Annotated in this window: 91 protein-coding genes, 5 pseudogenes and 1 riboswitch; of the genes and pseudogenes, 49 read left to right on the top strand and 47 right to left on the bottom strand. The window is 73.5% G+C overall.

Annotated features, from left to right (window positions below):
- Window positions 1-302 precede the first annotated feature (302 nt).
- From ACZ50K_RS15250 to ACZ50K_RS15280, 7 genes are all read left to right on the top strand, one after another.
- The gene (locus ACZ50K_RS15250; protein ID WP_468902686.1) at window positions 303-488 is read left to right on the top strand and encodes a thiazolylpeptide-type bacteriocin; all 186 of its coding nucleotides are present in this window, start codon (window positions 303-305) and stop codon (window positions 486-488) included.
- A gap of 157 nt (window positions 489-645) precedes the next feature.
- Window positions 646-846 (top strand): thiazolylpeptide-type bacteriocin, encoded by a 201-nt coding sequence (locus ACZ50K_RS15255; protein WP_468902688.1) that lies wholly within the window; start codon window positions 646-648, stop codon window positions 844-846.
- A gap of 106 nt (window positions 847-952) precedes the next feature.
- Window positions 953-3724, top strand: coding sequence for a lantibiotic dehydratase (locus ACZ50K_RS15260; RefSeq protein ID WP_468902691.1), 2772 nt, complete (start codon window positions 953-955; stop codon window positions 3722-3724).
- An 89-nt stretch (window positions 3725-3813) separates the two neighbouring features.
- Window positions 3814-5025, top strand: a complete 1212-nt coding sequence (locus ACZ50K_RS15265) for a hypothetical protein (RefSeq protein WP_468902693.1) — start codon at window positions 3814-3816, stop codon at window positions 5023-5025.
- Window positions 5022-6770 carry a hypothetical protein gene (locus tag ACZ50K_RS15270; protein WP_468902694.1) on the top strand — a complete coding sequence of 583 codons (1749 nt, stop codon included), beginning with the start codon at window positions 5022-5024 and terminating at the stop codon, window positions 6768-6770. Before ACZ50K_RS15265 ends, ACZ50K_RS15270 begins: the two co-directional genes overlap by 4 nt.
- Window positions 6767-8800, top strand: a complete 2034-nt coding sequence (locus ACZ50K_RS15275; protein ID WP_468902697.1) for a TOMM precursor leader peptide-binding protein — start codon at window positions 6767-6769, stop codon at window positions 8798-8800. The genes ACZ50K_RS15270 and ACZ50K_RS15275 overlap by 4 nt, the downstream gene beginning before the upstream one ends.
- 16 nt (window positions 8801-8816) lie before the next feature.
- A complete protein-coding gene (locus ACZ50K_RS15280; protein ID WP_468902701.1) occupies window positions 8817-10550 on the top strand; it encodes a thiopeptide-type bacteriocin biosynthesis protein in 1734 nt (577 codons plus the stop codon).
- A 175-nt stretch (window positions 10551-10725) separates the two neighbouring features.
- Here ACZ50K_RS15280 and ACZ50K_RS15285 read toward each other — a convergent pair whose 3' ends face one another.
- Window positions 10726-12288: a CocE/NonD family hydrolase gene (locus tag ACZ50K_RS15285; protein ID WP_468902704.1), complete on the bottom strand. Its 1563-nt coding sequence runs from the start codon at window positions 12286-12288 to the stop codon at window positions 10726-10728.
- Window positions 12289-12562: 274 nt separating this feature from the next.
- On the opposite strand from ACZ50K_RS15285, the gene ACZ50K_RS15290 reads away from it, so the two are divergent.
- The 3 genes from ACZ50K_RS15290 (at window position 12563) to ACZ50K_RS15300 (ending at window position 14291) form a co-directional block, all read left to right on the top strand.
- A complete protein-coding gene (locus ACZ50K_RS15290) occupies window positions 12563-13210 on the top strand; it encodes an FMN-binding negative transcriptional regulator (RefSeq protein ID WP_468902707.1) in 648 nt (215 codons plus the stop codon).
- A 168-nt stretch (window positions 13211-13378) separates the two neighbouring features.
- Window positions 13379-13750, top strand: coding sequence for a VOC family protein (locus tag ACZ50K_RS15295; protein ID WP_468902710.1), 372 nt, complete (start codon window positions 13379-13381; stop codon window positions 13748-13750).
- A 352-nt stretch (window positions 13751-14102) separates the two neighbouring features.
- On the top strand, window positions 14103-14291 hold the full coding sequence (locus ACZ50K_RS15300) for a hypothetical protein (protein ID WP_468902712.1): 189 nt from the start codon (window positions 14103-14105) through the stop codon (window positions 14289-14291).
- Between the two features lie 159 nt (window positions 14292-14450).
- On the opposite strand, the gene ACZ50K_RS15305 is transcribed toward ACZ50K_RS15300, so the two are convergent.
- Window positions 14451-15602: a serine hydrolase domain-containing protein gene (locus tag ACZ50K_RS15305; RefSeq protein WP_468902714.1), complete on the bottom strand. Its 1152-nt coding sequence runs from the start codon at window positions 15600-15602 to the stop codon at window positions 14451-14453.
- Between the two features lie 114 nt (window positions 15603-15716).
- Here ACZ50K_RS15305 and ACZ50K_RS15310 point away from each other — a divergent pair, with 114 nt between their 5' ends.
- Window positions 15717-16724 (top strand): AraC family transcriptional regulator, encoded by a 1008-nt coding sequence (locus ACZ50K_RS15310; protein WP_468902717.1) that lies wholly within the window; start codon window positions 15717-15719, stop codon window positions 16722-16724.
- 51 nt (window positions 16725-16775) lie between these two features.
- On the opposite strand, the gene ACZ50K_RS15315 is transcribed toward ACZ50K_RS15310, so the two are convergent.
- Window positions 16776-17270, bottom strand: coding sequence for a carotenoid oxygenase family protein (locus ACZ50K_RS15315; RefSeq protein ID WP_468902720.1), 495 nt, complete (start codon window positions 17268-17270; stop codon window positions 16776-16778).
- Window positions 17271-18061: 791 nt separating this feature from the next.
- On the opposite strand from ACZ50K_RS15315, the gene ACZ50K_RS15320 reads away from it, so the two are divergent.
- The 4 genes from ACZ50K_RS15320 (at window position 18062) to ACZ50K_RS15335 (ending at window position 21745) form a co-directional block, all read left to right on the top strand.
- Entirely contained in the window at window positions 18062-18217 is a 156-nt protein-coding gene (locus tag ACZ50K_RS15320) for a helix-turn-helix domain-containing protein (RefSeq protein ID WP_468902723.1), read from the top strand.
- Between the two features lie 105 nt (window positions 18218-18322).
- Window positions 18323-19075, top strand: a complete 753-nt coding sequence (locus ACZ50K_RS15325) for an ABC transporter ATP-binding protein (protein ID WP_468902724.1) — start codon at window positions 18323-18325, stop codon at window positions 19073-19075.
- Window positions 19076-19080: 5 nt separating this feature from the next.
- Window positions 19081-20451 carry an FtsX-like permease family protein gene (locus ACZ50K_RS15330; RefSeq protein WP_468902727.1) on the top strand — a complete coding sequence of 457 codons (1371 nt, stop codon included), beginning with the start codon at window positions 19081-19083 and terminating at the stop codon, window positions 20449-20451.
- Between the two features lie 16 nt (window positions 20452-20467).
- A complete protein-coding gene (locus tag ACZ50K_RS15335; protein ID WP_468903217.1) occupies window positions 20468-21745 on the top strand; it encodes a sensor histidine kinase in 1278 nt (425 codons plus the stop codon).
- 11 nt (window positions 21746-21756) lie between these two features.
- Here ACZ50K_RS15335 and ACZ50K_RS15340 read toward each other — a convergent pair whose 3' ends face one another.
- Entirely contained in the window at window positions 21757-22422 is a 666-nt protein-coding gene (locus ACZ50K_RS15340) for a response regulator transcription factor (protein ID WP_468902730.1), read from the bottom strand.
- A gap of 135 nt (window positions 22423-22557) precedes the next feature.
- Here ACZ50K_RS15340 and ACZ50K_RS15345 point away from each other — a divergent pair, with 135 nt between their 5' ends.
- Entirely contained in the window at window positions 22558-22767 is a 210-nt protein-coding gene (locus tag ACZ50K_RS15345) for a hypothetical protein (RefSeq protein WP_468902733.1), read from the top strand.
- Window positions 22768-23117: 350 nt separating this feature from the next.
- Here the strand turns inward: ACZ50K_RS15345 and ACZ50K_RS15350 are convergent, their stop codons facing one another.
- Window positions 23118-23732 carry a YdeI/OmpD-associated family protein gene (locus tag ACZ50K_RS15350; protein WP_468902735.1) on the bottom strand — a complete coding sequence of 205 codons (615 nt, stop codon included), beginning with the start codon at window positions 23730-23732 and terminating at the stop codon, window positions 23118-23120.
- Window positions 23733-24219: 487 nt separating this feature from the next.
- On the opposite strand from ACZ50K_RS15350, the gene ACZ50K_RS15355 reads away from it, so the two are divergent.
- Both ACZ50K_RS15355 and ACZ50K_RS15360 read left to right on the top strand, forming a co-directional pair.
- Complete coding sequence (locus tag ACZ50K_RS15355) at window positions 24220-24654, top strand: SgcJ/EcaC family oxidoreductase (RefSeq protein ID WP_468902737.1); 435 nt, start codon at window positions 24220-24222, stop codon at window positions 24652-24654.
- Window positions 24655-25309: 655 nt separating this feature from the next.
- A pseudogene (locus ACZ50K_RS15360) lies at window positions 25310-25619 on the top strand (hypothetical protein); the annotation flags it as partial.
- A gap of 72 nt (window positions 25620-25691) precedes the next feature.
- Here the strand turns inward: ACZ50K_RS15360 and folP are convergent.
- From folP to metE, 3 genes and pseudogenes are all read right to left on the bottom strand, one after another.
- Window positions 25692-26194: pseudogene (folP, locus tag ACZ50K_RS15365) on the bottom strand (dihydropteroate synthase); the annotation flags it as partial.
- Window positions 26195-26423: 229 nt separating this feature from the next.
- Window positions 26424-26609, bottom strand: a pseudogene (locus ACZ50K_RS15370) (malate synthase A); the annotation flags it as partial.
- 121 nt (window positions 26610-26730) lie between these two features.
- Window positions 26731-29055 (bottom strand): 5-methyltetrahydropteroyltriglutamate--homocysteine S-methyltransferase, encoded by a 2325-nt coding sequence (gene metE, locus ACZ50K_RS15375; RefSeq protein WP_468902740.1) that lies wholly within the window; start codon window positions 29053-29055, stop codon window positions 26731-26733.
- A 169-nt stretch (window positions 29056-29224) separates the two neighbouring features.
- Window positions 29225-29450: riboswitch (cobalamin riboswitch) on the bottom strand.
- A gap of 642 nt (window positions 29451-30092) precedes the next feature.
- Between metE and ACZ50K_RS15380 the strand changes: the two genes are divergently transcribed.
- The 6 genes and pseudogenes from ACZ50K_RS15380 to ACZ50K_RS15405 all read left to right on the top strand — a co-directional run bounded on the left by ACZ50K_RS15380 (window position 30093) and on the right by ACZ50K_RS15405 (window position 37101).
- Window positions 30093-30635 (top strand): hypothetical protein, encoded by a 543-nt coding sequence (locus ACZ50K_RS15380; protein WP_468902743.1) that lies wholly within the window; start codon window positions 30093-30095, stop codon window positions 30633-30635.
- A 308-nt stretch (window positions 30636-30943) separates the two neighbouring features.
- Window positions 30944-31783 carry a MerR family transcriptional regulator gene (locus tag ACZ50K_RS15385; RefSeq protein WP_468902746.1) on the top strand — a complete coding sequence of 280 codons (840 nt, stop codon included), beginning with the start codon at window positions 30944-30946 and terminating at the stop codon, window positions 31781-31783.
- A 92-nt stretch (window positions 31784-31875) separates the two neighbouring features.
- Window positions 31876-32210, top strand: a pseudogene (locus ACZ50K_RS15390) (GNAT family N-acetyltransferase); the annotation flags it as partial.
- A gap of 1373 nt (window positions 32211-33583) precedes the next feature.
- On the top strand, window positions 33584-35059 hold the full coding sequence (locus ACZ50K_RS15395) for a SulP family inorganic anion transporter (RefSeq protein WP_468903219.1): 1476 nt from the start codon (window positions 33584-33586) through the stop codon (window positions 35057-35059).
- 312 nt (window positions 35060-35371) lie between these two features.
- On the top strand, window positions 35372-36574 hold the full coding sequence (locus ACZ50K_RS15400; protein WP_468902749.1) for a molybdopterin-dependent oxidoreductase: 1203 nt from the start codon (window positions 35372-35374) through the stop codon (window positions 36572-36574).
- Entirely contained in the window at window positions 36571-37101 is a 531-nt protein-coding gene (locus tag ACZ50K_RS15405; RefSeq protein WP_468902751.1) for a hypothetical protein, read from the top strand. The genes ACZ50K_RS15400 and ACZ50K_RS15405 overlap by 4 nt, the downstream gene beginning before the upstream one ends.
- Window positions 37102-37271: 170 nt before the next feature.
- On the opposite strand, the gene ACZ50K_RS15410 is transcribed toward ACZ50K_RS15405, so the two are convergent.
- The 4 genes from ACZ50K_RS15410 to ACZ50K_RS15425 form a co-directional block, all read right to left on the bottom strand.
- Window positions 37272-38711: a glycosyltransferase 87 family protein gene (locus ACZ50K_RS15410; RefSeq protein ID WP_468902753.1), complete on the bottom strand. Its 1440-nt coding sequence runs from the start codon at window positions 38709-38711 to the stop codon at window positions 37272-37274.
- Window positions 38712-38893: 182 nt separating this feature from the next.
- Complete coding sequence (locus ACZ50K_RS15415) at window positions 38894-39553, bottom strand: class I SAM-dependent methyltransferase (protein WP_468902755.1); 660 nt, start codon at window positions 39551-39553, stop codon at window positions 38894-38896.
- A complete protein-coding gene (locus ACZ50K_RS15420) occupies window positions 39550-40170 on the bottom strand; it encodes a TIGR04282 family arsenosugar biosynthesis glycosyltransferase (protein WP_468902758.1) in 621 nt (206 codons plus the stop codon). Before ACZ50K_RS15420 ends, ACZ50K_RS15415 begins: the two co-directional genes overlap by 4 nt.
- Window positions 40167-40883, bottom strand: a complete 717-nt coding sequence (locus ACZ50K_RS15425; protein WP_468902760.1) for a glycosyltransferase family 2 protein — start codon at window positions 40881-40883, stop codon at window positions 40167-40169. The genes ACZ50K_RS15420 and ACZ50K_RS15425 overlap by 4 nt, the downstream gene beginning before the upstream one ends.
- Before the next feature lie 124 nt (window positions 40884-41007).
- Between ACZ50K_RS15425 and ACZ50K_RS15430 the strand changes: the two genes are divergently transcribed.
- Both ACZ50K_RS15430 and ACZ50K_RS15435 read left to right on the top strand, forming a co-directional pair.
- The gene (locus ACZ50K_RS15430) at window positions 41008-41742 is read left to right on the top strand and encodes a response regulator transcription factor (protein ID WP_468902763.1); all 735 of its coding nucleotides are present in this window, start codon (window positions 41008-41010) and stop codon (window positions 41740-41742) included.
- A 106-nt stretch (window positions 41743-41848) separates the two neighbouring features.
- Entirely contained in the window at window positions 41849-42961 is a 1113-nt protein-coding gene (locus ACZ50K_RS15435; RefSeq protein WP_468902766.1) for a sensor histidine kinase, read from the top strand.
- A 124-nt stretch (window positions 42962-43085) separates the two neighbouring features.
- On the opposite strand, the gene ACZ50K_RS15440 is transcribed toward ACZ50K_RS15435, so the two are convergent.
- Window positions 43086-44177, bottom strand: coding sequence for an NAD-dependent epimerase/dehydratase family protein (locus ACZ50K_RS15440; RefSeq protein ID WP_468902769.1), 1092 nt, complete (start codon window positions 44175-44177; stop codon window positions 43086-43088).
- A 222-nt stretch (window positions 44178-44399) separates the two neighbouring features.
- On the opposite strand from ACZ50K_RS15440, the gene ACZ50K_RS15445 reads away from it, so the two are divergent.
- The gene (locus tag ACZ50K_RS15445) at window positions 44400-45023 is read left to right on the top strand and encodes a flavodoxin family protein (RefSeq protein ID WP_468902771.1); all 624 of its coding nucleotides are present in this window, start codon (window positions 44400-44402) and stop codon (window positions 45021-45023) included.
- Window positions 45024-45221: 198 nt separating this feature from the next.
- Here the strand turns inward: ACZ50K_RS15445 and ACZ50K_RS15450 are convergent, their stop codons facing one another.
- The 8 genes from ACZ50K_RS15450 to ACZ50K_RS15485 all read right to left on the bottom strand — a co-directional run bounded on the left by ACZ50K_RS15450 (window position 45222) and on the right by ACZ50K_RS15485 (window position 54281).
- Window positions 45222-45491 (bottom strand): protealysin inhibitor emfourin, encoded by a 270-nt coding sequence (locus tag ACZ50K_RS15450; protein ID WP_468902773.1) that lies wholly within the window; start codon window positions 45489-45491, stop codon window positions 45222-45224.
- Between the two features lie 136 nt (window positions 45492-45627).
- Window positions 45628-46881, bottom strand: a complete 1254-nt coding sequence (locus ACZ50K_RS15455; protein ID WP_468903221.1) for a cation:proton antiporter — start codon at window positions 46879-46881, stop codon at window positions 45628-45630.
- 117 nt (window positions 46882-46998) lie between these two features.
- Entirely contained in the window at window positions 46999-47898 is a 900-nt protein-coding gene (locus tag ACZ50K_RS15460) for a terpene synthase family protein (protein ID WP_468902776.1), read from the bottom strand.
- 368 nt (window positions 47899-48266) lie between these two features.
- Window positions 48267-48962 carry a DUF5825 family protein gene (locus ACZ50K_RS15465; protein WP_468902779.1) on the bottom strand — a complete coding sequence of 232 codons (696 nt, stop codon included), beginning with the start codon at window positions 48960-48962 and terminating at the stop codon, window positions 48267-48269.
- A 101-nt stretch (window positions 48963-49063) separates the two neighbouring features.
- On the bottom strand, window positions 49064-50965 hold the full coding sequence (locus ACZ50K_RS15470) for a RiPP maturation radical SAM C-methyltransferase (protein WP_468902782.1): 1902 nt from the start codon (window positions 50963-50965) through the stop codon (window positions 49064-49066).
- 123 nt (window positions 50966-51088) lie between these two features.
- Window positions 51089-51214, bottom strand: a complete 126-nt coding sequence (locus ACZ50K_RS15475; protein WP_468903249.1) for a hypothetical protein — start codon at window positions 51212-51214, stop codon at window positions 51089-51091.
- The gene (locus ACZ50K_RS15480; protein ID WP_468902784.1) at window positions 51211-53019 is read right to left on the bottom strand and encodes a S9 family peptidase; all 1809 of its coding nucleotides are present in this window, start codon (window positions 53017-53019) and stop codon (window positions 51211-51213) included. Before ACZ50K_RS15480 ends, ACZ50K_RS15475 begins: the two co-directional genes overlap by 4 nt.
- Entirely contained in the window at window positions 53016-54281 is a 1266-nt protein-coding gene (locus ACZ50K_RS15485; protein WP_468902785.1) for an MFS transporter, read from the bottom strand. The genes ACZ50K_RS15480 and ACZ50K_RS15485 overlap by 4 nt, the downstream gene beginning before the upstream one ends.
- A gap of 401 nt (window positions 54282-54682) precedes the next feature.
- Between ACZ50K_RS15485 and ACZ50K_RS15490 the strand changes: the two genes are divergently transcribed.
- From ACZ50K_RS15490 to ACZ50K_RS15510, 5 genes are read left to right on the top strand one after another with little or no spacing between them, the layout of a single operon-like run.
- Window positions 54683-56137 carry an acyl-CoA carboxylase subunit beta gene (locus ACZ50K_RS15490; RefSeq protein WP_468902787.1) on the top strand — a complete coding sequence of 485 codons (1455 nt, stop codon included), beginning with the start codon at window positions 54683-54685 and terminating at the stop codon, window positions 56135-56137.
- 16 nt (window positions 56138-56153) lie between these two features.
- On the top strand, window positions 56154-57437 hold the full coding sequence (locus ACZ50K_RS15495; protein ID WP_468902789.1) for a beta-ketoacyl-[acyl-carrier-protein] synthase family protein: 1284 nt from the start codon (window positions 56154-56156) through the stop codon (window positions 57435-57437).
- Entirely contained in the window at window positions 57434-59119 is a 1686-nt protein-coding gene (locus ACZ50K_RS15500) for a CoA-transferase (RefSeq protein WP_468902790.1), read from the top strand. Before ACZ50K_RS15495 ends, ACZ50K_RS15500 begins: the two co-directional genes overlap by 4 nt.
- A 37-nt stretch (window positions 59120-59156) precedes the next feature.
- Entirely contained in the window at window positions 59157-60086 is a 930-nt protein-coding gene (locus ACZ50K_RS15505; RefSeq protein ID WP_468902792.1) for a ketoacyl-ACP synthase III, read from the top strand.
- A 32-nt stretch (window positions 60087-60118) separates the two neighbouring features.
- Window positions 60119-62383, top strand: a complete 2265-nt coding sequence (locus ACZ50K_RS15510) for a beta-ketoacyl synthase N-terminal-like domain-containing protein (RefSeq protein ID WP_468902794.1) — start codon at window positions 60119-60121, stop codon at window positions 62381-62383.
- 14 nt (window positions 62384-62397) lie between these two features.
- On the opposite strand, the gene ACZ50K_RS15515 is transcribed toward ACZ50K_RS15510, so the two are convergent.
- From ACZ50K_RS15515 to ACZ50K_RS15540, 6 genes are read right to left on the bottom strand one after another with little or no spacing between them, the layout of a single operon-like run.
- Window positions 62398-63168 (bottom strand): SDR family oxidoreductase, encoded by a 771-nt coding sequence (locus ACZ50K_RS15515; RefSeq protein WP_468902796.1) that lies wholly within the window; start codon window positions 63166-63168, stop codon window positions 62398-62400.
- Window positions 63165-63563, bottom strand: coding sequence for a carboxymuconolactone decarboxylase family protein (locus tag ACZ50K_RS15520; protein WP_468902798.1), 399 nt, complete (start codon window positions 63561-63563; stop codon window positions 63165-63167). Before ACZ50K_RS15520 ends, ACZ50K_RS15515 begins: the two co-directional genes overlap by 4 nt.
- Window positions 63541-63969 carry a MaoC family dehydratase gene (locus ACZ50K_RS15525; RefSeq protein ID WP_468902800.1) on the bottom strand — a complete coding sequence of 143 codons (429 nt, stop codon included), beginning with the start codon at window positions 63967-63969 and terminating at the stop codon, window positions 63541-63543. The genes ACZ50K_RS15520 and ACZ50K_RS15525 overlap by 23 nt, the downstream gene beginning before the upstream one ends.
- Window positions 63966-64283 (bottom strand): acyl carrier protein, encoded by a 318-nt coding sequence (locus tag ACZ50K_RS15530; protein ID WP_468902803.1) that lies wholly within the window; start codon window positions 64281-64283, stop codon window positions 63966-63968. Before ACZ50K_RS15530 ends, ACZ50K_RS15525 begins: the two co-directional genes overlap by 4 nt.
- Before the next feature lie 15 nt (window positions 64284-64298).
- Complete coding sequence (locus ACZ50K_RS15535) at window positions 64299-64727, bottom strand: ester cyclase (RefSeq protein WP_468902805.1); 429 nt, start codon at window positions 64725-64727, stop codon at window positions 64299-64301.
- Entirely contained in the window at window positions 64724-65527 is an 804-nt protein-coding gene (locus tag ACZ50K_RS15540; RefSeq protein WP_468902807.1) for an SDR family oxidoreductase, read from the bottom strand. Before ACZ50K_RS15540 ends, ACZ50K_RS15535 begins: the two co-directional genes overlap by 4 nt.
- A 197-nt stretch (window positions 65528-65724) precedes the next feature.
- Between ACZ50K_RS15540 and ACZ50K_RS15545 the strand changes: the two genes are divergently transcribed.
- From ACZ50K_RS15545 to ACZ50K_RS15565, 5 genes are all read left to right on the top strand, one after another.
- Window positions 65725-66780: a phosphotransferase family protein gene (locus ACZ50K_RS15545; RefSeq protein ID WP_468902808.1), complete on the top strand. Its 1056-nt coding sequence runs from the start codon at window positions 65725-65727 to the stop codon at window positions 66778-66780.
- A 22-nt stretch (window positions 66781-66802) separates the two neighbouring features.
- Entirely contained in the window at window positions 66803-68026 is a 1224-nt protein-coding gene (locus tag ACZ50K_RS15550) for an acyl-CoA dehydrogenase family protein (RefSeq protein WP_468903224.1), read from the top strand.
- A 90-nt stretch (window positions 68027-68116) separates the two neighbouring features.
- Window positions 68117-68932 (top strand): enoyl-CoA hydratase/isomerase family protein, encoded by an 816-nt coding sequence (locus tag ACZ50K_RS15555; RefSeq protein ID WP_468902810.1) that lies wholly within the window; start codon window positions 68117-68119, stop codon window positions 68930-68932.
- Between the two features lie 85 nt (window positions 68933-69017).
- Window positions 69018-70196 (top strand): LuxR C-terminal-related transcriptional regulator, encoded by a 1179-nt coding sequence (locus tag ACZ50K_RS15560; RefSeq protein ID WP_468902812.1) that lies wholly within the window; start codon window positions 69018-69020, stop codon window positions 70194-70196.
- Window positions 70197-70373: 177 nt separating this feature from the next.
- Window positions 70374-70955 (top strand): FCD domain-containing protein, encoded by a 582-nt coding sequence (locus tag ACZ50K_RS15565; protein WP_468902814.1) that lies wholly within the window; start codon window positions 70374-70376, stop codon window positions 70953-70955.
- A 16-nt stretch (window positions 70956-70971) separates the two neighbouring features.
- Here the strand turns inward: ACZ50K_RS15565 and ACZ50K_RS15570 are convergent, their stop codons facing one another.
- From ACZ50K_RS15570 to ACZ50K_RS15600, 7 genes are all read right to left on the bottom strand, one after another.
- A complete protein-coding gene (locus tag ACZ50K_RS15570; protein ID WP_468902816.1) occupies window positions 70972-72591 on the bottom strand; it encodes an FAD-dependent oxidoreductase in 1620 nt (539 codons plus the stop codon).
- Window positions 72588-73223 carry a DUF5987 family protein gene (locus ACZ50K_RS15575; protein WP_468902819.1) on the bottom strand — a complete coding sequence of 212 codons (636 nt, stop codon included), beginning with the start codon at window positions 73221-73223 and terminating at the stop codon, window positions 72588-72590. The genes ACZ50K_RS15570 and ACZ50K_RS15575 overlap by 4 nt, the downstream gene beginning before the upstream one ends.
- A gap of 10 nt (window positions 73224-73233) precedes the next feature.
- Complete coding sequence (locus tag ACZ50K_RS15580) at window positions 73234-73824, bottom strand: hypothetical protein (protein ID WP_468902822.1); 591 nt, start codon at window positions 73822-73824, stop codon at window positions 73234-73236.
- 64 nt (window positions 73825-73888) lie between these two features.
- The gene (locus tag ACZ50K_RS15585; protein ID WP_468902824.1) at window positions 73889-75631 is read right to left on the bottom strand and encodes a TIGR03767 family metallophosphoesterase; all 1743 of its coding nucleotides are present in this window, start codon (window positions 75629-75631) and stop codon (window positions 73889-73891) included.
- Window positions 75632-75741: 110 nt separating this feature from the next.
- Window positions 75742-76446 (bottom strand): FadR/GntR family transcriptional regulator, encoded by a 705-nt coding sequence (locus tag ACZ50K_RS15590; protein ID WP_468902826.1) that lies wholly within the window; start codon window positions 76444-76446, stop codon window positions 75742-75744.
- Between the two features lie 72 nt (window positions 76447-76518).
- Window positions 76519-77136 (bottom strand): hypothetical protein, encoded by a 618-nt coding sequence (locus tag ACZ50K_RS15595; RefSeq protein WP_468902828.1) that lies wholly within the window; start codon window positions 77134-77136, stop codon window positions 76519-76521.
- Entirely contained in the window at window positions 77133-78947 is a 1815-nt protein-coding gene (locus tag ACZ50K_RS15600; protein WP_468902830.1) for a protein kinase domain-containing protein, read from the bottom strand. Before ACZ50K_RS15600 ends, ACZ50K_RS15595 begins: the two co-directional genes overlap by 4 nt.
- Before the next feature lie 264 nt (window positions 78948-79211).
- Here ACZ50K_RS15600 and ACZ50K_RS15605 point away from each other — a divergent pair, with 264 nt between their 5' ends.
- The 7 genes and pseudogenes from ACZ50K_RS15605 to ACZ50K_RS15635 all read left to right on the top strand — a co-directional run bounded on the left by ACZ50K_RS15605 (window position 79212) and on the right by ACZ50K_RS15635 (window position 84388).
- Window positions 79212-79670, top strand: a complete 459-nt coding sequence (locus tag ACZ50K_RS15605) for an ester cyclase (protein ID WP_468902832.1) — start codon at window positions 79212-79214, stop codon at window positions 79668-79670.
- Window positions 79667-80209 carry an AMP-binding protein gene (locus tag ACZ50K_RS15610; RefSeq protein ID WP_468902835.1) on the top strand — a complete coding sequence of 181 codons (543 nt, stop codon included), beginning with the start codon at window positions 79667-79669 and terminating at the stop codon, window positions 80207-80209. Before ACZ50K_RS15605 ends, ACZ50K_RS15610 begins: the two co-directional genes overlap by 4 nt.
- A 10-nt stretch (window positions 80210-80219) precedes the next feature.
- The gene (locus tag ACZ50K_RS15615; RefSeq protein ID WP_468902837.1) at window positions 80220-81077 is read left to right on the top strand and encodes a class I SAM-dependent methyltransferase; all 858 of its coding nucleotides are present in this window, start codon (window positions 80220-80222) and stop codon (window positions 81075-81077) included.
- 11 nt (window positions 81078-81088) lie between these two features.
- Window positions 81089-81826: an HAD family hydrolase gene (locus tag ACZ50K_RS15620; protein WP_468902840.1), complete on the top strand. Its 738-nt coding sequence runs from the start codon at window positions 81089-81091 to the stop codon at window positions 81824-81826.
- A pseudogene (locus ACZ50K_RS15625) lies at window positions 81784-82690 on the top strand (IMP dehydrogenase). Before ACZ50K_RS15620 ends, ACZ50K_RS15625 begins: the two are co-directional and overlap by 43 nt.
- Before the next feature lies 1 nt (window position 82691).
- The gene (locus ACZ50K_RS15630; RefSeq protein ID WP_468902842.1) at window positions 82692-83702 is read left to right on the top strand and encodes a nucleoside hydrolase; all 1011 of its coding nucleotides are present in this window, start codon (window positions 82692-82694) and stop codon (window positions 83700-83702) included.
- A complete protein-coding gene (locus ACZ50K_RS15635) occupies window positions 83699-84388 on the top strand; it encodes an SDR family NAD(P)-dependent oxidoreductase (RefSeq protein ID WP_468902845.1) in 690 nt (229 codons plus the stop codon). The genes ACZ50K_RS15630 and ACZ50K_RS15635 overlap by 4 nt, the downstream gene beginning before the upstream one ends.
- Window positions 84389-84496: 108 nt before the next feature.
- Here the strand turns inward: ACZ50K_RS15635 and ACZ50K_RS15640 are convergent, their stop codons facing one another.
- Window positions 84497-85354 (bottom strand): hypothetical protein, encoded by an 858-nt coding sequence (locus tag ACZ50K_RS15640; protein ID WP_468902847.1) that lies wholly within the window; start codon window positions 85352-85354, stop codon window positions 84497-84499.
- 388 nt (window positions 85355-85742) lie between these two features.
- Between ACZ50K_RS15640 and ACZ50K_RS15645 the strand changes: the two genes are divergently transcribed.
- The 3 genes from ACZ50K_RS15645 (at window position 85743) to ACZ50K_RS15655 (ending at window position 93678) form a co-directional block, all read left to right on the top strand.
- Window positions 85743-89417, top strand: a complete 3675-nt coding sequence (locus tag ACZ50K_RS15645; RefSeq protein ID WP_468902850.1) for a beta-ketoacyl synthase N-terminal-like domain-containing protein — start codon at window positions 85743-85745, stop codon at window positions 89415-89417.
- Window positions 89418-89603: 186 nt separating this feature from the next.
- Window positions 89604-90830 (top strand): cytochrome P450, encoded by a 1227-nt coding sequence (locus tag ACZ50K_RS15650; protein WP_468902852.1) that lies wholly within the window; start codon window positions 89604-89606, stop codon window positions 90828-90830.
- A gap of 277 nt (window positions 90831-91107) precedes the next feature.
- Window positions 91108-93678 (top strand): LuxR C-terminal-related transcriptional regulator, encoded by a 2571-nt coding sequence (locus ACZ50K_RS15655; protein ID WP_468902855.1) that lies wholly within the window; start codon window positions 91108-91110, stop codon window positions 93676-93678.
- Here ACZ50K_RS15655 and ACZ50K_RS15660 read toward each other — a convergent pair.
- The 12 genes from ACZ50K_RS15660 to ACZ50K_RS15715 all read right to left on the bottom strand — a co-directional run bounded on the left by ACZ50K_RS15660 (window position 93656) and on the right by ACZ50K_RS15715 (window position 109116).
- Entirely contained in the window at window positions 93656-94777 is a 1122-nt protein-coding gene (locus tag ACZ50K_RS15660) for a terpene synthase family protein (protein WP_468902857.1), read from the bottom strand. The genes ACZ50K_RS15655 and ACZ50K_RS15660 overlap by 23 nt on opposite strands.
- A gap of 4 nt (window positions 94778-94781) precedes the next feature.
- Entirely contained in the window at window positions 94782-96098 is a 1317-nt protein-coding gene (locus tag ACZ50K_RS15665) for an FAD-dependent oxidoreductase (RefSeq protein WP_468902860.1), read from the bottom strand.
- A gap of 16 nt (window positions 96099-96114) precedes the next feature.
- Complete coding sequence (locus ACZ50K_RS15670) at window positions 96115-97176, bottom strand: polyprenyl synthetase family protein (RefSeq protein ID WP_468902863.1); 1062 nt, start codon at window positions 97174-97176, stop codon at window positions 96115-96117.
- 72 nt (window positions 97177-97248) lie between these two features.
- Window positions 97249-98127, bottom strand: coding sequence for an SAM-dependent methyltransferase (locus ACZ50K_RS15675; RefSeq protein WP_468902865.1), 879 nt, complete (start codon window positions 98125-98127; stop codon window positions 97249-97251).
- A gap of 94 nt (window positions 98128-98221) precedes the next feature.
- Complete coding sequence (locus ACZ50K_RS15680) at window positions 98222-99301, bottom strand: polyprenyl synthetase family protein (protein ID WP_468902867.1); 1080 nt, start codon at window positions 99299-99301, stop codon at window positions 98222-98224.
- A 182-nt stretch (window positions 99302-99483) separates the two neighbouring features.
- The gene (locus ACZ50K_RS15685) at window positions 99484-101370 is read right to left on the bottom strand and encodes a 1-deoxy-D-xylulose-5-phosphate synthase (RefSeq protein WP_468902869.1); all 1887 of its coding nucleotides are present in this window, start codon (window positions 101368-101370) and stop codon (window positions 99484-99486) included.
- Between the two features lie 200 nt (window positions 101371-101570).
- Window positions 101571-101768, bottom strand: coding sequence for a ferredoxin (locus tag ACZ50K_RS15690; RefSeq protein ID WP_468902871.1), 198 nt, complete (start codon window positions 101766-101768; stop codon window positions 101571-101573).
- Window positions 101769-101844: 76 nt separating this feature from the next.
- Window positions 101845-102822, bottom strand: coding sequence for a sphingomyelin phosphodiesterase (sph, locus tag ACZ50K_RS15695; RefSeq protein WP_468902874.1), 978 nt, complete (start codon window positions 102820-102822; stop codon window positions 101845-101847).
- Between the two features lie 30 nt (window positions 102823-102852).
- Window positions 102853-103446 (bottom strand): hypothetical protein, encoded by a 594-nt coding sequence (locus ACZ50K_RS15700; protein ID WP_468902877.1) that lies wholly within the window; start codon window positions 103444-103446, stop codon window positions 102853-102855.
- Window positions 103447-103549: 103 nt separating this feature from the next.
- On the bottom strand, window positions 103550-104815 hold the full coding sequence (locus ACZ50K_RS15705; protein WP_468902880.1) for a cytochrome P450: 1266 nt from the start codon (window positions 104813-104815) through the stop codon (window positions 103550-103552).
- A gap of 59 nt (window positions 104816-104874) precedes the next feature.
- On the bottom strand, window positions 104875-105969 hold the full coding sequence (locus ACZ50K_RS15710; RefSeq protein ID WP_468903226.1) for a monodechloroaminopyrrolnitrin synthase PrnB family protein: 1095 nt from the start codon (window positions 105967-105969) through the stop codon (window positions 104875-104877).
- A 315-nt stretch (window positions 105970-106284) separates the two neighbouring features.
- Window positions 106285-109116: a helix-turn-helix transcriptional regulator gene (locus ACZ50K_RS15715; protein WP_468902881.1), complete on the bottom strand. Its 2832-nt coding sequence runs from the start codon at window positions 109114-109116 to the stop codon at window positions 106285-106287.
- A 436-nt stretch (window positions 109117-109552) separates the two neighbouring features.
- On the opposite strand from ACZ50K_RS15715, the gene ACZ50K_RS15720 reads away from it, so the two are divergent.
- Window positions 109553-109699, top strand: coding sequence for a hypothetical protein (locus ACZ50K_RS15720; protein ID WP_468902883.1), 147 nt, complete (start codon window positions 109553-109555; stop codon window positions 109697-109699).
- A 99-nt stretch (window positions 109700-109798) separates the two neighbouring features.
- Window positions 109799-112672 carry a helix-turn-helix transcriptional regulator gene (locus tag ACZ50K_RS15725; protein WP_468902886.1) on the top strand — a complete coding sequence of 958 codons (2874 nt, stop codon included), beginning with the start codon at window positions 109799-109801 and terminating at the stop codon, window positions 112670-112672.
- Window positions 112673-112827 lie beyond the last annotated feature (155 nt).

The raw sequence follows: 112827 nt of genomic DNA on the forward strand, positions 1-112827 counted from the left end.
AATTCATTGCCTTGGATTTCCTTCCTCTGTATGGCCTTCGACCTGCTGAAATGAGAGACGTCGATCAGGCGGGGTCGAAAGCGTGTGCCAGGGGTCCTTGCGGTGTCGTGGAGGGGGTGGATAAAGTGCGGATCCGGACGATCGAGAGATATCAATTCCATGCCCCGGATGTCGATCATTTGCTGTTCGTCGATGTGCGGTATTCGAATTTTCGGGTCATGCCGAATTCGCTCGACCGACCGATGTGCATTCGGCTTTCGCTTTCATCCCCTTCCATCCCCTTCCATTTCCGGGAGACCCCCATGTCCGATGAAGCCCGCTCCCTCGCCTTCGACCTCGACGACCTCGCGCTCGACCTGGGCGACCTGACGGTCACCTCCATGCGGGACACCGCCGCGCTGCCCGAGGGTGGCGCGTCCTGGGGTTCCTGCTCCTGCCAGGGCTCCTCGTCCTGCGCGCAGCCGCAGCAGGACGCCCCCGCCTTCTAGGCCTCCGCAGGTCCGGGCGGGGCCCACACGCCCCGCCCGTCCCGCCCCCCGCCCGCCCCATGCGTCCCACCCGCCCGCCCGTCCGACGCGTCCCATCCGGTCCACGCGTCCCACCGGGCGCGGGCGTCCTTCGCACCCGTCATCCGAGGAGACACCCATGACCCGACCCGAACCCGCCACCACGGCCGCCACCTCGGCCTTCGACCTCGACGACCTGGCGCTCGACCTGGGCGACCTGACGGTCACCTCCATGCGGGACACCGCCGCGCTGCCCGAGGGTGGCGCGTCCTGGGGTTCCTGCTCCTGCCAGGGCTCCTCGTCCTGCGCACAGCCCACACCGAACGACCCGACGCTGTAGCACCGCCACCCCGCAAGCCGTACGACCCCACGGGTCCCTCCCGCCGCGCCGCCCGTGCGGGGGAGGGACCCGGACCACCAGCCACCCAGGACCGGGACGGACCGCCATGCCGCAGACCAGGCCGATGCCGCGACCGGCGGCGACCCCGCAGCCGCCCGGGACCGGTGACGACGGCTACCGCGTGCGCTCCGCGCCCTACGCGCTGGTCCGCGCCACCGTCCTCGCCCATCCGGCCCAGCAGCCGGACCCCGCACGGTTCCGTGCCCTGCTCGCGCGCCTCCACGGGATCGACACCGCGCTGGCCCGGGCCACCGGCCCGCTCTGCGACGAGCTGCACGACAGCAGGGACGGCCACCCGGCCGCCTTCCACCGCGAGGTCGTCCTCCCGCTGCGCCGCGCCCTGCACAACGGGCGCGAACCCAGAGCGGCGCTCCTCGCCCGGCTCGGGGACCTGCCGGCCCGCGCGCCCCGGCTCGCCGCGTGGGTCGACCTGCGCGCCCGCCGCGCGGCCCTCCTCCCGCTGATCGACGCCGCCGTCGAACCGGCCCTCGCCGCCGAACGGGCCGCCCTGTCGGCCCTGTGCCGCGAACCGGCCCTCGCCAAAGCGGTCGCCCTGACCAGCGCCGACCTGCTGCGCGGCGTACAGCGCGCGGGTTCGACCCCGTCCGACCGCAGGACCCGCAAAGAGGAGGCCACCGTCCTGCGCTACGCCCTGCGGGCCAGTACCAAGACGAGCCCGCTGTCCTGGTTCACCGCCGTCGGATGGGGCGTCCTGCCCCCGGAGCCGACCCGCGCCCGCGCCGTCTGGGGTACCCCGCCGCTCTTCCCGACGCCCCCGCGCGCGGTGGTCAAGGCCAACCGCACCCTCACGGCCGCCCTCACCCTCGCCCTCCTGGACGCCCCGCACCGGCGTGCCTCCCTCCCGCACCGCATCACCAGCACCGCCCGCGTCGAGGGCGAGCGGGCCGCGTACGTCCGGGAACGGACCGCCTTCGCCGGGGGGCGCTACCTCGTCCCCGAGGAGGACGAGGTCGAACTGCCCCTCGGCGGCCCCCTCTCCCTGATCACCCGGCATGCCCAAGACCCGCTGCCGCTCGATGAGTTGGCCGACCTGCTGGGTGGGGCCCGGGGGCCGGCGGCGAGCGCCGGCGCCGGGCCCCGGGCCGCCGTCGCCGGCTTCCTCGACCGGCTCGTCGACCACGGCCTCCTGGTGCCCGGGGATCCCGTCCCTCCCCAGGCCGCCGACCCCCTGCCCGCCCTCGCCCACTGGCTCCGCCCCCACCCCCCGCTGCCGTCCGCGACACCCGCGCCGCAGCCGGATCCGGCAGCGCCCACCGTGGACGGCCCTCCCGGCGCCGAGGACGCGGCCCGGGCCGAGCGCATCCTGAGGCTCGGGCGGGACACCGCCGCCTTCGCGGACGCGGACGCCGCCGAACGCCCCGCGCTGCTCGCCGGCCTCTCCCACCGCTGGGCCGAGGAACTGGCCGCCGCCGGGCGCCCCGTACCCACCGGGTCCGCACCGCTGTCCGTGCTCTCCGAGGACGTGATCGCCCCCGACCCGCTCCCGCTCGAAGGCTTCCTCGGACCCGCCGACCAGGAGGCGCTCGCCGAGGCCACCGCGCTGGCCGAACTCCACGACCTGGGCCACCTGGTGCGCCGCCTCGTCCGCGACCGCTTCGTCCGGCGCTACGGCCCCGGCGGGACCTGCCCGCGCCCGTGGGAGTTCGGCGCCGAGTTCGCCGAAGCCTGGGAGACCGCCGCGGCCCTCGACCTCCACGACCCGGCCGCCCGCGCCGGCCTGCCCGACGGGCTCCCGCAGTGGGCGGACCTGCGGACCCTGGTCGCGGAAGCGGCCCGCGGAGCCGCAGCCGGGTCGGGGACCGACGCCGACCACGACGAGATCGTCCTCCCGGCCGGCCTCGTACGGACCCTCGGCGACCGGCTGCCGGACTGGGCCACCCAACGGCCCCTCAGCTACGCCTACTTCCTCCAACGGGACCCCGAACGGGGCCTGCTCTGCGTGAACCACGTGTACGGCGGCTGGGGCCGCTTCACCAGCCGCTTCCTGGACTCCCTCGACCCGCGCGCCGCCGCCGCCGTGACCCGGCAGGTCCGCTCCGGCCTCGCCCCCGGGGCGCGGGCCGCCCAGATCCGCCCCGTCGGCGGGTTCAACGCCAACCTCCACCCGCTGCTCGTACCGGACGAGATCGGCCCCGACCACAGCCGGACCTCCCTGTCCGAAGGCGACCTCGACCTCGTCCACGACGAGGCCACCGACCAGATCCGCTTCCGGGTCCGCGCCGACGGCGAACTCCTCGACGTGCTCTACCCGGGCTTCCTCGCCCCCGTCCTCCTGCCCCGCCGCATCGGCGCCCACCTCGGCGACCACCCCCACGGCGCCGTCGACCTCCGGCCGCTCACACCCCGACGCCACATGGACGTACCGGGCGGCCGCGCCTTCCTCACCCCGAGGCTGCGCCACCGCCACCTCGTCCTGCGCCGCCGCCGCTGGACGCTGCCGCCCGACGTGGTCGGGGAACTGCGCGCCGACCTCCTCGCGGGCGGCCCCGTACCGGCGCGGGCGGCCGCCCGGTGGCGTGCCCTGCTGGACCTCCCCGAGCAGGTGTTCCTGCACCCCGTAGGGTCCGTGCCGGCCGGCCGACCGGCCGGGGACTTCCTCCAGGCAATCGGCCGGCCGAAACCGCACTTCGTGGACCTCGGGAACGCCCTCCACCTGCGCTGCCTCGCCAAATGGCTCTCCCGGCACGCCGACGGCGCCGTCCTGGAGGAGGCACTGCCCGCACCCGGCGGTCTCGACTCCCCGACCCACGCGGTCGAGCTGGTCCTGGAGGTCTACCGATCCGGCCGCGCCCGATGAGCGCCCGCCCCGCACCGCCCGCCCCGCACCACACCCCGCCCACCCCCGCGCCCTCGCGGCACGAAGAGATCGACGGAGAGGCAGCAGCCGTGACAGCACCGCACGCGCAGGACGCCGGCGCCGCCCCGGACGCGGGCGCCCTGGACGTGATCGCCTACTACCGGGACCCCGTCAAGGCACCCCTGCTGCGCGCCGTCATGCTTCCGCTCGCCGCCGACGCCGCGGCCGAGGGGCTGGCCGCCCACCTGGAACGGCACTGGTTGCACGGCCCGCACGTACGGCTGCGCCTCCAGGGGCCGTCCGGGCGGGTGCGCGGCTTCGCCGCGTCCGCCGCGTCCCGGATCCGGGACCGACTGCGCGAGCACCCCTCGCGCGAGGACCTCACCGACGCCCAACTCCTTTCGGCGGCGGTCGAGTCGGGACGCACCGAGCTCATCGCCCCGCCCTACGGGCCCCTCGTCCCGGACAACACCGTCCGCGTGGCCCCCGTGGACCGGGGGCCCCTGCGTGAACTCCTCGGGGACAGCGGCACCGTCCTGCGCGAGGACCTCCTGCGCGCCGGGCTGCCCGCCCTGCGGGCCGGCGCCGACTTTCTCGGGGAACACGGCGACACCGCCCCGGCCCGACTGCACCTCGCGGTGACCGCCCTCGCCGCGCACGCGGCGGCCCACCCGGACGGCCTCGCGGGCGCCCACTACTCGTACGTGTCCCATCTGGAGGACTTCCTCGTCCACGAGGATCCCGACGGCAGGCTGCGAGCCGCCTTCGACCGCCAGTGGGACCGCGCCGGCGACGCGACGGCCGGCCTCGTCGCCCGCATCACCGAAGGCGCCGCCCAGGGCGGGGAGCGGGCCTGGACTGCCTACTGCGCCGAGGCCTGGCGGCTCACCCGGGAACGGTATGAGGCGGGCGCCGAGCTCCACGGCGCGCCCGCCGCCTACCGCGACCGTGCCGCCGCCACCGGAGACCCGGCGGCCGCCACCCGCTGGAACCCCGAACTGCGTACCCGCTACAGCGAGTTCCACCGACTGCTCAAAGACTCCGACCCACACGGAACCATGTGGAGCCGCCCCGACTACCTCATCCACCGGGCCACCACCAACGCCCTCTACCGGCTCCTCACGCTGTGCGACATCCGGCCACTGGAGCGGTACCTGGCCGCCCACCTGGTCATCCGCACCGTTCCCGGGCTGACCGGCTGCGACTGGCGCACGGAGGTCCGCGCGGCCGCCGACGCGGTACGTATCGGCACGGCGCGTACCGAGGCGCTGCGCGCCGTCGTGGGGGAGGGGGCGGCATGAGCGGTCCGAGGCTGCGCCCGGGGGTCACCGCGACCCCGCTGCGCGAAGGGCTGCACCTGCGCGGCCGGCACGGCACCCTCACCCTGGAGGGCAGCGCCGCCCTGCCCGCGCTGTGGCGGTCGCTGGAGGGGCCGCTGCGGGCGGGCCGGGTCGACGAACTGCTGGACGGTGCCGCGCCGACCTCGGCCCTGCGCGGTGCCGTCGACACGCTGATCGCCCAACTCGAAGCGCACGACCTGCTCCTGGCCGACGCGCCGGACGGGGCCGAGGTGGCGGACGAGGTCGAGCCGGCGGTGGCGGCGGCCGGAGCGGTGGTGGAGTGGGCTGAGGCGAGCGCCGGCCCCCGGGCCACCGGGGCGGGGGCCCGCGCCGTCGCCGTCACCCTCGCCGCGGGACGGGCCGAGGTGCTGGCGGCGGATCCGGACCACCCCCTCGCCCGTGCCGCGGGCCGGGCGCTGGAGCAGGGCGGCCTGAGCGTCACCCGTACCGCCGACCCGACCCTGCCGGCGCACCGGGTCCTGCTCCACGCCCGCGCCGGGGCCTCGCAACGGGCCCTCGCCTTGGGATTCCGGGGCCCGACCGGCTACGCGACCGCCCCGGGCACTCCCCGCCAAGTCCGGGCCGACGCCCAGGCCCTGGAATCCCGCCTGGACCACCCCGAAGGAGAAGCAGTCCCGTTGGAAGGGGAGTTCGGAGCCTCGGGCGTGTCCATGGTCCTGCTGGGCGGGGCTGCCGCGCACCGGTTGATGTGCGTGCTCGGTGGGCTGCCGGACCCGGCGTTGGAGGAGGTCGAGGGGGCCCTGCCGGCCGGGCTGCCCGTGGTGCTCCTCGCCGATGCCCGCCCGCCCCGCGCCCGGTACCACGCCTGGATCGGATCCGTGCGCCATGACCCCGACCGGAGGGCCGCCCTGGCGCCCGCCGACACCCTCGGCTCCGCCCTGCGCAGGGTGGCCGCCCTCGGGGACGAACGCTGCGGGGCCCTCCCGCTCCCGCTCCCCGGTGACCTGCGGCAGCTCCCCGTCCCGCTCGCCGGATGCGTCCTCGTGGACCCGGAGGGGCCGGACGTGTCGCTGACCGGTGGCGCGCCCCGACTGGACCTGGCCCGCCTGGAACTGTTCTGCCGGGCCGCCGAAATCCGGCTGGGGGACGCCCTGTTCACGGTGGGAGCCGATCCCGGGCACGCCCGGGGGCGCGCCCTGCGGCGGGCCGTCGCCCGCCGCACCGGCCGCGCCGCCGGGGAGTCGCCGGTACCCGCCGAGCGGTGGTCGAGGCATCCGCAGGCCCGCCACTGGTGGACGACGCTGACCGTACGGCTCGACGTGTCCGCCCGCCTGGACGTCATCCGGGTCGCCCCGGGGGAGGAGGTGTACCGGGCCGTCGTGCGCTCGGCGGGACCCGGTGGCCGGCTGCTCGGCGAGGCCGTCGAGGCGACCCCGGCCGATGCCGCCGCCTTCGCCTGCCTCGCCGCCGTCGCGGCCGTCTCCGCCCCCTCGGACCACCCCGCCCGCCCCTCGGGCGGGGCCGTCGCACCGCTGGCCGCGGCCGGTGCCCGGACGGCCCCCTGGGAGGGCCTCGGCGGGACGGGGCGCTGGTCGGCCGACCTCGCGGACCGCGAGCAGCGCCTCCAAGGCGCCCTGCTCCGACTCACCGGGGAGTCGCTCCACCCCGCAGCGCCGAGCGATCTCACCGACCAGCTCACCGCGTTCGGGTTCACCGTCCTGCACACCCCGGAGGCAACGAGATGACCACCGCCCCCGCGCGGCCGACCCCGCCCGTTCCCCCGGACGGCCTCGCCCCCGAACTGGCCGCCACGCTGGTCACCCCGGGGTCGACGCCCGTCCCGGTGGTCGACGCGGCCGGTGCGACCACCCTCACCTCCGGTCCGGCCGTGGTCCTGCTGACCCGGTGGACTCCGGGCCTCGCCGAGGAGCTGAGCCGGCACGCCCAGAACCACCCCGTGGCCCTGGTCCCCGTACGCCTCGACGGGCCCCTCGCGATCATCGGCCCCGTCCTGCGCCCCGGGGCGGCCGCCTGCCTGGGGTGCGCCGAACACCAACGCCTGGCCACGGCGGGCGGCCGGGTGCCCTGGCGCGACAAGGGGCTGGCCCTGGGCGGCGTACCCTCCCCGGCGCTGCTCGCCTCCCTCGGCGCCCTCGCCCTCGACCTCCTCGCCCCCGACGAGGACGCCCCCGACGAGGCCGTACCGGACGAGGACGCACCCGTCGGCGCGACCGCCACGGCCACCGTCCACCTCGTACACCAGGGCCGCGGCACCTGGTCCACCCACCGCGTCCGCTCCGTCGGCGGCTGCGCGGTGTGCTCGCCGCTGCCGGCGGACTCGGCGTCCGCACCCTCCCCCCTGCCCTCGCAGTCGCGCCCGCTGCCCGACCCGTACCGACTGCGCCAGCCCAACCCACGGACCACGGCAGCCCAGTTGAGAGAGGTCCTGCACGACGAGCGCTTCGGTCCGGTGCGCCGGCTCATGCGCTCCGACGAGTCCGCGTTCTGCCTCACCACCGCGCACGTCACGGACGGCCGCCCCCTCGACGACGGGGGATACGGCCGTGCCCACGACTTCCCCGACAGCGAACGGATCGCCCTCTTCGAAGCCGTCGAACGGTACGCGGGCATGCGTCCCACCGGGCGCCGCACCGACCTGAGCGCCTCCTACGCCGAACTCGGACCCGACCGGGCCCTGGACCCCGTCCGGCTCGGCCTCCCCGACCTCGCCCACCGCACCGAAGCCCACGCCCCCGCTGCCGAACGCCCCGTCCGCCCGGCACCCACGACCGTTCCGTACACCCCCGATCTGCGCATGGACTGGGTCCGGGCCTGGTCGCTCACCCGGCGACGGGAGATCGCCGTCCCCGAACACGCCGCCTACTGGGACGTGCCGGGACCCGGCCGGCCGCGCGTGGTCTACGAGTCCTCCAACGGGTGCGGACTCGGCAACAGCCCCGAAGAGGCGGCCCTCTACGGCCTCTTCGAGATCGCGGAACGCGACGCCTTCCTGATGGCCTGGTACGCGGCCACCCCCCTGCGGCGGCTGGAGATTCCGCCCGACGACCCCGACACCGCCCTCCTCGCCGACCGAGCGAGCCTCGCCGGCTACCGTCTCGAACTCCACGACGCCACCAACGACTTCGGCATCCCGGCCGTCATCGCCGGCTGCCGGTACGAGGGCGAGCACGCCGACGCGCCCCGCATGTTCCTGGCGGCCGGAGCCCACCACGATCCGCGCGCGGCGATCCGCTCCGCCGTCGCCGAGGTCGTCACCAACGTCCTGGACGCACCGCACCGTTCGCTCGCCGAGGGCCGTCCGCGCGACCCGCTCCGCCTGCGCCCCATGCTGGAGCGGCCCGACCTGGTCGAGACCCTCGACGACCACGTCGGACTCAACACCCTCCCCGAAGCCGCCCCGCGCCTGGCCTTCCTCCTCGCCGACACCCCGCCCGTCCCGCTCGTGCGGGCGTTCCCCGGCGCGCCCACCCCCGTGGACGACCTCTCCGAGCTCCTCGCCCACACGGTGGAACGCCTGGCCGGAGCAGGCCTGGAGGTGATCACCGTGGATCAGAGCGAGCCTGGCCTGCGGGCCCGACTGGGCCTGCACTGCGTCAAGGTCATCGTGCCGGGCTCCCTCCCGATGACCTTCGGGCACGTCAACCGCCGCACGGTCGGGCTGCCCCGACTGTGGGAGGTGCCCCACCGGCTCGGGCGCACGGACCGCCCCCTGCGCCACGCGGACCTGCCGCTCCACCCGCACCCCTTCCCCTGACGCCCGAGGACCCCCCATGAGCACCCGACCGCCCGCCACCACCGCCACCCTCCCCGTGACCGCACCGCAGGCAGACACCTGGCAGGGCTTCCACGTCTTCCTGCACTCCGGCGCCGAGGACGCCGACGCGTTCCTGACCGGCTTCGCGGCCCCCCTCCTCGACGGCCTGGTCGCCGCCGGCGAGGCCTCCGCCTGGTTCTTCATCCGCTACGCCGAAGAAGGCCCCCACCTGCGCCTGCGCGTGCGCGGCCTCGCCGCGGAAGCCGCCGCCCGCCTGCCCGCGCGGCTCGCCCGGGCGGCGGCCGAGGTCCCCGCCGTCCCCGGGCCGTGGCCCTCGCGACACGCCGAGGTCCGCACGGTGCCCTACGTGCCCGAGACCGACCGCTACGGAGGCCCCCGCGCCCTCCCCCTCGCCGAAGAGGTCTTCGCCCACTCCACCCAGGCCGCCCTCGGAGCCCTGCGCGAGCCGGCCCTCCACGCCGGCGGGCCCACGGGAGTCGCCGCCGCCCGGCTGCTGCTCGGCGTCGACCTCGTCCATGCCACCACGTACGCACTCGGACTGGACCGGCTCACGGCCGCCCGCCGGCTGCGCTCCCACGCGTCCGGCTGGCGCTGGGTCACCGAGATGGAACTCCTGCCCGGTGCCTCGGTCCACAGCCGGGTCAACTCCGTCTACGCCGCACGCCGCACAGGCCTCGCCGACCGCGCCCGGACCGCACGACAACGGCTCACGGACGGCAACGCGCAGCCCTGGCTAGCTCGTTGGGTGGACCGGGTACGCGCGAGCGAAGACCGGCTGCGGGCACCCGACGGGGCCGGCCTCTCCGCGGCGGAATCGGCCCGGGTGTGGGGCTCCCAGCTCCACATGCTGCTCAACCGGCTCGGCGTCACCCCCGACGAGGAGCGGGCCGTGTGCCGACTGGCCGCCCGGACCCTGCTGGAGACGGACGAGGCGCCCCACTTCTTCCCGGAGGGCCACACCGCGGCCGACATCCAGTACCTGGAGCGGAGCAAGTTCCAGATCGGCCGCGGCGAGGACACCGCCCTGCGCCTCCTGCCGGCCGATGCGATGTCCCCCGCCGTGACCGCGACGGCGCCCGGCCCAGACCGCTCACCTTCCGAACTCCCCCTCCCCGCAAGCCCATTGCCTGCCGTATCGCTGGGCGAGGTCCTCGCCGGACGCTCCTCCCTGCGTGGCCCGCTGACCGGCCCCCTGGACGCCGCGACCCTCGGCTCCCTCCTGTGGAGCTCCCTCTCCCCGACCGGCAACCACCGGCCCTACCCGAGCGCCGGCGCCCTGCACACCGCACGGGTGCGCCTGCTGGTCCTCGACGTCGACGGAGTCCCCGCCGGCACATACGCCTGCGAGCCCGAACGCCGGACCCTCCGCCCCGTCGGACCGCCCCCGCCCCTCGCGGCCGTCCAGGCGCTCTCCACCTACCTGTCCCGGCCCGCCGAAGACCCCGTCGCCATCGGCATCGACGCGGCCCCGGTCGTACTCGCCCTCTACGCCGACCTCGGGCTGCTGCGCCGCCGCTACGGCCTGCGCGCCCTGCGCCTGGCCCTCCTGGAGACCGGCCACATGGCCCAGACCCTCCTCCTGACCGCCTCGGCGCTCGGCCTCGGCGGAACCCCGCTGGGCGGCTTCCACGACGACCTGGCCCACGAACTGCTCGGCCTGGACGACCTCTCCCAACCGCTCCAGTACCTCATCCCGCTGGGCCGCCGCCCGTCGGCTCACACCCGCTGAACGATGGCCTCGTCGAATGACGACGGACCATGGGAGCCGCGGACCCCGACCAGCCGGGCCGGGGCGAGCTGGCAGGACCGGACGGCCCGGCCACGCGCCCTCCCCGCCCGTGGCCGGTCCCCCTCGTCGTCGCGATCGCGTCGGCCGCTCAACGCGGAACATCCCCACCTGCCCCCTACCGTGCGGGCACGACCGGCAGCAGGAGGTGCGCGGGACGGTCGGGTCCCCAGTGAAGGGTGCAGCGCCCCCGGGTCCGGGTCCGGTAGGAGGCCGGGAACTGTCCGGTCAGCGGATTGCGCGGCGACAGCCAGCGGCCGGCGACCACCAGGCGGAGCTGCTCTCCCGGGCGGAACAGGGTCGAGGAGGCGCCGAGCGCGATGTCGACCGCGACGACCTGCCCCGCCCGGACCGGTTCGCGGACGAGACAGGCGGGCACCGGCTCGAACGGACGTGACCGCTCGGGGTCCAGCGCCCGCAGCGCGAGGTTCTGCCATCCGGTGGCGACACGGTCGCGGCCGAATCCGTACGAGCCTTCGAACGGGACGAACCTCCCCCCGCTCCACTTCTCGACGCCCACGACCAGATCCATGTCCTCGGCGCCCTGCGGCTCGACGTACAGCCGCAGCGCCATGGGACCGGTGAGCTCGGTGGCCTCCGGAACCGTCCAACCGGACCGGGCTCCGCCCCGGCGGAGGTCGAAGGACAGCTCCCCGCGCGTGTCCGGCGGATCGGCGGGGAGGACCGAGGCCGTCAGGTACCGCGGGGTCCACCGGGTGCGCTCCAGCGGCCAGGCCGCCTCCTCCCGCACCTCCACCACATGATCGGCGCGGTCCCGGACCTCCAGCCGGACCCGGGGGAGCGGGGGCACGTCCCGGCCCTTCAGATGGCGCTCGAAGAAGAGCAGCTGGGACCTGCGGGCCTCCTGGTCGTAGAAGACGGCCCACTTGCCGCCGCGATGGGTGTACAGGTGGCGCTCCGGAGAGGAGATCCGCTCGAACCCGGCGAACGACCCGCGGCTGTGGAGGTTGTTGTCGGAGAAGCTGGCACAGACCAGCGCGGGCACCTCGATCGCGGACAGGTCCGGGTCGAGGGACCGGTACCAGTCGTCGATCACCGGCCTGCGGGCACTCTCCCGACGCAGCGAATAGGCCTGCCGGACCTTCTTCAGGCCGAGGTCCCAGAGCCTGAGGAACCCGTCCTCCTCCACGCCGCCGGGCCGTACCAGCCCCCGGTAGGCGCTGGTGAAGCCCTCCCACGGCGCGATCGCCCTCAGCGACGGCGGCCGGGTGGAAGCCGCCCGCCACTGTGTCAGCGCCAGATACGACACCCCGAGCATCCCGACGGCACCACTGCTCCAGGACTGCGCCCCGGCCCATTCGACCAGGTCGTGGACGTCCTCGCCCTCCTGGGCCGACAGCAGCGCCCCGACGCCCTCGGACATGCCCGCGCCTCGCACGTCGCAGTTCACCACCGCGTAGCCGTTGCCGACCCACCACACCGGGTCGGGCCCCTCCCAGGTGGTGAGGGAGGAGAAGACCAGGGGCCCGGTCTGGCGCATGGCCCGGTAGCGGAACGACAGCTTGGGACGGCCCGAGGCCGTGAACCGGGGCAGGTCGTCCTTACCGTACGGATGCGCGAAGAGGATCACCGGCACGGGGGTGTCGGAGAGCGGCCGGTACATGTTGACCCGCACCGTGCCGTCCCGGGTGACGACCGGAAGGTCGTTCTCCACGCGCATCCCGCCCGGCTCCGCGCGGTATCCCAAGGAGTGCGGGCCCCGGCAACTCGTGGCCCGAGGACGCGGAGCCCCAGGTCACGGGACCGAACGCTGCCGCGGCCCTCGCCGCGTCCCGCTACCTCCCGAAAGCTAGGATCAGGGGCCCTCCCCGGTGCCGGCAGGGCGCAGGCCACGCAAGGCTGACGGTCCACGACGACGTGCCGCAGCGCACGCCCCTCCGGGGCGGGCGAACCCTTCCGTGGCGCAGCTCCGCACGGAAGGACCCGAAACCGCCATGTTCATCCAGCCCTGGGACGCCGCCCTGGACGAGACCGAATGGCAGACGTGGATAGCGTCCGGCCACGACTTCGGCCTCCTCGCCGTCAACGGACCGCCCGGGCAGCCGCCCTTCACGGTCCCCACCCACTTCACCTGCTCCGCCGGCACCCTGCTGATCCACCTCGCCCGCCCCAACCCGGTCTGGAAGGCGATCGACGCCGACCCGCAGGTCACCCTCACGGTGATCGGTGACTACGCCTTCGTCCCCGGGCCCTGGCGCGCCAAGCCCGAGGGCCCGCCCACCGACGGCGTTCCGACCAGCTACTACGCGGCCGTCCAGTTCACCGGCCGGGCCGTGGTCGTCGACGAGCCCGAGGACAAGGCCGAGCTGCTGCGCCGGCAGATGGCCCACTTCCAGCCCGACGGCGACCACGCCCCCATCGCCCCCGACCTGCCCCCCTACGGGCGCATGCTGTCCGGCATCCGCGGACTCCGCGTCGAGGTCACCGACGTACGGGCCAAGTTCAAGTACGACGATCACAAGCCCGTCGAACAGCGCGCCGACATCGCCCGCCGGCTCACCGAGCGCGGCACCGCGCGGGACGCGCCCACCGCCGACCAGCAGCGCCGCCGCCTGGACCGCATGGGGCCCTGGCGGACCTGACCCCGCCGCCCCCCGCCGACCGTTCGCGCGGCTCCGGGGCGGAAGTACGCGTGCGTTCGGGGGAATCGGTGCCGTCCGGCCGGGCGGAGCAGCCGAACGGGTGCGGGCGGGCCGACACTCGTGACGACCGGCCGTCGGCCGGCCGCACCGGTACCGGGAGGACAGCGCATGTTCAGCGACACCAGGGCGTTCAGCGGCTTCGCCGTGGACGACATCCAGCGGGCGAAGGAGTTCTACGGCGAGATCCTCGGCCTGCGGGTGACCGAGGAGAACGGCCTGCTCACCCTGCACATCGCGGGTGGCACCGAGATCATCGTGTACCCGAAGGACGATCACGTCCCGGCCGCGTTCACCGTGCTCAACTTCCCCGTCGAGGACATCGACGCGGCCGTGGACGGTCTGGCGGGCCGCGGGATCCGCTTCGAGAGGTATCCCGGCTTCGAGCACGACGCGAAGGGGGTGGTGCGCGAAGGCGGCCCGCTGATCGCCTGGTTCACCGACCCCGCGGGCAACGTCCTCTCCGTCCTCCAGCCCTCGTAACGGTCCCGGCCGCTCCGCGCCCGTGAAACCCTGTCTCCTCCGCCACCGCACCGGCGTCGACCTCGCCCACCTGCTGGAAAGCCTCACCTGCGGCGGGACGCCAGCACGCCCGGAGCCGGACGCCTCCCGGAACGGCAAGGCCGAGATCGCGGGCCAGGCGGGGCCTCGGGTGCAGAGGAGGGCCCTGCGGTCGGGCGAGCGGACCGGATCCGCTCCGTGGTGGGTCACCCGCCGAGGGATCCGTTCGGAGGACACGACGGGGGACCGGGTGCTCCTACGGTCGGGAGGCCGAGTCAGCCCGGGAGTCCACCGCACGGGGACGGCCCCCGGCCCGATATCCGAGGAGACGCACATGACCCGCACCACTGCCAGCCCCGCCGCCACCCGCACCGTCCGGGCGGAGGCCCTCACGCTGGAGTTCCGGCCCGCCGCGGGCCGTTCGGCCGGCGGCGACAAGCGCGCCTGCGTATGCGGCTGGAACTGCTTCACCAGGAACACCGGCACCGCCACCGGCACCGACGCCCCGCCCCGCGCCGCCTGACCCGCCCGTGCGCCGAGACCCCCGAGCCCACCGACGCGCCTGCACCCGCCGGCCGGCCCCGCGCCGGGGCCGGTCCGCCGGTCCGCTCAGGGGCGGACTCCCACCGCTCCGGTCCCGGCGCGTCGGCCGGGGGCCGGGGCCGGGCGCCCCCGGCCCCCGTCACCGCAAGCCCTCGTAGGCCGCCATGACGATTTCCATGCCCCGTCCGTCCTCCTCCCGGTCCCGGTCGGCCATCCGGTTCATCACGAAGGCCACCGTCATCCGCGCGCCGGGATCGCCCACCACCAGCGAGCCGCCCCAGCCGCCCCAGCCGAAGGCGTCGCCGAACCGTCCGAACCCGGCCGTCCACGCCATCGGCGCCCGCAGGACGCGGTCCTCGCCCCGGAACACCTCCCGCCAAGCCGGAGTACAGCCCTCGGGGGACAGCAGCCGCACACCCCCCACCGCCCCCCGGTTCACCAGCACCGACTGGACGAGGGCCACCGAGCGGGCGTTGCCGATGCCGTTGACCGCGGGGAGCAGCGCACGGCGCCAGGCCGCGGAGTTCACGTCCGCGACCCGGACCACCGGCCCGGTGTGCTCCGCACGCGCACCGTCGGGACCGGCCGGCGGACTCGCCGCGTACGCGTCGGTCAGCGACGGCGGCGGAAGCAGCGCGGCCACCCGATGGTCGTGCTCCGGCGCCAGTCCGATGTGGAAGTCCGCGCCCAGCGGCCCCGCGACCTCCTCGGCGAAGAACGCGCCGAGGCCGCGCCCGGTGATCCGGCGGACGATCTCACCGACGAGGAACCCGAAGGTCAGCGCGTGGTATCCGGCGGCCGTCCCCGGCTCCCAATCCGGTGCCCGGGCCGCCAGCCCGGCGGTCACGGCCTCCCAGTCGTAGAGGTCCTCGACCGATTTCGGGCCGACCAGGTCCGGCAGGCCCGCGGTGTGCGACAGCACGTGCCGTACCAGCACGCCCTCCTTGCCGGCGGCGGCGAACTCCGGCCAGTAGGCGGCGACCGGTGCGGCCAGGTCCAGCAGCCCGCGGTCCGCCAGGACCAGCGCGCACAGGGCCGTCATGTTCTTCGTCGTGGAGTTGACCGCGGCGAGGGTGTCGCGCCCCCAGCGGACCGATCGGTCCGCGTCGGCGTACCCGCCCCAGAGGTCCACCACCGGCTCGCCGGCGAGGAAGACCGCCGCCGACGCACCCCCGCCGGCACCGGGGGAGCCGTCGTCTCCGGTCCGTCCGTTCGATCCGTCGAGCAAGGCCGCGAGCGCCTCGCGCACCGCGGCGAAACGCGGTGCGCAGTATCCCTGGATATCCGTCATGGGCCCAGCCTCGGACGCCGTCGCCGCCCGCTGCCCGACAATTCCCAGTGCGGTTCTGTCGGGCGGGGCACGGTTCCCGCCGTGCTGCCATGGGGCGGAAAGGAGGACGGATTCGTGCTGGAGCGGCTCAACCAGGCCCTGGACCACCTGGAGTCCTGCCTGGACGGGGAGTACGGCGCGGAGGGCGCCGGGGAGCACACCGCGCCGGGGGAGATCGACATGGCCGAGGTGGCACGGATCGCCGCCGTCTCCGAACACCATTTCCGGCGCCTGTTCTCGGCCCTCTCGGGCATGCCCCTGCCGCTCTACGTGCGGCGCCGCCGGATGACCCTGGCCGGGGCCGAGGTCCTCGCGGGGGAGCGGACCCTTCTCGACATCGCGGTCCACCACGGCTACGGCTCCGGCGAGGCCTTCGCCCGCGCCTTCCGCTCGGTGCACGGAGTGGGCCCGGGGGAGGCCCGGCGCAGGGGCGCGGTCCTCACCGCGCAACCCCGTGTGTCCTTCCGCCTCGTCGTCGAGGGGGCCACGGTCATGAGGTACCGGATCGTGGACCGGGACGCCTTCCGGATCCTCGGCAGGAAGGCCACGGTCCCGCTGGTCCACGAGGGGCCCAACGGTCCGGCCTCCGCCCACCTGGCCGGCCTGGACCGGCGGACGGTCGACCGGCTGAAGGAGTGGGCCCGGCACTCACGGCAGGAGCCGGAAGGGGTCGTTTCGGCGGCCGTCCACCTGACCGACAGCCGCGAGGAGGGGGCCGAGGTGGACTTCTGGATCGGCGTACTGACCGGCCCCGGAGCGCCGGCCGATGCGCCGGCCGGCCCGGGCGTCCAGCACCCACGGGAGGTCCGCCACGGACTCGACGGACTCGACGGACTCGACGGACTCGATGTGCTCGACGTGCCGGCCGGCACATGGGCCGTCTTCGACGACCACGGGCCCTACCCGAGTTCCCTCCAGACCCTCTGGCGGGACGTGTTCACCCAGTGGTTCCCCTCGAACCCCTACACGAGCCGGCCCGGTCCGGAACTCCTGCGGACCAGCCCGGTGGAGATCGGCGCCGACACCGGCTCCCAGCTCTGGATCCCGGTCGAACGGGCCGGCCCCCGCCGCCGCTTCCCGTAGCCCGGAGGCGCCGTCAGTCTCGCGAGGGCCGGGGCGCGCCCCGCAGGGACGTCAGCCGGTGTGACCGTCCGGCGCGCTGTCGGGGATCCAGGAGCCGTGGATTCCGGCGGTGACGCGGCGGGGGAGGTGGACGGCGGCGATCCGGTCGAGGTCGGAAGCGCCGAGGACGAGGAGCTGGGAGGCGTCCTGTTTGAGGTCGGAGACCACCGTCAGGAGGTAGCCGTCGTCCTCGCTGGTGGCACCCGCCGCCGGCACGAAGACCGCCCCGCTCGGCAGCCGGGCGTCACCGATCCGGTGGACGCGCCGGGCTCCGGTCCTGCGGTCGTACTTGACGACGCCGTAGCCGCCGCAGCCGTGCTCGTCGGGGAAGTCGTGGGGGCCGACGGTGTCGAGTTCGGGAGTGAGCTCGAAGGGGAGGTTGGCCTCGCAGAGGGCGAGGAGGCGCCCGGCGTGTTCGATGACATGGGTGCCGGCGGTGCTGGCGGTGAGGTCGGGGCCGCGGTCGGTCATGTAGGGGGCGCCGTCGAGGGCGGGGGTGTGCAGCATGCCGCTGCCCTTGAACCAGTGGGTGCGTTCCAGGTCGAGGTCGGGCCGGCCGTGGGCGAAGCGGGAAAGGCGGCGGGCTTGTGCCGGGGAGGCAGTGGGGGTGGGGCGGTTCGTCCATCCTGTCGTCCGTTCGGGTGAGGTCGGTGCTGTGGACCGCTTGGTGCAATGGGGGTCCGCGTTTCGTCCGTCCACTCTGGGAGGCCGCCATGTCCGCCACCGCTGTATCCGGTTCCGTCCACCCGGGGAGTTCGCGGGAGCTGCGTCTCCTGCCGGCCGCTGTGACCTCCCGCGGCACGGTGAGTGCCCCCGTCTGCAACCTGTGCTTCGGAAAGTTCAGCCCCTCCTCTCCCACCCGCAGGTCCTGATCCCGGGCGGTCGAGGGCGTACCGGGGCCAGTCCTCGGCCGCGGTGCCCGCCGGCACGTGGCCACGATGACCGCGACCAGGGCGCCACCGGCACCCGGCAGTTCCGCACGCCGGACATCGACCGCGACCGCACCGGCTGACCGTCACCCCGATGGCGGCCGCGGCCGGAACCGGCCCGCTGCTCCCGGCCTTCCTCCACACCCCCGGCAGGCTGTGAGGCCGCCGTCATCCCGGGAGACGCCGCCGCCCTCCCGGGCGATGCCGCGGCGGGCCGTCCCACCGCGGGCCTGCTGCGCGGAGCTCCGGTGGTACGCGCCCTGCAGGCACTCTTCGAGGCGTACTGGAAGGACGCCGAACCGTTCGCGGCCGCACCGGACCGAACCGCCCCCGGAGGGCCCCACCCCCCGGGAACGCGAACTCCTGCGGATGCTGGCGGACGGCCGCAAGGACGAGACCGCGGCGCGGGCCCTCGGCCTCTCCGTGCGGACGGAGCGCAGGATGGTGGCCGAACTGACCTCCCGAGTCGGTGCGTCGAGCCGTTTCGAACTGGGAGTGAAGGCGGCCCGGCTCGGCTGGGTCTGAGAGACCGCGAGTGCTGCGGTGCCGGTTCGGGGTTCGGTTTTCCGAACCCCGGGAACGGGGGTGGGCACGATCGATCCCCCGGCTCCGTCCGCCCAGGATGAGGGCATGGCTGAAACGATGACGGAGTTCGGGGCGGGACCCGCCGCCCGTGCGCAGGACCTGCACCGTGACCACGGGCGCGGAGCCGGCGTGGTGCGGGCGTTGCGCGGGGTGTCGGTGGACCTGCGGGCGGGGACGTTCACGGCGGTGATGGGGCCCTCGGGTTCCGGCAAGACCACTCTGCTGCACTGTCTCGCGGGGATGGACCGGCCCACCCGGGGGTCGGTGTGGTGGGGCGGCACGGAGGTGTCCCGGCTTCCCGAGCGGCGGCTGGCCGGACTGCGGCGGAGCCGGGTGGGGTTCGTGTTCCAGGCCTTCAATCTGATGCCCGCGATGACGGTCGCGCAGAACGTCGAGCTGCCCGGCCGGCTCGCCGGCGAACGGCCCGATCGGGGACGGGTCCTGGAGGCACTCGACCGGGTCGGGCTCGCGGGGCGGGCGGGGCACCGGCCCGGGCAGTTGTCGGGCGGGCAGCAGCAGCGGGTGGCCATCGCGCGGGCGCTGGTCTCCCGGCCGCGGGTGCTGTTCGCCGACGAGCCGACCGGCGCGCTGGACCGGGCCACCGGGCACGAGATCCTGGCCCTGCTGCGCGAGGGCGTGGACCGGGACGGCGGGACCTGTGTGATGGTGACGCACGATCCGGTCGCCGCCGGCTATGCGGACCGGGTGCTGATGCTCGCCGACGGCGTGCTCGTGGAGGAGCTGGAACGGCCGGACCCGGCGCGCATCGGCGAGCACCTGAGCCGGCTGGGCGGGTGAGACCGGTGATCTCGATCGCCTTCGGGCAGATGCGCCGGCGGCCGGCCGCCTTCGCCGGCCTGGCGGCCGCGCTGTTCCTGGCCGTCGCCACCCTCACCCTGTTCGGCGGCCTGTTCGCGGCCGAGGCGACCGCCTCCGGAACGGTCCGGGAGGAGACGGCGGGGCCGGGGGTGATGGTGATCGCCGGGGCCTTCGGTGAGATCTCGGTCCTGGTGGCCTTCTTCGTGGCGGTGAACGCCCTGGGCTTCGCGGTTCGGCGGCAGTCCCGTGAACTGGCCCTGCTGCGGACCGTGGCGGCGACCCCGCGCCAGGCGCGCCGGCTGGTCCGCGGCCAGGTGGTGGTGACCACCCTGCTGGTGGCCCTGCCGGGCTGGGCCACCGGCTCGGTGGGGGCCGGGCTCGCCCTGAGCGCCTTGCAGCGGCAGGGAATGGCGGCGCCGGGACTGCGGGTGCCGGGGACGCCGGTGCCGGTGCTGGTCGCGGTGGCGGCCGTACTCGCCGTGGGTCTGACGGCCTCGGCCCTCGCGGCACGCCGCGTCTCCCGGATGCCGCCCGCGGCGGCGCTGACCGCCACCTCGACCGAGCACGCACGCACCGGCGTCGCACGTCTGCTGGCCGGGGCGGTCGCGCTGACCGGGGGTGTCCTGCTGCTGCGGCTGGCCGCGACGCGGCCGCCGGAACAGATGGACAAGGCGGGGCAGGCCGCGCTGCTGGCCGCCCTGGTGCTGCTCGTCGCGGTGGGCCTCGCCGGGCCGCTCGCGGCGCGCGTCCTGGCAGCCGTACTGGGCCGGCCGGTACGACTGCTCGCGCCCGGTGCCGGCTGGCTCGCCGACGCCAACCTGCGCGGCTACGCCCGTCGGCTGTCCTCCGCGGTGGTACCCGTGGCGCTGCTCGTGGGACTCTCTGGGACCATGATCGTCATGACGAGCACCGCCGCGCACGCCGCGGGAGACACGGGCACCGGGATCGCCTCGGCCACCGACGTCTGGCTGCGCCAGGCGGAACTGGCGCTGCTGACCTGCTTCGCGGCCGTCTCCACCGTCAACACGCTGGTCGCCGTGACCGCCGAGCGGCGCCGGGAGTTCGCACTGCTGCGGCTCGTGGGCGCCACGCGGGCGCAGCTGCTGCGCATGCTTGGCGTGGAGGCGGGGCTGACCGCGGCGGTGGGGGTGCTGCTCGGCGCGGTGGTGGCGGGCGCGGCGTCGGCGGCGTTCAGTACGGCGGTGACCGGCTCGGCGCTGCCACAGGTCCCGGGCGGCGACTGCGGGTGGATCCTCGCCGGCGCGGTCCTGCTGACCGCTCCGAGCATTCTGGTCACGGGTGTGTGGGCGGTCCGCGGCCCGGCGGCGGAACTGGTGGGCGGCGGCCGTGGCTGAGCGGGCCGGTGTCCCGGTGCCGTCACCGGGCACGGAGGCGGCGCCGGAGGTCCGGGACCGGCGGCCTGGCACAGAACGGCGCGGGTACTTCTCCCTCCGGGCCGGCGAGTGGGCCTACGCCGCCGTCGGGCTGCCGCCGGCACTGCTCGGCGGGGTGTACGCGATCGCCGTCGTGTACGCGGGCGTACTGCTCTCCCTGACCGTGCTCGGTCTCCCGTTCCTGGTGGTGGCGCTGCTGGGCGTGCGCCGCTGGGGCGCCCTGCACCGGTGGCTCCTCGGCCGCCTCCTCGGCGAGTACGTCGAGGCGCCGGCCGCCATGGACCGCGGGGCGGGAGTGCTCGCCCGCGGTCGTGCGGTGCTGGCCGATCCGGTCGCCTGGCGGACCCTGCTGTACCTGGTGGCACGGTTGCCGCTCGGTCTGCTCGGCTTCGTCTGCGCCGTGCTGCTGCCCCTCGGGTGTGGCTGGCTGATCGGGTTCCCGCTCTGGGGACGTCTGCTGGAAACGGGACCCCGGCCCGCCAGCTGGCTGGACACCGGCTGCGTGCTGCTGGGCGCGATCCTCCTGTGCGCGGTACCGGCCGCCCTCCGTGGGGTGACCGGGGCGGACCGGCGGCTCGCCCGACAGCTGCTCGGCCCCGCCCGTACGCAACGGCGTGTCCGGGAACTGGAGGCCGCCCGGGCCGTCCTGCTCATGGAGAACACCGACCGGCTCCGCCGCCTGGAACGCGACCTCCACGACGGCACGCAGGCCCGGCTCGTCGCCCTGGCCATCACCCTGTCGCTGGCCGAGGACGCGCTCGCGCCCTCCGCCCCCGATCCCGAGCGGCTCCGGACCTTGGTGGGCCGGGCCCGCGGCCAGACCGACGACACGATCGCCGAGCTGCGCAGACTGACCCGGGGCCTCCACCCGGTGGTGCTGGACGAAGGCCTCGAACAGGCCCTGCCGGGACTGACCGCCGTCTCGCCGGTCCCCGTCGCCCTCCGGCTGGAACTGCGGGAGCGTCCCCATCCCGTGGTCGAACGGGCCCTCTACTTCTGCGCCGCCGAGCTGCTCGCCAACATGGCCAGACACAGCGGTGCCCGCTCGGCCGAGCTCACCGCGGTGGGCGCGGGCGGGCGCGTACGCCTGACCGTGCGCGACGACGGGCACGGCGGCGCGTCACCCGGTGCCGGCGGGGGAACCGGCCTGGCGGGTCTGGCCGAACGGCTGGCGGCGGTCGACGGCTCCCTGCGGATCGACAGCCCGCCCGGGGGGCCCACCACCGTCACCGCGGACCTTCCGGCACGTCCCTGACGGCGCCCGGATCAGCCCCCGGTCTCGGACAGATACGCCAGCACCGCCTTCACCCGCCGGTTGTCGGTATCCGTGGCCCGCAGCCCGAACTTCATGAAGACGGCCGCGACATGCTTCTCCACCGCCCGCTCGGACACGACGAGCAGAGCGGCGACGGACCGGTTGGAGTGACCTTGGGCCATCAGCTCCAGCACCTCGCGCTCACGCGGCGTCAGCGCATCCACCCGGCCGCGCTGCCCGCCCCGCATCAACAGGGTGACCACCTCCGGGTCGAGCGCGGTACCCCCGTCGGCGACCCGGTGGAGCGCCTCCACGAACTCCGAGGTCCGGGCGACACGTTCCTTGAGCAGATAGCCGACGCCCGCCGCACCGCCCGCCATCAGCCGGGACGCCCAGGAGGCCTCGACGTGCTGGGAGAAGACCAGGATGCCGGTGCCGGGCGCCCGCACCCGCAGCTCGACGGCGGCGCGGATGCCCTCGTCCGTATGGGTGGGCGGCATGCGGACGTCCACCACGGCCACGTCCGGCCGGTGCGAGGCCACGGCCTCCAGCAGGGCGGGACCGGTACCGGCCGTGGCCACCACCTCGCATCCGCGAGCCCCGAGCAACTCGACCATGCCCTCGCGCAGGATGACGGAGTCCTCGGCCAGCACCACGCGCAGCTGTCTGTCGATCATGCCACCAGTATCCCGAGAGGCCGGCCCGGGACCGGCACGCCCCCCGGGACCTACGAGCGATGCCGCCGCAGGCCTTGACCGATGCGATCTGACGCCGTGCCATGGGAGGACGCACCGCGACGGGGGGATGCCACGATGGCGGACCAGGAACACGACAGCTCAGATGGCCGGCCCGAGAGCCACGACGAGGTTCCGCCGGGCGGCATACCGAAACCCCCGCGTGGGCGAGACAATCCGTTCGTCCACGTGGCGTGGATCATCCTGGCGATCCTCGTCCTGGGGATGATCTTGAGCTCGCAGGGCGACTGCACCGGCAACTGCGTAGACGATTTCGTCCGCCGATGAGCCCCTCCGCCGCGGCACGGGTGCCCCTCGTCGGCGACTCCGGCCCCGCCAACGTCCTCTCACGACTGAGGGACCGATTCCTCCCCGACGAGGAGGTCGACGAATTCCCCTGACGCCTGGGACACGGACGCCGTGGACGATGACATCGCACCCAGCAGCTCACTGCGGCCCAGGCACGAAGATGTATGCCGCACCCATGACGGTGCGGGGCCGGCTCCCGTGACGAGAGCAGAGTGCACCTGGCCCCACGCCGTACCGGATCACCCCGTCCCAGGTCACCCCGTCAGGGCGGCGCGCCCCACCTCAGCCGCGGCGTCGGTGCCGCGCTGCTCCCCGGCGTCGGGTCACGCTCACGGTGTCGGCGAGTTCGCCGGCTTGGCCCGCTGCGGGTGGAACGTCTCGTGCCGACCCAGCATCGCCACGCACTCGGCGATCTTCCGGGCCCGTGTCTCGGCCCGCTTGGCGGCATTGACCCGGTAGATGAGGGCGAAGCGGTTGGTCTTGGTGAGCACCTCGAACATCGCCTGCGCCGCTGGGTCGGCGGCGATCGCGGCTTGCAGGTCGGCCGGCACCTCCGCTTCCGAGGTTGGCGCATAGGCGGCCGTCCACCTGCCGTCGGCCTTCGCGGCTTCCACCGCTGCGCGGCCGGCAGGCAGCATCAGGCCGGCCGCCTCCAGCCGGGCCACGTTGGCGACGTTGCGTTGGGACCAGACACTGCGCGATCGGCGCGGGGTGAGCCGCCTCCAGGAACTCTCCTCGTCGCGCTTGCGGGCCTGGCCGTCGATCCAACCGAAGCACAGCGCCTCGTCGACCGCCTGCTGCCACGTCAGCGTGGTGACGGATCCGCCCTTCCTGGTCAGGGCGAGCCAGACGCCATCGGAGGTGGTGTGGTGGTCCATCAACCACGCGCGCAGCGCCGCGCTGTCGGGCACGATCAACTCATCCAGCTCGGTTCCGGTCACCACCACAGACTAGTGCCGCAGCCCGCTGCTGCGTCCGGTGCTCTGACCGCGTGGGTTCACCGGAGGCGGGGAGTCACCGCCGGGGGCTCGGACATGGAGACCACGGCGCTGCGCCTGCCGTTCTCGGTGACGCCGCTGAGGGTGAGACGGCCACCACTGCGGTGACCGGAGCCGTGGAGGCGATCAGGAACCGGCCCGGAGCCCACGGTGCGCCCAGAAGGCGGCGCCGGAGTGTGTCCCCCGCGGCACACCGGGCGACCATCGGCATCTCGTCCGACAAGCCCACGGCAGGAGCGAATCTGATCGGAACTCGTCGACTGGATCGTGTGTATCGTGACCGCCGCCGCGCACCCCTGTGCCCCTCTTGGGTTCCTTCCACACGAAGGGGCTTGACCTCAAGCGCAGTTGAGGAGTTTGGGTAGGGGACAGCGGCGAGGACGCCGCCCCGGCTGCGGCCGGACGGGAAGCGCGGATGGAACGGGGCACAGCCATGTCGAACGGGATCCTGGTGGTCGGGCGCATCGCGGAGGATGTCAGGGCAGCGGTCACCGGAGTGGTGAAGGACCTGGAACGGGCCTTCAACGACCGCGACGCCGACGGCCTGGCCGAGCAGTTCGGGGTGGAGGCCTCCTGGACCAACGCCGTGGGCATGCGACTGGACGGCCGGGAGTCGATCGCCGAGTTCAGCCGGACCGCTTTCCAGGGCTTCCTGGGCGAGTCGTACGCGCGCTACGACATTGTGAAGCTCCTGGGCATCTCCGACGGTGTGATCGGTGTGAACGTCCACCAGACCCCGACCGACCGCGAGGGGGCACCGGTCGGCGGCCCGCACGGGGCGACGACCTACGTGCTCGCGCGGCAGCCGGAGGGCTGGAAGATCGTCGTCGGCCAGAATGCCCCGGTCCCCGCACCGACGGCCGGCTGAGCGGACGGCGCGGGCGCGATGCCCGGGCGCGAGACCATTGCCCCTGAAGGGCACCGGGTCCGTCAACGCGCACGAGCCCAGGCCGGCACCGGAAGGACGCCGCCTGGCCGCCACCGGCGGCGGTCTCCGCCGGGAAGCCGCCGCCGGACCCTCCCGGGGCACGATGGCCACCGACACGCAGGTCCCCATGAAGCGCTGCGCCGCCCAGGGCCACCGATGGGTGCCGACCGCCGGCTGAGGGGCACGTGAGGCGGCTGTGATCGGGATCAGCTCTGCCCCTTCGAGTTCGACCCCGCACAGCCCTTGCGCCCCGACATCCTCCGGCTGCCCCGGCCGCGCCCGCTCCGCCCCCTTCCCCTCCGGAATCGAATACCTCTCCACCCTGCATACGAAAATCTGTCATGGCTGGAGTAGACATTTGGTGATGTGGTGGTTATGGTTTCTCTCGTAACCGAGAAGGACCGAAGGGCCCGGCACGGCGACGGGACTGGCGGCCGGACCGGGTGGCCCGCGGTGATGAGGGGCCGCCGAGAGTGGACGCAGGTGGCAGTACCCGGCAGTGAAGTAGTGGAGTGGCACCTCGGTGAAGGCGTCGGCTGCGGGCGCGCGCACCGGGAGGTTCGGCAGTGGGGTTCCAAGCCAGAGCGGATGCACCATGGGCGACGGGGCTGGCTGCCGGAGGAGAGGTGCGGACACGGAAGGCCGGCGCAGGTTCAGGGCCGGCAGATGGTGTAGCAGTTCCTTCGGGGCCCGGGAGCTTTACGCTCCCGGGCCCCTCCGCGCCCTGGGCGAGGCCCGCCTGATCACCCCGCTCCGATCCGCCGACGGACACCGCCGCCCGCGCGCGGGAACTCGTCGACCAGGGAACCCCCATCGAGGCCGCCGGCCGGATCATCATCCTGGAGGACCAGCTCGAAGAGGTCCAGCGCATCAACGCCGAATACCGGCGCGCGGCCGAGGACAGCCCCCTCCCACGGGCTGAACCGGTGCGCACCCATCGGCTCCGTCGCGCTTCCGACCAGGATGACGAATGCGATGTCGACGACGAGGTGCTCGGGTGGGATGCCGGCGGCCACCACGGCCTCGATCCGGGCGCCCGGCTCCGCCAGGACCTCACCGACCACGTCGCCGTAGATCGCGCGGCCGTTCATGTCGTGGCTGAACCCGCGCCAGTGCATCACGACGAAGGGGACGCGGCAGGCCGCGACGGCCTTGGGCATGGCGGGGTCGGCCTGTCCGCCGCTGACGTCGTTGACCAGGACCGCCCCGGCGTCGACCGCGCGGGCCGCGACGGAGGCCCGCACGGTGTCCACGGATACCAGCACGCCTTCGGCCGCCAGGTCCCGTACGACGGGGATGACGCGGCGAAGCTCCTCCTCCTCGTCCACCCGGGTGGCTCCGGGCCGGGTCGACTCGCCGCCCACATCGACGAGGTCGGCTCCCTCGGCGACCAGGTCCAGTCCGTGCTTGACGGCGGTGTTCGCCTCGAACCACCGGCCGCCGTCGGAGAACGAGTCGGGGTCGCGTTCACGACCCCCATGACCGCGCACCGGTTCCAGTCCGGCAGCCCCGCGGGCACACGGCGCGGCAGGCGCCCGTCGAAGGCATCAGGAGTCCTCCGTCCGGCGGACGAGATGCCGCCGGTAGGCCTCGGGGGTGAAGAACGGGGGCGGTTCACGGGCCGCGAGCGTTCCTTCGAGGATCTCGCGGGCCTGGTCGCCCATCGCGTTGGGTCGGTCCCTGGCCAGGGCGGCGGATTCGGCGTCGATCAGGTAGTCCCAGCGGCCCGCGTTGTGCCCGGCGCCGTGTTCGCGGAGCTCGTAGAGGAACTCCTCCGTCTCGAAGGCGGCGGTGACCGTCTCGATGATGGCGGTGGCCCGGATCGTGCCGTGTGGGATGTCCAGCAGGTCCTGGGCGAGCCGGAACGCCTCGTTCCACAGGCGGGCCCCGTAGCGGGCCGGGCCGCCCTGTCCGGCAGGGGACTGTCCGGGCGGGACGCGGTGGCGCCCCGCCCGGACCGTCAGCCGTCAGCCGTCAGCCGTCAGCCGTCAGCCGTCAGCCGTCAGCCGTCAGCCGTCAGCCGGTGTCAGCCGACAGGTCCGCGCGGACCGTGCGGGCGGCGGCGACGAGGTTCTCCAGGGAGGCGCGGGTCTCGGTCCAGCCTCGGGTCTTCAGACCGCAGTCGGGGTTGACCCACAGCCGCTCGGCCGGGATGGCCTTGAGGCCGGTGCGGAGCAGGTCCGCGGCTTCCTCGGTGCCGGGGACGCGCGGGGAGTGGATGTCCCAGACGCCGGGGCCGGCTTCGCGGGGGTAGCCGTGGGCGGCGAGTTCGCGGGCGACCTGCATGTGGGAGCGGGTGGCCTCCAGGCTGATGACATCGGCGTCGAGGTCGTCGATGGCCTGGACGATGTCGCCGAACTCCGCGTAGCACATGTGGGTGTGGATCTGCGTGTCGGGACGGACGCCGCTGGTGGTGAGCCGGAAGGACTCGGTGGCCCAGGCCAGGTAGCCGGCGTGGTCGGCGGCGCGCAGCGGGAGGGTCTCGCGCAGGGCGGGTTCGTCGACCTGGATCACCGAGGTACCGGCGGCCTCCAGGTCGCCGACCTCGTCGCGCAGGGCGAGGGCGACCTGGCGGGCGGTGTCGCCGAGCGGCTGGTCGTCGCGGACGAAGGACCAGGCGAGCATGGTGACCGGGCCGGTCAGCATGCCCTTGACCGGCTTCGCGGTCAGGGACTGGGCGTAGGAGGTCCAGCGGACCGTCATCGGTTCGGGGCGGGAGATGTCCCCGGCCAGGACCGGCGGGCGGACGTAGCGGGTGCCGTAGGACTGGACCCAGCCCTGCTGCGTGGCGACGTAGCCGGTGAGCTGCTCGGCGAAGTACTGGACCATGTCGTTGCGTTCGGGCTCGCCGTGCACCAGGACGTCCAGGCCGGTCTTCTCCTGGAAGGAGACGACCTCCTCGATCTCCGCCTTGATCCGTGCCTCGTACCCGGCGGCGTCGATCCGGCCGGCGCGCAGGTCGGCGCGGGCCACGCGCAGCTCGTCGGTCTGGGGGAAGGACCCTATCGTGGTGGTGGGCAGCAGGGGCAGGCCGAGGTGGGCGCGCTGGGCCGCGGTGCGTTCGGCGTACGGCTGGGCGCGGCGTCCGTCGGCGTCGGTGATGGCCGCGGTGCGGGCGCGGACGGCCGGGTCGTGGGTGATGGCGGAGTTCGCGCGGGAGGCGAGGTCGGCGCGGTTGGCGGAGAGTTCCGCGGTGATCGCGTCGGTGCCCTGGGACAGGCCGCGGGCGAGGGTGGCGATCTCGGTGGTCTTCTGGCGGGCGAAGGCCAGCCACCGCCGGATCTGGGGGTCGATGTCGCGCTCCGCGGTGGCGTCCAGCGGGACGTGCAGGAGGGAGCAGGAGGCGGCGACGTCGACCCGGTCGGCCAGGCCCAGGAGGGTGCCCAGGGTGGTCAGGGACTTCTGGTGGTCGTTGATCCAGATGTTGCGGCCGTTGACCACGCCCGCCACCAGGCGCTTGCCGGGCAGGCCGCCGACGGCGGCGAGGTCCTCCAGGTTGCATGCGCCGGTCTCGGTGAAGTCGAGGGCCAGACCCTCGACCGGGGAGGCGGCGAGGATCTGGAGGGCGTCGCCGAGCCGGCCGAAGTAGGAGGCCACCAGCAGCTTGGACCGGTCGGTCAGCGCGCCGAGGTCGCGGTAGGCGCGGGCGGCGGTGTTCAGCTCGGCCGGGGTGCGGTCCTGCACCAGCGCCGGCTCGTCCAGCTGCACCCACTCGGCACCGGCGGCCCGCAGGTCGGCCAGGACCTCCGCGTAGACGGGCAGCAGCCGGTCCAGCAGGGTGATCGGCTGGAAGTCGGCGGCCACCCCCGGCGCGGGCTTGGCGAGCAGCAGGTAGGTGACCGGACCGACCAGCACGGGGCGGGCGTCATGGCCCAGGGCCAGTGCCTCCTTCAGCTCGGCGACCTGCTTGCTGGAGTCGGCCGTGAAGACGGTGTCGGGGCCGAGTTCGGGGACCAGGTAGTGGTAGTTGGTGTCGAACCACTTGGTCATCTCCAGCGGCGCCACGTCCTGGGTGCCGCGCGCCATGGCGAAGAACCCGTCCAGGGCGTCGGCGGCGACCGCCGCACGGTGGCGGGAGGGGACAGCGCCGACCATGACGCTGGTGTCCAGCACGTGGTCGTAGTACGAGAAGTCGCCGGTCGGCACCTCGTGGATACCGGCGTCGGCCAGCTGCTGCCAGTTGGTTCGGCGCAGTTCGGCGGCGGTGGCGTGGAGGGCGTCGGCGGTGACACGGCCCTTCCAGTAGCCCTCGATCGCCTTCTTCAGTTCGCGGTTCTGCCCCTGGCGGGGGTAGCCGTACACGGTGGCTCGTGATGCCGCGGCTGCGGGCTTCGCTGTCACGGAACTCTCCTTCGCGAGATGTGTCCAGAAAACGCCCCGGCAACGGGACGCGGACGCGAAGGGAACGACAGAACGCACGGACCACGACGCGGAACCAAGGCCGCTCGTGCCGCTCGCTGTGTACGCCGACCCGCCCACGAGGTCACCGGGATGTCCGCACACGGAATCGTCCGCGTGCGGGCAACGGGCAGGTCTTCGGACTCGCGGGCACGCCTGCCGGTCTCCCGGCGGGCACCTACTGGCCGTCGCTTCCCAGGACCGTTGTCCGGTCCCAGTGCTTATGACGGCGGTCGTTCCCGCTCACCGCTGCGGGGCAGTCCCGGATTCCCACCGGGTTCCCTCTTACGACGCATCCCGCCTGGCGGACGGGGCGAACCAGCTGCCCGGTCAGAGTAGGGGGCGATCTCGTCCAGCGGCGAGTGACGTCCACCATTCAGACGCGGGAATGAGACGTTCCGTGATCGATCCGATGGCACACGGCCCCGCAGTCAGTGCTCGGCGATCACCGGTGGTCACATCGGTGCCGCCGCAGGACTCCCTGGCCACCGGACGTCGCCCCGCGCCTGACGGTGCGACCGGGAGGCGGTCCGCGGGGCGTGCGCGTCTTGAGCCGGTGCCCATGCCTGGGTAATGACCATGGGGACGGGGTTTTCAGTCCCCGCAACGACACCGCCTCCTGTGAGGCCGGTGATGAGGTGTACGCTCCCGTGTCGGATCCGGGCCAGGGTGCGAACACCTGAGTGCCCACGATGTGCTGAGGCCTTCCCTGGTCGTCCGTGGTGTTGCAGGTCACCTGGACGGTGATCTGCTCGGTGGTCGCTCTGACTGCCGAGACGGAATCCACCGGGTGTTCACCCCTGCGGGCAGGACCGGACCCGGTTGCCCGCCCACGGTGAGGTGGGGTGCGGCCCGGGGCACCCCGGCCAGGAAGGCGCCTTGAGGCGAGCGGTCCGGCCGTCCCGCCGATGGCGCCGGATAAGCCCGTGGACCTGCTGGAATGCCTTCGCCCGGCCCTCGCCCAGGCGTACCGTTGCTCCATGAGCAGCGAAGTGCAGGACCGGGGACCGAAGTTGCCGCCCAGCTTCCCGCCGAAGAGCCCACCGCCCCCGAAGAAGCCGGTCGAGCTGCCCCGACCCACCTCGCAGACCAGGACGGCGGTGGGTCTGCCCTCGCCGCGGATGACCATCCGCAACCGGCGCACCGCCGGCCTCACCTTCCGCTCCGACCAGTGGGCCCCCGCCAAGGCCGCCACCCAGACCGTGGACATCGTCCGGTCCTGGGCCTACTCGGGACTCGACGAGAACGACCTGGCCTGCGCCGTCCGCACCCTCGCCGCGGCGGCCGTCGCCGACGGCGGCAAACGCATCAGCATCCACCTCGCCGACCAGGACCAGAAAGTCCTCGTCGTCGTCCTGGCCCACGTACCCGGCGCCGCTGAGGACACCACCCCCCTCGCACAGGTCGCTGCCCTGCCCACGGTCGAATCCTGCACCACCGACGCCGCCCCCGACGGCCGACGACTGTCCGCACTCCTCGACGCCGCACCCCGGCCACGGCGCACTCCCCGCACGAGCGCCTGACCGGTCGCCGTGCCGGCAGGGGGACCGCGCAGGAACGCCGGGCGGGTCGGTGGAGCGGCCGCGTTCGGCGTCCTTGCGTCGCGCTGCCTGGAGGGGTGCTCCATCGACCGAACGTGCGCTGGGGTGCGTTGCACGCTGACCTGACCCGTTCCGCCCCAGGTGGTCGGCCTCTGCGTCAGCGAGTCCGGCCGCTGGACGGCACCGTGAGGTCCACCCCGCCGAGCCTGGCCTGACCTCGACCGCCCCGGTCGGATCCGGGACCGTAGGGTTGACCCTCACACCGTGTCAGGGCCTGGAGTGACGACATCATGTTCACCATCGGAGACTTCGCGAAACTCGGCGGGGTGTCGGTCCGCATGTTGCGTCACTACGACGCCATCGGACTGCTGCGCCCGGCCCGGGTCGATCCGTTCAGCGGCTACCGGTCCTACCGGGCCGGGCAGCTCGCCCGTCTGAACCGTGTCATCGCGCTCAAGGACCTCGGTTTCGGCCTGCACCAGGTGCGGGAGATCCTCGACGAGCACGTCGGGCCGGAGGAACTGCGCGGGATGCTGCGGCTGCGGCGGGCCGAGCTGGAGACGGCCTTGGCGGAGGCCGCCGGCCGGCTGGCCGGAGTGGAGAGGAGGCTCCGGATCATCGAGAGCGAGGGGCACATGCCCGAGCACGACATCGTCCTGAAGACCCTGCCCGCGATGCGGATGGCGCGGCTGACCGCGGTCGTGGAGAGTTTCGAACCGGCCGCCGTCGGCCCGGTGGTCGGCCCGTTGTTCGAGGAGCTGTGCGGGCGGCTGGCCGCGGCCGGGGTGTTCCCGACCGGTCCGGGGACGGCGTACTACGAGGACTGCGGCTCCGAGGGGGCGGTGACCGTGCACGCCGCCCTCCCGGTCAGTTCCTCGGCGACCGCCGTGCCGGGGGTGGAGGTCGTGGTGCTGCCCGCCGTCGAGCGGGCCGCCACCCTGGTGCACCGGGGCAGCATGGACGAGGTCCTGGGCAGCGTGCAGGCGCTGGCCCGCTGGATCGAGGACCACGGCTACCGGTCCACCGCCTACCCGCGGGAGGTGACCCTGCACCACGCGGCGGACCCGGCCGAGTGGGTCACCGAACTGCAGGAACCCGTCACGGCGGTGGCCCCGGCGCCGGCCGGCTGACCGGAGCCCGGCGGGCCGGCTTCTGTGTCTTCCGTGGGACTGGTGCCGTGGAGTGCCGTGGAGGGGAGTCCGGCTATGACTCCGTGTGTGGCCGTTACACGACCGAGAACGCCGCGTACATCGCGGAGTGGGACGGGAGGCCTGTCGGTGCTCTGGTGTCGGACTGCGGGCCCAGCCCGCTGATGGCGATTGCGTCGGCCGGGGAACCGGAGCGGTACGTCCGGATGCTGGTCTCCGACCGGCGGCACGCCGGTCAGGGGATCGGGGCGGCTTTGCCGGCCCATGCCGCCGAGGAGACCCGGCGGGCCGGAGTGGGGCTGCCGCGGGTTGACTGCTGGGCCGGCGGTGGAGGTGAACTGGTCGCGTTCTACGAGCGCAACGGTTTCACCCCACCATCCGGTTCCTGTCCGGGGCCTGGCCGGAACAGCGGTCACTCGCACGGGCGGCAGCGGCTCTGCTCGTCCTGCTCGCCGCCGGTGCGGTCGCCGGCGACGGCCCGCCCCCGGGCCTCCGCCCCCGGGCCTCCGGCCGCAGGCCGGCCCGTTGGAGATGCGGCAGCTGATGGCGGTCCTGCCCAGGGGCGGGGACATCCCCGGCTACCGGGCCGCCTTCGAGAGGGCCTCCGTGCACGACGTCTACCGCGAGGTCGAACTGTGCATGCCCATCGCCCGAGCACTGTGGAACGAACGGCGGGACCCGGTCGCAGCCACCACCGTCCAACTCGTACCCCGCTCACGCGAGCCCCGCATCGTGGCCTCCTCCTACAGCTACCCGCCCCGGGAAGCGGCACGGGTGATGGCCGAACTCCGCACGGCGAAACCACGCTGCGCCCACTACACCGTCCCCACCTGGTCCTCCGAAGAATCCCGCCACCAGGGCCTGCGCCCCGTGCCGACGGCGGCGCTCCCGGGCGACGAGTCGGTGACCTACCAGGTGATGCGCGCCCCGAGAAGTGAAGTGGGGCCCACGGAGCCGCACTCCCTCCCCCTTCCGGGCGCGGGGACTGCCGTCATAGAGGGGGCAGGGGCGTGGGCGCACCGCTGCTGCCCCTGGTGGCCGCGCTCAAGCAGGTGGAACGGACCCGGCCCGCTCGTAGTGCCTTCCTCGGAGACACTGTGCCCCGCTTGCCGGCAAGGCCGGTAGGTCGCCCGCGGGCACTCGGACGCGCAGAAATGGGCCCTTCGATGCCACGGCGCGAACGGATTGGGCGGCGGCGAGCGCCGGAGCCGCTCCGGCGCATGAAGAGGGCGTGTTCGACAGGAATGACGAAAAGATCGCTCGAATTTGCGATCGGGGACGTATTCCGGCATTTCTTTGGCAGGAAAACAGTCTGTCAAGAATCGGTAATGCAAGGGTTAAGTGGTGACGGGTGTTCCGTCGGGAACGCTTCACCGTTGGACCCCGGACCATCTCGGAACGCCCAAGCTGCTCACCGCCGACCCGACCACACCGCGCCCAGGCTCCGCGCCGCAGGGGGCGCAGGAGGCAGGCCATCATGCAGTCACCCATCCGTCCCGCACACCCGTCCGGCTCGAGCCTTTTCGCCGCCTCCCTGAAAGCCGGCGGAATTCGGCCTAACGAAGAGGATCCGTCACCCCGTTCTCGTTTCTTCCCGCCCCATGCCGTGGACGAACATGGCCAAGGGGAGGACCCCCGCGGACCGCTCCGGGCCCTGGACAGGGTCACTCCTCACGTCTGCGGGCCACTGTGACCGGCCCCGGCCCCGGCCCCCTTTCCGACCGCGAGCACAGCAGCAGTGGCCGGGGAACGACGGCCTCGCCGCCGGCCGGAGGTTCCCACCTGCGGTGGACCCTGACGGAACTGCGGCGGCCAGGTGTCCTCCGCGGGGACGTACTGGCCTCGCTGGTGGTCTTCCTCGTGGCCCTGCCGCTGTGCGTGGGAGTCGCCGTCGCCTCCGGTGTTCCCGCCGAACTCGGCCTGGTCACCGGCATCGTCGGCGGGCTGGTGGTCGGCTGCCTGCCCGGCAGCTCCCTCCAGGTCAGCGGCCCGGCGGCCGGACTGACCGTCCTGGTCTTCGAAGCCGTGCGGGAGTTCGGCCTCGGCATGCTCGGAGCGATCGTGCTCCTCACCGGGGCACTCCAGGTCGCTCTCGGACTCCTGCGCTGCGGGCGCTGGTTCCGCGCCATCTCCGTCTCCGTGGTCCAGGGCATGCTCGCGGGCATCGGCCTGGTCCTGGTCCTCGGCCAGCTCTACACCATGGCCGGGTCACAACAGCCCCGCTCCGGGCTCGACAAGCTCTTCGGCGTACCCGCGTTGGTCGCCGAGGTGTGCGCCGATCCCGGGATGCTCGCCGGCACGGCCATCGGGTGCGCGACCATCGCCCTGCTCGTGCTCTGGCCCAGGATGCCCGCCCGCCTGCGCGCGGTGCCCGCGCCCCTGGCGGCGGTCGCCCTGACCACGGCGGTCACCTCCCTACTCGGCCCGGACGTGGGCCATGTGACGGTGACCGGACTCCTCGACGTGGTCCAGCCGCCCGGCGCCGACGAACTGGCCGCGCTCGGCGGTCCCGCCGTCCTCGGCACCGTCATCGCCTTCACCCTCATCGCCTCCGCCGAGTCCCTCTTCAGCGCCGCCGCCGTCGACCGGATGCACGACGGACCACGGACGCACTACGACAAGGAACTCGTGGCGCAGGGCATCGGCAACAGCCTGTGCGGTCTGCTCGGCGCGCTCCCCATGACCGCGGTGATCGTCCGGAGCTCGGCCAACGTGCGGGCCGGTGCCACCACCGCGCTCTCACGCGTCCTGCACGGCGGCTGGCTGCTGCTGTTCACCGCCCTGCTCCCCGCGGCCATCGGCGTCATCCCGCTCGCCGCGCTCGCGGGCGTACTGATCCACGCCGGCTGCAAGCTCCTGCCGTTCCGGGAAATCGGACCCCTGCTGCGGCGGGACCGGGGCGAGGCACTGGTGCTCGGCGCCACGGCGGTCGCCATCGTGACGACCAACCTGTTCGAAGGCGTGATCCTCGGCCTGGTCCTCGCGGTCGCCAAGTCCGCCTGGGACACCTCGCACATCCACCTCGACGTCACCGAACGCGTCGGCGGACGCCTGGTGGTGACCCTGTCCGGCCACGCCACCTTCCTGCGCCTGCCCCGCGTGCTGGAAACCTTGGAGGCGCTGCCGAAGGACCGCCCGATCGAACTGGACCTGACCGGTGTCTCCCACCTGGACCTGGCCTGCCAGACCGCGCTGGAAGGCTGGGCGCTACGACACAACGCGGCGGGCGGCGAGGCCGTGAGGGTTCGGGATCCGTAAGGATTGCGCCGCGTGTCGTGGGTTCGGCGAGGGGCGTGGGCGCGGGATGTTCTCCGGGACGTTCATGCCCGATGAACCGGATACGTGGGGGAGATGCGCCGGATGGCAACCAGTGGTGAGGGCGACCGGCCCGAGGAAGGGCGCGAGCAGCCGACGGCAGTCCCGGCAGTCCCGGCAGTCCCGGCCGGACCGCCCGGACCGGCGGGGCAGCCGCGCACGACGGCCGCCGGGCGGCTCAAAGGTGCGGCCGACCGAGTCCGGGCGGCCGGCCCGCCGCCCGGACCCTCCCGTCCCGCGTTCTGGAGGAGTCCCGTGCGGGGCCCCTGGCTCACGGGCGTGTTCGGTCTGGTGCTCCTGGTCGGGGTGACCGTGCTGTTCGTGACCGGACTGCTGTCCTACGCGGCGTACAACCCCGACCTGGCGCCGCGCAACGACCAGACCCCCGACAAGGGCCTGCTCGGCTTCTACCTGTTCACCTGGCCCACCTCACCGTACTGGCTGTACCGGCTGACCCAGGGCGTCCACACCGTCCTGGGCGTGGTCCTGGTCCCCGTCCTCCTCGCCAAGCTGTGGTCGGTGATCCCGAAACTCTTCGCGTGGCCGCCACTGCGCTCCGCCGCGCACGCTCTGGAGCGGATCTCGCTCCTGCTGCTGGTCGGCGGGGCCGGGTTCACGTTCGCCACCGGGATCCTGAACATCCAGCTGGACTACGTCTTCCCCGGCTCCTTCTACGTCCTCCACTTCTACGGTGCCTGGGTGTTCATGGCCGCCTTCGTCGTCCACGTCGCCTTCCGACTGCCGCGTGCCGTCCGCGCGGTCCGCGCCGGACGGCACTTCCAACCCGCGGCCGGCTCGGCGGAGGCGGCCGGACTGGTGTCTCCCCGACCGTCGGCCCCGACGATCTCACGGCGCGGTGCGGTCGCGATGGTGGGCGCCGGCTCGCTGGCCCTGTTCGCGGTCACAGCCGGGCAGAGCATCGGCGGATGGTGGCGCAGGACCGCGCTGCTGGCCCCCCACGGCCGCGATCCGGGCACCGGTCCGAACGGCTTCCAGATCAACAAGACCGCCGCCGCCAGCGGGATCCGGCCCAGCGACATCGGCCCCGCCTGGCGGCTGACGGTCCGCGGCGGGGGCCGCCAGGAGGTGCTGACGCGGGACATGCTGCTGGCGATGGAGCAGCGCCGGGCGGCCCTCCCCATCGCCTGCGTGGAAGGCTGGTCCACGCCCGACCAGCACTGGTCCGGCGTCCGCCTGACCGACCTGGCCGCGCTGGTCGGACTCGGCACGGACACACCGCAGGTGCTGGTGGAATCCGTCCAGCGCGGCGGCTCCTTCTCCTCCGTGGTCCTGGCCCCCAACCAGGCCCGGGACGAACGCTCCCTCCTCGCGCTGCGAGTGAACGGGGCCGAACTGTCCCCGGACCACGGCTACCCGGCCCGCGTGATCATCCCCGCCGCCCCGGGCGTCCACAACACCAAATGGGTCACCCGCCTCACCTTCGGAGAACCCGCATGAACCGCCCCGCCACGGCAGGAACCGCGTTCAGCCGACGCTACGGAGCCTCCCCCCTCCACCTCCTGCTCACCCTGGCCTGCTTCGCCCTCGCCCTCTACGCCGGGATCCGGCTGTTGGAGGGCGACACCATGGGCGTGCTGACCTGGTTCGTCGGCGCGGCCCTCCTCCACGACCTGGTCCTCCTCCCGGCCTACTCGTTCACCGACCGCGCCGCACAGTTCCTCGTCCGGGGCCGGGCCGCCGGGGGCGAGGTGCCGCCGCGCCCGGGCGTGAACCACCTCCGGGTCCCCGCCTTCGTCTCGGGAGTCCTGTTCCTCGTCTACTGGCCGCTGATCCTGCGCCAGGGCGGCCACTACACCGCCGCCACCGCACTGTCCGCCGACGGCTTCCTCGCCCGCTGGCTCCTCATCACCGCCGCCCTGTTCGCCGCCTCGGCGGTGATCCTGATCGGACGGACCCGGCTGCGGGCCCGGCCGGAACGCAAGGCACGCCGGGCTCAGGCGCGGGCCCGCAGGACGGCGAAGTGACGCCCTCCCGAAAGGCTCGACCACTCATCGACCGGCGCCCCCCCGTGACGGCGCCCTGGCGGACCAGGGCCCCGGATCCGACGGTGGCCCACGGGAGGACCGGGCTGAACGGTGAACGGGCGGGGCCCCGCACCGCGCGGGCGGCGGCGCGGCCCCGGAGCGGCCGGGGTTCACACGGCGGTCCTACGGTCGGGGGCCTGCCCCGCGCGGGCCGCAGGGCCGCTTCCCCCACGCCGGTGACGGAACAGGGCAGCGGCCAGGACGAGACCCGCCGCGGCTCCGTACGCGACGACGGCGAGTCCGGCGCCGTAGTGGAACGTCGGTCCGAGGACGTAGACGGCGGCGCCGGCCGGCGGGACGCCCAGCCATTCCCAGCGCCCGTCCAGGGCGACCAGCGCCACCAGCAGCAGGGCGTACCAGGAATAGCCGGGGGTCAGCAGGACGAAAGCCCAACCGGTGACCAGCAGGGCGCCGCTCCAGGGGCGACGCGGGTCCCCGCACCGCATCACGTACAGGGACACCGCCACGAGAACGGCGAGGAGGACGGGGAGCGCCCAGGAGTCGGGGAGCAGCAGGCGCAGCAGCGCGTAGCGCGAGCCCGCCGAAGGGTCGTCGTAGCCCTCCTCCTCCACATAGCCGCCGAGGTAGCCGAAGACCGACCCGTGGGAGAGCAGGACGTACGGCAGATAGGCCAGGGCCGTGAAGGCCGCGGCCGGCAGGAGCACGGTGGCCGCGTCGCGCGCGCGGCGGATGCCGGAGAGCGCGCCGGGGAGCACGACGGCGGGCATGAGCTTGGTGGCGACGGCCGCGCCGATCAGCAGGCCGCCCGTCGCCCGCCGGACCCGGGCCCGGGACGCGACGAGGCCGAGCCCCGCGGTGGCCAGCAGGACGCCCAGGACGTCGACATGGGCGTTGTTGACCGCCTCCAGCGGCACGGCAGGGCACCAGGCCCAGTACGCGGCGCCGCGGACGTCCCCGCCGCGCCGCCGGAGGATCAGCAGGAGCGTTCCGGTCACCCCCAGGGAGAGCAGGCCGGCACCGACCTGGACCGGCTTGTGCCGGGATCCGGCGGGCGAGAGCAGGTCGACGGTGAGGAAGTACGCTTCCGCGACCGGCGGGTAGATGGTGGGCACGCCCGGCCGGTTGATGCGGGTGCAGTGCCGCGGACCGGTGCCGGAGTGGGGGATGCGCGCCAGGTCCGGGCCGGTGCACGCGCCCCCCGTGGGGAAGAGCCAGGGGTCCCGCAGCCGGGCGAGCGCGGGGTCCTGGGGCGTGTGGTCGTACGGGGACACCCCCGCGGACTGGACCCGGCCGTCCCACACGTAGCGGTAGGAGTCGGTGCTGGTCCGCGGCGGCCCCAGAAGTCCCGTCGCCGTGACGGCGACCGCCCCCGCCAGCAACAGCGGGACGACGCTCCGGTCCGGGACGCGGCGCAGCGCCAGAAGGGCCGCCGCGAACAGCGCCCAGCAGGCCGCGTACCACCGGAACAGGCCCACCGGGGCGTTGAAGAACCCCCCGAACCGGACGGTCAGGACGAGGGCCGCGACGAGGGCCGTGAGGGCGGCGCCGGCGATCGCGGTACGGGTGGTGACGGTGCTGGGCGGGTTCACCTGCGCAAGCGTTCCAGGAGAAGGCCCGCCCGAGCCGCCGACGCCTCGGACGTCCCCGTTCCGTAAGGTGTTCCCCCACCCGCGCGGGCCGCCCGACGCGCCGGGCCGGCCGAACGGAACCGGCCGCCCGACGCTCCCGGCCCGTCGTCGCCGGGGACCCGTACGGGTCCCCGGCGCCCGGCTCACCGGCGCAGCTGCACGAAGTGCCGGCCGTCGACCTGCCAGCTGCCGCACGGCCGCCAGCCGGCGGCCCGGGCCGCCGCGCACAGGGCCCGGGTGCCGAGCCGGGCCCACCAGAAGAACGCCCCCCGGCCGCCGTCGCCGTCCTCCACGTACACCTCGACCCGCTCGTCCACATCGGCCGCCGCCGCCTCGACCAGCAGGGAGCCGCCGACCGCGGTGAGTTCGGCGGCCCGGCGCAGCAGGGCCGGGGGGTCGCCGCCGATGCCGATGTTGCCGTCGACGAGCAGGACCGTGCCCCAGTGGCCCTCGCGGGGTAGCGGGTCGAACACCGACCGGCACAGTGCGCTGCCGCCGGCGCGCACCGCACGCGACACGGCCTCCGGGGTGATGTCGACCCCCAGGGCGGTGTGCCCCAGCCGGGCGAGCGCGGCGACCAGGCGGCCGGGGCCGCAGCCCAGGTCGAGGACCGGTCCGGCGCAGTGGGCCAGCAGGGTGTCATCGGCCGCGTCGGGTTCGGCGCACCAGCGCTCCACCTCCAGCGGCAGCAGCCAGCCGTCCCGGCGCCTGAGGTAGAGGGGACCCCGCCCCGAGCGCAGGGCCTCCGCGTACGGGTCCGCCCGCCAGGCGGCCGCGGCCGGCTCGGTCAGCTGGGCGGTCACCTGGCCACCCCGCACAGTTCCTCGTGCAGGACGGCGAAGCGGGTCCCCGGCGAGGCCGCGGCCACCCGTTCCGCGTCGGCGGGCGTGTCCACGTCGCACAGCACGGGCAGATCCCGGACGGCCAGTCCGGCACCGTCCAGCCGACGCCGCTGCACCCTCCCCGTCTCGGCCACGGACATGGGCACCCCGAGGAGCAGGGCCGGGTCGGGGTCGGCCAGGCCGAGGGCCCAGAACCCGCCGTCCTCGGCGGGCCCGAACCAGGCGTCCACCTCGCTGAAGTCGAGTCCTCGGGCGAGGAGCCCGGGGGTGACCTGGGGGGTGTCCATCCCGATCAGCAGGGCGGGGCCGCCGGCCAGGGCGAAGGCGGCGGCCAGCCGGGCGTCCAGGCCGCCCGCACCCTGGGGGACGACCTCGATCCCGGGCGGGAGCCACGGCCCGGGCGAGCCGTCCAGGACGAGGATCCGGCGGTCGGCCGGGGTGTCCCGGACGGCGTCCAGGGTGTCCCGGAGCGCCGCCCCCGCGAGTTCGGCGGCCTGTTGCGGGCTGAAGGCGGTGGTGAGCCGGGTCTTGACCCGCCCCGCCACGGGCGCCTTGGCGATGACCAGGAGGGTGCTCATGCGGTGAGCCCCTCGGCGGGCTCGGTCCGGGGGCCGGACGGCTCGGCCAGCACCCGGCGCATGTCCCGTACGGCGTGCCAGGTGCCCCGCCAGGTGCCGGTCACCTTCGACCTCCCCGAGCGGGGCAGATAGGGGACGTCCGTTTCCGCCACCCGCCATCCCGCGTCGGCGGCCCGGACGACCATCTGGAGCGGGTAGCCGCTGCGTCGGTCGCTCAGCTCCAGGCCCAGCAGTGCCTGGCGCCGGGCGACCCGCATCGGCCCGAGGTCGTGCAGCCGCAGTCCGGTACGGCGGCGCAGCATCCCGGCGAGCGCCAGGTTCCCGGCCCGGGCGTGGACCGGCCAGGCGCCGCGCCCCCGGGGGCGGCGCCGGCCGAGCAGCAGGTCGGCCTCACCGTGCGCGACCCGTTCGGCCATGGGAACGAGCAGCCCGGGGTCCATGGAGGCGTCGCAGTCGCAGAAGGCCACCAGGTCGGCGCGGGCGGCGAGCAGCCCGGCGTGGCAGGCCGCCCCGAAGCCGCGCCGGGGCTCGTGGACGACCGCGGCTCCGAGGGAGCGGGCGATGTCCGCCGAACCGTCGGTGGAACCGTTGTCGACGACGATGGCGCGCCATCCGGCCGGCACCCGGGCCAGCACCCAGGGCAGGGCCTCGGCCTCGTCGAGGCAGGGAAGTACGAGGTCCGCGAGAGGCGGACGACAAGCGGAATCAGTCACCCTCCACACCGTAGGAAGCGGAAGGCGAAGAATCCGGCCGGGAGACCTTACGAAACGCGGACACCGTGACCGGGTGAACCTGTCCGGCGCCCCTCGGGCCGGTCTTTCGGTCCACTCTGGAGACATGGCACCGATCAACACGGAGAACACCCACGGGCGCACGGCCACCGCGAGCGCGGCGCCGCCAGGTGAGGTCACCGGCCGGATCCTCGTCGTGGACGACGACCCCACCGTCTCGGAGATCGTCGCCGGCTACCTGGAACGGGCCGGACTCACCGTGCACCGCGCCGCGGACGGCCCGGCCGCCCTGGCCGCCGCCACCCGGCACCGCCCTGACCTGGTCGTCCTGGACCTGATGCTGCCCGGTATGGACGGGCTGGAGGTGTGCCGACGCCTGCGGGCCCGGCACGACGGATCGCCCCCCGTCGCGGTGCTCATGCTCACCGCCCGCGGGGACGAGGAAGAGCGGATCCTGGGCCTTGAGGTCGGCGCGGACGACTACGTCACGAAGCCGTTCAGCCCGCGCGAACTGGTCCTGCGGGTGCGGTCCGTCCTGCGCCGGGCCACGGCGGCCGTTCCGGCCGGGGAGCCCGCGTTGTCGGCCGGCGGCCTGACGGTGGACCCGGTGGCCCGCCGCGCCACCAAGGACGGCACGGAACTGTCCCTCACCCTGCGGGAGTTCGACCTCCTCGCCTACTTCCTGCGCCATCCCGGGCAGGTCTGCGACCGGGAGCGGCTGATGCACGAGGTCTGGGGATGGGCGTTCGGCGACCTGTCCACGGTCACCGTCCACGTACGCAGGCTCCGCAGCAAGATCGAGAAGGACCCGGCCGATCCGCAGCTCATCCGGACCGTATAGGGCGCGGGCTACCGCTTCGAGGACGCAGGACCGTCCACCCGGACGGAAGGCGCGGCCCCATCCTCCCGGACGGAAGGCGCGGCCGCGGTCCCGACGGAGGACGCCCGTGCGTGACCTCCTGCTCATCGCCCTCTACGCCCTCCTCGGCGCGGGCGCCGCCGGGCTGCTCGGCGCCGTCGCGCTGCGGATACTGCGGCGGCGGAGCATGGCGGTGTCCCTCGCGGTCGTCGCCGCCGTCGCCGTGTCGGCGATGCTCGCCGGGACGCTCACGGTGGCCTGGGCCATGTTCCTGTCCTCCCACGACCTCGCCGTGGTGACCACGGTCGTCGCGATGGCCGCCGCGGTGTCCCTCCTCACCACGCTGCTGCTGGGCCGGCAGGTCGTCCTGCGGTGCCGCGAACTCGTCGGCGCGGCACGCGCCTTCGCGGAGGAAGGAGTCTTCACCCCACCCGCCGCACCCGCACCCGCGGAACTCGCCGCGCTCAGCCACGAACTGGCATCGACCAGTGATCACCTCGCCGCCCTCCGGGAACGCGAGCGGGCCCTGGAGACCTCCCGACGCGAACTGGTGGCCTGGATCTCGCACGACCTGCGGACCCCGCTGGCCGGACTCCGCGCCATGGCGGAGGCCCTCGAAGACGGCGTGGTCGCCGACCCGGCCCGCTACCACCGGCAGATGCGCGCCGAAGTGGACCGTCTCAACTCGATGGTGACCGACCTCTTCCAGCTGTCCCGCATCCACGCCGGAGCGCTCGCCCTCAGCCCCACCCGGCTGTCCCTCTACGACCTGGTCGGCGACGCCCTCGCCGCCGCCGACGCCCTCGCCCGCGAACGCGGAGTCCGCCTGGCCGGCTCCGGCGTGGCCCCGCTGCCGGTGGACGTCGACGGCAAGGAGATGACCCGGGTCCTGTCCAACCTGCTGATCAACGCCATCCGCCACACCCCGGCCGACGGCACGGTCGCCGTCGCCACCGAACGCCGGGACGACACCGTGGTACTGACCGTCACCGACGCCTGCGGCGGAATTCCGGAAGAGGACCTGCCCCGGGTCTTCGACACCGGCTGGCGGGGCAGCCGGGCCCGTACCCCTCCCTCGGGCGCGGGCCTGGGGCTGGCGATCGTCCGGGGAATCGTCGAGGCCCACGCCGGACACGCCCACGTCCGCAACGTGCCGGGCGGCTGCCGCTTCGAACTCACCCTCCCCGCCCCCGCGGTGTGAGCCGCCCGGCGCACCAGCACCGCATCCGGGGCATCCGCCGCGCACCCCTCCCCGGCGGGAGCCCGTCACCCACCGACGCCCCCGAGCGGGGCCCCGGCACCGGAGACCGCGGACCGGCGCCGCCTCAGCCGACCGGGCCGACCGGGCCCGCCGAGGCGCGCTGGCCCGCCGAGGCGCGCTGGCCGGCCCGGGCGAACTCCGCCATCCCCTCGGCGAACCCCACCCGCGGACGCCACCCCAGCTCCCGGCGCAGCCGCGCCGAGTCGGCGGTGATGTGCCGGACGTCCCCGAGCCGGAACTCCCCCGTGACCACCGGCTCCGGGCCGCCGCACGCCGCCGCCAGCGCGGACGCCATCTCACCGACCGTACGGGGGTCACCGCTGCCGGTGTTGAACGCGGTGAGGGTCCCGGCCGCCATGCCGCCCACGGCCTCCAACGCCACCGCGTTCGCCGCGGAAACATCCCTGACGTGGACGAAGTCCCGCCGCTGCGCCCCGTCCTCGAAGACCCGGGGCGCCTCACCGCGGGCGAGTGCGGAACGGAAGAACGAGGCCACTCCGGCGTACGGGGTGTCCCGGGGCATCCCCGGGCCGTACACGTTGTGGTACCGCAGGGACACCGCACGCCCCTCCACACAGCGCGCCCACGACGAGGCCAGGTGCTCCTGTGCCAGCTTCGTCGTCGCGTACACGTTCCGCGGGTCCACGGGGGCGTCCTCGCCCACCAGGCCCGGGGCGAGCGCGTCCCCGCAGTCGGGGCATCGGGGCTCGAACCGGCCGGCCGCCAGGTCCTCCGTCCGACGCGGCCCGGGACGCACCGTGCCGTGGGCGGGGCAGACGTACCGTCCCTCGCCGTAGACCACCATCGATCCCGCCAGCACGAGGTGCCGGACCCGTGCGGTCGCCATCTCCGCCAACAGCACGGCCGTCCCGAGGTCGTTGCAGCCCACGTACTCGGGCGCGTCCGCGAAGTCCTTGCCCAGCCCGACCATGGCCGCCTGGTGGCACACCGCGTCGACCCCGCGCAGCGCCGCCCGAACCGCACGGCCGTCCCTCACATCGGCGTGCAGGAACTCCGCGCCGGGCAGCGCCGGCGCCTGCGGATGGGCGGCGGGCAGCAGGGCGTCGAGAACCACGGGCTCGTGCCCGCGAGCCGTCAGTTCGCTGACGATGTGGGAGCCGATGAACCCGGCCCCTCCGGTGACGAGTACGCGCATACCGGCGACGTTACGCAGCCCACGCACCCCGCCCGCGCCCCCACGCGCACACGTAAGACTTTCGTCACCGACGGCCCCGGTGCCGTAGTAGGTGCCGAGGGTGGTTCGGTAGTCGGCGTCCCCGAGGTGCTTGTCCCGGTGGAACTGCTCACCCGGCGCGTGCCCGTGTCTGCCGGGTCCATGCATCCCGATGAAACGGGACCGGTGGGGTAGGCGCCTGACATGGAAGCCAAAGAAACCACTCCGCTGCGGGCCCTCGCCCTGGTGTGCACGCTGTCCCCCTCCCCGAAGCCGTCCAGCACCCAGCTGCTGGCCGAGCAGACCATGGAAGCGCTCGCCGGCCACGGCGTGAGCGGCAAGGTCATCCGCATCGCCGACCACGATGTCCGCACCGGCGTGGCCGTGGACCTGGGGGAGGGCGACTTCTGGCCGGAGATCCGCGAGACGATCCTGGGCACCGACATCCTCATCCTGGCCACCCCGATCTGGCTGGGTCACCCCTCCAGCATCGCCCAGCGGGTCATGGAGCGCCTGAACGCGGAGATCGGGGAGAGCGACGAGGAGGGCCGGATGCTCACCTACGGCAAGGTCGCCGCGGTGTGCGTGGTCGGCAACGAGGACGGCGCCCACCATGTGAGCGCCGAACTGTTCCAGGGCCTGAACGACTGCGGATTCACCCTGCCGGCGAACGCGGTGACCTACTGGGTGGGGGAGGCCATGCACGGAACCGACTACCAGGATCTGCCGAAGACGCCGCAGAAGACGGCCGCCACGACCGCCACCCTGGCGGCGAACACCGCCCATCTGGCCCGCCGTCTCAAGTACGCCGTCTACCCGCCGTCCTGACCCCCTGGACCGGGCCGCCCGATCCAGGGGCGAGGAGCTCTTCGACGCGCTGCTGGACGAATGGGGCTTCCCTGCCCGGGTGTGGTCGTCGTCCGACGTGTGATGACCGGCCTGCCACGGGCACCCCTGCCGGGTGCCGGTGACGACGGCGATGTCCACGGACCGGGAGGCGGCACCGGCCGTGCCGGTCCGGCAGGCTCAGACGGCCGTGTCCAGAACGGTGTCGATCAGCTGCCGCTCCTCCTCGGTGAGGTTCGGATCGTGCAGTTCCCGTTGCCTGCCGTCGACGCTGACCAGGTAGCCGAAGCCGTCCGGCACCGGGTGGCCCTGCACTGCGGGGCGCTCGGCGCCCAACACGAGCTCGGCCAGTTGCTCCAGCGAGGGCCCGTCGGTGCGGCATCGCGTCTCCAGCGAAGCGGTCCGCTCCCAGCCCGTGAATCCGCCGGTGCGGGTGACGGTGATCTGCATGGCAAGACCTCCTCGAAGTAGCCCACCGTCGCCTGCCCGCGGAAGCGTGCGGTGCCCCTCCAGGCACCCCGTCCATCGAACGATGTCCGAATGACGCCCACCCGTGGCCGGTCTCGACCGCTCGGCCCGGCCGGTCTCAGCCGGCCGGCGCCGAGCGGTCGAGACGGGCCGTGACCGGGGTGGCCGCGACTCCGTGCAGCAGTACGGAGAGCAGTACGGTGAAGGTCACCACCGCCCACAGCTCGCGCGCGGGCACGGCGAAATCGGCTTGGCCCAGCGCGTACGCCAGGTAGAAGAAGGAGCCGATCCCGCGGATGCCGAACACCGCGATGGCGGCCCGCTCCTTCCCGGCGGCCCGGCCGCGCAGCTGGACGGCCCAGCCGACCGCCGGCCGGATCAGGACGAACAGCACCAGCCCGAGCACGGCTCCGCGCCACGTCAGCGCGGCGAGACCGCCGTCGGCGAGGAACCCGCCGACGAGGAAGAGGAGGACCGCGGTGAGAAGCCTTTCGACCTGATCCGTGAAGGCGTGCATCACCCGGTGGTACCGATGCCCGCGCTCGGCGTTCCGGATCGTGCAGGCCGCCACGAACACGGCCAGGAAGCCGTAACCGTGGAGGAGCTCGGCCAGACCGTAGGCGGTGAAGGTCGCGGCGAGGGCCACGAAGCCCTCACGGTGCTCGGAGAGCCGCAGTGCCTTCGAGGAGGCCCGGAAGAACATCCGGCCCAGCAGGTATCCGACGCCGGACCCCACCGCCAGCCCCACCGCGCTGCGCACCAGGACGTCGCTCCACGCCCAGTGCCAGAGCCCGTCCGAGGACCAGCCCGTCGCCGAAGCCGTGGTGAGCGCGATGGCCGCCAGCACGAACGGGAAGGCGAGACCGTCGTTGAGCCCCGCTTCGCTGGTCAGCGCGAAGCGCACCTCGTCCTCGTCGTCCTCCTCATCGGTCGGCTCGCCGACGCGCACTTCCGCGGCCAGTACCGGGTCCGTGGGGGCCAGCGCCGCCGCCACCATCAGCGCGACGGCCGGCGGCCAGTCCACCAGCCACACCGCCGCGGCCGCCGTGAGCAGGATCGTCAGGGGCATGGCCAAACCCAGCAACCGCCATGTCGTCGACCAGGAACGAAGGCCCGGAGGCCGGTTGATGGCCAGTCCCGCGCCCATCAGCGCCACCACGACGCAGATCTCCGTGAGGTGCTCCACCAGTCCCCGGTACCGGACGGGATCGGCTGACGGGAGGGCGTCCAGCGGCAGCAGGAAGACGAGGAACCCCGCCGCGAGGAACACCATCGGCAGGGACAGCGGCCGTCTCGCCAGGGCGGTCGGCAGCACCGCCGCGCACAGAGCCCCCAGCCCCGCGCAGGCGTACACCACGTCGATCCCCGTCAAACCCAGCAAGCCGATCACCACTCCCGTACGAAGCCACGGGGACCGCCTACCCGGAGTCGCGAAGGGCAGCCATCGCGGCGGGCGCGCGATCACCGGCGCGGCCCCGCGGCCCCGCGGTCACGGCGGGGCGGGGGCGCGGTAGCGCCGGGTCTCCCGGCTCCAGACGTTGTTGCCGCCGATCCAGTTCCTGAGGTTGGCCAGGTACCCGGCGACACGGGCACCCTGCTCGGGGAGCGCGTAGGGGCGGGGGAGGGCCAGGGCCCGGGATTCGAGGTCGAGGAACTCCTCGATGAGCCGGTCATGGCCCTGTTCGAGGTGCCGGACGGCTTCGGGGGCGGTCATGCCCCGCCGCATCAGCAGGACGGCCTGGTTGCTGCTCTCGCCCTGGGCGAGGTCCTTGTCCAGGGAGTAGGCGTCGTTCTGGAGGACCACCAGGTCGGCGCACACCGTGCGCAGCCGGTGGAACGTCTCGCTCAACGCCAGCGGGAGAGCGAGCTCCCGGCCCTCCGCGGTCTCCCCGAACGCCAGCGACGGCCGGATCCCGATCGCGTTCCGCCGGACCTCGACGACATGCTCCAGGCTGGGCTGCCCGGTGTCGCGGCGCATCTGCGCTTCCAGGACGTAGGAGTACAGATAGGCGGCCACGTCGTCGGCGAACCGGCTCTGCCAGGACGGCCCCATCCCCCTCCGGCTGCGTACGCACAGCTCCGCGAAGGCCCGCACCAGGGGCGGCGCCGACGGCTTCAGCGCGCCCGGATCCCCGTACACGAACCGCACCATCGGGTCGACGACCGCCCGGACCAGGACCGGGTCCCGGCCCACGGGCCCGTCGAACCAGTCGTCGAAGGGAAAGAACCAGAACATCCAGTCCGACACCAGCCGCGCGCCCGAGCCCCGGGCGTCGGGATGGGCGTAGCCGGCGAGCCGGTCGAACCGCGGCTCGTCCAGCCGCCGGATCTCCTCCTCGCCCACGACGATCCCGGCATCCCGCGCCCACCGCAGACTGCCTTCGCGCATCTCCTGCACCCCCGGGTTCAGCCCGGTCGGCCACGGGATCTGGAAACACGGGATCGCGAAATCCGGGGCCGCCCCGCCCGCCCCGCCCGCCCCGGCCGGAGCCGCCGGGGTCCCCGCACCACGCGGACCCGGCGGACCGGCAAGACCGGTCGCGGCCCCCACAGCTCGCTCGTCCACGCTGCACCCCGTTCCTCACCGAGCCGGCCACTGGAAGCGATGCCGCACCGCCCGCCGTGCACGCGTTCGTCAGCGTGCCGGCGCGAAGGGAAGCACCTTCCATGGTCGACACCGGGACGGCTGCCGCATTGGGGTGGACCCCCAGTCTTTCTGGGCCCACGCGTCTCCGAGGCGGCTCCGGTCCCGGCCGCTCAGATCACCAGGGGTGCCTCCGACCAGCGGCGGACATGGTAGGGAGCCCACCACAGGTGGTCGCCGAATCGGAGCACCAAGGTCTCGGACATGAGGTCGTCCAGCACCGCCGGAGGGACGGAGCCGACCGGGGCGCCGTCGGTGAGGGTTCCGATCGCCTCGTGGTATTCCGGTTCGTCGATGGTGAAGCGCCGCAGTTCCCCGTAGCGGCGGTCCCGGACCTGGATGAATCCGGGACCGTACCGGTGGACGCACTTGCAGATGTAGTACGTGTTCCGCCACTCCAGCGCGGTGGCGGCCGGGTCCTCGGTGCCGAGGACGGCGGTCGGGGGATGGAGGTGGCCGAAGTGCCGCCAGGCCCCGGGGTCCGGGCCGGTACGGATCTGCCAGTCGACGGAGATCGCCAGGCTGGACAGATCACCGACGAAGCTCAGCGCGCGGACCGTCCATGCCGAGTCCGCCGGATCGGTGAGGTCGACCGGGCGCGGCAGGCAGACGTGCCGGGCCCCGGCGTCGAAGAGGCGCCGGGCGGCCTCGCCGCCGGTCATGTCGATGTCGAAGCGGCCCAGGGCCATGCTCGGGAGACCGGTCGTCCACGGGTCGTAGTCCCGGGAGGCCGTCACGGTGAAGGGGAGCGGCGCGTCCGCGCCGGTGCCGGGAACCCCGGCGGTCGTGCCGATCGGTGCGGGCGTCATCGTCATCTCTCTGCCGGATCTCCCTGTCGGATCTCTGTGTGTGTGGGCCCTGCGCGGAATCCGTGTGCCGCATCCGTGCGCCGACACCCCCTGGGGCCGGGTCAGGCCGTGGTCGCGGCGAGTTCGGCGTCACGGGCGGAGGTGTGACGCATGAAGTCGATCCGCAGGAACTCCTCGTTGAGCGCCGGCGGTGCGATCTGCACGAACTGCCCGCCGTCCTCGAACACGATGCCCAACTCCCGCCACCGTGCCAGGACATGATCCAGCACCTCCTCGCCCGCCCCGTGGTCGCGGGCGAGCTTGCGGGCGGCCGCCTTCACCGTGTGCGGCTGGTCGAGCAGCCGGAAGAGCGCCACCTCCCGCGGATCGGTGAGTTCCAGGTGCGTCCAGTCGAAGGCGCGGCGCCTGCTGACGAGGACGATCCGGTCCTCCAGGTCCCAGTGGGTGAGCCGACTGCCCGGATAGTTCCGCTTCCACTGCGAGATGCCCTCGTCCAGCCGTCGGACGACCTCCTCGCCGATACCGCGCGGCGGGACGTCGAAGACGTAGGCCAGGTCGTGCATCTCCGCTTCGGGGAGGTCGTAGGTGAGCCGGTACGGCTGGGCGGGCCGCAGCTCGGAAAAGCCCAGCTCGGGCTTGTCGAAGTACGGGCTGAACCGTTCGATCGCGATCCGGGAGGAGGGGCCGACGGGTGGGTTGAGGTGTTCCAGGGCGGCCAGCTGGGCCACCACGTCGTCGTAGTCCTCGGCGTCCTCACCGGGGAAGCCGTGCAGGTAGTTCCATGCCACGGACAGGCCGACGGTGGCCGCGTCGCGGAGCATCCGGACGTTCTGCCCGCCGGTCACCCCCTTGTCCATCAGGCCGAGCACCCGGCTGTTGAGGTTCTCGATGCCGGGCTGCACGAAGATGAGGCCCGCGTCGGCGAGGGTCTGGAGCTGGCCCCGCCGCATGTTGGACTTGATCTCGATGTGCATGCGCAGGTCGTACCCGCTGTCGATGATGCGCGGCAGGACGGTGTTGACGTACCCCATGTCGAGGATGTTGTCGACGACGTACATGTCCAGGACGCGGTGCCTGCGGGCCAGATCCATGATCTCGTCGTAGAACACGTCCGGGCTCTTGCTGCGGAACTGCATGAAGGAACCGTTGAGCCCACAGAAGGTGCAGTGGTGCTTCTCGCCCCACCAGCAGCCGCGCGCCCCCTCGACGACCAGCTTGGGCTCGACCCAGGTGCGGGCGTGCGAGGAGGCCAGACGCTCGAAGTACCCGGAGTAGTCCGGCGGCAGGATCGCGGCGGGCGGCAGCGGCCTGGTGCTCATCGCGTTGACGACGGAGGCGCCGTCCGGGCCGCGCCAGCACAGTCCGGGCACCTCGGACAGGGGCGTACCGGTGTCCAGCGCCGTGAGCAGGGCGGGGAAGGACACCTCGCCCTCGCCGCGCAGGACGTGGTCGACGAAGGTGAAGTTGCGGTGGACGGCTTCGCCCTGCCTGCCGTCGCAGTTGGCGCCCCCCATGGCCGTGACGATGTGCGGAGCGAGGCGCTTGACCTCCTTGGCGGCCGCGAGCGCGGCCGTGTTCTGCTGGAAGGTCGAGGTGAACCCGACGACGTCCGGAGCGAGTTCGACGATCCGCTCGGAGATGTGCCGGACGAACCCGGCAGCGGTGCGGTGCAGCGCCCGTGTCATCTCCATCCGGTCCTTGCGCACCTGCCCGCTCATCGCCTGGGTGAACTCGGCCACCCGCCAGTCGGGATCGTCGTAGAGGGCCGAGGAGAACACCCAGTCGCCGCATCCCAGGAAGTAGGAGCCGAGGGCGTAGTAGGAGTAGTCCTCCAGCGTGAACTCGCTGTTCCCGGTGATCCAGTCCACGTACTCGATATTGGCGTGCAGGACTTCGGCGGACGCGCCGGGCACGCACTCGTCGACACTGCGTTTGAGGATTCCGAGCGCCAGCGAAGGGAGGTCGATCGGGGCCCAGGGCATGTTCACCAGGAGTACGCGCACGGCTGGCCTCTTCTCATCGGATCAATGCGTCGACGGACGGAGTCGGGGGCGGGCGGGGAGTCGGGACCGCCTGGGCGGATGCCGGCCCCGCACCCGGGGGTGCGGGGCCGGCCCGTGCCGCTGCTACTCGTCGTCCTCCATCTCCTCCGCGGAACGGAAGTAGATGACGACGCCGACGCCCGGCTTGCGGCTCTCCTCGTCGCCTTCGAGCGGGTCGCCGTGGATGATGTCCTTCTGCATGCTGATCACCCCCTCTCCCCCTGCGGGGACGGCTCGGCCCGCGCGGGTGCCGTGGGCAGCCCGCCGCCGAGAAACCTCAGGGACCGCCTGATCACGGCCAGGTGGTCGGCTCCGTCGTAGCCGTCGTGACCGGAGTCCAGCCACATCAGTTCGTGGGGCACCCCGTTCACCCGCAGCACGTCCAGGTACGACTCGACCTGCTCCGGCGGGCACTTGGCGTCCCGCCGCGCGGCGACGACCAGGAGCGGTGAGCGGATGGCCGCCGCGTACGAGGACGGCGACGCGTGGGCGTAGGCCGCCGGAACCTCGTCGGGGGTGCCGCCGAACAGCTCGGTGTCCAGGGCCTGGAGGGCGGGCGTGGAGTGCCGGAAGGCGGTCACGCAGTCGGCGAGGGGCTTCACCGCCACGCCCGCGTCCCACAGGTCCGGGTGGGTGCCCAGGGCGAGCAGGGTCAGGTACCCGCCCCAGGAGGTGCCGCACAGGCCCACCGCGCCGGCCCGGCCGATTCCCTTGGCCAGGAGCTCCGCCCGGGCCCGCACCAGGTCGGCGACCTGGGTGTGGCCGACCCCCTCGGAGAACGCGGAGCGCCAGCGCGGCCCGTACCCGGTGGAGCCGCGGTAGTTGACCCGGGCCACCGCGTAGCCCGAGCCGACGAGGGCCTGGACCATGGGATCGTAGGCGTCGCGGTCGTGGTCGGCGGGGCCGCCGTGCACCAGGAAGACCAGCGGGTACGGTCCGGGCCGGTCGGCGGGTGTGGTGACGAAGGTGTGGACGGGGCCGTCGGGGCCGGGCGTCCACAGGTCCTGCCGGTGGCCGAAGGGGGGCAGCCGCCATCGGCTCTGCCCGGGGAGCGGCCCGCCCGACAGGGCCAGGGCGCGCGGCACGGTCACCGCGTCGGTCCAGAGGATGTGGACGTCGCCGTCCGCGGCGGGCGCCGCGTCCAGGATGCTGCCCTCCGGGGTGGGAACCGCGGTCAGCTCGCCGCGGTCGAGGTCGGCAGTGAAGAGCCGGCTGCGGCCGTGCCTGTCCTGCCGGAGGAGAACACGCGCGCCGGCCGTGCCGGGGTACCAGCGGGCGGTGGTCTCGGTGTCGAACGAGCACCAGGGCAGCAGTTCGAGTCCGTGTCCCGGGGCCCAGGTGCCGAGGTGGTACCGGCCCTGCCGCTCGCGCATCACCAGCAGCAGGCCGCCGCGGCCGGCTGCCGCCGACGGCGCGAAGCCGAGGGCCCATGTGGGTTCCCGGCTGCCGGACAGTACCGCGACGGTGGTGCCGTCCGGGGTCAGGACCGTCACGGCGCGGTCGGAGCGCGCGGGGCCGGACACCGCCAGCAGCGTCCCGTCCGGTGCGAGGCCGCACAGCGTGCCGGACTCCGTGGTGCGCAGCACCGGTGCGGCGGTGCCGCCCCGCCGCCCGATGTGGATGCCCAGTCCCCGGGCCGTCCTGATGCCGACGGCCGCCAGGCCGCTCGGGGTGAGTGCGAGCCCCGCCGGCCGTCCGTGGGGGACTCCGGCGAGTGCCGGCCGGTCGGGGCCGCCGTCGAAGTCCTGGGTGCGCCAGCCGCCGGCCCCGCCGCGGTCCTCGTCGAACCACCACACGGCCTCGTCGGCGTCCAGGGCGCAGAGCAGCGTGCCGTGGGGGCGGTCCGTCAGCTGCCGGCCGGTGCCGGTGGAGCGGTCCCAGGTGAAGATCTCGCAGCGGCCGTCGGCGTCCCCGGTGTACACCATCCGGTCCGGGTCGCGGGGGCTGGTGACCGGGAGCACCGGCCGGTAGACGCCGTACGTGCGGGTGGCCGGTTGCGGCGGGGCCTTCGTCATGCGGACGGCACCTCCCGCACCACGTGTGCGGCCCGGGCCGTCGCGTACAGTGCCAGCGCGGCGAAGGCCCCCGCGCAGCCCAGCGCCATCGCGCGGCCCCCGTAGGCCGCCACCAGGACCCCGGCCGCGAGGGGCGCGAGGACCGCGACGGCCTGGCCGGCGGTGCCCAGCACCGTGCCCATCCGGGCCAGCAGCCGGTCGGGGGTGAGCAGGACGGCCCGGGTCTGCAGAACGACCACCACGGACGGCACGATCAGGGACACGCAGCTCAGCAGGAGCCCGTACACCCAGGTCCGGGAGGCGAAGGCGAGGCCGGCGGCGGCGGGCACCATGGCCCACGAGGCGCCGGTCACGATCCGTCCGGCCGGGGTGCGCCGCACCACCCACGGCGCGGCGAGCGAGCCCAGCAGGCCGCCGGCTCCGGCCAGGGTGAGGATGAGGCCGATGGCGGAGGGGTCGGCTCCCCGGGCGTGCGAGGCGAACACGGCGTGGAAGTAGAGGGCGCCGAGAAGGGCGTTGATCCCGGCGGTCCACACCGTCACGAAGCGGAGGAAGGGCTCGGACCAGACGAAGCGGAGGCCCTCGGCGAGGTCGCGGGCGAAGGTGCTGGGCGGACCGTCCCGTTCGGGGGTGAGGTCGGTCCGGACGGCCTTGCTCAGCGCCGCCACCAGCAGGAAGGAGAGCGCGTCGGCGAGCAGTGGCACCCAGCGGGCCAGTTGGTAGAGCAGGCCGGCCAGGGAGGGGCCGACGATCTGCACGGCCTGGTCCCGGGCCTGCAGGTGCCCGATCGCCCGGGGGTACTGCTCGGGCGGCACGAGTCGGCGGATGGTGCCGGAGGCCGCCGCTCCGTAGGTGGCACTCGCCGCCTGCTCGACGACGGCGGCGAGGAGCAGGTGGACGAGGACCACGTGCCCGAGGGCGACGGCGACGAACACCGATCCCATGGCGGCGGACGCCACCAGGGCTGCCGCGCACATCATCGGTTTGCGGGGCAACCGGTCGGCGTGGACGCCGGCCACCGGGGCCGCCACGAGCCCGCTGACCAGGGCCACGGTGACGACGAGTCCGGCGACTCCGGCGGATTGCCCGGCGCCCAGCAGGACGAGCGGCAGCACCAGCGAGGAGGCGCAGGTCCCGAGGCCGTCCACGGCGCCCGCCGCCCAGAACAGCGAGAAGTCGCGTAATCGGAACGGGGACGGCGGCCGGGCAGGGGATAACTCGGGATCCGAGAGTTCCGACTCCCTCTCGGCCCTACCCGTCACGAATCCCGCCCGGGAGGTGTTGCCGACGCTGACGCACCCACAATGCCCCCTGGATAAGCGGACCCACGGACGACGAGGGGGGGAGCGTATCGAACGGGCACACCCCCCACAACACCCCGTTCGACCATGGTTTCCGATCATGGAGAACCCGGGGTCCGCACCGGGCCGGCACCGCTTCCGGGGACGGCCCGCCCGGCCGCCCCGGCGCCGCCCCGGGGCCGACGCGGTCGCGTTCGGCCGGGGTGCGGGCCCGGCGCATCGCGGCCGGTGGGCCGGAGCCCGGGCGCCCGGAGGACAATTCGCCGCTGACCGGTGCTTCGGGACGGCGTCGTCCTACGGATATCCGTAGGATGATCCGCGCGGCTCGACGCGACGATTGCGTGATGCGATCCCCAAAAGGAATGTCCACAGAGCGTTCTGTTCCGGCGAAGCCGTCGGCCGGGTCCGTTCCCGCCGCCAGGATCCGGGCGCTCGTCGACCCCGGAACCTTTTCCGAGGCTTTCGGCAAAGCCGCCCATCGAGCCAGCTCCTTCGGAATGCGGGAGCGTGAACTCCCCGGGGACGGGGTGGTGACGGGCACCGCGAGGATCGCCGGGCGCGACGTGTGCGTCTTCGCCCAGGACCCGCAGATCATGGGCGGGTCACTCGGCGAGGTCCACGCGGCCAAGATCGCCAGCCTCATGGATCTGGCCGGCCGGATTCGCTGCCCGATCGTCGCGCTGCTGGAGTCGGGCGGTGCCCGCCTGCAGGAAGGCATCGCGGCGGTCGACGGATACGGGCAGATATTCCGGCGCAATGTCCGGCTGTCCGGAAGGGTGCCCCAGATCAGCGTGGTCTTCGGGGCATGTGCCGGCGGTGCCGTCTATTCACCCGGGCTGACCGACATCGTCGTCATGGAGGCCGCGTCGGCGATGTTCCTGACCGGCCCCAGGGTGGTGAAGGCCGTCACCGCCGAGGACGTCACGGCCACCGAACTGGGAGGGGCGGAGGTCCACGCGCGCTCTTCGGGCGTGGTGCACCTCGTGGCCGGCGACGAGGCCGACGCTTTCGCTCAGGTCCGGCGGGTCCTTTCCTATCTTCCCTCCTCCTGCTGGCATCCACCGCCGGTCGCGTCCCCGCTGCCCGGCGCGGAGATCGACCCGCTTCCCGTCGAGGACCGTCACCCCTACGACGTGCGAACAGTGGTCCGCGGCATCGCCGACGCGGACAGCTTCCTCGAACTGCAACCGCGGTACGCACGCAATATCGTGGTCGGCTTCGCACGGCTGGAGGGACGGCCGATCGGTGTGGTGGCGAATCAGCCGGAGGTGATGGCCGGCGTGCTCGACATCGACGCCGCGGAAAAGGCGGCAAGGTTCGTCCGCATGTGCGACGCGTTCGGGATTCCCCTCGTGACACTGGTGGACACCCCCGGCTTTCTCCCCGGCACGCGACAGGAGCGCGGGGGCATCATCCGGAAGGGCGCCAAATTGCTCTACGCGTACTCGGAGGCGACGGTGCCCCGGGCGACGGTCGTTCTCCGCAAGGCGTTCGGCGGCGGATACGTGGTGATGAACTCCCGTGCGCTCGGAGCCGACGCCGTCTTCGCGCTGCCCGGCGCCCAGATCGCCGCGGTCGGCGCCGAGGGGGCGATCGACGTGGTCTGTCGGCGTGAGATCGCCCGGGCCCCGGAGATCCGGGAGCCGCTGCTCCAGCTCTACCGCGACGAAGTGATGACGCTCAGGACCGCGCAGGAACGGATGCTCGTGGACGGCGAAGTGGAACTCGCCGATATCCGAGGAGCCCTCGCCCGGGTCATCAGCCTGCACAGCGAGGCGGCTTCACCGGCATTCCGGCACGACAACATGCCGCAGTAGGAAGGAAGGGACGGCCGTGTCCTACGGAAGAAATCACAGCAGACGCGTCGACGAACCCGTGGTGATCACCGGAATCGGACCGGTCGTCGCGGGTGCGACCGGAATCACCGAGTTCTGGGAGGAACTCGTGTCCGGGCGTTCCCACATCAGTCGGGTCGACGAATTCCGGAACCAGGACCTGCCCACCTGGATCGGCGGCCGGATCACGGATTTCGACCCCCGCCCGCACCTCCCGCCCGGACTCGAAGGGCACGCTCACCGATACACCAGAGAAGCGCTGATCACGATCGCCTCGGTGAGCCACTGCCTGGCGGACGCCGGGCTGAAACCCGGAATGCCGAACCCCTCCGGCATCGCGACCGTCGCGGCGTGCTCACGAGGCCCTCTGGCCTGGTGGTACGACAACCCGGGGGACGGCCCCCACCCGGCGGACCGGGAACCGGGACGCAGCGCCATCCTGCACAGCCTGCCGGGCTCGCCCGGTTCCCTGGCCGCCATCGCCCACGGATTCCAGGGCGAGGTCATCACGATCGGCAACGCCTGCGTGAGCGGCCAGCAGGCCGTCGGCCTGGCCCGGGAGAAGCTCCAGCACGCCGACACCGAAGCCGTCTTCGTCATCGGACACGAGTTCCCCCTCGTCCCCCCTCTGATCAGGCTCTTCGCCGCGATGGGCGAGGGAGCGCTGTGCCGGCGCCGGGACCCCGTCGGCGCGATGCGTCCCTATCACCGCGCCCGGGACGGCTTCGTCCTCGGCGAGGGAGCCGTCACGCTCTGCCTGGAGCGGGCGTCGACGGCACGCAGCCGAGGCGCCCGCCCCTACGCCGAGGTCCTCGCCCACCGGACACGCAGTGAGGCCGGCCACCCCATGACCATGGACCTCTCCGGACGGCACACCGCGGACCTGGTCCGGGAAGTCCTGGCATCCGCCGGCCGCACCCCGGAGCAGGCGGGCTACATCTGCGGCCACGGTTCCGCCACCCACAACAACGACCTCGCCGAGGGCCGCGCGCTGGAGAACCTGTATCCGGGCCCGTCCTCACGGAAGCCCCCGCTGGGCTCGGTCAAACCGGTCTTCGGGCACCTTCTCGGTGCCAGCGGGGTGCTCAACACCGCCGCCGTCGCCCTGATGCTCCACCACCAGCGGATCGCCCCGACGATCAACTGCGCCGAACCCGATCCGCAGTGCGGACCGGACCATGTGACCGAAGGCGCCCGGCCGGCCCGCCTCGAACTGGCGCTGTCGCTCTCGCACTCCCTGGGGAGCCAGTCCTCGGTGATAGCCCTGGCCCGGTGCGAATGACCGGGCCCGCACCCCGGCGGCCCTTCGTGGCCCCGGACCCCGACAGCCTGGTCGCCGGCGTCCTGCGCCCCGGCATGCACGTGCACTGTGCCGTGACCCCTGCCCGCCCCAATGCCCTGATCAACGCCATGGCCCGACGGTTCGCCGGCCAGGCCGCGCTCACCGTCAGCGTGGCCTCCATCCACTCCACCGCACACGCACTGGCCCTTTCCGGCGCCGTACGCCACGTGGACACCTGCTTCCTCGGCGAGATCCACCCCGCGCCGCGCCCCAGCGTGCTCTACGCCGACGTCGACGCGGGCGTACCGTTCACCGTCGGCTCCTGGTCGCTGCTGAGTTACGTCCAGCGCCTCCTCGCCGCCGCGCAAGGCCTGCCGTACGCGGTGACGAGCTCCCTGTCGGGCAGCGACCTGCCGGCGGCCCTGCCGGGGCAGGTGCACACGGTCCCCGATCCCGGCCGCCCGGGCGAGCAGGTCACCCTGCTCAGCGCGGCGCGGCCCGACATCACCCTGGTGCACGGCGTGTGCGCCGACCGGCGCGGCAACGTCGTCATGGTTCCCCCCCTGGGGGAAGGGCCGTGGGCGGCCTACGCGGCACGGGAAGGCGTCATAGCCTCGGTGGAGCGCATCGTCCCGGACGCGGTCGTCGACGCGCTGTCCGACCGGGTGGTCGTCCCCGGCCAACGTGTCCTCGGACTGTGCGAAGCCCCGCGCGGCGCCCATCCACAGGCCCTGCGCACGGCGGGCATCGCGGGGATCGCCGCGTACGGCGACGACGACGCGTTCCTGACCGAGACGGTCCGCCAGTGCTCGACGCCCGACGGAGCACGCGCCTGGTACGAGCGGTGGATCGCCGCCGACGGCGGTCACGCGGCGTACCTGCGACGCCTGGACGCCTTCCACCCACCACGACGGGTCCCGTCCGGCCCGCCGCCCGGCCGTCCGGCCGATCAGGAACGGCTGGCCGTCCTGGCCGCACGCGCGATCACGGACCTGGTCCGGCGAGGCGGCTATGACACCCTGTTCGCCGGGATCGGTGTCTCCCATCTCGCCGTGTGGATGGCCGCCGCAATGCTGGAGGCACAGCACACACCGGTCCGCGTCTGCGCGGAGACCGGCCTGTACGGCATGCACCCCTCGCCCGGGGACCCCTTCCTCTTCTCCAGGGCGCACACGGAGAGCTGCGAAGCCCTCACCGGGGTCGTGGAATCGCTGGGCGGTATGGCAGCCGCGAACGGCCACCGCTGCCTCGGCGTTCTCTCCGCCGCCGAAATCGACCCGTACGGAGACGTCAACACCACCCGCACGGTCCGCGGCCGCCGGCTGACCGGGTCGGGAGGAGCCAACGACATCGGCTCCACCGTGGACTGCGTGGTCGTCGCGGCCGCCGCACCGCACCGGTACGTCCCCAGGGTCGCGCACGTCACCACTCCGGGCCGCCGGGTCCGGACGGTGGTGTGTCAGTTCGGCCGATTCACCCGGACCGCGGACCATGCGCCCTTCCGACTGGAGTCCTGGCTGCCGCCCGAAGGGAACGACGGACCGCAGGACCCGGCCGCCGCTGTCCGCATCCACACCGGATGGGACCCCGGGCCGCGCCCCGACCCGTACGAGGAACCCCCCATCCGTCCGGACGAGATCGCCCTGCTGCGCGGCTTCGATCCGGACGGGCACTTCCGTTGACCCGCGCGCGTACGCGGCGGCAGAGAGAGGATCCGGCATGCCACAGGGCGCATGGAGCACAGCGGGCATCGGCCTGCGCGGCCTCGGACACTACTATCCCGAACGGCACGAGGTCAGCACCGACGACCCCGCCGCCTTCGCCGAACTGGGGGTGCGGGCCCGTCACCTGGCGGGTCCGAAGGAGACCATGCGGGCGATGGCGGTCCACGCCGCCCGCAACGCCCTCGAATCCGCGGGCCGGGCGGCAGCCGACGTGGACGTGCTGATCCTGTCCAACTGCACCGACCGGAAGTGGTTCCCGGAGTCCGCCCCGCGTGTCGCCGTCGAACTGGGTGCCCACCGGGCTCTCGCCTTCGACGTGTGCGGAGCGTGCACCGGCTTCGTGCACGGGGTACAGCTGGCCGCCGCCCTGATGATGTCCCTCACGCACGTGCGGCTGGCGGTCGTCGTGTCCTCGGAGCAGTTCTCGCACCGTGCCAGGCCCGGCACCCGCAGCGCGCTCGTGGTGGGAGACGCGGCAGGCGCCGCCGTGCTCGCCCGGGACGGAGGGACCGGGCTGCTCGACACGGTCCTGCACACCGACGGCACCGAAGCGGATGTCTGCGCCATCGGGCAGGACGACGGCTGGATGCGCACGGACCGGCGCGTCGTCGAACTGGCCGTCCGCGTCCAGCTCGACGCGGTCCGGGAACTGCTCGCGCGCAACGGACTGGACCTCACCGAAGTGGACTGGGTCGTCCCGCACCCCGGCAACCAGGCGGTCCACTCCGCCCTGCGCGAGCGCCTGACGCACGCCGGCGCCCAGGTCGTCACCAACTTCGAGGAGTGCGGCAACACCGCCAGTGCCTCCATCCCCACCACCCTGTCCGAAAACGCGGCGGCGGGGCGCTTCCGGCCGGGCCAGTTGATCCTCGCGCCCACGGCCGGCGCCGGCTGGTACAGCGGTGGCCTCCTGTTCCGCCTCTGACCGCTCTCCCCCACGAAGGAGCGTGCACCACGATGAGCGAGCCCTTCCACGGCGCCCGCCCCCACCCCGCCATAGTGGGTTTCGGCATCGTCACAGCCGGCGCGAACCGACCCGAAGAGTTGTGGGAAGTGCTGCGCGACGGCACGCCCACCCTGACGGACAGATCCCTCCGCTTCGACTACGACCACTTCCACGACCCCGACCCCACGGCCGAGGACAGCGTCTACGCACGGGGCTTCGCCGGCATCACCGCCTTCACCCCGCATCCCGCGCTCCGGCGTGAAATCGACGCCGGCACGGCGCCCGTGGACGTCACGGCCCGGTGGCTGCGGCACTGCCTGATGTACGCCCTCGACACCGTCACCGTCCGCGAGCGCGACCGCTGCCTGTTCGTGCTCGGCTATCCGCTGCCCGGATCGCTTGAGCTCGACGAGGAGCTCGTCGCTCGCACGGCCGGGCTCCCGCACCGCCACGACGGAACGCACCACCTGCCCCACGAGATCGCCAGGTCCGCCGTCAGCGGGCTGCTCCCGGCCGATGCCGACGTGCTCGTCATCGACAGCGCCTGCTCCTCCGCCCTGTACGCCGTCGACATCGGAGCCCGCGCGCTGCGCACCGGCGAGGCCGACCTCGCGGTGTGCGCGGGCGCGTACGCGGTCACCCCCCGCGACTGCGTGGCCTTCGCCAAGGCCCGCGGCATGTCCCCCTCCCTGGTGCTGCGCGCCTTCGACGAGGCCGCCGACGGTGCCGTGCTCGGCGACGGTGCCGGCGCGGTGGTCCTGAAGGACCGGCGGCGAGCCGTCCGGGACGGCGACCGCGTACGGGCGGTCATCGCGGGAATCGGCACGTCCACGGACGGCAGGGGGAAGGCGATCTACGCTCCCGACTCCGCGGGGCAGATCGCCGCGCTGCACGGAGCACTGCGGGACGCGGCCATGGCACCGACCGACGTGGACTGGGTCATCGGCCACGGCACCGGCACTCCGGTCGGGGATCGGGCCGAACTCACCTCGCTCGGCACCGCGTACGCCGCTCACACCGGTCTGCCCGTCACATCGAACAAGAGCGTTCTCGGTCATTCCTGCAACGCGTCCGGTGTGGTGTCACTGGGCCAAGCGCTGCTGTCCCTGGAGCACGGGACGATCCTCAGGCAGCACCACTTCCACCGCTGCCCCGAACCCTTCGCGGACCGGCCGACCCCGCTGACGGTCCCGCGGGCCGACATCGCCTGGCCGGCGCGCGCCGACCGGGTCCGAACGGTCGGCCTGTCCAGCTTCGGCTTCGGAGGCACCAACATCCACCTGCTGCTCAGCGACGCAGCCCCGGAACCGACTCGCGGCCGGCGGCGAAGCGCCGTCCGGGCGGCGCCCGAGGACGTCGTCGCCATCGGCTGGGAGGCCGTGCTCCCGGACGCTCCGGCTTCCGAGGAGGTCGCCGCGTGCCTGCGGGCCGGCCGCTGGACGGTCCCCGCCGCGTTCGGCGACCCCTATCCCGCGCCCTCGCCGGCCGTGACCGCCCTCGCTCCGGTGACGGCCGGGCGGATCGACCGGACGCAGCTGATGGCCCTGGAGTGCGTGGAGCGGTTCACCAGCCGCTCCGGTGTCCCGTGGGCCGGGGCGGCAGCCACCACGGGGGTCTTCGCCGGCCACATGGGACCGACCCGCGCAGGTGTGGAGTACACCCTGCGGTGCCATCTTCGGCAGACGAGCGCCCGTCTGGGCCCGGGCGACGCGTCCCGGCGCCACGGTGACCAGGTGCGTGGGCACGTACCACCCGTCTCCCTGGACACCGTCGCGGGAGTGATGCCCGGCTGTGTGGCGGCCCGGATCGGCAAGCGGTGGGACACCCGTGGGATGACCATGGCGGTCGAGAAGGGATGGCAGTCATCGCTGGGTGCCCTGGCCGTCGCGTTCGCGGCGCTCTCGGCCGGAGACCTGGACTTCGCCCTGCTGCTGGGCGCACACGGCAACAGGCTGCCGGCACTCTCCTCGCTGCTGCAACCGTACGGAGTGCGCGAGGAACTGGCCGAGGGTGCCTTCCTCATCGTGCTGGCCCGCCGGGGGGCCCTGCCGGACCCGGGAGCATGGGCGCCGACGCGCTTGCGGCGGATCGCACCGGACCGCGTCCGCCAGGACGGGCCCCGGTTCGCATGCGGGCCCCTCGGCGGACGAACCTATGCGGGGGGCGACGGCGCCGTGGCCCTGCTGCGGGCCCTGACCCATCCGGCGGACCGGACGTTCGTGCTGCCGGGCGGGACCGGTACGGGCCCCGCCTGGCAGCTCGACAGGCGCTGGTGACGCGGGGCCGAGGGTCAGCCCGCGGTGAACGCGCCGTCCATCGCGTACGCCTGGCCGGAGACGAAGCCGGCGGAATCCGACAGGAGGAACGCCACCAGATCGGCGACCTCCTGCAGCGTCCCCAGCCGGGAGATGGGGTGGGCCCCGACCGCGCCGTCGAGCATCGGCCCGGGCAATGTGCGGAGCAGCGCGGTGTCGACGGCACTGGGGCACACCGCGTTGACCCGGATGTTGTCGGCGGCGTGCTCCAGGGCCGCGGCCTTCGTCAGACCGACGATCGCATGCTTGGTCGCGGTGTACAGGGGCACTCCCGGAAAGGCGATCAGGCCGGTGACCGAGGAGCAGTTGACGATCGCGCCCCCGCCCTGGCCCCGCATCACCCGGAGCTCGTGCTTGAGCGAGTGCCAGCACCCCCTGAAGTTGGTTTCCACCAGGGAGGTCCAGTCCTCGGCGGTGGTGTCCACCAGCGGAACGTGGCCGCGACCCATGGTTCCGGCATTGTTGAAGGCCAGGTCCAGGCGCCCGTACCGGCGCACCGCCGCGTCCACGGCCGCCCGCACGTCGTCTTCACGGGTGATGTCGGTGGAGACGAACGAGGCCCGGTCCTTGTCGCCGGTCTCCTCGGCGATGGTGCGGACCAGTTCGTCTCCGAGGTCGGCGCGGCGGGCGGCGGCGACCACCCTGGCGCCCGAACGGGCCAAGGTCAGGGCCGTCTGGCGGCCGATGCCCGAGGTCGCTCCGGTGACGAGCACCACCTTGCCGTCGAAATCGAACCGCGCGGTCACCGCGGCTCTCCCGGGGCATCGTGGCCCGCCGACCTGTTCAGGACCTTCACGGCCCGTCGGCTGGCCTTGATCGCGCGGGGGATGCCCGCGTAGGCACCGCACTGCATGATCGCTTCCAGGATCTCCTCCGGGGAGAGTCCCGCCCGGAGCGCCAGCTCGACATGGCTCGCCACGAGGTCGTCACAGCCGCCGAGAGTGGTCAGCACCGTGATGGCTATCAGCTCCCGGTCCCGCGTTCCCAGCTGCTTGCGGGCGTGCAGCCGTCCGTAGATCGATTCCACCGTGTAGCGGGCGAGATCCGCGTGGGGGATGGTGTCTTCGAGCAGCTTGTCCGCATCGGGCAGGGCGCTGCGCAGACGCGCCCGCCCCTCCTCATACGCCGTGGTGTCGGTCATCAGAGTCTCCCGAGGTCCTTGCACGAGGGGTGACGAGGCCGGCGGCCGTACCTTTCAGGACGACGGCATCGCGCTGGTTGACGATCAGCAGTTCCGCTTCGAGGCTGGTGCCGAGCGGCCCCGCGGGGACCACGCGGCTGACGGTCACCGACGCATGGAGCCGGTCACCTGCGTAGACCGGTGCCAGGAACTCCAAGGTGGTGCGGCTGCCCAGGTACCCGAGAGAGGCCAGGGCCTCACCGGCGACCGAGGCGACGAACAGCCCGTGGGCCATCGGGGGCGCACCGACGGGAGCCACGTGGTGCCGCGCCCGGTCACCGGACAGCCGTGCGAAGGCGAGGATGTCCGCGGCGGTGACCAGCCGCCGTGCGGTGCGCACCTGGCCGACGGCAAGCAACCCGGTCACGGCTCGCGGCCCTGGGCCGCAGGGTTCCCGCTGGCCGACCGCGCGTTCTCCCCGATCGAGAGCTCCAGGAGCGCGGACATCTCGCGCATGGTGCGGAACGAGCTGAGGGCTTCGAAGTCCTCGGGGGAGGAGAGCCCGTACCGGGCGGTGACCTCGGCGGCCAGCTCGGCGCGCCGAAGCGAGTCCACCCCGGCCTCGGCTTCCAGATCCCAGTCCGGGTCCAGACTTCCGGGGGTGAAACCGAGGGAGCGTTCGAAGGCCGATCGTACGACAGGGTCGATCCCGTCGTCCTGTCGTGAGAGGTCCGGCGTCATCGCAGGTCACCGCCCTCAGTCGTTCGACGTGGGGGGTTCGGCGCCGATCTGCTGGAACATGCCCAGGGTGTCCCAGGCGCTCCAGCTCTCCGCGAGCCGGCCGTCCTCGTGCCGGTCGATGGTGATCCCGGGTACCGAGAAGCGACGACCGCTCGCCGGCACTCCCGGAAGGTCTCCGGTCTGGGTTCCCTCGAAGATCCAGCGGGTCACCACCCGGTCCCCGTCGGCCAGTTGCTCCTCGATCAGGACGTTCAGATCCGGGAAGGACGAGTTGTACAGGGCCAGAGCCGCCTTCGCGGCCTCGGGGCCGCGCAGGGCGGGGAAGGGCCAGGCCGGGTCGTGGTCGATCCAGTCGGCTCCGACCACGGTGTCCAGGACTTCCGGAGACTTCTGGCTCCAGGCGTTGAGCAGGGCCCGGGAACGCGACTTGTTCTGTTCGCTCATGGTTGATCCCTCTCGTGTTCCTCTTGATGCGCGGTGTCGTTCAGATACCAGCTGCCGTCCGCCGTCGTGCCGCCGTCCACCACCAGCACCTGTCCGGTGGTCCAGGCGGACTGCTCGCCGGCGAGGTGCAGGACGGCTGCGGCGATGTCCTCCGGTCGCCCGATGCGGCCGAGCGGCCACGGCCATGCGCGGCCGGGCTCCCGTTCCCAGAAGACGCGGGAGAAATCGGTCGCCACCAGGCCGGGAGCCACCGCATTGACCCTGACCCGGGGAGAGAGCTCGACGGCCAGATGGCGGGTGAGGTGGATCAGGCCGGCCTTGCTCACGTTGTACGCTCCGGTCGGCCCGCCGCCGTACAGGGCGCCGATGGACGCGATGTTGACGATGCTCCCGCCGCGCTCCCGCATCGACCTGCGCCATGCCGCCTGCGTCCAGGCGAGCGGGGCCAGCACATTGACCGCCCAGGTTCTGCCGAACGCCGGAAGGTCACCGTCCACGAGCAGCCCCGGACGGGCACTGGTACCCACGTTGTTGACCAGGATGTCGAGACTGCCGAACCGTTCGACCGCGGCCTTCGCACAGGAATCGGCAGCGTCCGGATCTTCCACGCGGGCAGCGAAAGCGGAGGCCATTCCGCCCAGCTCACGCACCGTTTCCGACAAACGATCCGGATTCCGTGCCACCAGCATCACCTGGGCGCCGTGCTCGGAAAGCAGCCGTGCCACGGCCTTTCCGATGCCCCGTGTGGCGCCGGTCACCAGAGCGACTTTTCCCTGAATATCGGCGAATTCATCCTTCATGACTCTCCGCCATCCCTGATCAGCCGCATCCTCCTTGGCGGCCCCATGCTAGGAGGCGGAAGAGGGGCGGGGGCCTACGGCTTCCCGTAGGCAGCACGACAAAGGCATACTCCACACTCGGTCGTGAATCCGCACCTCAGGGGCGGTCTACAGGCCAACCCGGGGCGGCGCCACGAACCCCGACAGGAGCGTGCGGCATGCCTGGAGTGGACGGTGCGGGCTGGGAGCGGCTCCGGCGGAGTCTGCGGCGGCACACGAACGAACCGGTGGGCCCGTTGAGTGCCCGCGCGCTCCCCGGCGGACTCTCACGGCTCAGCTACCACGTGACGGACAACCGGAACGCCTGGGTGGTGCGCACCGGGGCCAGCACCGGCAATGACCCCGGCATAGACCGGGAGTACCAGGCGCTCTCCGCGCTGCGGAGCACCGGCGTACCGGTGCCGGCCCCTCTGTTCCTCTGCCGCGACCTCGCCGTCCTGGGCCGCTCCTTCAGCGTCCTGGAGTGGGTCCCGGGGCTCGTGTACACCGGCGCACCGCCGGAACTCTCGCCGGAGGGCGCGGAAGGACTGAGCCGTCGTGTGGTCGAGACGCTGGCCCACCTCCATGCGCTGGACCCGGGGAAACTGTCCGTCCCGCGATCCGCGACACCGGAGCGCTACCTGGAGAGACAACTCGACCGGTACCAGAGAGCATGGGAAGGCCTGCCCGGCAGAGGCCGGCTGGCACGCGCCCCGGAACTGCTGCAAGGACTTCGGCATTCCCTCCCGGAAAACACGGAGCTCTCCGTCATCCACGGAGACTTCCATGTGGCCAACCTGGTATTCGACCCCGCACGACCCTCCCGGATAGCCGCAGTCCTGGACTGGGAGATGTGCACGATCGGATCTCCCCTCGCGGATCTGGGCACACTGGTCGCCTGCTGGTCGGGTCCGCGGGATCCGGGCAATCCGCTGGCCCGCGGCCTGAACGGACTGCGGGGACTCCTGACAACCGACGGAATCGTCGAGCACTACGCCGCGGTCAGCGGGCGTTCGGTGGAACACATCGACTGGTACGTGGTGTTCGCCCAGCTCCGCACGGCGATCATGCTGGAGAGGATCCGGTCCAGCGTGCCCGCGCGGCGCCCGTCGGCCGACCCCGCGATAGCCGGGGCGGGCAGCGCTCTCCTCACGGCGGCGCTGGGACGCGCGGCCCGGTCGACCCTGCCCGCACTGCGCACGGTCGGCGCAACACGAATGTCCGGTCCCGAATGAAGCACACGATGTGGAGGCAGCAGTGGACTTCGCCACCGACCCCCGGACCGAGGAACTGCGGGGCAGACTGATCGCGTTCATGGATGACCATGTGCGTGTCGCGGAAGTCGCGATGGCCGGGCAGCCCCGGCCGCCGAGAACGGTGTGGGAGCGCCCCTTCGTGATCGAGCCGCTCAAGAAGGCCGCGCGAGCGGCGGGCCTGTGGAACCTGTTCCTCACCGATCCCCGCTACGGAGCGGGCCTGACGAACCTCCAGTACGCTCCGCTCGCGGAGATCACCGGTCTCAGTCCCTTCCTCGCGCCGGAAGCCCTGAACTGTGCCGCTCCGGACACGGGGAACATCGAACTCCTGGTGGATTCCGGTACCCCGGCCCAGCGGGACCGCTGGCTCACACCCCTGCTCGAAGGGTCCCTCAAGTCGGCCTTCGCCATGACCGAGCCCGGTGTCGCCTCAAGCGACGCCGACAACATCGCCACGCGGATAGACCGGCAGGGTGACGACTACGTCGTCAACGGCAGCAAGTGGTGGACCTCCGGTGTGCTCGACCCCGACTGCGGACTGATCGTCCTCATGGGGGTCACGGACCCGCAGGGCCCGCCGCGCCGACGCCACAGCCTCCTGCTGGTCCCCACCGACGCCGAGGGGGTGACCGTACGACGGCCGCTGTCGGTCTTCGGCTACCTGGACGAGGCCCAGGGGGGCCATGCCGAGGTCGTGTTCGACGGGGTCCGGGTTCCCCGTTCCGGCCTGCTCGGCGCACCAGGGGCAGGCTTCGCTCTGGCACAGAAGCGCCTCGCAGGGGGCCGCATCCACCACTGCATGCGTCTCATAGGGATGGCCGAGCGGGCATTGGAGATGCTGTGCCGGCGCGGCCTGGAACGGGTCGCGTTCGGCGCGCGCCTCGCGGACCACGGCAGCGTGCGCGAACTGATCGCCCGCTCCCGGACCGAGATCGACCAGGCCAGGCTGCTGGTGCTGAAGACGGCCTGGCAGGTGGATACGTTCGGCGCGGCGGGCGCCCGTGCCGAGATCTCGGCGATCAAAGCGGTCGTGCCGGCCATGGCGGTCGCGGTGATCGACCGTGCCGTCCAAGTCCACGGTGCCGCGGGTCTGTCGGGCGACTTCCCCCTGGCGCAGATGTACGCCTCCGCCCGCGTACTGAGGATCGCCGACGGGCCGGACGAGGTTCACCGCCGGGTCGTCGCCTCCCGGGAGCTGCGTCGCTACGACCACTCCTCGCCGTGACGCTTCGGGCTTCCGTAGCGGCCCGCCTTCCGTGCGTGGGCAAGATCTGCGATAGCGGGCGCCGGTCGGGCGGAAGGGGAACAGCGCACCATGGACGACCTTCAGGGTGAGCCTCGGAGTTCCAGCACTCCAACGGATGCCGTTTCACGAGAACATGTCCGGCTGGAGAAGGCGCGAAGCATTGCGACCATCTGGCTCGACCGGCCTCCGCTCAATGTTCTCGACAGTCGGATGCGTGACGGTATCGGGGCCCTCGCCGCCGTGCTGGACGACGACGAGGAGATCCGTGCCGTGGTGGTCTGCGGCTCCGGCAAGCACTTCTCGGCCGGGGGCGATATCGATGAGATGGCCGACCTTTCCCAGGCGGAGTCGTCGCTGCTGGCACGCAGGGCGAACCACGCGTTCGCCGAAGTGGCGAGCCTGGGGAAGCCCGTGTTCGCGGCCATCCGCGGCTGTGCCCTCGGAGGCGGCCTTGAGCTCGCGCTGTGCGCGGATTTCCGCTTCTGCGGTGCCAGCGCCGTTCTTGGGCTGCCGGAGATCCAGCTGGGTCTCATTCCGGGTGGCGGAGGCACCAGGCGCCTGTCCCGGGTCGTCGGGGTGCAGCGGGCGAAGGACCTGATCCTCAGTGGACGCCGGGTGGGGGCGGTCGAGGCGTTGTCCATGGGAATGGTCGACCGTGTCCTGCCCGACCGGGAAGTCTATGATGCGGCCCTCGCGGCGGCCTCGGAGTTCGCCGCACGGTCACCTGCGGCACTGCGAGCCGCGAAACAGGCCATCGACAGCGACGATCCCGCAGGATTCGAAATCGAGCGGCTGAGTTTTTCCGCCCTGCTGGCCGGCGATGACGCCCGGGCTGCCATGCGTTCGTTTCGGGATGGCGGAGGCGCCCGGTCCGGTTCCGCATGAGCGTGCTTGAGTTGCTTGGAATTCAGAGGATCTCCGTTCCTGAAAACCCACGTTTCTCGAAAAATCATCATCTGGGGTGGTCTGCATGTGCATCATTCACTCCTCAGGGGAGCATCGAAATCTTCTGGAGCTAATTTCTTCGTCTTGCGCCCATGCGGACACCGGACAGCTGCGGGTTCTGGTCTTCGAGGGTGCGGTGGGTGTGGGGCGAACGACTCGACTCAACCAGGTCGTCCATGCCGCCAGGTCGTCCGGACGCAGCGTCGTCTGCGCGCGAGCCCGTGCGGAGGAGCGGCGGCGGCCGGGGGCGGTGGTCGCGCAGCTCGCCGACTCCGCGGGCCTGGACGCCCCGAGCGGCAGTGGGGGCGAATGGTGGGACGAGCTCATCGCCCGGGCCGGCTCGGCCGGAGTGCTCATCGCCGTCGATGATGCCCAGTGGCTGGACGAGTCGTCGTTTCGCATGCTCGGCTGCCTCGGCCGCCGGCAGTGGGGCAAACCTGTCGCGATTGCGCTCACCGTCCGCCGTGGCGGAAGGCATTCCTGGATTCCCGACACGGGAGAATTGGGCGGGGGTGCCGCAACGGTGATGCTCGGGCCATGGGATTCCCCGGCCGTCCGCGAATCATTGAGAAGTCACCTCAATGTGAATCCCGGTCCCGACTTCGTTTCACGAAGTCTGCGGGCGACAGCCGGGAATCCGGCCCTCGTGGTGCAGCTGGCGGGTGTCCTGGCGGCAACGGCATGCTCGCACACCGTGGAAGGGCTGATGTCCGTGCTGCACATGCACGCGGAAAGCATCGCCCGACCGCTGCTTGCGCGGATCGCGGCCGAGGGCGATCCCTCCCTCTCGGTGTGCCGCCTGCTGGCCGAGCCCGAGTATTCGAACACGGATATTCTGTCGCGTCGGATGGGGATGTCCAGCGGCCAGATGGACGGCATCGTCCGTGCGTTGGCCGAGATGGGGGTCATCACCGCCGGAAGAGAGCCCCGCCTGGTCCATCCCGTCGTGCGGGACGCCCTCCTCCAGAACCGGCAGGTCGACTTCGCATCGAAAGATCCACTGAAGAGCCGTCTGACGCCTCATCATCTGAGAATTGTCGAGCTGGTACTGGCCGGCTGGACCAACCGGGAGATAGCAGCCCATCTCAGGGTGACCACTCGTGCGGTCGAGTTCCAGCTGACGGAAGTCTACAGAATTCTGGGGATCTCCCGCCGAGCCCAACTGGGCGTCGCGTTGGAGCCCGCGGATGCGGCCTGCCGGTGACCTCCCGCCCGGCCGTGCCGGCAGCCGCCGGGCCACGGCTTGCCGCTCCGGCCGCGCCGGCCGACGACTGAGTAATCACCACTCTGGTTCTCTCGCCGCCCCACTGGTTCAGTGGGTCGGTCACCGAACCACCGAGGAATGCGAGGAAGAGTGACCCTACGGCCGGGCGGAGCAAAGGTGTCCGCCTCCGGGGCGACTCCGTCGGGCAGATTCATTCGCTACGCGATCGGGGGATGGGTCCGCGGCGGCCTGCTCCAGCCCCGCCAGGAGATCACCGCCCGCGCGATGGACCTGCTGCGCTTCCGCGGACCGGAGATCCTGCCGGAGCTGCTGGACACGAACGCCGCGTTCGTGGACGACCTCTTCGAGGCGCGCCGGGACTTCGGGGTGTTGCTCGCCCGGCGGGCGGCCGTGCGCGCCGATCTCTGCCAGGTGTACGAACTGCGCGAACTCCACTCCCTCCTGCGACAGTCCGAGACGCCCGAGGCGGTGCAGGCCGCGGACGCCGACGTGCTCCGCGCCCTGGCCACCCTCTCCGGAAACCGGGTGCACGTCCTTCTCGTGAACACCCTGTTCAACGTCTACTTCCCGCTGCGCACCGCCTTCCTGACGCCCTTCCTCGACGCGAACCTCGCCTACGACCGGCTGACCCCCGTGGTCGAGGCCGTGGCCGGTGCGGACGGCGAGGCGGCGGCGGAAGCGGCAGCGGCCTACCTGGAGGAGACCCGCTGTCTGATGCTGGCGCCGTACGTCCGCTGAGCCCGTCGGGGCCTCCTCAACGGGGCGGGCCGCCGGCCCGCCCGGGAGGCGGTGCGCCCGGGAGCACGCGCACTCCCGCCTCCCGGGCGCGGCCGGCGATCGCCGGGACCGCCCGCTCCGCGAGGGCCGCCACGGTGAGGGACGGATTGACGGTCAGCGAGGTGGGGACGGCGGAGGCGTCCGTGACGAAGAGGCCTGGGCTGCCCCGCAGTTCATGGGCGGCCGTGAGCGCCGAGGTGGCCGGGTCGTCGCCGATGCGGCAGGAGGACAGCGGATGGGCGCTCACGCTTCCGCCGACGGCGGAGGTCCACGGGGTGACCTCGGCCAGGCCGTCCCGTTCGAGGATTCCGCGCAGGTCCGCGTCCGCCAGGTCCCAGCCGCGCCGGGTCGCCGCATTGGGCCGGTACCGCAGGGCTCCCAGGCCCAGTCCCTCGGCGACCCGGACGAACGCCCCGGTGGGGGGCGGCGGACCGAAGACGCCCTCGTTGTCGTCCTCGGTCATCGCCAGGACGGTGAGCCATGACCGCCAGCGCCGCCGCATCTCGCGTTTGGCCGGCCCGAACCAGGCGGAGCCGCCCGCGAGCGTATTGGTCATCGGCGGGAAGTAGATCTGCTGGAGCGTGTAGCGCTCGAACTCCGGCAGCCGTCCGTCCAGTCGGTCGTACGAGGCGGTGGTGATGGGTTTGCCGATGTGCGCGGCGGCGTAGGGGGTGCCGTCCGGGCGTTGGAGTCCGAGGACCCCGCGGACCCGTCCTTCGTCCAGCACGGCGACGCTCAACCGGTCCCCGTTGCCGGAGAAATGGCGGCCCACGGCCGCGGGTACCTGGCCGAGCAGCGGGGCCGAGCGGCGCAGCACGACGGGGGTCGCCATCGCCCCCGCGGCCAGCACCACCACCTTGGCGTGGATCGAACCCAGTCCGGTGCCGTCCTCGCCGATGGTGTGGGTCACCGCGTACCGGTAGCCGGGCAGCGCCGAGCGGGCGATGACCTGTGCTTCGTGCAGCGGCAGCACCCGGGCTCCGTGTGCCTCGGCCGCCGGCAGGTAGGTGAGCAGCATGGAGCGTTTCGCGTCGAAGCGGCAGCCCGACAGCATCCAGTTGCAGTCGGTGCAGCGGGCGGTGTCCACGGCGACGGGCACCGGGTTGCAGGTGCGGCCCGCGTGGTCGCAGGCGGCGGCCCACACACCACCCGCGTAGGAGATTCCCGACCAGTCCAGTGGGGTGACGGGCAGGGACTCCTCCACCCGGTCGTACCAGGGGTCGAGGGCGGACCGGGTCAGGGCGGCGGGCCACAGCCGGTGCCCGGCGGTGCCGAGGCGCTCGAAGACGAAGGCGGGGGCCCGCAGGGAAGCGCCGAAGTAGACCACGCTGGATCCGCCCACGCAGTTCCCGGCGACCACCGACATGCCGTTGCCGCGGATCACGTCGACGGCCCGGGTGTAGGTGCCCAGACGGAAGTCATGGGAGAAGTCGCCGGAGGAGAGCCGTGGTCCGCGCTCCAGGACGGTCACCCGGGCGCCGCCGGCCGCCAGATGGTAGGCGGGTATGGCGCCGCCGAACCCGCTGCCGATGACGAGGACGTCCGTGGTCTGCGCGGCCCCGGCGCCTTCGGCCGCCTGCCCGCCGGGTCTCCTCATGCGGGGCTGCCCGAAGGGGTGGTGTCCGGGTGGAGCCGGGCGAGGGGCCGGCCGTAGGAGTGTGCCGGGAACCGCCACAGGCCGTCCGGGCCCGGCGGGGGGAAGCCTGTCCAGGCGAGTCCCGGGTGCCCCTCGGCGTAGGCCTGGGCGGTGGGCAGGTGCCCGGCGGTGTCGAAGGCGATCCCCACCAGCAGGGCCAGTACCTCCCACAGGGGCCGGTCGACGTCCTCCTCGGCGAACAACTCGTCGACCAACGCGGTGCGATGGGCGAAGGACAGCTGGACGAGGGCCGGCCGCAGCGGGGACAGCACCAGCAGCCGGCGCAGCGCGTACGCGGTCGCACGTGCGTTGACCAGGAGGGCGATGCCGGGCAGCAGGGGCGCCAGTGGGAGGCCGGGGTCCCGCATCAGGTCGACCGCTCCGGCATGGACGGCGCCCGGGCCGGTCACCACACCGGCCACCGCCCGGTCGTCGGGGCTCCGGCGCCCGCCCGGGATCAGCGTGTCCGCGAACGCCTCCAGGGTGTGGGTGGTGGCCGGCTCGACGGGCAGCGTCGCCCGGGCGTCCCACCGCGGCAGGGCCCAGGCGCCGAGCGCGGCCGTCACCATCACCCCGAGCTGCCGGCGGTTCATCGCCGGCACGTCAGGCACCGGACAGGCAGAAGGCGGTGGGGGGCAGGGAGAGCGAGGCCCCGCTCTCGCCGGGCGACTCCCCGTAGGCGGCGAGGGCCTGGGCGAGCAGCGGATGGGTGGGGCGCAGGGCCGCGACCGCGTCGCCGACGCCCGCGGTCCGGCCGTTCACCTCGAAGCCGGTCAGACGGGCGCCGGCCTTGCCGTCCGGCTTGTCGAACCAGTACTCCCCGTCCCAGCTGACCAGGGGGGTGGCGCCGGTGGTCGACTGCACGCTCCAGTGGTCGCGTTGCAGGTACCGGCACACCGGAAGGGCGGCCGCGATGCGGGCCGGTTCGGCGAGCAGGAACCGGATCGCTCCACCGTTGTCGGCGGTGATGTCCCGCTTGTCGTACTCCACGCACAACGGATCGCGCCACCACACGGACAGCGGGGGCTTCTCGCCCTCGCCGTAGTGCAGCCAGGAGCACGCGGCGGTGAAGGCGGCCGGGGCGTAGGGCGCGACTGCGGGCGCGGTGCCCGCCCGGGCGGGCGGGACGGCCGACAGCAGCGAGCCGAGGGTGACGGCGGTCAGGACGGGCGCGGCGATGGCGCGTCGGAGCACGGATCCTCCCGAAGGTGGGGACGGCCGACGAGGGGCCGCCCGGAAGCGACTTGGGGGGCGGGGGTCAGAGTGCGAAGGGGGCGGGGACGAGGAGGCGGGCGTTGCGGTCCCTGGGCAGGCCGCGCCTGCCGGGGGCGGCCGGGTCGGTGCGGCCCTGCCAGTCGTTGAGGGCCAGTTGGCGCGAGTGCGCGGCCAGGTCCGCGGGGGTGGCCAGGCCGCCGGGCTGCGCGGGCGCGTCCGTGTCCAGGACGGTGGTGAAGAGGGAGACGGTGTCCTGGGCCGCGGACACCTCGATCAGCCGGCTCTGCTGGGGCCAGTCGATATGGGCTGCCGTGGTGATCTCCCAGAACCCGCCCTGCCGGGCCCAGGTGGCGGGCCGGGCGTGCGGCTGGATCCGGTTCTGGTGGCTGTGGCCGTTGATGTGCGCGATGACGTTGGGGTGTTGCAGCAGCAGGGCGCGCAGGTCGTCCCCGTCCCGCCGGGGGGACCACCAGTCCCACGGGTCGAAGGTGTTGTCCATGGTGGCCAGGGTGTGGTGGGAGAAGACCAGGAAGAGCCGGTCGGTGACCTCGTGGCCGACCTCGGTCCCCTCGGGACTGAGGTAGCGGCGGCTGCCCCGCCGGAGTTCCTGGCGCAGCCACTGGTACTGATCGGCGTCGAGGGAGCCGCCCGCGCCGCCGTTGTCGTTCACGGTGTCCAGTACCAGGCACCGGATCACGCCGTGGTCGAAGGCGTAGAAGGCCGTCCCGTCCTCCCTGTTGGCGGTGGTGAACCCGTGTCCGAAGGGCCGGCCGGAAGTCACGAAGTGCTCGCCGACCAGCTCCTTCCTGTCGAGCAGGCGCCGGGCCGGATCCGCCGTCACGCTCCGCAGCGGGCCGGACAGCGAGGTCTCCAGTACGTCGCCTGCGGCACGCGGGCCCGACACCGCCAGGGCCGCCTCCTCCACCGTCCCCGGCCAGCCCACGGGCTTCACCGACCCGGTGGCGATCTCGTTCAGCAGCCAGCCCCCGGGCGCGTTGCCCTGCACCAGGCAGTCGTGGTTGCCGTACGCGGCGTACCAGGGCATGCCCAGACCGCCGGCGGTGAACGGGCGCCGGGCCGCGTCCAGGAGCCGGGGCAGGTCCGGGAAGCCCCACAGCTTGCGGGCACGGTCCGGGGAGGCCGCCGGATCGGGGTGCCAGTAGGCGGCGTCGAACCGATCGAGGTCCGCGACGCCCTCCCAGCGGGAGGGGTTCCCGGAGTCTGGCCGCACCACCCCGCCGTCCAACAGGTCGATGTACCAGCGTACTTCGTTGAACTGCGCGTTGTCCGCGCTGTCGCCCGTCACCACGGTGAACGCGAGGGGCAGTCCGGTGGCGGGCCCGGTCCCGGCGCGGGAGACGGCACGCGCCATCGCGTCGGCCACCTGGGTGGACAGCATCTCCTGCGGACGGTAGGCGGAACTCAGCGCCGAACCCCAGGACGGCGACCCGGGATCGCCGAGGCGGTCGAGGAACTCCACGCGGGCCGGGGACTGGGCGTCCGTCACATGGAGGTCGGTCAGCTGGGCGAAGGCGACCAGATGGCGCACGCGGGAGACCGGGACGCGGCCCCCCAGTTCGTCACGGACCAGATGCGGCTCGCCCGGCCCGGCCAGCAGGCCGCGGTAGCCGCCCGGCCCCGCGGGACCGGGTAACAGGGTCCGGCCCAGGGTGGTCGCCGACGCCCCCTGCTGTCCGGCCGCCCACGCCGCGCGCGGCGGTCCCACGGCCGCCGCCGATGCCCCGATGGCGGCCGCCTGGAGTACCCGCCGCCGACTGAGAGCCATGGAACCCCCGCCTTTCAGTGGATGAGTCACTGAGCCAAAGAAAGCGCCGTGAAGTGGCCACGTCAAGGGTTCGCGCGGGGCGGAATGTGGCCGAGTGGCTGTGCCACTGCTCAGGAGGACGGGGACCGCAGCGCGCCCAGCATGATCCGTTCGGTGGACCGCAGATACGCGAGTGCGGCGCGTTCCGCCCGCTCGGCGTCCCTGTCCACGACCGCCTCCACCACGGGGGCGAACCGGGTCGCCGCCGCCGCCGGGTCCACGAAGGGCCCGGAAAGCGCCGAACGCACCGGCAGATAGGCATTGGCCAGGGTGTTCGTGAGCAGCAGGTGCACCCGGTTCCCGGTGCAGCGGGCCAGCTCCCGGTGGATCTCCAACTCGGTCAGCTGGGCCGCGTCGGCGTCGGGAGCCTGCGCCAGCGCCGACAGCAGCTCCCGCAGCCGGGCGGCCTGGCGGGCCGTCCGCTTCACGGCGGCCCGCCCCGCGATCAGCGCACCGATGTGCCGACGCGCCTCGAAGACCTCCGCGAGCCAGCCGGAGTCCCGCGCGATCAGCAGCGGCAGCAGCTCGGCGCCGCCCAGCTGAAGGAAGTCACGGACCCTGCTGCCCACCCCGTGCCGGGTGCTCAGCAGCCCGGCCTGCTCCAGCCGGGTCAGCGCGTGCTTGAGCGTGGCCCGGGTGACGCCGTAGCCGGAGGCGAGTTCGCGCTCCGGCGGGAGCAGGGTGCCGGCGGGGTGCCTGCCGTCGAGGATGTCGTTGCGGATCCGGTCGGCGAGGAGGTCGACCACGGTGTGGCGGGGGATGCTGTCGGCTGGCATCCGATGCTCCTCGTGACGTGCCTGTGCCTGCCCGGCGGGGCGACCGAGTCAAGCAGCAAGGGCGATCTTCGGTCAAGGAGACTGCCGGGACCCCTCCTCCCCGGGCGCAGCGGCCGTGCGGGCGCCCGTGCAGGAGTAGCGGAAGGAGTGCGATGCCGTGGCCGGGGACGGTTCCAGCAGCACCAGGGTGATGGTGGCGGCGGTGCTGCCGATGCCGCTGAAACTCCAGGTGGTCCGCAGCCGCACGGGGTCCTCACCGCGATCCGCCGTCGCCCGCAGGACCGCCGACCGCGTGCCGTCACTGCGCAGCCACTGGTAACTCACTGTTCCCGCGGCGCCGTTGGTGCGGACGGTCGCCTCGATCACCGCGTTGCCGCCGCACGGCACGTCCTGGGAGGATCCGGTCAGGACCGTGCTCCGCACCTCCAGCGGGGGCGCCGACAACCGCTTCCAGAGCAGCAGTGCCACCACCAGCAGCAGCACCAGCAGTGCCCATCCGTAGCGCCGCCACCAGGGGGAGCGGCGGGCCGGCGGAGCCGGTCGGAGCGGGGCTCCCGCCCAGGGCCGGGTGTCCCCGGGCCGTTCCGTCGGAATCCCGGGACCGAAGCGCTCCTCGGCGTCCCCGGCCCGGAGGGTCTCGCCGAAGACCCGGGTCGGAGCCTCTTCCGGGAGACCCTCCCGGCCGCTCACGCGGGACGCTCCCGGCAGGACTGTGCCGACACGGTCCGGTAGGGCCGGGCCTGGTGGGGGGCGCTGCCGGTGGCCGCCAGCACGCCCCACCAGGGTGCCGAGCACCCCGCCCCGGCGAAGACGTGCTGGGCCGTCACGGTGTACGAGGTCTTCCCGCTGAGGACGAAGGTGTCGGCCGGCCCGTCCTGGTCACCCGGAGTGGCAGCGGAGGCCCCGCGGTGCGCGCCGTACCAGCGCACGGTGAGGGCCACCGGTTCCGTGCTGTCGGTCCGGACGGTGACCGTTGCCGTCGCGGAGCCGCCCCGAGCGGCGGTCAGTCCGGTGACGGCCAGGAACTCCACCTCGGCCGGCGGCGGGGCCGGCGGCTCCTCCGGCCGGCCCGGCTCCGTCACCGGAGGTTGGGGCGGTGCCGGGGGCGGGGGTGGTGTGGACGAGCCCGGGGGCTCGGAGAGACCCGGCTCCGGCGTCGGGCCGCCGTCTCCGCCGCCGGTCGCCGTCGGCGAGGGCAGGGGTCCGCCCGACGGCCCGGCCGAGGGGGCACCGGAGACCGACGGCGCCCCACCGGAAGCCGAAGCCGAAGCCGAAGCCGACGTCGTGGACGGGGGAGCGGTCGGCGCCGTGGCCGAGGGGGACCCGGCGCGCGGGGCGGTTGCGCCCGGCGACCGGGACGGCAGGGCGCCGCCGGTCGCCGCTGGGGCGGAGGCGGCGGTGTCCCTCCCGGTCGGTTCGGCGGCCTGCGGTCCGCCCCGTGTCGTGGCCACCAGGACCACCAGCCCGGCGACCGCCGCACCGGCCGTCGCGGCCTGCCAGCCCCGTCGGCCGGCGCGGGGACGACGCCGTCCGGCGGCTGCCATGGCACCGGGCCCGGCTTCGGGTTGCGGACCGAGGGCGGTGACCGCGGCGTCGTCGGCACCTCCCGCGGACCCGGTGGCCGGCCAGAGCAGCGGGAGCAACGCGATGGCGGCCGCCAGGGCACGCTTGCCCCGCTCCTCCCAGTCGGGGCCGTAGGCCCCGACCGCCGTCTCCTCCAGCGAGTGCAGGAAGGCCTCCGCATCGTGCGGCCGTGCCCCGGGGGCCTTGGCCAGGCCGTGGCGCACCAGCCCGCGCACCGGATCGGGTACGCACTCGTCGGGTATGGGGGCGGAGACGTGCTGGACGGCCAGCTCGTGCACCGTCGCCGCGTGGTACGGACGCTCGCCCGTCAGGCATTCGAAGAAGACGACCGTCGCCGCGTACACGTCGCCGGCGGGGGACGCGGGCGCCCCCTCCCACTGTTCCGGCGCCATGTAGGCGGGCGTGCCGGCGCAGTCCGCGTCGTACCCGTCGCGCACGGCGATCCCGAAGTCCACGAGCTTGGACTGCCCTTCGGGTGTGACGAGGACGTTCGCCGGTTTGTAGTCGCGATGGACGATGCCCGCGCGGTGGGCGGCGGCAAGGCCCAGCAGCGAGCCCTTGAGCACCGACAGCGCTGCCTCGGCCGGCATCGCGCCGCGCTCGCGCAACACGGAGTGCAGCGAGGTCCCGCGGACGAGTTCCATCACGATGACGGCGCCCCGCGGCGTCCGCAGGAACTCGTACAGCCGGGCCACGTGCGGTGATTCCACGCTCTGGAGGACACGGGCCTCGGCACGGAACGCTTCCAGCTGCCGGGGGTCCCGGCAGAACTTCTCGTCGAGGTACTTCACGGCCACGGCGGTGCAGCTGCGCTCCTCGATCGCCTCGACCACCTGGCCCGAGGCTCCCGCACCGAGGACGCGGAGGGTGCGGTAGCCGGGAACGGGCCACGGGCGGGGCTGGGGGGCGTGAGTCATGAGAGGGGTCCCAATGGATCGGTGAAGAGGCAGGCAGCCTAGGCAGGACGGAGACGGAAATCTTGAGTAGGGCCTACTCAGCCGCTGGTCAGGCCGCTCCGACCGGTCCGGGCGGGTCCGGGCCGGGCCGCGGTGCGCGACCGGAACGCGCAGGTGTCCGCCACGAGCTGAGTAGTGGTTACTCAGCGACTTCACGCCGTCACCCGCCTACCGTGTGATGCACCCGACAACAGGTGGTGCCGTCCACCGGCGAAGGGACCTGTGATGACCCTCCACTCCTCCGCCGCCCTCCGGGCGACCGTGCGGATGTACGACCTCTTCAACAGCGGGGACGCCGACGCCGTGGAGCAGGTGTTCGCCGCCGACTTCATCGACCACGACCCCTTCCCGGGGATCGACACCGGCCTCGGCGCGATGCGCGACCTGGTGGCGATGGTGGCCGCCGCCTTCACGGAGCGGGACCACGAGATCCTGTTCGCCGCCGACCTCGGCGACGGCGTCGCGGTCGTCAACTGGGCCTTCACCGCCGTGCACACGGGGGAGTGGCTGGGCATGCCCGCCACCGGATGCCCCATCACCTACCGGGGCATCGACATCGCGACGGTGCGCGAGGACCGGGTCGCCGAGCTCCGCCACGTGGAGCAGATCCACCACGCCAACGTCCAGATCCACCGCGCCGGCGCCCAGATGGCCGCGGCGCCGCGGGCCGGGGAGAAGCGTTGAACGGCGGAGCCCCGGAAGGCGGGGCCGAAGACCCGGCACCCTCCCCGGCCGGCCCGCCGCGGCTCGGCCGGCTCTTCGAGCGATGGGCGCGGAAACAACCGGACGCACCCGCCGTACTCGCCCTGGACGGGACCGTCCTGCTCACCTACCGCACCCTTGACGCGCGGGCCGAGGCCCTCGCCGCCGCACTGCGCCGGGCGGGTGTGACGGAGGGGGCCCGGGTGGGCCTGGTGGGCCCGCGCTCGGCCGCGGCCCTCGTCGCGATCATGGCCGCCCTCAAGGCCGGCGCGACCTATGTCCCGCTGCACCCTGTCCTGGACCGCCCGGCACTCGACGAGGACCTCAACGTCTTCGAGTTCGGCGCGAGTTCTCAGGACCTGGCCCGCATCCACGCCCGCATCCTGGCCGCACTCGCCCCGACCGCCCCCCGCGCGGCCGACCGGCTCGCGGTCCTCGACCTGTTCCGCCACCCCACCCTGCGCACGTACACCGCCCATGTGCGACGCGCCACCAGCCCGCCCCCGCACCCGGCCGCCTGAGGAGACCCCAGTGACGTACGACCACGGCGCCGCCCGCCACCCGGATCCGACGCGGCACCGCCCGGCCCGGGCGACCGGCCCGTCTCCCGGCCCACCACCGCGCACCCGGACCGGCCCTCCCCAGTACGACGGCTTCGCCGACGCCTTCGCCGACGCCGAGGAGAGCACTCAGCGGATGGCCTTCCGCCGGGCCCTGGTCTTCCCCGCCTACCGGGCCGCCCTCGGCGACCTCACCGGGGCCCGCGTACTGGACCTCGGCTGCGGCCAGGGCACCTATACCCGCATGGCCCGCTGGATGGGCGCGACCGAGGCCCTGGGAGTGGACATCTCCCCGGCCATGATCGAACAGGCGCGGGCCCGGACACCGGCCGAACTCACCGGAGTGCACTTCGCGGTGCACGATGCCGCGCACCTCCCCGACCTCGGACGCTTCGACGTCGTCAGCGCGGCCTTCCTGCTGCCCTACGCCCACGACCTGGGCGAGCTCCACGCCATGTGCGCGGGCCTGGCACGATCCTGCGCCGACGGCGGCCGACTGGCCCTGCTCGTGGACGACTCCGACGACGATCCGGGACGTCCCGTGCCCCCCGAATGCGGGGTCCAGGTGCGGGTGGCGGCCGGCGCGCGGGACGGCGACCCGGTCCGGCTCCACGTCGGACAACCAACGGTGTGCACCCTCGACTACCGGTTCTGGCGCCGCCGCACCATCGCGGGAGCCCTCGTCGCCGCGGGCTTCGAGCTCCCCGACTGGCGCCCCCTGGACTCCACGTGCACCGATCCGGCCCACCTCCCGGAAGCCCTGGCGCGCTACCTGCGCAACCCCCATGTCGTCGCGGTCACCGCCCGCCGCCGCCCCCGCATCCCATGAGCCCCCGCCGAATGCCCGCCCGCCTGCACTTCGTCTGGGACTGGAACGGCACCCTGCTGGACGACGTCGACCTCACCATCGAGGCCACCGTCCAGGCCATCGGCCCCGGTCTCGCCACCCCTCTGACCCCTGCGGCCTTCCGCCGCGCCAACGCCCAACCGCTGCGCCGACTGTACGAGAACCTGCTGGGCCGACCGGTCGGGGACACCGAACTCCTCGCCGCCATCGAACGCCACCGCACCGCCTACTACGGCCGCCACCTCCGGTGCCGGCTGCGGGAGGACGCCTACGACGTCCTCTACGCCCTCTCCGAGGAGGGCCACACCCACTCCCTGTTGTCCCTGTCCGACCACCAGCACCTGCTCGCCGGCGTCCGCCGCTTCGGCATCGCCGACCGGTTCCGGCTGGTGGACGGCGGACGCACCCGGCTGTCGGAGGGCAAGGCCGCCGCCCTCGGCAGCCACCTGGCACGACTCGACCCGCATCCGGCCCCCGGACGGATCGTCCTGGTCGGCGACACCCCCGAGGACGCCCTGGCCGCCCGGCGCAACCAGGTCACCGCCCTGCTGGTCGCCGGCGGACACGCCACCCGGAGCGCGCTGCGCGCCACCGGGGCCCTCGTCGCATCCGACCTCGCGGCCATCCCCCACCTGCTGGAACCGCTCGCCGGCCGCACCGCCACGCCGTACGGAGAGGAACGATCCCCATGGTCCGCTTCCACCAGGACATCCGCCCGCCCTACGAGGTGACCTTCGCCGACGTCTTCCTGCTTCCCCAGCACTTCCCCGGCTGGTCCCGCCAGGACGTCGACATCGCGGCCCCCGACCGGCTGGGCCTGCCCACCCCGCTGGTGGCCGCCAGCATGACCTCGGTGACCGGCCGCAGACTCGCGGAGACCCTGACCCGGCGCGGAGGGCTCGCCGTCTTCCCCAAGGAACTGGCCGTCGAGGAGGTCGGCGCCACGCTGGACTGGCTCAAATCCCGGCACCCGGTGTTCGACACCCCCCTCACCGTGGACTCCGGGACCCCCGTGGAGGCCGCCCGCACGATCCTCATGCAGCGCGCCCATGACGCGGTGATCGTCGTCGGGGACGACGGCAGCGCCATCGCGGCGGGCGCCGACGCCGTCAAGATCGGGGTCGGCTCCGGGGCCATGCGCACGACTTGCACGGTCACCGGCTCCGGCCGGCCCCAGCCCCCCGGACGTGGCCCTCGCCCTGGCCGCCGGCGCGTCCACCGTCATGATCGGCTCACTGTTCGGACGGAGCCTGGAAAGCCCGCCACCGCTCACCCGAGGCACCGACGGACGCTGGTACAAGGAGGTGTTCGGAGTGGCCTCCAACCGTGCGGTTCGCCACCGCTACCGCGACCGGGACCCCTTCACCCTCCACCGCCGCATGCTGTTCGACGAGGGCATCAGCGGAAGCACCCTGTATCTCGACCCGCAACGGCCGGGCGTCGAGGACATCGTGGACCACATCAGCGGCGGCCTGCGCAGCGCCCTCACCTACAGCGGGGCCCGCTCCGTCCCCGACTTCCAGCAGCGCGCCGTACTGGCCCTGCAGAGCCCGGCGGCGTTCGCCGAGGGCCGGCCCTCACCGCAGGGCTGGTGACGTGACGCCCCCGCCCGGGCCGGGCGCCGGCACCTGGACCACCGGTGCCCGCGCCCGTACCGAGACCTTCGACCTCATCCTGGACGTCGACACCGGCTGCGACGACGCCCTCGCCCTCCTCTACGCCCTGCACCACCCGCGGCTGCGGCTGCGCGCGGTCACCTGCGTCAGCGGCAACGTCGACGTCGACACCGTGCTGCGGAACACCCTGAGGGTGCTGGACGCGGCGCGGGCCCCCGCCCTCCCCGTCGCGAAGGGCGCGCGCCGGCCCCTGGTGGAGCCGCGCCACCACGCCCGGCACGTGCACGGCGACGACGGACTGGCGGGGGTCGATCTGCCCCCGCCGGCCCGGCCCGCCGACCCCCGGACCGCCGTCGAAGTGCTCCGGGACACCGTCCGGGACAGCGAGCGCCCGCTCACCCTCGTGCTGCTCGCGCCGCAGACGAACGCGGCCCTGTTCGCCGCCCAGCACCCCGAGATCTTCGCCCGGCTGGAACGGATCGTGATGATGGCCGGCTCCGGTGGGGGCGGGAACGCCACCGCCGCGGCCGAGTTCAACGTCCGCTGCGACCCGGAGGCGGCGCACATGGTCCTGCACGCGGGCGTACCGGTCTTCATGTACGGACTCGACGTGTTCCGCCGCACCGCCGTCGACCCGCCCACCGTCGACGCACTCCTGGCGGCCGACAACCCCGCGGCGCGGCTCGCCGGAGAGCTGCTGCGCAGCAGGCAGTACGCGGGCGGCACCGCCGCGCTGGGCGACGCCGGAGCCGTGGCCGCGGCCTTCGACCCGTCGGGGGTCAGCACGGTCGTCCGGCCCGTCACCGTGGAGCTGGCGGGCCGTCACACCCGGGGCACCACCGTGGTCGACCGCCGGAAGAGCAGGCACTGCGCCGCTCCGGACGCCGTCGCGGTCGGCTTCGCCGAGGACATCGACGGCGACCACTACGTGCGGCTGTTCCGGGACACCCTGCTGGCGGCGGTGCCCGCCCCGGCGGGGCCGGCCGGATGACCACCGGTACCGCGGTGGTCGTCGGCACGGGGCACGGGGTCGGGCCCGCCGTCGTCGCCGCGCTGACCGGGGGCCGGCCGCCGTTCCGGGTCGTGGAGGTGACCACCCGGCCCGCCCCCGCCGCCCCCCCGGCAACCACCCGCCTGGTGTGCGACTTCGGTACGGAGGCGGCGGCGGCCGACGTCCTGGACCGGGCGGCCGGGCTCCTCGGCGGAGTGGACCTCCTGGTCGTGGCCCTCGGCGACGCCGCCCCCGGACCCTTCGGGGAAATCACCCTCGACGCCTGGGAGAGGCAGGTGCGCAGTGGGCTGACCGCCCCCTTCCTCGCCTGCGTGCGGGCGCTTCCCCACATGGGGCCCGGCGGCCTGATCGTCACCGTCGGCTCGTTCGCCGGGGCCGAGACCTATCCGGGCTGGGCGGCCTACAGCGCCGCCCGCGCGGGGCTGGCCGCCTTCACGGCCGTGATGAGGGAGGAACTGCGCGACCGCGGCATCGGGGTCGCCCACATCGTGCCGGGCGCCACCCGAGGACTCCTCGGGCAGGGTGAACCCGCCGACTGGGACACCTCGGCGATGCTGGGCCCGGACGACGTGGCCGCCGCGGTGGCCGCCCTGGCCCGGACCCCCTTCCCGGCCGGAGCGGTGGTCGAGGAGATACGGCTGCGCCACCGCCGCGGCCGCCTGTGAGAGGAGACCGCCCCGTACCCCTGCCGCACGGCTGCCTCGGCGCCACCGGTGCCTGCGGGTGTACCCGGCACGGCCGCGGCGTTGCAAGGCCGAACCGGTCTATCGGAGTCACACGTCAAGTCGCCATTGGCAGAGTCTGTCACCGTTGTTGGTCGACCAAGTGCCGGCATGAATGGAATGGAATGCTGAGGGAGTGAATCCCTCCGGGTAGGCGACCTCTCCCAAGGGTTGCAAGTCCCGGGCGGTGAGCACGAGATGGCGGGCGGATTTCCAGTTTCTGTCGACTGTCTCCACCAGAACTCTTTCGTGGTCGAGATATTGGGCGAAGACGGCCCACTCGCCGTTCTGCAGGTAGTCCCTGTCCGGCCGCTGCGCGACGACTCCATGACTTGGGAAATCGTGGACCACGACTCCGGTCGAGTCGCGCGGAACCGTCAAGTAGGTGCGGCCGTCGGGGTGCAGGTCGGTCAGAGCCCGAGTGGCGTCACCGGTGGTGACGACCTCCGTCACTCCGTCCCGATGTGCTCCCCAGTAGATCCGGGAGCCGTCCTGCCCCTCGCCGACGTTCAAGCCCATGTGCACGCCGTCAGGGTGGCGATGTGTCACCGAGCCCGTGGCTTCACAGCCGAGTCGTCTACGACCCACGATCTTCCCCGTGCCGCTGTCCATGGTCCACCACTCGTCGCCCCCCTGCCCGTCCCCTCCCTTGAAATCGAGCTCGGTCTCGGGAACTGTCGCCCAGACGAGGCGTCCGTCTGCGGAGAAATCACACGAGCCCGAGCGGGAGTAGCCCGTTCCCCAAGGGGTGTGCCGCGCGGACCAAAGGACCTTGCCGTGTTCGTCGACGAGCCTGACCTGACTCTTCCCGCCGACGGCGACGCGAGTCAGATCGGGACTCACGGCGAATGACAGGGCGTCTCCTCCGATCTCGAACCTGCGAACCGGAGTCAACGTCGGGTTGAGCAACGTGAGTACGCCTTCCTGTCGCGTGAACCACCCCCGGCCGTCCCGCAGCCGACTGAGTCCCGGTCCCGGGGCTTTCGTCTCAGATGTCATCACTGCTCGCACGACTGCATTAATGCAGGCATGAGAGCAGAGCGCAATCAGGCCGGGATCCCCGGCAGGCGACCCCGACAGCTGCCGGCGAGGGCACCCACCGCGGGGAGCGCGGCCGGTCACCGAGGCATTGCGCCGGCCCTCCGCCCGGATTGAGCAATCGGTACTCACGAAGGACCGCCGCGATCGCGATACCGTGCGAGCCCGTGTCCGGCGGTCCTGTCGGACACGCGGACCCGGTGGCCCGCCCGTCCCACGCCGGCGGGACGGGCGGGCCGCCATCGGGGAAGGGCCGGCCATGATCGGCGACGATGTGCAGCAACTCTCGGGAGACCTCGCCGTCATCGGCATGGCGGGCCGGTTCCCCGGAGCCCCGGACCCGGCCGCCCTGTGGGACCTGGTGCTGACGGGCCGCGAGGCCGTACGCGCCTTCACCGAGGAGGAGCTGCGGCGGGCCGGGGTCCCCGGCGAGACGATCCGCTCGGACGCGTACCGGCCCTGCGCGGCCACGCTCGACGGGATCGAGGAGTTCGACGCGGAATTCTTCGGCATCACCCCGGCCGAAGCACGGCTGACCGACCCCCAGCACCGGATCTTCCTCGAATGCGTGTGGCTGGCCCTGGAGGACGCCGGCACCTCGCCCGCCTCCTGCGACCGCGACATCGGCGTGTTCGGGTCGACCTCGCTCAGCTCCTACCTCCTGAACCACGTCCTGGCCGACCCCGCGCACCGGGGCGCCGCCTTCGACTACCCGGTCCTGCTGGGCAACGACAAGGACTTCCTGACCAGCCGCGTCTCCTACCGGCTCGGACTGCAAGGCCCCAGCGCCACCGTGCAGACGGCCTGCTCCAGCTCACTGGCCGCCGTCGACGCCGCCTGCACCGCACTGCTGGCCGGCCGATGCCAGGTGGCCGTCGCGGGCGGCGTCAGCATCACCACCCCGCAAACGGTCGGCCATGTGCACCGCGACGGCGGTACCTTCTCCGCCGACGGGCACTGCCGCCCCTTCGACGCCGCCGCCTCCGGCATGGTGCGCGGCAGCGGAGCCGCCGCCGTCGTCCTCAAACGGCTGGAGCGGGCGGTACGGGACCGCGACCGGATCTACGCGGTGGTGTCCGGCATCGCCGTCACCAACGACGGGGCCCGCAAGGCCGGTTTCACCGCCCCCGGGTACGCGGGACAGGTGGCGGCCGCCCGCCGTGCGCTGGAGGCCGCCGGGCTCCGCGGACCGGACATCGGATACGTCGAAGCCCACGGCACCGGCACGGTCCTCGGCGACCCGATCGAGATCGCCGCCCTCTCCGAGGCCTACGGGGAACCGGACGGCCCGCAACCGCCCACCTGCGCCCTGGGCAGCGTCAAGGCGAACATCGGCCACCTCGACGCGGCCGCCGGAGTGACCGGTCTCGTCAAGGCCGCGCTGGTCCTGCACCACCAGCAGATCCCTCCGCAGATCAACTTCACCACCCCCAACCCCCATCTGCGCCTGCCGGAGACCCGCTTCCACGTCCCCGTCCGCGCGATCCGACCACAGCGGCCCCTGCGGGCCGCCGCGGTCACCGCTCTCGGCATCGGCGGGACCAACGTCCACTGCGTCCTGACCGCCGCACCCGCCCCGCCCCCGCGGCCCCCGGCCCGTACCGGCGCCGCCCACGTGCTGCGGCTCACCGCGCGCGCCCCGGACGCACTGCGCGCCAAGGCCGCCGAACTGGCCGACTGGTGGGAGGCCGCCCCCCGGACCCGCCCCGAGGACGTCGCCTACACCCTGGACGCGGGCCGCGAACCCCAGAGGGTCTCCGCCACCCTCACCGTACGGTCCGTGCCCGAGGCCGTCGCCGCGCTCCGCTCCCTCGCCGCCGGCACGCACCCGCTCCCCCCGGCCGGGGAAGCCCCGGAGGGCACCGCGCCTCCCACGGCCCGGAAGGTCACCCTTCCCCCCACCCGCTTCACCCGCGTCCGCCACTGGATCGACCCGCCGGGCGCCACCCCCGGACCCGCCCTGCCGCCACCCCCCGCCGAGCTTCCCCGCACCGACCCGACCACGGCCCCCGGCACCGACCTGACGGCGGCGGTCACCGCCCTGCTCCGCACCCACCTCGGAGTCGAACCGTTCGGGCCGGACGACGACTTCTTCGACCATGGGGGAGACTCCCTCACCGCGGTGGCCGCCACCGCCGCCCTCCGCGAGGTGCTGCCGCGCCCGGTCAGCCTCCACACGTTCACCCGGCTGCGCACGGCCCGCCGCCTCGTGGAAGCGGCGACCGGACCGGTGCCGGAAGGGGAGCCGGGGGACCGGGACGCGCTCGTCCGGGTCAAGGACGGAAACCGGGACACCCCCGTCTTCCTGGTCCACCCGGCGGGCGGAACCGTCCTCTTCGCCCACGCGCTGGCCGCGCACAGCTCCCACCCCGGCGCCCTCTGGGCGATCGGCTACCCGAGGGACTCGCCCCACCCGCCCCGGACGATCACGGACATGGCCCGGCGCTACGTGGCACTGGTCCGCTCGGTCCGGCCGGCCGGACCCTACCTGCTGGGCGGCTACTCCCTGGGCGGCGTCGTGGCCCTCGAAATGGCCCGGCTGCTCGCGGAGGACGGCCAGGAGGTGGCACAGGTCGTCCTGTTCGACACCCTGCCCCCGGGCCGGGAGCAGGGCCCGTTCGACGAGTCCGCGTTCCTGGCGGCGTTCCCGGACCTGCTGTCAGCCACCCTGGGCCTCCCGCCCCCGCCGCCGCCCCCGAGGCCGCCGGGGACCCCCGAGCAGGCCATCGCCCTGGTCGAGCGGCCCGACTGGACCGAGCACACCCGCCGTGAGCTGCTGGCCCTCCACGACGACTGGCGCGCCGCCGCGCGGGCCCTGCACGAGCACACCCCCACACCCTGGCGCGGTCCCGTCCACCTCATCGCGGCGCGCGACCCGCTGCCGTTCGACCCCACCCCTGTCGCGGGCGAGGGCGGGTGGCGGTCCCTGCTCACCGGCGTCCGGCGGGTCACCCGGGTGCCCGGCGACCACTTCTCCCTGTTCCACCACCGCCATGTCCCGGAGGTCGCCCGGGCCTTCGACCGGGCCCTCGGCGGACCGGCGCGGGCCGGCGGACCGCCGAAGCCGGCCGGACGCGCCGGCGGATGGATGTTCCCCGGGCAGGGCACCCAGCACCCCGGGATGGGTGCCGAAGTGCTCGCCGCCCATCCGGAGCTGGTGGCCCGTGCGGACGCCGTCCTGGGCCATTCGATCGCGCGGGTGTGCGCGGGCGACCCGGACCGGCCCCTGACCGACACCCGGTTCGCCCAGCCCGCCCTCTACGTGGTCGGGGCCCTGGCCGCCCGCTCCACCGGGGGCCCGCCCCCCGCCGTCCTCCTGGGGCACAGCCTGGGCGAGTACAACGCCCTGGAGGCCGCCGGCGCCCTCGGCTTCGAGGACGGTCTGCGGCTGGTGGTCGCGCGCGCCCGCGCGATGGCGCGGGTCACCGGCGGAGGCATGCTCGCGGTCAGCGGCGTCCCCGCCGGGGAGATGACGGCCCGACTTGCCTCCCTCGGCCTCGAAGACGCACACCTGGCGGCGGTGAACACCCCCCGGGACCTCACCGTCGCGGGCACGGAAGCGGCCCTGGCGGCCCTGGCGGCCGCGCTGTCGCCCGAGCTGGGGGCCGGAGCCGTGCGGCGGCTGCCGGTCGCGGGCCCCTACCACAGCCCGCTGATGCGGCCGGCCGCCGCGGAGTTCGCCCCCGTCCTCGAAGCCGTCCGCTGGCGCGAACCGCTCGTCCCCGTCTACGCCAACACCACGGGCCGGCCGCACGAGCCGGACGGGATCGCCGGGGCACTGCTGGCGCACCTGACCGAGCCCGTGCTGTGGTGCCGGTCGGTACGGCGGGTCCTGGCCCCGGACGTGCTGCGCGGCGGCGCCCTCCGGGAGGTGGGCGGTCCGGGGGGCCTGGACCGGTTCCTCGCGCGGATCCGCCCCGGTGAGAGTGAGTAATTATTGCTCACGCGTCACGGATGTGGTCCACGCCACAATCGACGTGCTCCCGATTCCGATCGCGGAGGAACCGCATCGACCCGCGAGTGCGCGGGACAGCGCCCGCGACGACTTCCGGGTGCGAAGCCCGTCCCTCTCCGACGGGGGCGGCGGCGTGACAGACCTGCCCAATGGAGGAGCGTCAACGTGTCCATCGACTACGCGGCTGTCGACCTGCTCACACCGGAGTTCGCGGAGAACCCGTATCCGGTCTACCGCATCATGCGCGATACGGCGCCGATCTTCTGGCACGAAGGGACCCAGAGCTACATCCTCTCGCGCTACACGGACGTGGAGCGGGTCTTCAAGGACCGCGACGGCGAGTTCAACACCGACAACTACAACTGGCAGATCGCACCCGTCCACGGCGACACGTTCATGCAGATGGACGGCCGCGAGCACTCCATGCACCGGGCCGTGGTGGCCCCCGCGTTACGCGGAAAGATCATGGAGGAGAAGTTCGTACCGGTCATCGAGCGCAACGTCCGCGAGTGCCTGGACAAGATCCGGGGCCGCGGATCGGCCGAACTGATCAACGAGTTCGCCTACCTCTTCCCGTTCAACACCATCGCCGACATGTTCGGGCTGAACCGGGACGAGCGCCCCAAGTACCAGAAGTGGTACGGAGTGGTCATCGACTACCTCGGCAACCTGGCCGGGGACCCGGCCATCTTCGCGGCGGGGGAACGCACCCGGGTGGAGTTCGGCGAGCACATGCTCCCGATCATCCAGGACCGCCGCAGGAACCCCGGGGACGACCTCCTCTCCATGATGTGCCTGGCGGAGGTCGACGGCGAACCCCTCAGCGACGAGGACATCAAGTCCTTCTGCAGCCTGATGATCGCCGCCGCGGCCGAGACCACCGACAAGGCCGTCGGGAACATGCTGTCGAACCTGCTCTCCAGGCCCGAGCAGTACGAGGCGGTCAAGAACGACCGCTCGCTCATCGACCAGGCGCTCATCGAGACCATCCGCTACACCCCGCCCACCCAGATGATCATGCGCAACGCGAAGGTGGACGTCACCTTCTACGACACCGTGGTGCCGGCCGGTTCCACCGTCACCTGTCTGATCGGATCCGCCAACCGCGACGACCGGCGCTACAGGAACCCCGAGGAATTCGACATCTTCCGTGACGACCTCAACGTCAAGACGGCCTTCTCCGCGGCCGCCGACCACGTGGCCTTCGGCCTGGGCCGCCACTTCTGCGTGGGCTCGATCTTCGCGCTCACCGAGGTGACCATCGCCATCAACCAGGTGATCGACGCCCTCCCCGACCTCCGGCTCGCGGACAACAGCCCTCTGGTCGAGCACGGGATCTTCATGCGCGGCCGCCGCGCCCTGCCGGTGCTGTTCACCCCGACCTCCCCGTAGCGGGGGGACAGGCCCGTCCCCGGGGACGGGCGGGGCGGTCCGCCGGTCCCGCGACGGCGCCGCGGCCGGGGAAGGCGCCCGCCAGGGGCGGGTGCCTCCCGAGGTCGCGGGACGGGGCCGGCGGCCGGCGCCGAGCGGCCCGCCGCCGCCCACCGCGCAGACCGGCGGAATCCGGCGACGACCACCGCGACGGCACCCCACGACGGAGGGGCCGAGGTCCGACGGGCGTGCGGGTCCGGCGGGCGGGGAGGCCGGACGCACGCGCAGGGAGCCTGTGATGAACCTCTTCAACGACCGCGCCGAGGACGACCGGGAGGCCACGGCCCACCGGCTCGCCGACGCCCCGCCCCTCGTCGGGAGGGAGGAGGAGATCGCGCGGATGGGCCGGGCGCTCCTGTCCTCGGGGACGGGCGGAGTCGCCCTGACCGGCGGGCCCGGGGTGGGAAAGTCCAGACTGCTGAGGCACGCGGCCGTGGCCGCGCGGGGCCGGGGGACGCGGGTGCTCCGCGTCCACCCGGCCGTCGGCGCGCCCGGCCCGCCGCTGCGGGCGCTGGGCGAGGCGATGACCGGGGCAGGCCTCCGGGCGCCGGTCAGTGTGGACGATGCGGTGGAGGTGCTCGCGGAGGCGAACCGGAGGAACAACCTCCTGCTCTGCGCCGACGATGCCGACCGCATGGACGCGGCGTCGGCCGAGGCGCTGCTCCGGCTCGCCGCCCAGCGGGCGCTGCGCATGGCGGTCGTCGTGTGCTGTGCCTCGGCGGATCGCGCCGGCCTGTCGGCGCTCTGGCAGAACGACTGGCTCACCAGGGTTCACGTGGATCCGTTACCCGACGCCCTGATGGCGCCGCTCTGCGAGGCCCTGGTCCCGGGCGCCGTCCTTTCGCCGGCCACGGCGAGCAGGTTGGCCGAACTCTCCGGAGGAAACGTTTCTGCACTGAAGGAACTGCTGCACTGCGCGATCAAGGAGCCGTCCCCCGAACCGGGGGGCGGTTTGCTGGTGTTCGACGAGGAGCTGATGTCCCCCCAGCTCAAGGCGATCACGGAGCCGCGGTTGAGCCGGCTGGAGTGCGGGCAGCGCGACGCGCTGGAGGCACTGGCCCTGGCGGGGGAGCTGCCCCTCGGCGTCGCGGCGGCCCTCCGGGACCTGGAGGTCTGGGAGGGACTCGAAGGGGCCGGCCTGGTGCGGGTCGGCCGGACCGGGAACCCGGCCGAGGAGCGGATCGCCGTGCGCGACGCCCTGGTCCGCCACACACTGGTCGCCGAACTGCCGAAACTGCGCGGGCGCCGCGTCCTGCAGGCGCTGGTCACGGCGTACGAGACCGCGGGCGCACCTGGTCCGGACGACCGGGCCCGACTCGCCTCCTGGAGGGAGGGACTGGGGCTGCCCGTGGGCGAGGCGGAGCTGCTGGAAGCCGCGCGCACCGCGTGGTGGGCGCACGACTGGAGGGGCGCGCTGACCCTGGCCGGGGCGGCCTGCCGGACGTACGGCAGTGCCGCGGCGCGCACCCTCAACGCGAAGATCGGCCGCCACCTCTCGGGCGGCGGACCGGTGGGGGGCGGCGGCAGCGGCGATCCGGCGGTCCGGGGGGAGTCCTGCCGTGCGTGCGGGACCCTGGTGTGCGGGCGCGTCGGCCGCTGCCTGGCCGACGTGGACCCCCTGACGGTGTGGCGCGGCGTGCGCGGACTCCTGGCGGGAGGGAGCGCGTACGAGGCGGCACTGGCGGGGACACCGGCCGTGACCGCCCTGCTCGCGCTGGGAAGGACCGGCGAGTGCGTGGACCTGCTGCCCGCACTGGACGCCGCGCTCGCCGAACTGGCCGCGACGGACGTCCTGGAACCCGAGGCGGTGGACCTCCCCCTGCTGGTGGCGTACGCCTACGGTCTGTCCGGCGAACCGGGACGCGGCCTGGAGCGTCTCACCGACATCCTCCGGAGGGCAGCCGCCCACCGCAACGACCCGCTGGCCCACCGGGCCGCGGTCCTGCGGGGGCGCCTGCTGCTCGACCGGGGCCGGATCCGCGAGGCCCACCGGCACTTCGCGACGGCGCCGTTGCGCGGGGGCTCCCCCCTGACGGACCGGCTGGCCCGGGCCGGCCTGCTGGAGGCGGCCGCGTACGGCGGCGACACCAGCGCGCTGGCCCCGGCGCGCACCCGGCTGGCGGCGCTCGGGCAGCGGGAGCGCCGCCGCACCGAGGCCGTGGTCGCCGTCGCGATGGCGGACGCCCGCGAGGGAAGGACCGCCGATGCGGTGCGCCGGCTCGGACGCGCCGCCCGGGCGGCCGCCGCGGCCGGCGCCCACGGAGAACTGCTGCACCTGGCACACTCCCTGGTCCGGGTCGGGCACGGCCAGGAGGCGGCGGCGCTCTGCCCGGCGGAGCTCCCGGTCCGGGGAGCCCTCGACTCCGCACGCATGCACCTGGTCCGCGCGGTCCGGCAGGGGGACGCCCGTGCCGTCGGTGCGGCCGCCGAGGCCTTCGCCCGCCAGGGGCGGGTGCTGTACGCGGCGGAGGCCTGGGCGCTGGCCTCCCGCATGCACCGCGCGGCGGGAGCGGTCCGGGAGGCACAGGAGGCCCTGCGCCGCTGCACCGAGGCCCGCACCGGCTACGACGGCCTGTCGACGGTGCTGCTGAGCGCGGTGGAGGAACCGCAGCCGCTCAGCCCCCGCGAACGGGAGATAGCCATGCAGGCGGCCGCCGGATACACCAGCAAGGAGATCGCCGGTCGGCTGGTGGTCTCCCCGCGGACGGTGGACAACCATCTCAGCCGGATCTACCGGAAGCTGGGCGTGGCCAACCGCCAGGCACTGCGCGCGATCTTCTCCGACGTCAGCCCCGGGCAGCTTTCCTAGCCGGCCCGGGGATCTCGCGGTCCCGTGGCGTCGGCGGAGGCGCCGGCCGGCCGAGGGGTTCGACGATGGCGATGCGGCAGCCGGGGCCGCCCGCGTACCGGCCGGCCACCAGCTGCCATTCGATCAGTCCGCGCACCAGCGTGGCCAGATCGGAGCACCAGGTGTCGAGTTCGGCCGAGCGGGCGGCGAGGTCCGCCCGCAGCGAGGAGAACAGCCCCATCTGTTCGTTGTGGAAGGCGGCGGTGGCGGTCAGGGCCCGGGCGGGCCCCCAGCCGTGCCGGTCCATCAGCAGGTTCGGATAGGTGATCGCGTCCCGGTCCTCCTTCTGGAAGGACGCCAGATCGTTCGCCCACGAGATGACGACGGCCGCGGTCCTGCGCAGTTCGGCCAGCACATGGTCGGAGGCTGTCCCGGGCGGGAGTTCGCGGCCGCCGGCCGGCTCGATCAGGTCGAAGACCGGATAGGAGCCGGAGGACTCCACGCGGAAGTCGGTGAAGCCGGACAGGGCCGGAGCCCTGCCCTCCCGCCGGAACGCCGTCTCGGGCAGCACCCCCGCGTCGAAATAGGAGCGCAGCGAGGCGAGGAACCGGGTGCGCCAGGCGGCGCCGCTCAGGCCGGGCAGCCGCCTGCCCAGGTCCCGGGCGCCCCGGGCGAGCGGCGGCTCCGGGCCTCCGCCCCCGGCCTCCTCCGGCGAGGCGAGCGCGGTGAAGCACCGTTCGAAGAGTTCCGCCACGCCCCCGGCGCCGGTTCCGGGACCGCCCGGGTCGGCGGTCTCCAGGGCGTCGTCCAGCAGCAGGTACCAGCCGACGAAATCGCTGACGAACTGGGCCGCCCCGTCCTTAGCCCGGGGGAACGCCAGCGCGGTGCACAGGTCGGGACGGATCGCCCGCAGCGCGCGCTCGGAGCGCGTGCCGGGCGGCGCGATCCCGTTCCGCAGTGCCCAGTCGAGGGTCCCGCGCAGCAGTTCCCGGTGGCCCGGCCGCGGCACCGCGCGGGAGCCGCGGGGGTAGAGCAGGCGCAGCACGGTGGGGCCGTCCGGGGCGGCCGGCCGGTCGTGCACCGGCCCGCCGGCCGTTGCGAGGCGCGCGTTCTCCGCCACCGGATCAGCCGTGGTGGGGGAAGAACCGGGAAACCTGGGACCGGGCGAAGGAGGATACCAGGGACACGCTGGTGCCCGCCACGGTCTCCCCGATGACGTAGGTGCCGCGGTGCCCCTGCATCGCGTCCATCCGCCGGAAGAAGCCGCCCGCGAAATCGGCCTGGCCGACGTGGGGGAAGTAGTGCGGCCAGAACTTCACCACCGGAGTGCCGATGATCTTGCTCCCCTGGACGGCGAGCGTCTCGCGGAGGTTGTCGAGGACCCGTTCTCCGTCGTAGGAGGGGTCCCCGTACGCGTAGAAGACGAAGTTGCCCACACCGGTGTCCGGGTCGTGGCGCATCGGGACGTAGGCCAGCGGCTGTCCCTTGGAGTGCCTGCCGAGCGTGTGCGGGCGGATGAACGTCAACCGCTGCGGGAGGTCCCCCTCCACGACCGCGCCCACGGTGTAGAGGCCGAAGGTGCGCACCCGGGACAGCAGGGCGCTCTCCCGGGCGTCGAGGTCCAGCAGCCCCGCCACCACGTTGCCGGGCGGGGTCAGGATCAGCTGGTCGCAGTCGACGGTCCCGGAGTCCGTGTGGACGCGGATCTCCGGGCCCGGCGGGCGCTCGATGCGCAGCACCCGGGTGCCGGTGCGGACGTCCTGCCAGTTCAGCAGGTCCCGGGCCACCCGCTGCCACAGGTCCTGGAACCCGTCCGTGAAGCGGTACGTACGGCGGGCCAGGAGGTCCCGGGGGGTCATGCTGCGGATCAGCTGCATCATCTTGAGCACGTAGCCGACCGGCACGTCGTCCTCCGGATACCCCATGCCGGCACCCACCATGAACGGCATGACGGCCTCGTCGACGGCGGGGAGCCGGCCGCGGTCCAGCCATCGGGCGACCGGCACGGAGATCTCGCGGACGTCGGAGCAGTGCAGGAACCCGTCCTTCCGGGTCCCGTCGTGGCGGATCAGCGCCGCCGCCATCCGCGCCCACTGGCGCGCCAGCTGCCAGGGCGGGAAGGGGGAGGCGGTGGAACCGAAGGGGGCGGTGGACCCGGTGCGGTGGTCGAGGACCGCCATCGGCGTCCACTCCTCCATCGCCGCACCCGTGCGGCGGGCCAGGTCGTGGACCACGGTCCCGGGGAACACGATGTTCGCCCCCATCTCGAACAGCCCTTCGGGCCCGGTCAGGGAGTGGCACTTCCCCCCGACGGAGGGCTCGCCCTCCACGACCACGATGTTGCGGTACCCCCTCTCCTTCAAGGTGACCGCGGCGACGAGCCCGGAGGCCCCGGCGCCCACGACGCAGATGCGGGAATCGGCGGACGGTGCAGCGCGCATCGGAGTCCCTTTCCGGTCAGCGGGGGCGGATCCCCCGGGTGACGGCGAAGTGCAGCAGGTCCGCGAGGTCGTCGCCGACCCGTCCGGGCAGGGTGCAGGAGTCCAGGACGCCGAGGGCCCGTTCGAGGTGGTCCCGGGCCACGCGTTCCGTGGCGGCCCTCCCGCCCAGTGCCTCGATCAGACGCGCCGCGGTCTCCAGGTCCCCCTCCGACAGTGGGCCGGACTGCCCCAGCAGCTCGCCGAGCCGGTCCGCCTCGGGGTCGGAGGCCTGCATGGCGGTGATGACGGGGAGGGTGTTCTTGCGCGAACGCAGGTCCTGGAGACCGGGTTTGCCCACCAGACGGTGGTCTCCCCAGATGTTCTCCAGGTCGTTGACGGCCTGCCAGGCCGTCCCGGCGTGGTGGGCGGCCCTGCGCAGTGCCTCGCCCCGGCGCGCGGGACCCCCGGTGAGCAGGGTGCCCATGACGGCCGCGGTGCCCAGGAGGGCGCCGCCCTTGCCCTCGCAGATCTCCAGGTAGTCCTCGACACGGATCTTCCGCGGGTCGGCGCGGTCGAAGGCGGGCTCCGCGGACCAGGTGCGCAGCAGATGGGCGATCCCCTCGGTGAGCACCGCCGCCGCGGCCGCTCCCGCGTGCGTGCCGGGCGCGAGCAGCGTCCGGACCGCCTCGTTGTGCAGGGCGTTGCCCGCCTGGAGGGCCGGGCCGGTACCGAACACCACCCAGGCGGTCGGGCGGTCGCGGCGCACCTCGTCCCCGTCGATGATGTCGTCGTGCAGCAGCGAGAAGTTGTGGATCAGCTCCACCGACACGGCGGCCGGGAGTGCGGCGGCCGGATCCCGCCCCGAAGCCTCCGCGGCCAGCATCACCATGGTGGCCTGGAGGGTGCGGCTGCCCCGCCGTGCGGCCGGGGCGCCGTCGCTGTCGCACCAGCCGAAGTAGTAGGAGCAGATGCGGGCGAGCTCCGGTGTGAGGCGGTCCAGCGCCCGTTCCAGGCCCTCGCGGGCGTAGTCCCGGGCCCGGTGGACCACATCGGGCAGGACCGGCGGGGACTGGGGGGCTTGCTGTTCCGTTGCCGACATGGACCCTCCTGGAACGCCGGGTGGCGGTAGCTGTGCGGTACGGGGGCGGGGGCGCGGTACGGGGGACCGGGATCAGCCGGTCGGCGGGAGGCCGGTGCCGCGACGGGCGGCGATCCGGATGTAGTTGACGCGGTTGCTGCGGTAGCCGGAGAGGTACGGTGCCTCGATCCCGGAGGCCAGCCACGACTCGGACCGCAGCTCCCAGTAGGGAATGGCCGAGAGCGTGAGGTCGTCGACCCGGTACGGCGTCAGACCGGCGTCCAGGAGGGCCCTGAGGTAGGTGCTGCGCCGGTGGGTGCGGCAGCGGTAGTGCGCGTCGATCTCCGCCGCCTCGGTCGGTGCCGCGCCCACCGAGTCGTTGACGCACCAGGTGAGCAGGACGTAGCTCCCCCCGGGGCGCAGCACCCGGGCGAACTCGGGGAAGGCCTCGTACGGATCCACGTACATGGTGGTCTCGTTGGAGACCACGTGGTCGAAGGCGCCGTCCGGGAATCCGGTGGCGGTCATGTTGCGGTCGTGGAAGGCCACCTTGTCCGCGCAGCCGCGCAGCAGCGCCTGCTTGCGCGCGAAGGAGTTCTGGTAGGCCGAGAAGTTCACCCCGTCGACCCGGCAGCCGTAGGCCTGGTTGAGCAGGAACGCGGTGCCGCCGCGGCCCGATCCGGCGTCCAGGATGCGGTCCTCGGGGGTCACGTCGCCCAGGGGAGCTCGCAGGGCCTCGACCTGGCGGGTCTCCATGCGGTGGAGTTCCGCGTTGATCAGCCGCTGGCGTTTGGGGCCGGCGTGGTCCAGGACCGAGCGGTCGAACTCGCCGACGGCGAAGTGGTGGTGGTAGAAGCCGTCGCCGCGGCCGAGTTCGAGGTTGAGGGCGTCCTGGCGCTTGGTGTCGTAGTAGGTGTGGGCATCGGCCTCGAAGTCGTTGCGCAGCAGGCCGTTGTCGTGGCGGATGGTCATGTCGTGGCTCCTGGGGGTGGCACGGGGCCCTTCGGCCGGGACGGCGCGGGGTGGGGACGCGGGGAGGGCGCGCGGACGCGGTGGCGGCGGACGCTCAGCTGCGCCGGCGGACGGCGGAGGCCGCGACGCGCCGCAGCGCGGCCCGGGGCGCGGGGGCGAGCGGGGCGCCGTCCAGGTGGGTCAGGGCCTGCCGGTACCGCCGGGTGATCATCGCCTCGACCCGGTGCGGGGCACCGGTGTCGAAGATGATCTGCCGCGCGGTGTCGGCCTGTTCGCCGGTCAGTGACGGACAGCCCAGGAGCCGGTTCAGCAGGTCCCTCTGGGCCGGTGTCGCCCGCTGGAGGGCCAGCGCGACCAGCACGGTGGCCTTGCCCTCCCGCAGATCGTCCAGCGCCGGTTTGCCGGTCGTCGCGGGGTCGCCGAAGACGCCGAGGAGGTCGTCGCGGAGCTGGAAGGCCTCGCCCAGGGGGAGGGCGAAGGCCGAGAGCGCGTCGAGGACGGGCGGCGGCGCGCAGGACAGGGCCGCGCCCAGGAGCAGGGGGTGCTCGACGGTGTACTTCGCCGTCTTGTAGCGGATGACGGTCAGCGCGGCGTCCACGTCGTCCCGGAGGCCGCAGCCCGCCGCGACGTCGAGGTACTGACCCTGGACGGCCTCGGCGTGCATGAGGGTGAGCTGCGGCAGGATCCGGCGGAGTTGGGCGGGGTCGGGGTCGCCCCGGTGGAGGAGCTCGTAGGACCAGATGAGGGCGAGATCGCCGATGAGGATGGCCGCGGCATCGCCGAAACGTTTCTTCGTCCTGGGGTCCCCCGGATGCGACCGCGCCTGCGCACGGTGCACGGACGGCCGGCCGCGCCGGGCGTCGGAGTCGTCCATCACATCGTCGTGGATCAGGCCGAAGGCGTGGAAGAGCTCGACCCCGGCCGCCAGGTGATGGGCCGTCACCGGCGACCCGCCCGCCCCGGTGGCGAGCCAGCCGAGCAGCACCAGGGCGGGGCGGATCCGCTTGCCGCCGGCGGCGAGGAACTCGCCGAGCGGGGCCGCCAGGTCCGGAAGCCCGGCCCGGGTCCGGGACTTCTCGGCGAGGAACCCCTCCAGGAGATCCTCGACGGGTCCCGTCAGGCGGTCCGGATCCACGGCGGGTACCGCCGCCGGACGCAGGCGCAGCTGGTTCATCGGATCTCCTCCTGGCCTTCCACGTTTCTGACCGCCCCGCGACGGGGCGTACGGCCGCCATCGCGCGTGCCGTCGGATGCCGGTGCGCCGCCACCGACGGGGGCATCGCCGACGAGGGTTCGTCGGGTGGGGACGGCGCACCGGCGTTCCGGGGCGGGCGGGCCCGACGGGCCCGCCCGCGTTCATGGGGTGGGTCCGGTCCGAGGGCCCGGGTCCGTGTGCGCGGGCAGGCCGGCTCTGGCGCGCAGCACCGCGTAGGCGATACCGGTGGCGGACAGGCCCGCCCCGGCGAGCACGCGGTCGCGCGGCGCGTGCGGAAGGAATTGCCGGGGCAGGCCCAGGGCGTGCACCGGGGTGGTCAGGCCGGCCTCGCGGCAGGCCCCGGCCAGCCGGCTCCCGAGCCCGCCGACCGTGACGCCGTCCTCCACGCTGAGCACCAGCTGGTGCCGTCCCGCGAGGGCCGTCAGACAGGGGTCGACGGGCAGCGCCCACCGCGGGTCCACCACGGTCACCTCCACCCCCTGCGCCCGCAGGGACGCACCGGCGGCCAGACAGGGCACGGCGAGGGGGCCGTGGGCGACCAGCAGCACATCGCGGGTGCGGCCCTCGGCCAGGACGTCCGCGCGCCCCTCCCGGCGCAGTGCCGGCACGTCCTGACCGATGGGGCCCTTGGGGAACCGGAGGGCGCTGGGACCGCTGCCGTGGTCGACGGCCTCGCCGAGCAGTTCCGCGAGCCGGGCGCCGTCCCGAGGCAGGGCCAGCCGCAGCCCCGGTACCAGGGCCAGCAGGGCCGCGTCCCACATACCGTGGTGGGAGGGGCCGTCGGGGCCGGTGGCACCCGCGCGGTCGAGCACCAGGGTCACGGGCAGCCCGTGCAGGCCCACGTCCATCAGCACCTGGTCGAAGGCCCGGCCCAGGAAGGCGGAGTAGAGCGCCACCACCGGGCGGAGGCCGCCCATCGCCAGACCGGCCGCCGAGGTGACGGCGTGCTGTTCGGCGATCCCCACGTCGAAGAACCGCCCGGGGAACTCCTCGGCGAACGGGGCCAGCCCCGTCGGGCCCGGCATCGCCGCGGTGAGCGCCACCACGTCCGGCCGGCGCCGTCCCGCGGCCAGCAGCGACCTGGAGAACACCGTGGTCCAGTCGGGACGCGGCGCACCCGGTGCGGTGACCGGACCGGCGGAGACCGGGGAAGCACAGGGGACGGGCACGGCTGCGGGGCCGACGGAGTGCAGGCGGTCCACCCGGTCGGCCTCGGCCGCCGGGTGTCCCTTGCCCTTGACGGTGACCGCATGGACCACCACGGGAGCGCCCAGGCCGCGGGCGCGGCGCAGCACCTCCTCCAGTGCACCGATCTCATGCCCGTCCACCGGTCCCAGGTAGGCCAGGCCCAGGTTCTCGAAGAGGTTGCCGGGGCGCGGGCTAGCGGCGCCCGTGCGCAGTCCGGCCAGATGCCGCGCGAAGGAGCCGGCGGTGGGGGCGTAGGAGCGGCCGTTGTCGTTGACGACCACGATCACCGGGCGCTCCGGTGCGCCGCCGATGTTGTTCAGGGCCTCCCAGGCCATACCGCCGGTGAGCGCCCCGTCGCCGACGACGGTCACCACGGCCGAGCGGTCGGCAGCCAGAGCGCGCGCCTTGGCGAGCCCGTCGGCGTAGGAGAGGGCCGTGGAGGCGTGCGAGTTCTCGATCCAGTCGTGGGGCGACTCGGCCCGGCTGGGGTAGCCGGACAGCCCGCCCTCCTGCCGCAGGGTGCCGAATCCGGCTCGGCGCCCGGTCAGGACCTTGTGCACGTAGGCCTGGTGGCCGGTGTCGAACAGCAGGGCGTCGCCCGCCTCGACGTCGAACACCCGGTGCAGGGCGATGGTCAGTTCCACCACGCCGAGGTTCGGGCCCAGATGCCCGCCCGTGGCGGACACCGTCTCCACGAGGAAGGCCCGTATCTCGGCGGCGGCGGCCGCCGCTTCCCCGGCGCTCAGCCGGCGCAGGTCCGACGGCCCGCGAAGGGCGTTCAGGAAGCCGACCGGATCGGCCGGGGGTGCGGCGGGGCGGGGTGCGGCGGCGATGGTCATGGGGGTGTTCCTTTCCTCGTGGACCGAGGTCGGGAAGGAGGTCGGGCGGCTGCCCGGCACGGACGGGCGGAGTGCGCCGGGCGCTGCCGTCCGTCGGTCATTTCTAGTCGATGGAACAGGAAACGCGGATGAGCAAAATCTACTCATCCGCGTTCGGCGCTCCCGCGGGACCGGTCCCGCGGGAGCACGGGCGGGGGCCGTCAGTCCCCGAGGCCGATGGCCTGCATCGGGCAGGCGCGGGCGGCCTCCTCGACCAGGGGATCGGCGCCTTCCCCGGCGGCTTCCGGGCGGACGCTCCCCAGACCGTCCTCACGCTGGACGAACACCTCGGGTGCCAACAGGAAGCAGGAGCCGGAGCCGATGCACAGGTCGCCGTCGATCGTGACCTTCGAGGTCATGGGATGACCGTCCTTTCGGGATGCGGAGTGGTGGCGGGCGCGGGCGAGGTCGTGCGGGGGCCCGGGGGGCGACCCCCTAGCCCGTGGTGCCCACCACCGGATGGTGGTCGGAGTACTGCCGGTAGGTGGATCCGCCCGCGGTCCAGGGCGGGGAGGCCACCGCCACCGCGGTGTTCCGCCGCACTGCGGGCCTGGCGTGCCGCGCGTCGTGGAGGACGTGGTCCAGGCGCTGCCGGGGCGCGTGCGGATAGCGCTTCGCCGCCACGCCGTTGGTCAGCGGATCCAGGGTGTAGGGGACGCCCTCGGAGGAGGCGTCGGCGGCCCCCAGCGTGCCGAGCAGGACCGGGTACTCCGGCCCGTACCGGTCGATGTTGAAGTCCCCCGCGTACAGCACCGCCTCCCCGGCGGGGATCCGGGCCCCGTCCACGAACGCCCGCAGCTCCCGGAGCTGGTCGGCCCTGATCGCCCGGGCCTGACCGGCGGCGCAGCCGCTGTCGTCGGACTGCAGATGGGTGCCGAAGACGTGCACCGGCACCCCGCCGACGCTGAGGCGCGCGTAGACGAACCCCTTCTCCGAGAAGGCCTCGGCGCCGCAGGCCCGGTCGTAGACGTACTGCGCGCGGTGGGTGAGGGGCCAGCGGGAGGCGATGGCCACGCCCCCGTCCTCCGGCGCCAGCGCGTTGAAGTCGCCGAGCGTCCTGTCCCAGCCCGTCCTGGACCGGCCCAGGACCGGGGTCCGGTGGACGTAGCCCCGCTCGCGCGCCGCCGCGAGCAGGATCGCGGAAGCGCTGTTGTCGAACAGCTCCTGGAACACGACGACGTCATGGCCGCCCAGGTAGGGGGCGGCTCCGATCAGCGCGCCCCGCTCGTCCTGCGCCCAGTCGTCGATCACGAAGGACGGCAGCAGCATGGTGTTCGTCGTGAGCACGTCCAGTCGTGGGGGAGCGCTCGACGCCTCGGCCGGGCGGGGCACCGCGGCGGCCAGCGCCAGTGCGGCGGCGACGGCGATCGTTCGGGCGGCCGGGGAAGACCGGCGGGCCTCGGGAACGCGCATGACGTCTCTCCTCCGGGTTCGCGGTGCGGATCACAGGAGCGCGGGGCCGTACCAGGGGGCGGATGCCGCTCCGCACACGAAGGCGAGTGCGGCGAGGACGGTCCGGTCACGGGGCCGGGGGCGTTCCCGGAGCGTGGCCGCCGGCGCCGAGGAGACCTGCGCCATGGCCAGGCGCTCGGCCCACTCGATCGTCGGCGGCGGGGTCACCACGGTCCGCCAGGGCTGCTCCGGGTCGTACCGCACCAGGACCAGCCGTCCCCTCCGGTAGGCATCGAGGTCCATCACGTCGACTGCGGTCCTGCAGCGCACCCGGAACGAGGGGCGGCCCGCACCGGGGGCGACGGTCACCTCCAGCCGGAGGGTGTAGCCGGGTCCCTCGCCCCCGACCGTGGAGGACTCGACCCTCGCGAGGGACAGCTCCGGGCGCCCCCGTCCGGGAAGCCTCGCGTACAGCACACGGTGCGCCAGCAGGGCCGTCCAGGGCAAGAGGTTGGCGGAGATCGCGAGAAGGCCGACGGCGGCGCTCTTGGCGGCACCGGTGTCGCCGAGGTGCGTCAGCCCGTACGCGAAGGCCACGGCCTCCCCGCCCAGCACGCCGAAGACGAGCAGCACTAGGAGGCGCACGGCGGCCCCCAGGCGGTGCGCCGCGCGGCTGCCCCGCGGGTGGGCGCGCCGCCGCCCGGCAGCCGGGGGAGCTGCCGGGCGGCGGCCGACGGGCGGGCGGTGGTCATCCGGCCGCCGGGGTGACGGGTCCGGCGGTGACCGGGAGCCGCCGCGGCACCCGCAGCACCCAGTTCTGCACGTAGTCGATGTCCTGAGGCTCCTGGGCCGGCCGGATGCCGGGCAGCGCGCGGTACAGGGCGGGCAGTGCCTCGGACACCTCCATGCGGGCCAGGGCCGCGCCGAGGCAGTTGTGGATCCCCGCCCCCAGCCCCAGGTGCTTGGCCTCCCTGCGGGAGAGGTCCAGGGTGTCGGGTGCGGTGAACCTGCGCGGATCGCGGTTCCCGGACAGCACGCAGGGGAGCACGGCCGCGCCGGCCGGAATCACCTGGCCGTCCAGTTCGATCTCCTCCATCGCGAACCTGATCATGAGGTTGGCGGCCGGCCCGGCGTACCGCAGGAACTCCTCCATCGCCGTGGGGGAGAGGGTGGGGGCGGACACGACCTCCTCGATCTGCTCGGGGAACTCCGACAGGGCGACGACCGCGTTGGTGATCAGCCCCCGGGTGGTCTCGAACCCGCCGATGGCGAGGATCATGACGAGGGCGGCCAACTCCTCCTCGTTCAGCCGCTGCCCGTCCTCGTGCGCGCGGATCAGGTCGGAGGTCAGGTCGTCCGCCAGTGCCATCGACTTCTGGAGCACCAGCTGCCGGCTGTAGTCGGCCAGGTCGTTGAAGGCGTGCGGGATGCCCGGCGCCAGCGCGGGGTCGGCCGGATAGATACGGGCGACGATGTCGGCCATGTCCACCGTCCCGTCGAGGGAGACCCCCAGGATCTCGCTGATGATCCGGGTGGGGACCGGGCTGGCGAAGTCCTCCAGGATCTCGGCGCCGCCGGTGTCCGCGAGCTTCCTCCGCAGGTGGTCCAGCTGGTCCCGGACGGCCTGTTGGATCCTCGGCCGCCAGCTCGCCACGCGCGCCGGAGAGAAGGCGCCCAGGGCCAGCCGCCGGATCCTGGTGTGGTCCGGGGGGTCGATGAGACTGATGACCTGGCCGAACAGCGTCCCCTCCCCGACGACCAGACCGGCCCGCCGGAACTCCGGTGAGGCCCAGGTGGACCCGTCGACGCTGAAGCGGGCGTCGTTCAGGACGCCGCGGACGAGGTCGTAGCGCGTCACGATCCATACGGACGCGTCCCCGAGGGGAAAGGTGAACCGGTGCACGGGCGAGGTCTCCCGCAGCCGGTCCAGCGTGGGGAACGGGTTGTGGAAGTAGGTTCCCTCGAACAGTCTGGGAGGCTGTTCGGTGAGAACCTCTGTGGTGTCCTGTCGCATGCTCTTCTCCCCGGAGAACGGTGGATGTGAAGGTGGACACTCGTTGGCCGGCCGGCCGGTCAGGCGGCGGCCCGGGTGCAGCCGGGAGGACGCGACCCGGTCACCGACCGCAGGGATTCCGCGCAGGCGCGCGTGGAGCCGAGGATGGTGTCCAGGACACCCACGTCGGCGCCGGCACTGCCCACGGTGTAGCTGCGGATCTGCTCGTCGTAGGCCGTCTTCACCACGCGCCGGTGGCGCCCGCGGAACACCGTCAGGGCCCGCAGGACCAGTGACAGGGCCTCGGCGGACTCCTGGACCCTGGGCAGCCGCAGCCCGAAGGCCGTCCGGTGGGCCTTCTCCACCAGGGCCGTCAACGACGGCTCACGGCAGGCGGTCCGGAAGGTCTGGCGCCATCGGGGCAGGCCGTACAGCGCCAGGTCCTCGCGGAAGGACGCCTGTTCGGGGTCGTCGTGGGCGTAGCCGCGGACGAGCTGGTCCACCAGGTACAGCGGCACCTGCGCGGCGGCCGGGGCGTGGTAGGGGGAACCGGCGATGGCCATGGGTTCGAAGTAGAAGCGCAACACGGTGGCGAAGTGGACGGGATCGATACCGGAATCGGGGATGCTCACGTACTGCGCGGACTCCTCCAGGGCCGCCGCGGCCGTGGTGCACAACCGGGCGAACGCACGCGTGGCGGGATCGGTCCGGGCCGCCTCGGACAGATCGCGGATGGCCTCCTCTATGCACACGATGGCGGCACCGGTCACCTCGATGAGCCGCCGCTCCTGGGGGTCCCCGGTGAAGGTCCGCCGGCGCCCGTCCGAAGGGTTCCACACGGTGTAGTGCAGCACCGTGTCCCGGGGAACCATGTGCACCTGGCGCCCCAGCTCCCTCATCCGGTCGTGCAGCACCGGGAACTCGGCGTCCACGGAAACCCCCTGGCAATGGAGCGACCCGGTGAGGAAGCCCAGGTCCCGCATGGCCGCCAGGGCCGCGGGTCCGTCCACGGGGGCGTGCAGTTCCGCTCCGCAGCCGAGCAGTTCGGCGGTCGCCCTCAACGCGTCCACGCATTTCTCGGCATTGATCCGGGGAAGCTTCTCGAAGAAGTGGTCGAGCTTGAGCGGGTCGAGCCGGGCGATCGCCTCGCTGGGCAGATCGGCCAACCACGGCATGGGATCCACGGGAACTCCTGAAGACTCGGTGGCATGCTCGTCCTGGGCGGGAAGGGCAATGCTTCCCCGTGCGGCCTCGCGACGGCCGCCTCGGAAAGGATCGAGGCCCTGAAGGGCACCGCCATCGTGCGGTGCGGACAGGACGGGGGGCATGCGGGGTGACCCCGAGTATTAGGAAATGCCGACGGCCGCTGCCCCACGGGAGCAGCGGCTGGAGTAGCGCGTCGTACGAGAGGAAGGACGCGGCCGGCGCGGCCGCGGTTGCGGGCCGCCGCACCCGGTCAGGTGCGGCGGCCCGGCGCACGCCCGGCGGCTTCAGTCCGCCAGCAGCTTCTGCAGCTCGGCCCGCTGGCGCACACCGAGCTTGCGGTAGGAGTTGGTCAGATGGACCTCCACGGTCTTCACGCTGACGAACAGCTCCTGCGCGATCTCGCGGTTGCTGGCCCCCGAGGCCGCCAGTTTCGCGACGCGCGCCTCACTGGGGGTCAGGGAGTCCGGCCCCGCGACGGTCAGGCGGCGGGGCCGCGCCCCGGTCTTCTTGAGCGCCTCGATACCGATCCTGGCCAGGTTGTCGGATCCGCAGCCGTGCGCCAGGGTGACCGTCTCCCGCAGGAGCTCCTGCGCGGACTCGGCTCCGGTGGCCTGCCAGAGGGCGGCACCGTACGCCAGTCCGGTGCTGATCCGCTCGATCCGCGCGAAGGAGGGGGAGAGGAGGTTCCAGGACTCCTCCAGGGCCTCCAGCCCCCGAGCCGGGTCCCCGTGGGTGATCCCGACGACCCGCAGGGCACGCCCCAGGGCGCGTGGTGCCCCCCAGCGGCGGGCGCTCGCCAGTTCCTGTTCGGCGTACCCCAGGGCCTCCTCGGCGCGCCCGAGTTGGTGGAGGCTCATCGCCGCCTCCGACCGCCAGGGGATCAGCGCCGGGTTGTCGCCCCCGCAGGAGGCGAAGGACCGGCCCGCCTGGAGCGCGGTCTGCAGGCCCCTCTCGTACTGCCCCTGGATCCTCAGCAGCCGCGCCTGGATCATCAGCAGATGGTAGACCGCCCCCGGATTCCCCGGTGTCAGCCGCCCCCAGTCCAGGGCCGCCTGGGCCTCCGCGTACCGGCCCTGGGAGATGTGGACCTCGGCGCGGAACGCCCCGTTGAAGGCCCGCCCGACATGGACGTGGGCGTCCTCCACGGCGCGCATCGCCGAGTGCAGGTCCGCCTCGGCGTCCGCGAGGTGCCCCTGGTGCAGCCGCCCCCACCCGCGGTGGTTGAACGCGGCGGTCAGGGCCCGGATCGAGCCGTTCTTGTGCGCGTTGACGATGACGTCCTCCACCGAGGCGAGGGCATCGGGGTCATCCGCCGCGATCAGCGTGTGCCACACGCCCAGGGCGAGGAACTTCTCGCCGTTCGGCATGGTCATGAACTCCGTGTTGCGCGTCGCCCGCTGTGCCCGGGCGACGCCCTCGGGCCGGCCCTGCCAGGTCCTGACCATGGCGATCATGCTGTCCAGCGCTCCGGCCCCGGCGCTGTCGTGCGAGGGGAGCCGCTCCAGTTCGTCGGTGTAGGCGAACAGCGCCGGCTGGTTGGGCTCGAAGACGAGCGTGGAGAGCATGCCGGCGGCCAGGAACCCCCGGGTGCCCTCGTCGGTGGCCTCCCGCATGCCCTGCTGCTGGACCTGGAGGGACTCGGCGGTACGGCCGAGGAAGAACAGCGCGCTGCCCAACTGCGCGCAGATCATGGCCCGCTGGTGGGGCGACTCGGACAGGGTCAGGGCCTCGCGCAGCGGCCCGATCGCCCGGTCGTCGTTGAGCAGGTGACCGCAGTCGGCGAGCTTCAGCAGGACGTCCAGCCGCTGATCCGCGGGCGGCGGTTCGGCCAGAGCGCGCTGGAGGTAGACCTGAGCGGCGTCCGGCGAGCCCCGCAACAGGGCGTCGTCCGCCGCCTGGCGCAGGACCGCGACGGCCTGCTCCGACCCCGCGGGAGGGATGTTCAGCAGGTGCGCCCCCACCTTCTCGGCCTCCGCGCCCGAGGTCTCCAGCACCTGGGCGGCCTTGATGTGCGCGGTCATCAGCACATCCGGGTCGAGGGTGCCGTACACGGCCGCGCGCACCAGGGGGTGGGTGAACTTCAGCCGCATCTCCAGGGGGTTGCCCTGGGCGACCGACTCCTTGGAGAAGATGTTGACCAGCGCGAGGTGCTGTGCGGCGTGCACCGTCTCCTCGGGGGAGAGCCCGGCCTGGAGCGCCGCCACCCCGGGCTGTACGCCGTCTCCCAGGACGGCGACGGCCCTCGCCAGTCCCTCGGCGGCCTCCGGCAGCTCGTTCAGCCGCCCGGCCACGTACCGGGAGACGGCCTGCGGCCCCAGCTCCACGACCTGCCCGATGTTCTCCCGCACGGGTTCGATGCCCTCGGCCCGCATGACCCGGGCGAGCTGCTGGAGCAGGAGCGGATTGCCGCCCGTGACCCCGTGGCACGCCTCCACGAAGGGAGTCTCGGCCGGCCGCTCGTCGACGAAGGACTCGTTCAGCAGGATCCCCGCGGAGTCCAGGGACAGCGGACGCGGCCGGAGGAGGGTGGTCGCCCCGTCGACGCCGAGGACGTCCAGGGAGCGGGCGGTCGCCTCGTCGGCCCCGGGCCGCGAGGCCATCACCACCGCGACCGGGATGTCCGTCAGCCGGTGCATCAGGAACGTCAGGAAGCGCAGCGAGGGGGCGTCCGCCCACTGCACGTCGTCGATCAGGAGTACCAGCGGCCGGGTGCTGGCCATGTTCGCCACGCACCAGTACAGCCCGTGGAGCACGGAGAAGTCACCGCTCGACTCCTGGGATCCGTGCCCGCCGTCCACCACGGGCCGGGCCGCCTCCGCGGCGCCCGAGAGCCAGTCCGCGCGCAGCTCCGCCGGGGCGGACACCAGCGCGGGCTCCAGGAGCTGGCGGACCAGCCCGAAGGCGAACTCGCGCTCCATCTCCGATCCGTACGCCATCAGGGTCAGCGCCCCCCTGGCCTTCGCCAGCGCCCGCGCCTCCTCCAGCAGCCGGGTCTTGCCCACTCCGGCTTCGCCTTCTACCAGGATCAGGGAACCCAGACCCTCCAGGGCGGACGCCATCTTCCTCGACAGGACATCGATTTCGCTTTCACGTTCAAGCAGTATGGATCCGGCCATGCGCAGAGGATAGGCGCCGGTGGCCGGTCCGAGCACCGTGATGCCGACATTGGTGCGTGCGTCCGGCACATCCCGGCCGCATCTCCTGCGGCTGCGCGATCCACGGGTGCCGACAGCGGGCCCCCGCCCGCGCCGGACCCCGGAGGATACGGGCGTACTCGCCCGCTTCCCGATGGCTTGATGAGGTTCATCGCCATCCGCCCCCTGGAACCCTCCCCCCAGGAACGGGCCTCCCCGGGGAAGGGCGAATCTTGGGGTGCGTTTCGGGGAGGGCCCCGATGGTGACGGAGCCGGCGGAAGAGCATGATCATCGCAGTGTGGACGGGTACGGCCGGGACGCGACAGGTCCGCCCGGGGCCGCACCCGAGGAACGGATGGATGGGACAGGATGAGAGACCGCTGCGCTACCGACGACCGAAGGTGTGCCTGCTCACTCGTGGAGGACGACCTGGACTTCAGGTTCCTCGACCTGGTCGAATCGGACTACTCCGTCCAGGAGGAGCGGGAGCTGCGCAGCCAGAGCGCCCGCCACACCCGCCTCTCGGCCCGCCGGACGACGAGGGGGGACCGTCCCACCTCGTGACCCACCGGGACGGTGGCGTCCCGGGCGGCACGGTGTGCCCGCCGCCCCGCGTGGACGCGTCCGTCCTCCGCCCGCTCCTGGCTTCGAACGGATGGTCTCATGCACGCTTCTGACGACGTCGTTGAACGCACCACCGAACTCGCGGCGCTCCGCACCGCGGTAGAGGAGCTGATGGCCGGATCGGGGGGCTCCCTCATGCTGAAGGGGCCGGCGGGCATCGGCAAGAGCAGGCTGATGCGTGAAGCCACCGCCATGGGACGGGCGGCGGGAGCACGGGTCATCTCCGCCCGGGGGACGGAGATGGAACGCGCCTTCCCGCTGGGCGTCGTACGGCAGCTCTTCGAGCCCCTGACGGCCTCCGCGGATCCCCGGCAGCGCAAGGTGTGGTTCGCCGGAGCCGCCGCACCCGCCGCCGAACTCATCGGCCGGCCGGGCGGGGAGCACGAGAGCGAGCCGGCGTCGGGCGACTTCGGGAACTTCCACGTCCTGTACTGGCTGACGGCCAACCTGTGCCTGGACCAGCCGCTGGTGCTCGCGATCGACGACGCCCACTGGACCGACGCCGGATCGCTCAGGTTCCTCACCTTCCTGATGCAGCGCGCCAAGGACCTCCCGCTGCTCTTCGTGATCGCGATGCGGCCGGGTGAACCCGGCACGGACCTCGGTGTGACCGAGCAGCTGACCACGCACCCCGCCTCCCGGGTCCTGCTGCCGCAGCCACTGAGCCGCAAGGGCACCCAGACGATGGTCCGGCGCCGGCTGGGACACGGCGCCGAACCCTCGTTCGTCGACGCCTGCCACGTGGCGACGGGCGGGAACCCGCTGCTGCTGGAGGTGCTGACCGAGCCCGGGGACATCGAACCCCTCGCCGAGAACGCCGACCTCGTCCTGCGGACGGGCACGCTCGCCGTGGCCCACCGGGTGTCGCTGCGGCTGGCCCAGCTGCCCTCCGAAGCGGCCCTGCTCGTCCAGGCCGTCGCGGTGTGGGGGGAGCGGGCCAGCCTGCACGGCGCGGCGCTCCTCGCCGGGATCGGCCCCGCCGAGGCCGCCGAGACCGCGAAGGCCCTCCAGCGGATCGACCTCCTGCGCGCGACCGACGCGGAACCGTCCGCGGAGCCTGAACTGGAGTTCGTCCACCCGCTGGTGAGGTCGGCGGTATACGACTCCATGAACTGGGCCCGGCGCATCTCCTGGCACCGGCGGGCGGCCGAGGTGCTCGCGGAGCGCAAGGCCGCGGCCGCGCAGGTGGGAACGCATCTGCTGAAGGTGCCGCCGAGCGCCGACGGCGAGGTCGTGTCCGCCCTGCGCCGGGCCGCCGTCGAGGCCCGCAGGCGGGGCTCCAGCGACAGCGCCTACGTCTACCTCCAGCGGGCGCTGGCGGAGCCGCCGGCCCCGCACCTCCGGGTGGAGGTGCTCGCCGAGGCGGGCGGGGCCGCGCTGATGGTCGACCTGCAGGCCTGCGCGGCCCATCTGACCGACGTGCTCAACCTCACCGCGGACGTGCACGAACGGGCCCGGACCGCCTGCGTCCTGGGCAATGTCCTCCTCCTGCTGAACTGCACCTCCGAAGCCGTGACCCTGATGAGCGAGGCCCGCGACGCCCTCCCCGAGAGCGACGGAGACCTCCGCCGGCACCTGGAGGCGCTGCTGCTGAACATCCCGCTGGTGGTCGCCGGCTGGGTCCACCTGAACGACCGCCTGCCGGTCCTGCGCGCCCTGCCCGCGGCCGACACGCTGGGGGACCGGGCCATGGCCGGGATCATCGCGGCCGTGGACGCCTTCGCGGGCGACCCGACCGCCGCGGAGTACGCCCGCGCCGCGCTCGCCGACGGCACGCTCAACCAGTCCAGCGGCCAGGCCACGGCGATCGGGGCCTGGTTCGGGCTCCTCGCCTCCGACCGGGTGGAGGAGGCGATGGCCGCTCTCGACGCGGAAGTGGTGCGCACCCGGCACGAAGGATCACTGCCCCAGCTCGCCGTGGCCGTCATGTACCGGGCCCTGGCCTGGATGTGGCGGGGCGAGCTCGCCGAGGCGGAACAGGACGTCATGGAGGCGCTGAGGCTGATCGACAACACCCACCACGTGGTGGCCCGGCCGGTCGCCGACGCCATCATCGTGCAGACCCTCGTCGAGCAGGGCCGGTTCGCCGACGCCGAGGAGCGGCTGCGGCTCACCGGCATCGACGGCAAGGTGCCGTCCTTCGGCATGCAGCACTGGTTGCTGGAGGGCAAGGCCGAGGTGCTGAGGGCCCGTGGGGCGCACGAGGAGGCCCTCGCGTTCGCGGTGGCCGCGGGGGAGAGGTTCGCCGCCCACGGCGGCCGGAACCCCGCACTCCTTCCCTGGAGGTCCGAGGCCGCCCTGAACCTGTGGGCCCTGAACCGCAGGGACGAGGCCATCGCCCACGCCGAGGAGGAACTGCGGCTGGCCCGCACCTGGGGAGCGCCCCGGGCCCTGGGCCGGGCCCTCTGCGTGGCCGGGATGGTCACCTCCGGGCAGGAGGGGCTGGAGCTGCTGGACGAGGCCGTCGAGGTGCTGCGGGCCGGGCCGGCCCGGCTGGAGCTGGCCCGGGCGCTCGTCCAGTACGGCGCCGCGCTCCGGCGGGTGGGCAGGCGGAACGAGGCGCGCGAACTGCTCACGGAGGGCCAGGTGCTGGCCCAGCACTGCGGGGCCGGCGCGCTCGTGGAACTGGCGGCCGTCGAACTCACCGCGGCGGGCGGCAGCCTGCGCCGCGTGCAGGTCCTCGGTCCCGAGGCGCTCACCCCCAGCGAGCAGCGGGTGGCCGAACTGGCCTCGCTGGGCAGGAACAACCAGGACATCGCCCAGACCCTGTTCGTGACCACGAAGACCGTCGAGGCGCATCTCACCAACACCTACCGCAAGCTCCAGGTGAGCAGCCGCAAGCAGTTGGCGTCGGCGCTCACCGGGGCGGGGCTGGCGGCGGGAGCGGGAGCGGGAGCGGGGACGAGGGCCTGACCGGGCGGTCCCGGGGCGGCCCGCGGGCCCATGGACGCACGGGGAGGGCGGGGGGGGGCCCCCCCCGGCCCCCCCCCCCCCCCCCCGCGCCCCCCCCCCCGCCCCCCGGCGCCCCCCCGCCCCCCCGCCCCCCCGGCCCCGGGGGACCCCCACCC

Source organism: Streptomyces sp. NPDC033845, from assembly GCF_055576225.1.

Coding starts and splice junctions, on each gene's coding strand:
- ACZ50K_RS15300 (WP_468902712.1), top strand. CDS start 14,103: ATGACCCGCACCACTGCCAGCCCCGCCGCCACCCGCACCGTCCGGGCG.
- ACZ50K_RS15620 (WP_468902840.1), top strand. CDS start 81,089: ATGCCCGCCCGCCTGCACTTCGTCTGGGACTGGAACGGCACCCTGCTG.
- ACZ50K_RS15540 (WP_468902807.1), bottom strand. CDS start 65,527: ATGAAGGATGAATTCGCCGATATTCAGGGAAAAGTCGCTCTGGTGACC.
- ACZ50K_RS15275 (WP_468902697.1), top strand. CDS start 6,767: ATGACCACCGCCCCCGCGCGGCCGACCCCGCCCGTTCCCCCGGACGGC.
- ACZ50K_RS15465 (WP_468902779.1), bottom strand. CDS start 48,962: ATGACGCCCGCACCGATCGGCACGACCGCCGGGGTTCCCGGCACCGGC.
- ACZ50K_RS15670 (WP_468902863.1), bottom strand. CDS start 97,176: ATGTCGGCAACGGAACAGCAAGCCCCCCAGTCCCCGCCGGTCCTGCCC.
- ACZ50K_RS15545 (WP_468902808.1), top strand. CDS start 65,725: ATGCCTGGAGTGGACGGTGCGGGCTGGGAGCGGCTCCGGCGGAGTCTG.
- ACZ50K_RS15405 (WP_468902751.1), top strand. CDS start 36,571: ATGAACCGCCCCGCCACGGCAGGAACCGCGTTCAGCCGACGCTACGGA.
- ACZ50K_RS15460 (WP_468902776.1), bottom strand. CDS start 47,898: ATGCGCGAAGGCAGTCTGCGGTGGGCGCGGGATGCCGGGATCGTCGTG.
- ACZ50K_RS15635 (WP_468902845.1), top strand. CDS start 83,699: ATGACCACCGGTACCGCGGTGGTCGTCGGCACGGGGCACGGGGTCGGG.
- ACZ50K_RS15285 (WP_468902704.1), bottom strand. CDS start 12,288: ATGCGCGTGGAGAACGACCTTCCGGTCGTCACCCGGGACGGCACGGTG.
- ACZ50K_RS15505 (WP_468902792.1), top strand. CDS start 59,157: ATGCCACAGGGCGCATGGAGCACAGCGGGCATCGGCCTGCGCGGCCTC.
- ACZ50K_RS15535 (WP_468902805.1), bottom strand. CDS start 64,727: ATGAGCGAACAGAACAAGTCGCGTTCCCGGGCCCTGCTCAACGCCTGG.
- ACZ50K_RS15600 (WP_468902830.1), bottom strand. CDS start 78,947: ATGACTCACGCCCCCCAGCCCCGCCCGTGGCCCGTTCCCGGCTACCGC.
- ACZ50K_RS15345 (WP_468902733.1), top strand. CDS start 22,558: ATGGCGGACCAGGAACACGACAGCTCAGATGGCCGGCCCGAGAGCCAC.
- ACZ50K_RS15325 (WP_468902724.1), top strand. CDS start 18,323: ATGGCTGAAACGATGACGGAGTTCGGGGCGGGACCCGCCGCCCGTGCG.
- ACZ50K_RS15315 (WP_468902720.1), bottom strand. CDS start 17,270: ATGCTGCACACCCCCGCCCTCGACGGCGCCCCCTACATGACCGACCGC.
- ACZ50K_RS15320 (WP_468902723.1), top strand. CDS start 18,062: ATGCTGGCGGACGGCCGCAAGGACGAGACCGCGGCGCGGGCCCTCGGC.
- ACZ50K_RS15530 (WP_468902803.1), bottom strand. CDS start 64,283: ATGACGCCGGACCTCTCACGACAGGACGACGGGATCGACCCTGTCGTA.
- ACZ50K_RS15305 (WP_468902714.1), bottom strand. CDS start 15,602: ATGACGGATATCCAGGGATACTGCGCACCGCGTTTCGCCGCGGTGCGC.
- ACZ50K_RS15560 (WP_468902812.1), top strand. CDS start 69,018: ATGTGCATCATTCACTCCTCAGGGGAGCATCGAAATCTTCTGGAGCTA.
- ACZ50K_RS15655 (WP_468902855.1), top strand. CDS start 91,108: ATGAACCTCTTCAACGACCGCGCCGAGGACGACCGGGAGGCCACGGCC.
- ACZ50K_RS15250 (WP_468902686.1), top strand. CDS start 303: ATGTCCGATGAAGCCCGCTCCCTCGCCTTCGACCTCGACGACCTCGCG.
- ACZ50K_RS15480 (WP_468902784.1), bottom strand. CDS start 53,019: ATGACGAAGGCCCCGCCGCAACCGGCCACCCGCACGTACGGCGTCTAC.
- ACZ50K_RS15430 (WP_468902763.1), top strand. CDS start 41,008: ATGGCACCGATCAACACGGAGAACACCCACGGGCGCACGGCCACCGCG.
- sph (WP_468902874.1), bottom strand. CDS start 102,822: ATGCGCGTTCCCGAGGCCCGCCGGTCTTCCCCGGCCGCCCGAACGATC.
- ACZ50K_RS15385 (WP_468902746.1), top strand. CDS start 30,944: ATGTTCACCATCGGAGACTTCGCGAAACTCGGCGGGGTGTCGGTCCGC.
- ACZ50K_RS15295 (WP_468902710.1), top strand. CDS start 13,379: ATGTTCAGCGACACCAGGGCGTTCAGCGGCTTCGCCGTGGACGACATC.
- ACZ50K_RS15380 (WP_468902743.1), top strand. CDS start 30,093: ATGAGCAGCGAAGTGCAGGACCGGGGACCGAAGTTGCCGCCCAGCTTC.
- ACZ50K_RS15445 (WP_468902771.1), top strand. CDS start 44,400: ATGGAAGCCAAAGAAACCACTCCGCTGCGGGCCCTCGCCCTGGTGTGC.
- ACZ50K_RS15255 (WP_468902688.1), top strand. CDS start 646: ATGACCCGACCCGAACCCGCCACCACGGCCGCCACCTCGGCCTTCGAC.
- ACZ50K_RS15555 (WP_468902810.1), top strand. CDS start 68,117: ATGGACGACCTTCAGGGTGAGCCTCGGAGTTCCAGCACTCCAACGGAT.
- ACZ50K_RS15645 (WP_468902850.1), top strand. CDS start 85,743: ATGATCGGCGACGATGTGCAGCAACTCTCGGGAGACCTCGCCGTCATC.
- ACZ50K_RS15715 (WP_468902881.1), bottom strand. CDS start 109,116: ATGGCCGGATCCATACTGCTTGAACGTGAAAGCGAAATCGATGTCCTG.
- ACZ50K_RS15710 (WP_468903226.1), bottom strand. CDS start 105,969: ATGCCGTGGTTGGCCGATCTGCCCAGCGAGGCGATCGCCCGGCTCGAC.
- ACZ50K_RS15570 (WP_468902816.1), bottom strand. CDS start 72,591: ATGAGGAGACCCGGCGGGCAGGCGGCCGAAGGCGCCGGGGCCGCGCAG.
- ACZ50K_RS15705 (WP_468902880.1), bottom strand. CDS start 104,815: ATGCGACAGGACACCACAGAGGTTCTCACCGAACAGCCTCCCAGACTG.
- ACZ50K_RS15440 (WP_468902769.1), bottom strand. CDS start 44,177: ATGCGCGTACTCGTCACCGGAGGGGCCGGGTTCATCGGCTCCCACATC.
- ACZ50K_RS15450 (WP_468902773.1), bottom strand. CDS start 45,491: ATGCAGATCACCGTCACCCGCACCGGCGGATTCACGGGCTGGGAGCGG.
- ACZ50K_RS15280 (WP_468902701.1), top strand. CDS start 8,817: ATGAGCACCCGACCGCCCGCCACCACCGCCACCCTCCCCGTGACCGCA.
- ACZ50K_RS15510 (WP_468902794.1), top strand. CDS start 60,119: ATGAGCGAGCCCTTCCACGGCGCCCGCCCCCACCCCGCCATAGTGGGT.
- ACZ50K_RS15520 (WP_468902798.1), bottom strand. CDS start 63,563: ATGACCGACACCACGGCGTATGAGGAGGGGCGGGCGCGTCTGCGCAGC.
- ACZ50K_RS15340 (WP_468902730.1), bottom strand. CDS start 22,422: ATGATCGACAGACAGCTGCGCGTGGTGCTGGCCGAGGACTCCGTCATC.
- ACZ50K_RS15420 (WP_468902758.1), bottom strand. CDS start 40,170: ATGAGCACCCTCCTGGTCATCGCCAAGGCGCCCGTGGCGGGGCGGGTC.
- ACZ50K_RS15500 (WP_468902790.1), top strand. CDS start 57,434: ATGACCGGGCCCGCACCCCGGCGGCCCTTCGTGGCCCCGGACCCCGAC.
- ACZ50K_RS15680 (WP_468902867.1), bottom strand. CDS start 99,301: ATGAACCAGCTGCGCCTGCGTCCGGCGGCGGTACCCGCCGTGGATCCG.
- ACZ50K_RS15290 (WP_468902707.1), top strand. CDS start 12,563: ATGTTCATCCAGCCCTGGGACGCCGCCCTGGACGAGACCGAATGGCAG.
- ACZ50K_RS15355 (WP_468902737.1), top strand. CDS start 24,220: ATGTCGAACGGGATCCTGGTGGTCGGGCGCATCGCGGAGGATGTCAGG.
- ACZ50K_RS15575 (WP_468902819.1), bottom strand. CDS start 73,223: ATGAACCGCCGGCAGCTCGGGGTGATGGTGACGGCCGCGCTCGGCGCC.
- ACZ50K_RS15490 (WP_468902787.1), top strand. CDS start 54,683: ATGTCCACAGAGCGTTCTGTTCCGGCGAAGCCGTCGGCCGGGTCCGTT.
- ACZ50K_RS15675 (WP_468902865.1), bottom strand. CDS start 98,127: ATGACCATCCGCCACGACAACGGCCTGCTGCGCAACGACTTCGAGGCC.
- ACZ50K_RS15585 (WP_468902824.1), bottom strand. CDS start 75,631: ATGGCTCTCAGTCGGCGGCGGGTACTCCAGGCGGCCGCCATCGGGGCA.
- ACZ50K_RS15685 (WP_468902869.1), bottom strand. CDS start 101,370: ATGACCATCGCCGCCGCACCCCGCCCCGCCGCACCCCCGGCCGATCCG.
- ACZ50K_RS15260 (WP_468902691.1), top strand. CDS start 953: ATGCCGCAGACCAGGCCGATGCCGCGACCGGCGGCGACCCCGCAGCCG.
- ACZ50K_RS15725 (WP_468902886.1), top strand. CDS start 109,799: ATGCACGCTTCTGACGACGTCGTTGAACGCACCACCGAACTCGCGGCG.
- ACZ50K_RS15590 (WP_468902826.1), bottom strand. CDS start 76,446: ATGCCAGCCGACAGCATCCCCCGCCACACCGTGGTCGACCTCCTCGCC.
- ACZ50K_RS15270 (WP_468902694.1), top strand. CDS start 5,022: ATGAGCGGTCCGAGGCTGCGCCCGGGGGTCACCGCGACCCCGCTGCGC.
- ACZ50K_RS15690 (WP_468902871.1), bottom strand. CDS start 101,768: ATGACCTCGAAGGTCACGATCGACGGCGACCTGTGCATCGGCTCCGGC.
- ACZ50K_RS15665 (WP_468902860.1), bottom strand. CDS start 96,098: ATGCGCGCTGCACCGTCCGCCGATTCCCGCATCTGCGTCGTGGGCGCC.
- ACZ50K_RS15605 (WP_468902832.1), top strand. CDS start 79,212: ATGACCCTCCACTCCTCCGCCGCCCTCCGGGCGACCGTGCGGATGTAC.